The sequence below is a fragment of the Hanstruepera sp. CR43 genome (genome assembly GCF_055227665.1).
Map to the genome: position 1 here is coordinate 2,249,186 of NZ_CP200078.1, position 115,343 is coordinate 2,364,528.

Below are 115,343 nucleotides of genomic sequence, written 5' to 3' on the forward strand. Positions count from 1 at the left end.
TAGTGTTTTAAAGCGTGAAAGTAAATATTTCGGTTATTGGCAAAATCATCAGCAAAGCTGTTGTCACCTCTGTGACAATCACTGAATAAAATAATCTTGCTGTCATTGTTGAATTCAACAATTTTAGCATGTTTATAAGCCCTATCTAACCGTTTTCTTGATGACATATTGTAAATGTAGATAATTTCAATAAAAAATGCTTCCAGGTGGAAGCATTTGAATGATATTGATTAATCTTTTAATTTTATTTGAAGGCGTTCAATCCTGTAACATCCAATCCAGTAATTAGTAAATGTATATCATGTGTGCCCTCATAAGTAATCACACTTTCCAGGTTCATGGAGTGACGCATAATGCTGTATTCTCCCGTTATGCCCATGCCTCCAAGCATTTGTCTAGCCTCACGAGCTATGTTAATGGCCATGTCCACATTATTGCGTTTTGCCATAGAGATTTGTGCTGAAGTGGCTTTACCCTCATTACGCAACACACCTAAACGCCAAGTCAGTAATTGTGCTTTGGTAATTTCAGTAATCATTTCAGCGAGTTTCTTTTGCTGAAGTTGGAACTGGCCGATAGGTTTGCCAAATTGAATACGCTCTTTACTGTATCGTAATGCCGTATCATAACAGTCCATAGCGGCTCCAATGGCGCCCCAGGCAATCCCATAACGAGCAGAATCCAAACAACCAAGAGGTGCGCCTAATCCAGATTTATTAGGCAATAAGTTTTCTTTTGGAACTTTGACATTGTCAAAAATCAACTCACCTGTAGCACTGGCACGAAGGGACCATTTGTTATGCGTTTCAGGTGTAGAAAAACCTTCCATCCCACGTTCTACAATTAAACCATGTATGCGACCTTCTTCATTCTTTGCCCATACAACAGCGACTTGTGCAAACGGGGCATTACTAATCCACATTTTGGCACCGTTCAATAAGTAATGATCACCCATATCCTTAAAGTTGGTAACCATGCCTCCAGGATTGGATCCGTGATCAGGTTCTGTTAACCCGAAACAACCCATCCATTCACCGCTGGCTAATTTTGGCAAGTATTTTTGGCGTTGCTCTTCGTTGCCATATTTCCAAATAGGATACATGACTAATGATGACTGCACAGAAGCTGTACTACGAACACCAGAGTCACCACGTTCTATTTCCTGCATGATTAAGCCATAAGAAATTTGGTCTAATCCAGCACCACCATATTCAACAGGAATATAAGGGCCAAAAGCACCAATTTCAGCAAGACCACCAATAATTTGATTTGGGAATTCTGCTTTTTGTGCGTATTCTTCAATAATTGGTGAAACGTCACGCTTTACCCATTCTCTGGTGGCATCGCGCACTAATTTATGTTCTTCAGAAAGCAACTCGTCAAGATTGTAATAATCAGGTGCTTCAAATAAGTCTGGCTTCATGTTTTGTTCAATTTTTAAGTCTCGCCAAATTTAACCAAATACATATAAAAAGGGGAAACATTTTATCAGAAATATTTTAATCGTACATTTAACGAGCCTCATTTTTAATAATTATTCAAATAACGTCATTCAGCTATCAAAAATGGGCAAATCTCCACCTAAAATTGGTTTAATAACCGCAACATCCATTGTCATCGGAAATATGATTGGCGTCGGGATTTTTATATTACCAGCTGCTTTATCGAAATATGGAAGTATAAGTTTACTGGGATGGGTTTTTACTACTATTGGCGCGTTGATTCTAGCTAAAATTTTCAGTAATTTTAGTAAAATCGTCAAAAAAAGCGGTGGCCCTTATGCCTATCCGAAATCAGCATTTGGTGACTTTATTGGCTTTTTGATTGCTTGGGGATACTGGTTGTCTTGTTGGATCGGTAATGCGGCATTAACTGTTGCCATAATAGGAGCCTTAAGCTTCTTTTATCCCATACTTGAAACAAACGCCTTGTATAAAGTAATCATTGGCCTGGGATTAATTTGGTTTTTTACTTGGATAAATACGAGAGGAATTAAAGAGTCGGGTAAAGTTCAGGTAATTACCACCATACTCAAGTTAACACCATTATTATTTGTGATTCTGGTTGGTGTATTCTTTTTCAGACTTGAAAATTTTCCTCAATTTAATTTAACGTCAGAAAGTGATTTTGAAACCTTTCCCATGGTGGCAGCTCTAACGCTTTATGCCTTTCTTGGTCTTGAGTGTGCTACCATTCCCTCGCAAAGTATTAAAGATCCTGAAAAAACAATTCCCAGAGCAACGATGATTGGGACCTTAATTGCGGCAAGCGTTTATATTTTGGGAACGGTTGTATTGTTTGGGATTTTACCAATAGATAGACTGCAAACCTCGGCAGCACCTTTTGCTGAAGCAGCCAGAATTATTGCTGGTGATTTCGGTGGTTATTTTGTCGCTATTGGAGTTATTATTTCGGGTATAGGTGTCTTAAATGGTTGGATTATGGTAACGGGACAAGTACCATTGGCAACTGCTAAAGATGGATTGTTTCCGCGCGTATTTAGTAAAGAAAATAAGAAAGGAGCTCCAGCTTTAGGGCTTATTATAGGTAGTTTACTGACAACAGCTGTGCTTTTAATGAATTTATCAGAAGGGTTGGTTGATCAGTTTAAGTTTATTGTTGATATTGTGGTCTTTGTCGCTTTAGTTCCATATTTATTCACTGCTGCAGCCTACATTTTAATTCTAATTGAGAAAAAAGTTCATGTCCATAGTTGGGTGAAAACGTTTGTTCTCGGGAGTTTAGGATTTTTATATTCGTTATGGGCGATTTTTGGGTCGGGCAAAGAAACCGTGTTTTATGGTTTCATCCTGTTAATGCTGGGTATTCCATTTTACGTTTTGATGAAATGGAATAAACGTTTTGATTAACGGAGTTTACATTTTAATGTAAAAATCTTTTGTAAGATTGACATACGCCTGGGTGTATTGATGGCGATCTGTCTCAATAATTAGAGTGCCCGTTTCGGTTGTGCTTTTGGTAAATGATAATTCAATCAGGCTTCTTTTTATTTCAGAATTGGGATTGCCTTGGACACGTAAAATAGTATTAGTAAATAAGCCTTGCTTTGAGGCCAATTCAATGAAATTATGTTCTTCCTTGTGAGGAATGATGACACAAAATTGGCCACTTTCGGATAATAGTTTTGAAACACATTCAATCAAATGCTCAAAAGGCATAGCTTGTTGAAATCTGGCAATATCACGTTGGTTATTTTGTGTTTTGTAGTCTTCTGAATAAAATGGTGGGTTGCAGATTATCAAGTCATACGTGTCTTCAATCTCTTCGGCAAACTCATCAAGTGAAGCATGATAACAGAATAGCCTATCAGACCAAGTGGATTGTTCAAAATTATCAACACATTGCTCGTAAGCTTTGTCGTCAATTTCAACAGCATCAATTATTTCGGCTTGGCTACGTTGCGCCATCATGAGTGATAAAACACCTGTGCCAGCACCTATGTCCAAAATTGAAAAAGGATGGTGCTTTAAGGAGGTCCAACTACCCAATAAAACACTGTCCGTTCCAATTTTCATGGCGCATTGGTCTTGTTTGACAGTAAATTGTTTAAACTTGAATTCAGACATCACTATTCTAAATATAAATCTATCAATCCTTCAGGCGTGTCTACTAATATTTCCTTTTTGACTTTGTCAACCTGAACAATGAATTCATCATTCATTGGGATTAAAATTTCCTTACCACCATGGTCAATTTCAAACAAGGCTTGAGCTGTTGAATCATTAACAGATTTTATAATACCAATATTTCCGTGAGATTTATCAATTACCTTGAAGCCAATAATTTCGTGGAAATAAAATTTGTCACCTTCAAGTTTCGGTAAAAATTCCAAAGGCAAATAAACATCACATTTGATAAGTGCGTCAGCATCGGCTTCAGCATCGACATCTTCAAATTTTACACGTAACAGATCTGATTTGTGTAGTTGTGAAGATTCAATAAAAAATGGCACGAGATTATTCCTTAAATCAACGAATAATGCGTCAATATTTTCATAAAGTTCAGGTTCGTCAGTATCTAACTTTATGAGTAACTCCCCTTTAAAACTATACTTTTTAACAATCTTCCCGAGATAAAAACAATCTTTTTTTTTCATATGGCTTAAACAAAAAACCCAGACCGAAAAGTCTGGGTTCAAAGGTATAAAATAAAATTTTCTACTCTTCTTCGTTTGAAGCTTCTGCTTCAACTTCAGGAGCTTCTTCTGTTGCTTCTTCAGCAACTTCCTCTACTGGAGCATTGGCAGCAATTCGTGCTTCATTAGCAGCTTTTTCAGCTTCAATGGCTTTGGCTTTTGCTTCTGCTTCAGCTTTTGCTAAACCTTCAGTTTTAGCTTCAACTTTACCAGCTTTTTCTTCTAACCAAGCGTTGAATTTTTCTTCAGCTTGCTCTTCGGTTAAAGCCCCTTTTCTGACACCACCTGCTAAATGATTTTTCAATAAAGCACCTTTGTAAGATAGGATAGCTCTGGCTGTGTCGGTTGGCTGTGCACCATCCTGTAACCATTTAACGGCACCATCAACATCCAATTCAATGGTAGCTGGGTTCGTGTTTGGATTGTAAGCACCTATTTTCTCTAGGTATTTACCATCTCTCTTTGCTCGTGCATCTGCTGCTACGATCCAGTAATAAGGTTTTCCTTTTTTACCGTGTCTTTGTAATCTAATTTTAACTGACATAAAAATTAATTAGTGAGGTTCACGACCTCGATTATTAATAAGGGCGCAAAGATACTATATTTTTTTTGATTTTTAAATAGTTACAAGAAATTCTATCTTTTTTCGTTTTTTATATTATTTTTGAGATTCTAAAAAGGTCAGATTATGAAGAAACTAACTGTTTTACTGTTGGTCCTAGTGACGGTTTTGAGTTGTAGTGATGAGGTTAAATTCAATACGCCAGCAGTTCAAGGAAAAAAGGATGGTGTTTTTTGGCGTGCTGTTTTTTATGATGCCACTTACAATAGTGGTGGAAGGATTGAGTTGACAGGAGGCAGTGGTAATGAAACACTCAAGTTTACGGTACCTAATTTAGAAACAGGCGTTAAATGGTTAGGTAGAGGTAGTTCCAGTAAAGCCGAATTCTGGGATGTTGATGACATAGGTTATTCTACCAACTTTGTGCCAGATCCAGATTTCTATTTGTATCCAGCTGACGGTGAAATAGAAATTACTCAAGTAACACCTACGTCTGTTTCTGGTCGCTTTTGGTTTAATGCTTACTCACAATCAGGTGCTAAAACTGTAAACTTTAGCCAGGGAGTCTTTTTTGATATCCCACTTTTCAATTTAGAGGGAGGACTTAATTCCTGTGACGATGTGGTGGCTGAAGCCCAAGCAGCTGAAGAACTTTACAATAATACGGACCCTGGAAGTGCACAATATACAGAAGTCTGTTTAGCCTATAAGGAAGCTCTAGAACAGCAAATAGCCACTTGTGGTGGTGGTGGAGCAAACAGCCCCATTCAAATCATTATTAATGGATTGGGAGATTGCCAATAATCTTCATTGAATTAAAAAAATTAACAAACGCGGCAATTGAGCCGCGTTTTTTGTTAAATTATCTTAAAGATTCCAAGATTTTACCCTAAAAACTTGACAAGAACATGTTTGTCTCTTATACTATAGATGCAGATGTGAAACAATACGCATCTTTAAAGAAATTATTGAAATTTAAATGTAAAAGATTATGAAGTATTCAGAAGAAATTTCAAACAAATTAAATGAATTATTAATCAAGAATTATGATGCAGAAAAGGGGTACCTAAATGCTATGGATAACGTAGATTCTCCAACCTTAAAACTGTTCTTCAAGCGTCGAGCTTCTGAAAGAAGCGAATTTGCTAAAGAATTACGAACAGAAATTCTACGCTATGGTGAAATTCCTGAAGATTCAGGAAGCTTCAAAGGTACTGTACACAGAAACTGGATGAGCCTTAAAACGTTATTTTCAAATAATGATGAAGAAGCCATTTTAGAAGAGGCCATTAGAGGTGAAGAAAAAAATCTTGAGGAATATAAAGACATTCTTAAGGATAGAACTTTACCGCCAAGTATCGATTCTATATTGATTAAGCAAAAAAATGCCATTCAAGCAGCTATCAATACGGAGAAAGTTCATGAAGAACTTGTATCATAAATCTAAAATAAAATAAATATAAAGCGCGGCTTTTAAGCCGCGCTTTTTTGTTTACAACTGTTTATAACTTTCATTCGAAAAACTAATAATTATCCCTAATTTTAACCTTCTTATTTTTCAAGAAAAATCAGCTTTATGTACTTAATTTTTGATACAGAAACAACCGGATTACCTAAACGTTGGGATGCGCCAATTTCGGATACCGATAATTGGCCTAGAGCCATTCAAATTGCTTGGCAGTTGCATGACGAAATGGGTCATTGTATTGATCATCAGGATTATTTAATAAAGCCAGATGGTTTTAATATCCCGTTTGATGCCGAAAAAATTCATGGTATTTCAACCGAGTTGGCAGAACAACAAGGTATTCCGTTATCTGAAGTTCTTGAAAAATTTAATGAAGCCTTAAACAAAACCAAATTTATAGTTGGTCAAAACGTTGGGTTTGACATCAATATTATGGGTGCTGAATTCTACAGAGGTGATGTTGCAAATACATTGCAGGAATTACCTGTACTCGATACCTGTACCGAACACACTGCTGAACTCTGTCAAATCCCTGGCGGTAGAGGCGGTAAGTTTAAACTGCCAACGTTAACCGAGCTTCATGAATTTTTGTTTGACACGCCCTTTGCAGAAGCCCATAACGCTACTGCCGATGTTGAGGCCACAACACGTTGTTTTTTCGAGCTAATCCGTCGAGAAGAATATACTCTTGCACAATTGGATGTTCAGCCAGATTATTTTCAGAAATTTTCGGCAGCCAATCCGAAGGAAATTGAACTCATCGGTTTAAAACATATCAATCTTCAAAGAGAAAGTGCTAAAATTCGTGAGCGCATTCAAAAGCAGCAAACCGATACGATTTCCACAGAGGAAATAAAACAAAATATATCTGATTTAGCTGACGTTGATTTTGTGCATTTGCACAACCATTCTCAATTTTCAATACTACAATCTACCATTAGTATTCCAAAACTGGTGTCATCTGCAGCTAAACATGGCATGTCTGCCGTTGCATTAACAGATCATGCGAATATGATGGGTGCCTTCCACTTTGTAAAAGCAACTAATAATCATAATAAATCGGTTGAAGAGAAGAATAAGGCAGCTATTGAAAAGGGTGAGCAACCAACTGCAAAAAAAATAAAACCGATTATAGGCTGTGAGTTTTTTGTTTGTGAAAATCATTTGGATAAAAATCGAAAAGATAATGGTTATCAAGTGGTTTTAATTGCCAAAACAAAAAAAGGCTATCACAATATGGCCAAGTTGTCCTCCATTGCTTACACGCAGGGATTTTATTATGTGCCTCGAATTGACAAGGAGCTAATCAAGCAATATAAGGAAGATATATTGGTGCTAACCGGTAACCTTTATGGCGAAGTACCAAGCAAGGTCTTGAATGTTGGAGAAAATCAAGCAGAAGAAGCTCTTTTGTGGTGGAAACAAGAGTTTGGGGATGATTTGTACATTGAGATTATGCGGCACAATCAAGAAGATGAAAATCGGGTAAACCAAGTCTTGATTGAGTTTTCAAAAAAACATAACATTAAGTTGGTTGCTTCTAATAATACCTATTACGCTGAAAAAGAAGAAGCAAACGCACATGATATTTTATTGTGCGTAAAAGATGGGGAAAAACAGGCTACCCCAATAGGCCGTGGTCGTGGTTATCGTTATGGATTGCCGAATCAGGAGTATTATTTCAAGTCTTCTGAAGAGATGAAAACGCTCTTTAAGGATATTCCTGAAGCCATTTTAAATATTCAAGAGCTGGTAGATAAGGTAGAACCCTATGAGCTGGCACGTGACGTTTTACTTCCAAAGTTTGATATTCCCGATGAATTCAAGCACCCAGAAGATGTAATTGATGGTGGAAAACGTGGAGAAAATGCCTTTTTAAGACATTTGACTTATGAAGGCGCTAAAAAGCGTTATGGTGAAATAACTGATGACATTAAAGAGCGCCTTGATTTTGAGCTTGAAGTCATAGAAAAAACAGGGTATCCAGGCTATTTCCTGATTGTTGAAGATTTTATTCGAGAAGCCAGAAATATGGATGTCTCGGTTGGTCCAGGGCGTGGTTCGGCAGCAGGATCTGTGGTAGCATATTGTTTATGGATTACCAATATTGACCCGATAAAGTACGATTTACTTTTTGAGCGTTTCTTGAATCCGGATCGTGTGAGCATGCCTGATATTGATATTGATTTTGATGATGAAGGTCGCGGTCGTGTTATGGAATACGTAATTGAAAAATACGGTAGTAGTCAGGTAGCACAAATCATTACCTACGGTACTATGGCGGCCAAGTCTTCCATTCGGGATACCGCTAGGGTATTAGACTTACCGTTATTTGATGCCGATAGAATTGCCAAATTAATTCCAACCATGTCCAAATTAGGAAAGATTTTTGGATTGGACGAAAAGGAATTGAGCAAAAAGTTTAGAGCAGAAGATTTAGAAAAGGTTAATCAACTGCTTAATATTTCGGATGGAGAAGATTTAGAGGCGGAAACCGTAAATCAAGCGCGCGTTTTGGAAGGTTCGGTTCGTAATACAGGTATTCATGCCTGTGGTGTGATTATTACACCGGATGATATAACCAATTTTGTTCCGGTTTCAACAGCCAAAGATTCTGAACTATATGTCACGCAATTTGACAACTCGGTTGTTGAGGATGCTGGTTTGTTGAAAATGGATTTCTTGGGATTAAAAACCTTGACGCTGATTAAGGATACCGTGAAAATTGTAAAAGCTAAACATGGTATCGAACTGGATCCTGATAATTTTCCATTGGATGATGAGAAGACTTATGAATTGTTCCAGCGTGGTGAAACAGTAGGTGTGTTCCAGTACGAATCTCCTGGAATGCAAAAACACATGAAGGATTTAAAACCAACGGTTTTTGATGACCTTATTGCTATGAACGCCTTGTATCGTCCAGGACCTATGGAGTATATTCCAAGCTTTATTGCACGTAAACATGGACGTGAAGACATTGTTTATGATTTGCCTGCCATGGAGGAATACTTAAAGGAAACCTACGGTATTACAGTCTATCAGGAGCAGGTGATGTTATTGTCTCAAAAATTGGCAAGTTTTACCAAAGGTGAAGCTGATGTTTTACGTAAAGCCATGGGTAAAAAGATATTTGCTTTACTGGAAAAACTCAAACCCAAATTTTTAGATGGTGGTGAAGCAAATGGTCACCCTCGTGATGTTTTGGAGAAAATCTGGAAAGACTGGGAGGCATTCGCGAGTTATGCCTTTAACAAGTCGCACTCAACCTGTTATGCTTGGATTGCTTATCAGACAGCTTATCTCAAAGCGCATTATCCTGCGGAATATATGGCAGCTGTTTTATCGAATAATATGAATGATATTAAGCAAGTGACTTTCTTTATGGAGGAGTGTAAGCGTATGAAATTAAACGTTCTTGGGCCGGATATTAATGAAAGTTATTATAAATTTTCAGTAAACCAGGATAACGCAGTACGCTTTGGTATGGGTGCCATCAAGGGTGTTGGACATGGAGCCGTTAAAACCATTGTAGAAAATCGGAAACAAGATGGGAATTATAAATCTATTTTCGATTTTGCCAAGCGCATTGATTTGCGGGCGGCTAATAAAAAAGCCTTTGAAAATCTAGCATTGGCAGGAGGATTCGATTGTTTTAAGATGACACACAGGGCACAGTATTTTCATGATGATGGTGATGGGATTACCTTTTTGGAAAAAGCCATTAAATATGGTGCCAAACATCAAGAAAATGAGAATTCTGCACAAGTCAGCCTGTTTGGAGAGTCCAGCGATGTGCAAATAGCAGAACCTCAAGTACCACCATGTGAAGAATGGGGAACTATGGAGAAGTTGGCTCGCGAAAAGGAGGTTGTTGGTATTTATATCTCTGGTCATCCATTGGATGATTTTAAAATTGAAATGAAAACATTCTGTAATGCTACAATTGGCTTGTTTAATAATTTGGAGCCTTATGTGAACAGGGAGTTAACATTTGGTGGTGTGGTAACCGATGTTCAGCATCGTGTGAGTAAACAGGGTAAAGGTTGGGCATTGTTCACCGTGGAAGATTATACCGATAGCTATGAATTTCGAATATTTGGTGAAGAATATTTGAAGTTCAGGCACTTCCTGTTAAAAAATTCATTCGTGTATATAAAAGTGTTTGTAAGAGAAGGATGGACCAATAGAGAAACTGGCAAAAAGAGTGATCCGAGGCTTCAGTTTAATAACTTTCAATTGTTGCATGACGTTATGGATACTTATGCTAAAAAGCTTTCAGTTCAATTGAATATCAATGATTTGATAGAGTCCAGAATAGAAACCCTAAAGGAATTATTTACCATGCATAAAGGTGATCATGCGCTCAATTTTGTGATTTATGATAATGATGAACAAATTAAATTAAGCATGCCAAGCCGTAAACAAAAGGTCAAAATATCTCAAGAGTTATTGGATGAATTAGAAAATAATGAGGTGTATTATAAGTTAAATTAATGTTTTGAAGTTTTTGAGTAGGCTCATTATAACACCAAACAATAAAACTATAGTTAAAACAAATTGTCAGTGTGTAAGCTTTCGCGATTTTTTTGACTAATTTTGCATATAAAATTGAAGTAAAACAGATTAAAATATAGATTATGGCATTAGAAATAACAGATGCAACGTTTGAAGAAACAGTATTAAAAAGTGATAAACCAGTAATGGTAGATTTTTGGGCAGCTTGGTGTGGTCCATGTAGAATGGTTGGTCCAATCATTGATGAGATTAGTAACGAATATGAAGGTAAAGCCGTTGTTGGTAAAGTTGATGTAGATGCTAATCAAGAGTTTGCCGCAAAATATGGTGTGCGTAACATTCCAACAGTTTTAGTATTCCAAAACGGAGAAGTTGTAGGTCGTCAGGTAGGTGTAGCGCAAAAAAGTGCTTACACAGAAGCCATTGACTCGCTTTTATAAAATACTTTCTAAAAGAAATGATAAAAGGTTTGCCCAAACGGCAAACCTTTTTTAGTTTAGACACCAATGGATTTACAACAGGAACTCAATAAAGCAGGCGGATTCAAAAATTTAGAGCTACTGGCAAAGCAGGTAGTTGAGGGTTTTATTGCAGGTATGCATAAAAGTCCGTTTCATGGGTTTTCATCAGAATTTGCGGAGCATAAAAATCTATAATCAAGGAGAGAGTACCAAGCATATTGATTGGAAGCTATTTGCCAAAACCGATAAGTTGTTTACTAAACGGTATGATGAGGAAACCAACCTTCGTTGTCACTTGATTATTGACAATAGTAGTTCCATGCACTATCCTAAATTATCGAGTTTTAGTTTGGATAGTTTAAACAAAATTGCCTTTTCAGCATTAGCGTCGGCTTCTTTAATGCACATTTTAAAAAAGCAGCGTGATGCCGTGGGCTTAAGTATTTATAGCGACAATTACGATTACTATGCGCCTGAGAAAGGTAGTGAGCGACACCATCAAATGCTGTTGCATCAATTGAGTGATATGGTTGTCAATCAACCAATAAATAAAAATACAGATACTTACACCTATTTACATCAAATAGCTGAAAAGATTAAAAGACGTTCCTTGATTTTCTTTTTTACCGATATGTTTCAGACATCTGAAAGTCAGACCAAATTATTTGAGGCCTTACGGCATTTAAAGTTCAATAAACATGAAGTGGTTTTGTTTCATGTGTTTGATAAGAAAAAGGAACAGCAATTTGAGTTTAGTAATGCCCCGAAACGATTTGTGGATGTAGAAACAGGCGAGCATATCAACCTGTATGCGGAGAATATTAAGGAAAATTATGAAAATGCCGTTACAGCATATTTTAATGATATCAAACAAAAATGTACCCAGTACAGAATAAAATATGTGGAAGCGGACATTAATAAAAATTTTGATCATATTTTGACTACCTACATGATTGAGCGGCAAAAGTTTTTATAGGAAACTTTAAAATAATTTTAAAAAAGGTTTGACTTATAAAAAAAGCCGTGTATATTTGCATCCGCAATTAAGCAACGGTCTGGTAGTTCAGTTGGTTAGAATGTCGCCCTGTCACGGCGAAGGTCGCGGGTTCGAGTCCCGTCCAGACCGCTAAATTGCTTAAGCTCCTAAATCTGGAGCTTTTTTTAGCAATAAAATTTAGTTGTGTTGTTTCTGACAATTTTGTCAGAATGTAGTGAGATTCCTTATTTAATTAGGGGCTTACCGATGGAAAGCTTTCCTTTTTTCTTCTAGAAAATAGGGATGCTTTTTTGTTTTGAAAGGGTTTGAATAATAATATATTGTAAGAAAATACTACATAATATGTATTTTATCGATATAAAATGTATTTTAACGATTATTTGATACAATCACAATACCTGAATCTATATTTACATTCCTTCAAATAAGTCCCTAAATCGAATTATTCAGCTTATTTAAGGTTAATTTGTCCATTTAAGACATATTTTGTCTGTTTCCCTCATGTTATAAATACGCATTTAAAGCCTTTTGGCATTTAAATATTTAAGGTTAATAATCCATTCTTCCCTCGACAGCGATTTTTAATTTAAAAATCAATTTAATAGTAAAAAATTAATAGCAAACTGTTGTTTAACCCTAAATCAACTAACATGAAAACCTTAAAAATTACTTTGATGGCAGCCATTTTTTGTACAACGCTTACTGGATTAAGCATTAAAAGTGATGTGCCTACCACTGAACCAAAACAAGAAAAAGTAACATCTCAAGAAGATTTTTCCTATGCCTTTGCAGTTAAAAGGCATGTTAAAAAAGACGGTTCTGTACCGTCAAACGGATAATAGTTTCTGCCATATTTGCTAAATGAACCTCTAAAATTATTTAGGGGTTCATTTATTATTTTTCTTTTAGTAGATTTTATCTATCAAAATTTGATATTTTTAAGGACATAGAAATTTCTTATGTTCTTGAGAATATTAGTTTTTTTCCTACTTCTTACTCCTTACTTGACTCTTAACGCCCAAGAGTCTAATCAGTTGCCTATTACGGATAGTCTTCTATATTACAGAACAATTGCCGAGGACCAATCAAAAAATTTGGATTACCGAATTATTAATGTAAAAAACGCCATTAGGCTGGCTAATAATTCAAAGCAAGACACGAGTATTTTAAAAACAAAAAGATTATTAGCTACTCTCTATCTTAATAAGATTAGTAGAGGAGAAATGCTGCCAGATTCAATTTATAGCCTCAATCACCAGAACCTTAAATTGGCTAAAAAGCTCAAAGATACTTTGGCATTAGCTTACATAAACAATGTTTTGGGATGGTATCATAAAGTTAATTTCAGGCCAGATAGTGCCTACCACTATTACTATAACACAACCAAGTATTTTGATGAATTAAACATGCAGGATGATAAGGCCAGAACATTATTTACAATGGCCGATATTCAATTTGAGGAACGTGATTATGTGGGTTGTGAAAACACAGCAGCAGAATCAATAAAGATTTATGAGACGATGCCTCAAAATGAAGACACATTAGATAATCTTTGGGCCTTATATAACTTGATCGCTATTTCAGCTGATGAGTTAAAACTCTTTGATCAAGCTATTGAGTATCATTATAAAGCATTGTCTTTTAGTGATAAAATGGAAGATAACTATCTCTATACATTATATTCCAATAGTAATATTGCACTTATCTATAAAGAGCTTAAGCAATATAATAAAGCATTAAAAATCTATCAAGATTTATTTGAAAATAAAGCACTTTTAATGGAAGAGCCTAAAAATTATGCATTGATTTTGGGTGATTATGCACATTTAAAACACTTAATGAATGAATATCCTGATTCAGAAATCAAAAGTATGTTATATGAGGCATACAAAATTAGTGATAGTATTCAAGACGAGGCTAGTATCATGTCGGTTGCTTTAAATACTTCAGAATATTATTTGGATAAAAAGGTGTTAGATTCCGCAAAATATTTTTCTAATGTCGCCTATAGTTTAGGAAGAAGTACTTCAACTCATGATGTCGTGTTAAATGCACTAAAGCTGAAATCAAAAATTGATACCACTGATACCTCCTATTTGAATGAATATGTCAAATTAAGTGATAGTTTGGTCAATAAGGAACGTGCCATTAGAAATAAGTTCGCGCGAATAGAATTGGAAACAGATCAACTGGAGTTAAAAAATCAGCAGATAACACGGGAACGTATGTGGCTGTTGATTCTATCCGCTGGATTGTTGATAACATTAGTGTTGTTATATATCATTATTTCTCAACGTGCTAAAAATAAAGAGTTGAAATTAGTCCAACAACAACAGGAAGCCAATGAAGAGATTTATAATCTCATGCTATCACAACAAGACAAGATAGATGAAGCTAGATCCATTGAAAAGAAGCGAATATCTGAAGAATTACATGATGGTATTTTAGGACGTTTATTTGGGACACGATTGAGTCTGGACAGTTTAAATTTAAGCACGAGTGAAGAAGCCATAAAAACCAGAGAAGGCTACATTGTTGAATTAAAAAATATTGAGCAGGAAATTAGAAAGGTCTCTCATGAATTGAACACAGAATTTGTTTCAGGCTCGGGTTATGAAGATATTATTGCTACTTTAATTGAAACCCAATCGGATGCCTATGGCTTCAAGAGTGACATCAGTATTGAAGGTGATATTGTTTGGGAAGATGTGCCAAATAAAACGAAAATCCACGTCTATAGAATTATTCAGGAGTCGTTGCAAAATATTTATAAGCATGCTCATGCAACTCATGTAGAGATTAGTTTTAAACTAAAAAATAATGTAATTTGCTTGTTCATTACAGATAATGGTTCGGGTTTTGATGTCAATAAAGCCAAAAAAGGTATTGGTATTAAAAACATGAATTCTAGAGTAAAGGAAATTCAAGGTGAATTGAATATTACTTCAGAAAAAGACGTAGGAACCAGCATTTTAATTAAAATCCCAATCTAACCTAATAAATAACACCTGATGGAGCAAACGATTCGTATACTCATGACTGATGATCACCCAATTATTATTGAGGGGTATCAAAACACACTGTTGGCAACTAAAAAAGATAATCAAAAGCTATTGATTGATATTGCGAATAATTGTGATGAATCGGTGAAGTTTATGCAACGTGCTATCGAAGCTGAAAAGCCTTATGATGTGTTGTTTATGGATATCAGTTTGCCACCATCGGCTGATGGTAAATTTAATTCGGGTGAAGATTTGGCAAAATATGCCAGAAAAATCATGCCTGAAGCTAAAATTGTTATGCTTACCATGTTTAATGAAAACTATCGCGTTCATAATCTAATTAAAAATATCGATCCGGAAGGCTTCTTGATAAAAAGTGATTTAACTTCAAGTGAATTGGCCAGTGCCTTTCAGGCCGTTCTAAATAATCCGCCATTTTATAGTGGAACTGTCAATAGTATTGTCAGAAGATCTATTACCAATGATATTGATATTGATGATATTGACAGGAAAATTTTGTATTTATTATCTCAAGGTATCCGAACCAAAAGTTTAAAGGATCATATCGATATGTCTATGAGTGCCATTGAAAAACGTAAAAAACAACTAAAATTACTTTTTGATGTGCAGGATGGTAATGACGAAACGCTCCTTGACGAGGCCAGGAGGAAAGGATTTATCTAAAAATTCTTTCAAAAAATGTTAAAATTGTAGTTTTTCAAACACATTCCATGATTTGTAAGCCCTTTACGATAGGGGTTTTTACGGTTTTTCCGTAACAAGTCTACGGTTTTTCCGCAACAGAAATAAGTTTATTATACATACATTTGAATATCAACGACAGATTTGATGAATCCCTCAAAAAATTTGTTGATAATAGCATTTACACAGACCTCGTGGTTTTCATACTAACCGAAAATCATGAGGTTTCTTCTTTTAAAAGGAAAAAATACTGCTTTTATAGTCCCAAACAGTAGATATAAAAAAGCCAAGATAAATAACGGCCACTAGAAATTTAATGAAGGTTCCGGTAAGGAATCCCAGCAATGAGCCGAATGCCGCTCTCATAGCCTTTTTAGAGTCAGATTTATTGATTAGTTCGCCAACCAAAGCACCAACAAAAGGCCAGACTATAATTCCTAATGGCCCGAGGATAGGAAAAAAAATGGCTACGAGTAAACCTATGGTTGTTCCAATCATACCATATTTACTGCCTCCAAACTTTTTGGTTCCCATGGCTGGAATAATATAATCCAAAGCAAAAACCAATAATGCGATCACTAATGTTATTCCTAAAAATATCCAGTTGTCTGCAACTGCATTTGTTAAATAAAGCAGCAATAAGCCTATCCAGCTTAAAGGCGGACCAGGCAAAACAGGTAAAAAACTACCCAAAATACCCGCTAACATAAACAGAAACCCCAAACAGGTAAGAAAAATATCCATATGTTTTTGTTTGTATGACGAAGATAACTAAAGAATGTTACATGATTTATATTTCTTGAGGGTTGATATTTTTAATAGTATCTTCATATTTTCCCAAAAAATTGTACTTTTCGGTTTCATAACTAACTATGAAACAAGGCTATCTAATTGTTGCTTTTATCGTTTTAACATCTTGCAATTACTTTGATGTCAAAAAGACATCTTCTGAAGCTATTTTAAATGAAGAGCTTAAAACATTTAACTGGAGTGAGGTAGATGAATACCCTTCGTTTGCTATTTGTGAGAACGAGACAACCAAGAAAAGCAAGAAAACGTGTTTTCAAAATACGTTGACTCAAGCAATCACTAAAAATATTCAATCGGACACCATAGTCGTTTCTCAAAACTTAAATGATACGTTGATAATCAAATTTCAAATTTCAGAGAAAGGCAAAATGTCCATTCAAGATTTTAAGGTAGACTCTTTAACTTTAATTGAAATACCAAATATCAGACAGCTCATAAATACTAGTTTGGAGTCTTTGCCTAAAGTATATCCGGCTCTTAAAAGGGGACAGCAAGTCAAAACGGCATTTACCTTGCCTATTATCATTCAGGCAAATTAATAACGTATAGCCAATTTACGCATCAGTCGTAGAATTTCAGCATATAGCCAAACCAAAGTAACCAATAATCCCCAGGTGGCAAGCCATTCTTTTTCTTTGGGTGCTTTATTTTTATGGCGTTCTATATAGTCAAAATCCAACAATAGTGATAATGATGCAAAAATAGCGGCAACAATATTAAAAGCTATGGCCCACCACGAGGTTCCCCAAATAAAAACCTTGATACCAAAAAAGCCTAAAATCCAAGAAATAATATAGGTTACAAAAATACTGGCGCAAGCTGTTACAATAATACTTCGTAACTTTTTGGTAACCACTATCAAACGGGTTTGATATAAAATCAACATAACCAAAAATGTCACAATGGTAACGCCAATAGCCTGATATGGCATATCAGGAAATTCAGCTTGAATATAACTACTGAAACCACCTAAAAAACAGCCTTTAGCTATAGCGTAGAGAGGGACAAGAAATTTTGCCCAATGTTGTCTCACTGAAATAATAATACTAATAACAATAGCTCCTAACATGCCTCCCATAGTAAACCATTTCGCGGGATAACCGTCACTATGTAATTTCCAGATGCAACCAGTAACAAAGGCAATCATGAGTATTGAAACCATTGATTTTATAAAAATGCCTTTAACACTCATGGTTTGAGAAGTGCCCCTGTTGTCTTCCCAAAAATAATCTGAAAAAGCAGGGTTTGAAGTTTGGTTTAAACGCACTATAAATTAATCTTGTAGCCTATAGCAAAATCTATTGGGAAATTGTCACTGTTATCAATAAATACAGCATAGATATCATGATAAGCCAAGGTGATATAACTATTTTTAGTAATCTTAATATCTGCTCCAACACCTAAAATAAACGGTACTTGAATGCCTGTGGTTGAAACATCTTCTTCAATTAAAGAACCAGGATTGTCCGCATCCTCATAATAGACCTTCCCGTCAGAATGACCGTAGGTAACAATCTTCAAATTCCCATAAAAGTTAAATCTTTCTTTGTTAATCACTCGAAATCTATACCCAATGGCCAGTTGCGTTGATGAATAATCAAAGTCATCGTCCTTAAGGGAGTGTCTTAAATGAAAAAATAAAGCATGTCGTGGTAAATTACTCTCTTCAAAAACTTCAAATTCCAGTCCGAAAAATGGCACCGACTTATTGTTAATATTATCAACAAACGGCTTATTGGTCAACCCTCCAAAAGCACCTAATCGGGATTTGATTTTGGCACGACCCTTATAATTATAACTTAAATCAGAAGTAGCATTATAGGTGTTTAAATACTCTTTAAGACTAAATAAGGTCAGATTTACTTTGTCGGCATTTAATCCATAATCTTGAGTTAAGTTATTTAAAACGGTTTTATATTCTTCTTGATACTTGTTTGTTTCTTCACTTTTAGTATTGACTAATTCCTGGATATTACCATCTTTAGTCCTTACAAAATATCGGTATTTGCCATCAAAAATATTCCACAATAAATCTAGATTGCCTTCAACTTCTGTTTTTAGTTCTAAACTTTCATTGTTGATGGTATAGGTGTTTTGAGCAAAACCTGAAATGCCCATAACAATAAAACCGATTACTAGAAATAACTTTTTCATTTTTTCATTTTTTGGATACTTGTAAAACTATAAAAATTAAACGACATCTTACAAATCATTTCGCTATTTGTGAAATGACCTATTTTTCCATTTATAACCTTTAAATGTTGCCAAAAAGGCTACCAACGACACGAAAAACGGGTATAACAAACTAGATAAAATAAAAGACAAAACAGGAACTTTTTGATCAAAAAAATCACTCGATTTATGAATAAGTATATAGTCTACTGCCATTTTTAAAATGATTGTGAAACATAGGATTCTCAAATTTAACTCAGTGGTCAGGACTAGTAAAGCCAGAATGATCAGTAAATAATTTGCAACCAAAACAATTAAGCCTGTAACAAGCGAAAACAGGTTTTTGTAACTGGAAGCCTTTGAAGCCCAGCGAATGCGTTGGGAAATTAGACCGTTCCAATTGGATGGTGGTTTTGTGGTTACTATAGCATTCTTTGATTTAAGATAGGCTACACGACTAGGGTTTTGTTTCACGGCCTTTTGCAACAGGAATACATCATCACCACTTGCTATATTTAAATGATTTTCAAATCCGTTAAGTTCCTGAAAAAAAGACTTTGTATAAGCGAGATTGGCACCATTGGCCATAAAAGGTTTTTTTATTCCAAAACTGCCTATGGTAGTTCCCATCAAACTCATGAAATCCAAATTTTGAAAGTGCTCTAAAAAGGATTTTGGTTTCTGAAATTTAACTGGTCCCGCAATGAGAAAATGGTCTTGATTTTGAATAAAACTATCAAAAGTTTTTAACCAAGTTTTGGGTAGCAGGCAATCGGCATCAGTGGTCAAAATCCAGTCGTGTTTGGAATAGGAAATGGCTGTTTTTATGGCATCTTTTTTCGGTGATTTTGTGTCCACAACATTTTTTAAAACGGTCCAGTCTATAGGATAGTCACTAAGATGATTTTTAATAATCGAAACGGAATCATCAGTTGAGCTGTCATCAACAAAAATAATTTCAAAATGGGTTTTAGGATATTCTAACCCTTTAATGGAATCAATGAGTTCTTTGAGGTTTTCGGCTTCGTTTCTAAAGGGAATAACTATCGAGAAATTAGTTTGGGGTTCTGTTGATATTGTTTCAAATTGCTTGACTTTATCAAACCCAAAAATAAAGCTCCCAATAAGAATGAGATAACAACCTAATATGATAAACGTACCAATAATCATAGTGCTTGTTTAGGGAGTTTGAATTTTAAAATGTACATAGCACCTAACAGACTTGGCAAAACAACATTTAGTATCCACATAAGGGTCACCACACTTAAAATACTCAAGTTACTTATTTTGATTACGGAAAACAGGTAAACGGCCACACTGCCTTTGAGAACAACATCAAAAATAGCAAGTGTTGGAATAATGGATGCTAAAAGATACATAGTTGTAATAATTGTCATAGCATCAACATAATTCAAGGTTGAGCCAAACATTTTAAGGAGAACATAAAATTGAAAGGAAAAAATTAAATATCGAATGATTGAAAATGAAAACCCTTTGAAATAAATATACCATGGAATTGAGGTGTAAAATATTTTGGCCGTTGATATGGAAATGCCTCTTATGGAAAAATTACTTTTAATCAAACCCATGATGGGAAATATGGCAATTATGAAAATGACAACACCAATTCTAAACAGTTTGTAATACTCAATATCCAAAGAATATTTTAATAAATACAAGCAGGAGCCTATTACACCAAATAATACGGTAGTAGACATTTGCATAAAGTTTCCTAATAAATTTAATGCCAATATCTTTTTAGTGTCACTCCTTGAAAAATACATGGCTTTGGCTCCGTATTCACCAATCCGATTTGGAGTAAATAAGGAGGCGGTTAATGACCCAAGACTTTGTTCCAGTGAATTTAAAAAAGATATTTTTTTAAAAAACGACACTAAATGTTGCCATTTTAAAATTTCGAAAAACCAATTAAAAATGCTTAAAATCACTAAAAAAATGATGTTTTTTGTGATAAAAGCGTCATTTTTTGATAAAAACCGGGTAAAAACTTGAAAATCTAACTCGTGGTTAGTTGTCAACTTGTGATAGATAAAATAAAAAGCACCAACAACTATACTTAATTTAATAAGTACAAAAAAGAATTGTTTAGTTTTGTAAGGAACGGCTCCAAACATATACTTGAGGTCGCAGTTAAATTTTTACAAAATAAAACATAAAAGTTATATGAAGTCATTTTTTGCTAATTATAGATTTTACTGCTTAATTATCGGGTTTTTATTCATGATTGTCGATGGCTTCGGACAGAGTGAGGCCAGTCGATGGAAAGGGCAATTTGCTATTGGAATCAATAGCCCTAGCTCAAGCGGATTTGTACCTGGATTTGAAGCCAAGCCAGTGAATTTTCCAACAATTAATCTTGGCGTACAGCGTATGTTTAGACCACAATATGGTGTAAAGCTGGATTATGGCTTTAATCGAATAGCAAACAATGGTGATTCTCCTTATTTTAAAATCAACTATAGCAGAATCAACGCCCAGTTTGTTTATGATGCTACAACTTTGATGACCTTCTTGCCAACGCACATAGGGATTGTAGGACATGCTGGTCCTGGTATGTCGTTTATAAAGCCATTAAGTGATTACGCTGACAATAAGAATACATTTTTCAATGTCATGGCAGGAATTGAGTTTCATTATGCTATTACGCGGACATTTTCAGCTTATTTAGACACATCTTATATATTTGGTTTTGGAGGAGATTTTGATCCGGTAAATGAAGGTTACGGTTCCTTTAATGGGAATTTGTTAACGGTTACTGTGGGTGTTTCCATATCCTTAAGCGGTTGCTATTTTTGTGAATAATGAGCAAAGAAAAAATTATTTTAGGAATCGATCCTGGCACAACCATTATGGGTTTTGGCCTCATAAAAGTTGTAGGCAAAACGATGTCCTTTATGCAGCTTAATGAACTGGACCTGAAAAAATATGATGATCATTATTTAAAGTTGAAGCTTATTTTTGAACGCACCATTGAACTCATAGAAACCCATCATCCAGACGAAATTGCTATTGAAGCGCCTTTTTTTGGGAAGAATGTACAGAGTATGTTGAAATTAGGTCGTGCGCAAGGGGTGGCTATGGCAGCTGGTTTATCACGTGAAGTACCCATAACAGAATACTCTCCTAAAAAAATAAAAATGGCCATTACAGGAAATGGAAATGCCAGTAAGGAGCAAGTGGCTAAAATGTTGCAAAGTTTGTTGCAATTAAAAGAACTACCAAAAAACTTGGATGCCACCGATGGTCTGGCCGCTGCAGTATGCCATTTCTACAACCAAGGGCGTGTTAGTGTTGGTAAAAGTTATTCAGGTTGGGCCAGTTTTGTTAAGCAGAATGAAGATCGGGTTAAAAAATAATTATCTGTCATTCCTGCGAAGGCAGAAATCTGTTTTTTCTGATGGTAAATAGAATTTTTTTAATAATAGCGATTATAGCTTCTTTAGGAGTTGCATATCTAATCAAACTTGATTTTGAAAAGTATAGAATTCTTAATGAGGAAAATTTTGTTGAGGTTATTATTATTGATGTCCCTGTCTCGTGCAATACAAGCAATAAATCATTACATGCATACTTTAGATTTTATCATAATAATAAAATGCACTCCAAGAGGTTAAAAGATAAGTATTGCAATACTCTCAATCCTGGTGATAAAATTTTTCTTGCGACTAATTCAGAACAAGATATTTTTCTTTATAAAGATGAAAACGTAGATAAAAATTTAGTTTCATTGATTCTTCTGTTCTTGTTTATGATTTTTTGTTCATTTAAATTCTATAAAAAATTATAATCATGGCAGGCATCTACATTCACATTCCTTTTTGTAAACAAGCCTGTCATTACTGTGATTTTCATTTTTCGACTTCTCTAAAAAAGAAAGCTGACATGGTTTCAGCTTTGCAAAATGAATTGTTTTTAAGAAAAGCAGAGTTACAAAATCAGGTTGTAGAGACTATTTACTTTGGAGGAGGAACCCCGTCTTTATTAACGATTGACGAATTACGATTTTTGATTTATGAGATTTGCAAACATTACAATGTTTCAAATTCTCCAGAAATTACTTTAGAGACTAACCCTGATGATTTAATTCAAAGTGAATTGTCACCTCGAGCGGAGTCGAGAGGTCTTTTTGAAAGTTATAAAGAGATAGGTGTAAACCGCTTGAGCATTGGTATACAATCGTTTTTTGAACAGGATTTAAAATTGATGAATCGTGCACATAATGCACAAGAGGCTAAAAATTGTTTACAGGAAGCCACCAGGTATTTTGATAATATATCCATTGATTTAATTTACGGTATTCCTAATGCCGATAACCAGCAATGGCTTGAAAATATTGAAATAGCATTGTCTTATAATATTCCGCATATTTCATGCTATGCTTTAACGGTTGAACCTAAAACCGCTTTAGAAAGTTTTATAAAAAAGGGCATCGTGCCAGATGTTGATGATGACGTAGCACAAGAACAATTTCAATTGTTGGTTGGTAAATTAGAGTCTGAAGGATTTGTTCATTATGAACTTTCAAACTTTGGTAAACCCAATTTTTTTAGCAAAAACAATACAGCTTATTGGCAAGGGAAAACCTATTTAGGCATTGGGCCATCGGCACATTCTTTTAATGGACAACAGCGTGGTTGGAATGTTCGTAACAATACAAAATATATTAAGGCTTTAAAAGATAATAAACTTGCCATAGAATGGGAAAGTTTAACCACAACCGATTCTTATAACGAATACGTTATGACTGGTTTACGAACCATTTGGGGTGTATCATTAACAAAAGTTGAAACAGAATTTGGAATTTCCTATAAAAAGTATTTATTACAACAAGCCCAACGTTATATTGACCAACAATTGTTGTATATTCAAAACGATGTACTTTTAGTTACTTCAAAGGGTAAATTTTTAACTGACGGCATAGCGTCTGACCTTTTTAAACTTAATTTATAATGCTAGCAAACATACATGTCAATTCCAGGAATTATAAAGTTGATTTGTCAAAACCATTAGATATTTCCATTCCACTTAAAGCATCAAAATCAAACGTAAATGCTTGGTATATTGATGAGCCCAAAATTGATCCCGTTCAAGAAGGCGAATGGATTGCAAGTGTTTCCAAAGGAGCTAGTGTGAATTTTAATAATATTCAGTTTAATCCACACGCTCATGGTACGCATACGGAATGTGTAGGGCATATTACCGAAACAGTGCATTCGGTAAATAAGAGTCTTAAACAGTTTTTCTTTTTAGCCGAACTGGTAACGGTAGCACCAGAGTTAATAGAGGATGACTTTGTGATTTCCAAAAAGCAGCTGCAATTTGCTTTTGGAAATAAAAAACGCGATGCCATTATTATCAGAACCATTCCCAATACCACTGAAAAAAAGTCAAAACAATATTCAAATACCAATTGGCCTTATTTGCAAGAAGATGCCGTAAAGTTTTTAGTTAAAATGGGGATTAAACATCTACTTATTGATTTGCCTAGTGTTGATAAGGAAAAAGATGAAGGTGCCCTAAAAGCCCACAAAGCTTTTTGGGATATAAATGGAAAAATTAGAAAGGATTGTACAATAACCGAGTTTATTTTTGTGCCGAATAAAGTAGTAGATGGAACTTATTTCTTAAACTTACAAATTGCACCTTTTGAAAATGATGCATCACCTAGTAAACCGGTACTATACCAACCTTTAGAATAACATGAAAAATTTATTAAAACTAGAAGAATTAGCCATGTTTGGTTTGGGTATTCTTGCCTTTAATCAATTGCATTATGTCTGGTGGTGGTTTTTGGTGTTACTGTTAACGCCTGATATTGGGATGTTAGGCTATTTAATCAATTCCAAAGTTGGTGCGTTTACCTATAATTTATGCCATCATAAGGGATTGGCAATCATCATTTATATAATTGGAGTTGCTTACAGAAATGACTTAATCCAATTAATTGGAATAATGATATTTTCTCATGCTTCCTTGGATCGGATTTTTGGTTATGGATTAAAATATAACTCCTCATTTCAAGACACACATTTAGGAAAAGTTGGAAAGCATAATTAAAATTTCTAAAGATAAATCAAAACTTCAGGTTGAGGTTATTCATGATTTTTTAAAGACCACATATTGGGCTAAAGGAAGGACTATTAGTGAGGTCCAAAAAACAATTGATTGTTGCTTGTGTTTTGGAGTCTATTTAGATGACAAACAAATAGGATTTGCGAGAATCGTAACCGATTATGTCGTATTTGTATATCTTATGGATGTGTTCATTTTACCTGAATTTCGCGGCAAAGGCTATTCCAAACAGCTCATGGAATCTATCATAAATGACCCGTTGTTAAAGACCTGTAAAGTTTGGATGCTGAAAACATCGGATGCGCATGGTTTGTATAAACAATTTGGTTTCACAGAATTAAAACATCCTGAAAAAGTAATGGAACGATTACTTGAATAGTGTATTGGATAAAATGAGATAATCATGAACATTGAACAATTACGAAACTACTGTCTATCAAAACAACAAGTAACTGAGCATTTTCCTTTTGATGAGGATGTATTGGTTTTTAAGGTTGCTGGTAAAATGTTTTTATTGACTTCGTTAAAGAGGTGGGAAGAAAATCAGCAGGCCATCAATTTAAAATGTGATCCAGAGTATGCTTTGGAGTTGCGAGAGCAATATGAAAGCATTGAGCCTGGTTACCACATGAGTAAAAAGCACTGGAACACCATTAGGCTTTTTAAAGGTGAGTTAGATATGCCTTTTGTCAAACAGATGATTGATGATTCTTATGACTTAATCGTAAAATCGTTGCCAAAAAAAATTCAAAACGAATTTTTGTAATTAAAAAAAGCCGTTTCTCAATTATGTAGAAACGGCTTTTAACACTAAAAAACTAACCACTCATCAATTTTGCCATCCACCTCCTAGATGTCTGTACATGGAGACTCTAGCTAAAAGCTGGTTCTTTTTGGTCTCAACCAAATCCATTTTAGATTCCAAAGCATCTCTTTGGGTCAACAAAACTTCCATATAGTCCGCTCTGGCAGATTTAAAAAGTTTATTGGTAATATCAATAGATTTGGTTAAGGCTTCTACCTGTTGATCTTTCAGATTATAACTTTTCTGAAGGTTTTCAATATTTGATAATTCATTGGCAACCTCTATATAAGCATTTAATATAGTTTTTTCATACTCGAATACGGCTTGAACTTGCCTAGCATTTGCATTGTTATATTCAGCTTTTATAGCATTTCTGTTTATTAGTGGTGCTATCATGTCTCCTACAAGTGTATAGATTAATGATTGGGGAGTCGAAGTCAAATATTTGAGATTAAATGCTTCAAAACCAACACCAGCCTTTATGGTAAATGAAGGGTAAAAATTAGCTTTGGCCACCTTAATATCCAACTTGGCTGCTTCCAGCTCGTATTCAGCCTGCCTGATATCCGGACGATTAGACAGCAATTGGGAAGGAATTCCTGTATACATAGTATCCAGTTCCTTTTCAATAAATTCTTTCGAACGACGGTTCACATGTTGTGGTGTTCTCCCTAAAAGGAAATTGATTTTGTTCTCAGTTTCAACAATCTCCTGCATAACGGCATAACGTTCACTTTGGTTCTTGAAAACTTCAGCTTGAAGACGTTGCACGCCTAATTCTGTAGCCCTGGCTGCCTGTTTTTGTAGTTGAATGGTTTTTAATCCATTATTTTGAAGGCTTAAGTTTTGCTCAATTATAGCCAATTTGTTATCCAATGCCTGAAGCTCATAATAGGAGCTGGCGATTTCAGAAATTAAATTGGTCACCAAAAAGTTTTTACCTTCAACCGTTGACAGGTATTCCATTACAGCAGCCTTTTTTGAATTCCGAAGTTTTTTCCAGACATCCAATTCCCAGGAAGCAAAAACACCTACATTATAATTGGGTAACGGTTCCGGAAATTCCTCATCAGGTCTAATATCTGTATTGGCGTCATTTGCGCCTTGACTGGTATATCGACCAACTTTTTCAACCTCGGCAGCTGCACCAACATTTACAAAAGGTAAATACTCACCTTTTCGTGCTTGTATTTCATTTTCAGACATATTCACCTTTTGCAGGATGATATTCAGCTCTTGATTGTTGACCAATGCAGAATCAATAAGTGTAATCAAGTTGGCATCATTAAAAAAGGCTTTCCAATTTAAATCCACAGTATTCAAGGAGTCTGTTATAACCGTTTCTTGATACCCTTCTGGTAAAACGGTATTGGCTTCTTTCAAGTCTTTGGAAGGGGCGCAACTGTTTAGAATTAGGGCTACAAGAATGCATGCAGACCCTAATCTAAAAGTTTTATTATTGAATTTATAGTTATTCATTGTCTTTACGTTTCATTAATTTCTTTAATTGTTTGTTCATGGCTTTCAACCTTGCTCGAATACTGCCCTCACCTTCACTAGTTCGCATAAATTCTTCAGAAATAGGCTCATGAATTTGATCTTTAATGAGACTTCGACCTTCAGCCATTTTAGCAAATACATAGTATAATCCTGGAATGACGATCACCCCGAATATTGTCCCTAAAAGCATACCACCAAGAGCCGAACCACCAATGGTTCTATTTCCTATGGCGCCAGCGCCTGTAGCAACTACCAATGGTATTAAACCGGCAATAAAGGCAAATGAGGTCATGAGTATGGGTCTGAATCGCATTTTAGAACCTTCTATGGCGGCATCTAAAACCGAGGCGCCTTGCCTGTGTTTCTGAACCGCAAATTCAACTATCAATACAGCGTTTTTACCAAGTAATCCCACGAGCATGATAACACCAATTTGTGCATAAACATCATTGGATAACCCCATTAATTTTAACAACAGGAAGGAACCAAACACACCAACCGGAAGCGAGAGTAGCACAGCAAATGGTAAAAGGAAACTTTCGTATTGCGCTGCCAATACAAAGTAAACAAAGATGAGAACAATCCCGAAAATCACGATGGCATCATTCCCTCTGTTTGCCTCATCATATGATAAGCCTTCCCAAGCAATATCATAGCCTCTTGGTAATTTTTCTTTGGCTACTTCTTGAATGGCTTTAATGGCATCGGCGCTGGTAAATCCTTTAGCCGGTAAACCACGAATGGCAGCTGAATTATATAGGTTGTAACGGGTGATCTCATTGGGACCCAAACGCTTTTCCATTTTCATAAATGCAGAATACGGAACCATTTCGCCTTCTTCATTTTTAACATATAGTTTTTCCAAATCGGTTGGTTGACTCCTATATTCTGGAGCAGCTTGGGTGTAAACTTTAAAAAAGCGACCAAACTTAATAAAGCCCTGCTCATAGGTACTACCTATCAAAATGTTGAGGTTTTCCATGGCTCTGCCGATAGAAACTCCTTTTTGCATAGCCACTTTATTATTGATTATCAATTCGTATTGTGGATAATTAGCGGCAAAAAATGTAAATAAACCGCTCAACTCTTTACGTTTGCCCAATTCTTCTAAAAAAGAATTGTTGATGCGTTCAAACTCATGATAGTCAGTGGAGTTGGTTTTATCCAATAAACGCAAAGAAAATCCGCCTGAAGAACCAAAGCCTGGAACAGCAGGTGGTTCAAAATATTCAATAATGGCGCCAAGGTCTTTGGATTCCTCCTCAAGTTCTTCCATAATTTCATGAACGGAGTGTTCTCGTTTAGACCATGGTTTTAGGTTTATTAAACAAGTTCCTGCATTGGATCCACGACCTTCCGTCATAATCTCATAACCTGCTAATGACGAAACCGATTCAACACCATCAATTTCTTCACAAATGGCTTGAAGTTTTCTGGCTACTTCATTGGTGCGTTCCAAAGTAGCACCAGGAGGTGTTTGAATGATGGCATAAATCATGCCTTGGTCTTCGCTTGGGATAAATCCAGCAGGTAATACTTTATTGGTAGTATAGATTCCCACACAAAAGGCAATTAAAAGACCAAAAGTAACTACTCGTCTGTCTACAATATATTTCAAGAAACCAACATAACGCCCAGTAAGTTTTTCAAACCCGTTATTAAACCAATCAATGAAGCGGTTTATAGGTGATTTTTTTCGTGTCAAGCCATGATTATTTTTTAATAGCATGGCACACAATACGGGAGTCAATGTCAATGCTACAATCGCTGATATAATAATGGAACCTGCCATGGTTATTGAAAACTGTCTGTAGAAAACCCCAACTGGACCCGACATAAATGAAATGGGAATAAAAACCGATACCATAACTAATGTTATGGCAATAATGGCACCACCAATTTCGCCTAAAACAGCCTGCGATGCCTTATAAGGCGATAGATGTTCTTCTTCCATTTTTACGTGTACCGCTTCTACCACAACAATGGCATTATCAACCACAATACCAATAGCTAATACTAAGGCAAAGAGCGTAATTAGGTTTATGGAAAGACCAAAAATCTGCATGATGAAGAAAGCTCCGATTAAGGACACAGGTACAGCGATTATTGGAATAAGTGTCGAACGCCAATCACCTAAAAATAGAAACACAACTATGGCCACAAGAATGAAAGCATCTCTCAAGGTATGGAGTACTTGTTCTATGGAAGCGTCCAAAAAGTTTGAAACGTCATAACTGATTTTATATTCAACACCTGGTGGGAGTTCCTCTTTAAGTTCGTCGAGTTTTTGTTTAACATCGTTAATAACATCACTACCGTTACTTCCAAAAGTTTGCTTGAGTACAATGGATGCCGAAGGTTTCCCGTCTAAATTGGAATAAATATCAAAGAATTCACTTCCCAATTCAACATCGGCAATATCGCCTAATGAAATAATTTCACCTTCTGAATTGGCCTTGACTATAATATCCTTGTATTCAGCGGCTGTGCTATAGCGGTCTCTGTAAGTCAAAACATATTCCAATGCTTGAGATTTTTTACCTGAACTACGACCAATTCTTCCTGGTCTCGCCAAGATACTTTGGTCCTCCATAGCTTCAAGGACTTCTTCGGCAGATATATTATAGGCTCGCATACGGTCTGGTTTCAACCAAACACGCATGGCGAATTTACGACTACCTAGAATTTGGGCACTCGCTATACCATTTATTCGCTGTATTTCAGGAACGATTCGCGTATAGGCGTAATTGTACAGAAACTTTTCATCATCGTTTTTATTTTTACTGTAAAGGTTCACATACATCAACATACTTGGTTGTACTGGTGTGATGATAACACCTTCACGTTGTACCAATTCAGGTAATAATGGCATAACTTGATCTACCCTCGTTTTTACCCTGACTACGGCATCGTTGGGGTCTGTCCCTGGTTCAAAGATGACACGAAGTGTTCCTTCACCCGCACTAGTGGCATCAGAAGCAATATAACGCATGCCTTGAACACCATTTATGGCTGTTTCCAATGGAATAAGGGTAGACTTAACCAAAACATCGGCACTAGAGCCAGGATATGCTATAAAAATATTGACCGTTGTAGGTGCAATTTGCGGAAATTGCGAAATCGGTAATTGTTTGATTGCTAATAAACCAGTAAAGACGATAATTACGGAAATAACAATGGCCAATACAGGTCTATGAATAAACTTTTTAAACATGTTGCTAATTTTTTTTAATTGTTATTCGGCGTACATTTCAAGGCTATTCAATACTTCGTTAGCATCTTCTAACTCGTATTTTATTTCTTGTCCATCTTTGACCAATCTGATACCTTCCAGCAATATGTTATCGTTTTCATTTAAGCCACTTTCAACAACAAATAAATGGGAAAGTTCTGCGCCGACTTTGATTTCTAGTTGTCTGACAATGTTATCTTGGTCTATAACAAAAACGTATCGCTTATCTAAAACTTCAAATGTTGATTTTTGAGGAATAAGTAATGCATGTTCTAGTGGAATGGTCATTAGAATATTTCCTGTTTCACCGTGTCTTAAAATACTATCTGGGTTTGGAAAAGTAGCCCTGAAGGCAATGTTCCCAGTTTCGTTGTTGAATTCACCTTCAATGGTTTCTACTATACCTTGCTGATTGAATACCTTATTGTTTGCTAAAAGCAAATTGACCTTTTGGTTTTTATTCTGATCAGCATTCATAATATAATCCAGATATTCTGCTTCAGGCACATTAAAATAAACCCACATTTTACTGTTATCTGAGAGTGTTGTGAGTAGTTCACCTTCATCCAACATACTACCTTCTCTAACATGAAAGTGATCAATAATGCCATCAAAAGGGGCTTTTATATCAGTAAAGCCTAAATGAGTTTCAGCGAGAACAACTTCAGCTTTAGCTTTGTCAAAATTGGCTTTTGCAAGAGCCAGTTCATTAGGCGAGACAACCTCATTATCTGCCAATAATTTGGTGTTGTCGTATTCGATAGATGCGGCATTGCTTTCGGCTTTAGCCTTGAGTAATTCAGCTTGATAAATGTTGGGCATAATTTGAAATAAAGGCTGGCCTTTTTTAACAGACTGTCCTTCATCTACAGATATGTTTTGTAGGTAGCCTTTTTCCATAGCGCGCAATTCTATGTGTCGAATAGAATGTACTTGAGCCACATATTCTTTAGTTATGGAAGTGTCTCTGTAAACGGGATTAGTAACCTGAAATGTACGTTCTTCGTGTTTTTCCTCTTTGTGAGAATTACAGCCAATGGTTAAAACCATGGCTAAAAGGCCCATGATAATTGGGATTTTTTTCATAATAAAATGAATTTTGATGATTAAAATGATAAGTGGTTTGACTGTGTTAATGAGCACAGACATATAAAAATTGAAATGAGAGATAATTTCAGGAATTAGATAAGAAATTGTTTATCTACCTGTAAACAGATATCAAATTCTAAAGACTTCGAATTTGATGTAGCGTTTATAAGAAAATGCCTTTGAAGGTTTATTGCAACCTAAAGTGAGCTCTTCAAATTCAAATAGACTATTTTTGAAGAAACTATATAAAAATAAAGTTGAGACGTCATCACTGAATTTTGATGATTGACTTTTTTCAAATCCATCAATTTCTTCATTTTCCGTGGGTTCGGCAAATACCTTTTTAAACTTCAAAAAGGCATGAGTTGAGGACGGAAGAAATTGCGTATTACTCGATAATGAAGCAACATTACTACTTAACAACTCATTGTAAGAAACGGGATCATGATGCTGACTAGAATGCGCGTGCAAATGCATTAAGCCGCCTAGAATGACAACGAGGGTTAATACATATGTTAGAAATGCCTTTTTCATTTTTCGGGTACAAAAGTATTTTGACGATTTATTCCTTACAAGTTTTTTGTGTAAAATTTATCTTAAAGGTTTGTTTTTAAACAAATAATGTTTTTGCAGTTACTCATTTTTAAGTGTAATATTGCACAAAATTATTTTATGAGTGTCTTACAAATGCTTCAAGAGCGAAGCAATCATACCTGCGAACTGTGTTCAGCTACAAAAGACTTACAGCAATATACCATTCCGCCATCATTAAATGAAAATGTAGCCAACGATCTATTAGTCTGTAAAACCTGTTTAGATCAAATAAATGGTGTAACTGAAATGGATCCAAATCATTGGCGTTGTCTTAACGATAGTATGTGGAGCGAACACGTGGCTGTCCAAATTATGGCTTGGCGCATGTTGCAACGACTTCGTCATGAAGGCTGGCCAAAAGATTTGTTAGATATGATGTATTTAGATGATGAAGCTTTGGCTTTAGCTCGTGCAACAGGTGAAGACAAAGATGAATCTGAAAAAATTATTCATAGAGACATTAATGGTGTGGTATTGGAGAATGGCGATTCTGTTGTACTCGTTAAAGACCTAAAAGTTAAGGGTTCCAGTATGGTGGCCAAGCAAGGCACTGCTGTGAGAAATATTCGTTTGGATCATGAAAATGCAGAATATATTGAAGGTAAAGTTGATGGTCAGCAAATAGTCATTATCACTAAATATGTAAAGAAGACCTAAAACTATTACTTGTTTTTGTCATTTTTCTGCTTTAAAAACGAAAACCCAAAAGGAATCATAATCAATAAAAATAAAAACCTACCAGTTATTAATCCATAAATGGTGATGGCTGCGGCCAGTATCATCAGAATAGTTTGAGTTTTAGTTGACATATGATTGCATCTTTTTGATTTTTGAGGGAATTGTTTTCTTAATGGCTTTAAATTGCCTATTAAAATGAGATATGTTATTAAAGCCGCATAATTCGGCAATGTCTGTAATGGATAAATCTGAATGGGTTCGTAAAAGTTTGGTGGCTTGCTCAATGCGTAATTCATTCAAAAACTGAAAATAAGTTTTATTCGTGCGCTTTTTAAAATATTTGCAAAAGGCATTTTTGGTCATGTTGGCTATTTCTGAAATATGGCTCAAACTAACATTATTTTGATAGTTATTCATAGTATACTCAAAAACATCACGCATGCGTTTACCCTCATTGTCCGTATAGGTCTTTTCGTTAATAAATGAAGATAGGGTCTTGTAGGAAGCTGAAGAGGTCAGCTTTAGTATTTCCAGAAGTATAATAAATTGATCAATCTTGGATGCATGCTCCAGTTTTAAGAATTGTTCTTGAATGGGTTTTACGTTGCTAATCACCTTGAAACCATACTTGCAACGCTCGAAAAATGCTTTTGTTTCAGATAGTTCAGGAAGCTCAAAAAAGGCTTTCCCAAAGGCCTCTTTAGTGAAAAATAATGACAACATTTTCGAGTGTTTTTCTGAAGGCTCACTGTTAAATACATGAGGTAAATTCCCATCAATAATTATAATGTCACCGCTTTCAAAATGGTTTATAGTATCTCCAATAATCAAAGCCCCTTCACCAGCAACAACAAAACTAATCTGAATGTCCTCATGTTGATGTAGTTTGTCATAAAAGGATATGTCGTGGTCTATTTGAAATACAAATGCACGGGTATCTGGTTTTGGAATTTTAAACGGAAGGACTTTCATAATTATTCTATACTATCTAAAATAAAAATAAATATTTAATTACTGGATAATATAGTATTAATAATGGATAACTACCCACTATCAAAAAACAGATTTCTGAACTAATTTTAGGCTTATCAAAAATTAGGATTATGAATTTTCAATGGAAAGGCGTTATGCCTGCTATTACAACAAAGTTTACTAAAGATGACAAACTGGATCTTAACATGTTTGAAACGAATATCCAAGCACAACTCAACGCAGGAGTTCATGGTATTGTTTTAGGAGGAACGCTTGGTGAAGCCAGTACCTTATTAGAAGAGGAAAAAAGCGAATTGACGCAATTTACAGTGTCATTAGTCAAAAATAGGGTGCCTATTTTAGTTAATATTGCAGAACAATCAACGAAACAGGCCATTGACGCAGCTGAAAAAGCCGAAGTTGACGGCGCCCATGGTTTGATGATGTTACCACCCATGCGCTATAAGTCTGGAAATTTGGAAACCATAGCCTATTTTGAAGCAGTTGCCAATAGCACGTCCTTGCCAATTATGGTTTATAATAATCCAATTGATTATAAAGTTGAGGTGACTTTAGATATGTTTGAAAGACTCTTGAAATGTGAAAATATTGAGGCTGTTAAGGACTCCACAAGAGATATTTCAAATGTGACGCGTATCAAAAATCGATTTGGAGACCGATTAAAAATCATGACGGGTGTAGATACATTGGGTCTTGAGAGCTTATTTATGGGAGCTGACGGATGGATAGCAGGTTTAGTTTGTGCGTTTCCAAATGAAACTGTCGCAATTTATGAACTTCAAAAAGCGGGAAGAATTCAAGAAGCTTTAGAAATTTATCGCTGGTTTTTACCATTGCTAGAATTGGATATAAACCCTAAATTAGTGCAAAATATCAAACTGGCTGAATCTTACACAGGTATTGGAACCGAATATGTTAGAGCGCCACGGTTGCCATTATCTGGACAAGAAAGAAATCACGTTGTAAGTATTATTGAAGGAAGTTTAAAAAACAGGCCTAATTTACCAGATTACAAAAATCTATAATAACAATATTGATAACTAAATAATGATTACTGGAAAAAACTACATAGGTAATAAACAATCTGCAAAGGGAAGCAAAACTTTCAAAACATTCAATCCACAAGCCAATGCAGAAAATGATTTTGTTTTTACTGAAGTGACATCCAAGGAAATTGATGAAGGTGTGCGTTTGGCTTCAGAAGCATTTAAATCTTATCGTAAGGTTTCGGGAGAAAAAAAGGCCGTGTTTTTAAATGCTATTGCTGATAATATTATGGATTTGGATGATTTGTTAATAGAAACCTATTGTTCGGAATCTGGATTGCCTGAAGGTCGCGCTAAAGGAGAGCGTGGTAGAACTGTAGGTCAATTGCGCATGTTTGCTGATTTGGTGAAAGAAGGCTCCTGGGTAGAAGCATCTATTGACATGGCTATTCCTAATCGTGAACCAGCGCCAAAACCCGATTTGCGAAAAATGTCCATTCCATTGGGTCCTGTTGTGGTTTTTGGTGCCAGCAATTTTCCTCTGGCGTATTCTACAGCAGGAGGTGATACAGCTGCAGCATTAGCTGCAGGTTGTCCAGTTCTTGTCAAGTCGCATCATATGCATGCAGGAACGGGTGAATTAATAGCTAAAGCCGTTATCGATGCAGTAAAACAAACCAGCATGCCTAACGGCGTATTTTCTAATTTCAACAGCAGCGGTATTGCCGTTGGTGAGCAGTTAGTAAAGCATCCAGATGTTAAAGCGGTTGGTTTTACGGGTAGCATTGCTGGAGGGAGAGCCTTGTATAATTTAGCAGCTCAACGTGATGAACCCATTCCCGTTTTTGCTGAAATGGGCAGTATCAATCCTGTAGTTATTTTGCCCGAAGCTTTAAAAAAGAGGAATCAATCCATAGCAAATACATATGCTCATTCCATTACTTTAGGAACAGGTCAGTTTTGTACAAATCCCGGATTGATATTAGGGATTAAAAGTAAGGAACTATCCAATTTTGTTCAGAATTTATCTGATGAAATCGTCAAAATTGAACCGACTTGCATGTTACATCCTAATATCATTGGTGCCTATGAGAGCAAGAAAGAAAAAGCCATTGCACAGCAAAATTTATCGATCGCGGCAAATTATGGGTCTGACATCAAAACAAATTACGCTAGACAAACAGTCACGACTGTAGAAGGGGAAACGTTTTTAAACAACTCAACATTACATCAGGAGGTTTTTGGGCCGTATTCTATGGTGGTTCAATGTGATGACACGGATCAATTATATCAAATTATTTCTAACTTGGAAGGGCAGTTAACTGGGACAATCATCGCTGAAAATGATGAGGCAACAAAATATTCTGATATTGTATCGGCTTTACAAAATCGTGTAGGAAGATTGATTTATAATGGCGTTCCAACAGGTGTTGAGGTTTGTCCGTCCATGACCCATGGTGGGCCATACCCTGCATCAACCGATAGTCGGTTTACAGCAGTTGGAATACATTCCATTAAACGCTGGGTAAGACCATTTAGTTATCAGGATTGGCCAAATAATTTATTACCTGTAGAACTAAAAAATGAAAATCCTTTGGGGATTTTGAGATTGGTAAACAATACACAAACTAGAGATCGTATTACATAATGAAAGGGACTTTTGTCTGTATAGATGCGCATACCTGCGGAAACCCAGTAAGGGTAATCACAGAAGGGATTCCGAACCTTATTGGACATAACATGAGTGAAAAGCGCCAACACTTTCTCAAGGAATATGATTGGATAAGAAAGGGATTAATGTTTGAGCCTCGTGGACACGATATGATGAGTGGTAGTATGCTATTTCCGCCACATGATCCTGAAAATGACTTTGCTATTTTATTCGTTGAAACATCTGGCTGTTTACCTATGTGTGGTCATGGAACCATTGGCACCATTACAGTGGCTATTGAAGAAGGGTTGGTGAAACCTAGAGTGCCAGGGAAAATCAAAATGGAAGCTCCTGCTGGTTTGGTAGAAATTGAATACCAAGAAACCCTTGGTAAAGTGGAATGGGTAAAACTGACTAATGTTAAAAGTTATTTGGCTGCCGAAAACCTTTCCATTCAATCACCAGATTTGGGAGAGTTAGTTTTTGATGTGGCTTATGGTGGTAATTTTTATGCCATTATTGATCCTCAAGAAAACTTTTCAGGCGTTCATAATTATTCTGCTTCCGAGATTGTTCGATTTTCACAAACATTGAGACAATTAATCAACAATACGTTTCCGAATAGATTTGTTCACCCAGAGAATGATACCATTAAGGATGTTTCGCATATTTTGTGGACAGGAAATCCGATTGATCCAAGGTCATCAGGTAGAAATGCGGTTTTTTATGGTGATAAAGCCATAGATAGAAGTCCTTGTGGAACTGGCACATCAGCACGAATGGCTCAATTATATGCCAAAGGGAAATTAAAATTGGGTGAGGATTTTATACATGAAAGCTTCATTGGTAGTAAGTTTATTGGAAGAGTGGAAGCAGAAACACAAATTGCTGGAAAAAAGGCCATCATTCCGAGTATAAAAGGTTGGGCAAAGGTTTTTGGACATAATACGATAACCATTGATACAGAAAATGATCCCTATGCTTTAGGGTTTCAAGTTATTTAATATGGGAAAGAAAGTCATTGTTATAGGCGGAGGTGTTATAGGGCTATGTGCTGCTTATTATTTAAAAAAAGCAGGTCATGATGTTACGGTAATTGATCAATCCAATATGGATTCGGGAGCTTCCTATGTCAATGCAGGATATTTGTCACCAAGTCACATCATTCCGCTTTCTGCACCAGGTGTTATGAAAAAAGGATTGAAGTGGATGTTTAATCCCGCAAGCCCCCTTTATATAAAACCTAGATTGGACAAAGATTTTTTACAATGGGTTAGGGCATTCAATAAGTCATGTAATTTTAACCATGTAAAAAAGTCCATTCCAACCATAAAAAAAATAACCTTATGGTCTCAAGAACTTTATGATGAAATTAAACAACAAGAGGGTTTTAATTTTCATATTGAAAAAAAGGGGTTATTGATGTTGTGCCAGACAGAAAAGATGTTGGAAGCGGAAATCAAAACTGCTAACATAGCTCAATCAGAAGGCTTAGATGCTTTTGAAATTAATCAAACTGAATTACGAAATCTGGAACCTGATGTCAATATTAGTACCTATGGTGCGGTATTGTATAATTGTGATTCCCACTCCACACCTCAAGAGCTTATGGATAACATGAAATCTTGGTTAAGAAGTCATGATGTGTCTATACTGCAAAATGAAAAGGTGATTGACCTTACTGTGAATAATCAAACCATCAAGTCTGTTGTTACTGAAAAGCAAGAATTAAAAGCAGATGAGTTCGTCTTGGCAGCTGGTTCATGGAGTCCTATTTTGAGCAAGAAGTTCAATTTAAATCTATTATTGCAGGCAGGAAAAGGCTATCGTATTAATACGTATAAACCAACACACATTACAAGACCGGCTATTTTAGCGGAGGCCAAAGTAGCTGTCACCCCAATGAATGGTTTTACGCGATTTGCAGGGACCATGGAAATAGCAGGAATTAATAACAATATCAATCCAGTTAGAGTTGATGCCATAGCAAATGCAGTGACGAAATATTATCCAGATATTCAAATTTCTAATCAGGAAAAAAGCGAGGCAGCTTCAGGTTTACGACCAGTATCACCTGATGGCTTACCCTATATCGGGAAATCTTCAAAATGTAACAACCTAACTATTGCAACAGGTCATGCTATGATGGGTTGGAGTATGGCAACGGCAACAGGAGCTTTGGTTTCAGAAATTATATCTGATAAAAAGACATCTATGGATTTGGAACACTTTCATCCAGATCGTAAATTTTAAAATTAATTTTTTTCAAATTGTTTTTTGTCGATTTTTTAAACACATTTTTTTCAATTATCTAATACTTTTACTATACACCGATTAGTTGGTAATAAATTCATTTTCAATGGTATATTTATACCATTCCCTCACTGATTATTAGCACATTTTTTATTGATTAACGTTTAAACCATGTGTTTATGAACCTGAAAATTACACACTACAATAACTTTTTTGATGTCAAGGGAATATTGGATAAGCATTCCGTTCAAAAATTTCAAAATGAAATTAATGAGGCTTTTGAAAAATTACAATCTATTACAATTAGTCTGGAAGGACTAGAAAGTATTGATAAGTATGGCGTGATGGCTTTGGCTAAATTGCATAATGAGTCGTTATCAAAACACAAGCAATTATCCATAATAGGTTCTGGATGTAAAGATCTTTATAACCATTTTAAAACGAATGACGCAGCCTAATTAGGTTGACATGTCGGCGATAATTTTCCACTGACCATCTATTTTCTTAAAGATGATGATAAACTCGCCTTGTGCGTCTCCAACTGTTCGTTTGAGGTGATATTCACCCATGATGTAATATGATCCCGCTTCTATAGGAGATATCGCATTAAGCTTAAAGGTTAATTCACCAGTTTGGTCCTTGGATGTGTAGTTTTTTTTATAATTGTCCAAAGTCTGTTGCCAACCTTTGGTTATATATCCACGACTATAAAATTGTAAGGAATCCGATTTCCAATAGCCTTGCATAAAGCCTTCAATATCATAATTGTTCCATGCATCTTGCTGATCTTGCATGACTTTCCTAATGGCAATTTCATCAGCAGATTGTGAAAATACAATAGTTGAAAAAAATAATGATAAAATGACTAGTAGTGATTTCATAAGAAAACGAGTTGAATTGTTTTCCCTAAAAATACTAACTAATTATCAAAGTGCATTCTTTTGGTGTTTAAAAAAGGCATCAGCCTGCAACTGCATAAGTTCCCGCGCTTTTTTTCGCTTGTAAGTGTATAACTCATCTTCTTCAGCAATATCATTATAGATTTTGTTATTGATGGCCATGTCCGTTTTTAGAAGAATCTCACGCTCATTAACCTTTTGCTCAACCCAAGTTTTTACAGCTGTTTCGGCATCTTCCAATTTGTAATCATATTCGCCTTTCGGTGATAACAATTTGGCAAAAATAGGAGAGGTTTCAATAGCTAGAAACAACAGAAAAATAAAAAACGATGGTAACCACGGTAGTTTACCCAAAGCATTGACTCGAGCCATTAAACCATCAAAACCATCAATGATAGGCTGGGTATTTGTAACTTGTGTATTGTAATCTGTTTGCAATTGAGCAATTTGGGTTTCAGCCTGCTGAATTTTAGCTTTATTGAATTCTTTAAGCTGATTGAGTTCAGCTAAAGCTGCATCATGTTTTTCACGCTTTTCTTTATAAACAGGTCCTTTTCCAAGCAACTTTGTTCCTGCTGTACCCTCAGCTTCCGAAATATAGGTGTCATAAAGGGCATTGACTTCAGCTTCTTTCGTGTCAATTTGTTGTTGTAAGGATTGAATATTACTTTCTAAAGCAGCTACTCCAGGATCGAATTGTTTTGCCAATTCGGTTTTGTTGTCCAGTGTCAATTGGTTTTTTTCGGTAAGTAACACCTGATTGATTTCCTTTTCAAATATTTTGAGTTCTAAAGGTTTTGAAATAACCACGGCAATAATAATGGCTAAAATAATTCGTGGTGAAGCCTGAATTAGCTCATCAAGGACATTATTTCGCTTTTTAATGGTTGAAACAATAAATCGGTCTAAATTAAAAATGAGCAAGCCCCAAACTAACCCGAATGCAATAGCTGTAATATAATTGTCAAAAACGGTGAAAAGGGCATAACTGGCAGCTATAAAAGCCATAACGGCTGTAAAGAAAACGGTAGCGCCAATACCTGCATATTTGTTTTGTTCGCCAATGGAACAATTGTCCAAAATATCGGTATCAGATCCTGAACAAATGATAAAAAATTGCTTTAACATGATTGATGAAGTTTTGATTGATGAAATATTAGAACGTAAAAGTTATATAAATGTTACAAAAAAGCCTCGATATTTCGAGGCTTTAACATTTTAATGTGTTTGATAAATTATTTGTTCTTGATTTTAATGGGCTCTTTTGATAAATAGACTTTTGGATTTTTAGAGTCCGAATTTTTGGAAGAAATATTCATGCTTTTATCGGTTTTTAATATTTCAATAGCCTTATCGGAACTTATTTGTTTGCCTTCATAATAAAACGTGGCACCTTTTTTTGCCATATCAATTACATGATCCAATGGTGATTTTGGTGGAGGAGGTGGCGGCGGCACCTCAATGATTTCTGATTTTGGCGGAGCAGGCGGTAATGGCTCTCGCTTACTTACTTTACCATTTTCAACTTTATACTTTTTATAGTATTCCTCATGCGCTTTTTTATATTGCTTTTTTTGTTCTTGTGTTGCATTTGCTGGAACAGGAGGAGGGGGTGGTGGAAGTATTTTTGTGTCTCTTTCGGAAACCTGAACTTTTACGGCTTTTCCATATTCATCAGTGTATTTGTAAGTATAAGCTTTACCGGCTTTGGCTTTTTTTGCCATGGCATCATATTCCGCTTTTTCTTTCTTACTAATTGTTTCTGGTGCAGGTGCTGGTGGAGGTGGAGGTGGGAAGTTAGGAAATGGTTCTGCGGATTTTTGTTGTTCTTCTGTCATTAAATCATATAAATATTTAATACGCTTCATGTCAGAAAGTTTTATGGTATAGCTGTCACCTTTTTGAGAGTTATAGTATTTGGCTAATTTGTTATACTCCGCCATTTGTTCTTTTGAGGCGCCTTTTTGTTGTTCAGTTTTCTTTTCAATTGCAAAAGGTGTATTCCCTTTTTCGCGGATGATTTCCTGATTATAAGTCACAATTCGATGAAAGCCATATTTAATGAAGGTGTTGTATATAAACCAAACTTCTTCATCTGAAACGGGTTTACTATTGTTAACGTGAACATTTATTATGCGATTGCGTATTTCAGGTGTAATATCTTGATGCATGTGGTTTAAGACGGATACAAAAGTTGCTTTAGTGGCACTGTTGCCATCTATTTTATATGTTCCATTTTCAAGAACATCAATATCAATACTTCTGGCTGTATGGCTTGATTCTAAAGATTTAGAACCTAGGGGTTTTTCAACAATCTTGTTGGTGCTAAAACTATAAATTAATAGTGCGAGTAAGGGCAGTAAGATTAAACTCCTAACCCAAATAATGTGTTTTGATGTGTGTGTTTTCATAACTGTAAAACGTTTTTTGATAGATGAATAATTAATGGCATTTGCCAATTGTGGTTCTTGGGCATTTGATGAGAATGCCAATAAAGTATTTTGATAATTTTTAAGTTCAAAGCCATGGTTTATAACGGCTTGGTCAGCTAAAAATTCATGGTTGAGTTTGATGTCTTTTTTAATCAAATAGAGTAGCGGATTAAACCAAAACACAATTTGAAAAACCTCAATAAACAAAATATCTAAAGCATGTTTTTGCCTAGCGTGGATTTCCTCATGCAATAAGACTTCCTTCGGAATTTCCTGTGCTTCGTATTTGGTTTTATTAAAGAAAATATAGTTTAAAAAGGTGTGTGGATGCACCAAGTCGTTTAATAATACATAAATAACTGAATGGTTTTTGAATTTTGGGTTGTGCTTAATACGATTAATGATTTTAAATAGATTTCTTCCAAAGCGAATCAAAAAAATGACAACACCAAAGACATATAAACTCCATAAAATAAAAGGTAAATAATTTGTGGATTCTTCAAACATTTGTTCAGGTACAATAGTCGGTGTTCCTATTTCAGAATCATATGTAGGTAATGCCATTGGAGCCACTTCAACATAAGTTGTGAATGTTATCAGCGGAATAATGACAGATACAATTAAAGTTCCCAACAAATAACCACGTTTGAATTTATGGAAGCTCTCCTTTTCCATAAACAACTTGTAGAACAGCATAAAAACAGCCAGACAGGCACTGAATTTTACAATATAAAGTATCATAGTTATCTGTTTTTGATTTCGTTATCAATCAGTTTTTTTAACTCTTCCAATTCGGTTTTAGACAAATGGGTTTCTTTAGTGAAAAATGATGCAAATTGCGAGGCACTGTCATTAAAAAAATCTTTGATCAGTCCATTGACATGTTTTGAGAAATAGGTTTTCTTTTTAACCAATGGATAGTATTCACGTGATTTTCCAAAGGTTGTGTAAGCAACAAACCCTTTATCTGCCATGCGCTTTAAAAGTGTGGCAACTGTTGTGGGAGCTGGTTTGGGTTCTGGGTAGGCATCCAATAAATCTTTCATAAAGGCCTTTTCCAGTTTCCACAGGTAATTCATTAACTCTTCTTCTGATTTTGATAATTGCATTTTTCTACAAATTTAGAATATGTTCTACAAACATAGAATAAAAAAATGTATTCTACAAATGTAGAGGTTAAAAAAAACACAAAAAAATCCGCTCTTGTTGAGCGGATCGTATTCTATTTAGAAAGTTCAGTAAAATATTTGTAGAACAATGGAATCGTTTCAATGCCTTTAAAGTAATTCCAAATGCCATAGTGTTCGTTGGGTGAATGAATGGCATCACTATCCAGTCCGAACCCCATTAAAATGGTTTTACTTTTTAATTCCTGTTCAAAAAGTGCGACAATAGGAATACTGCCACCACTACGCTGCGGAATGGGTTTCTTTCCAAACGATTCTTCATAAGCTTTGCTGGCTGCTTGATAGCCAATACTATCAATAGGAGTGACATAACCTTGTCCGCCGTGATGTGGCATTACTTTAACGGTAACACCCTTTGGAGCGATACTTTCAAAATGGGTTTTAAATAGTTCTGTAATGTCTTTCCAATCTTGATGAGGAACTAATCGCATAGAAATTTTAGCAAAGGCTTTACTGGCAATAACCGTTTTGGCACCCTCGCCAATGTAGCCTCCCCAAATTCCATTAACGTCTAAAGTTGGTCTTATGGAATTTCGTTCGTTGGTTGTATAGCCTTTTTCACCATATACGGCATCAATATCAAGAGCCTTTTGGTAGTCTTCCAGAGAAAATGGCGCCTTCGCCATTTCAGCGCGTTCTTCTTGAGACAGTTCTTCTACTTTATCATAAAACCCTGGAATGGTGATATGATTATTTTCGTCATGAAGTGAGGCAATCATTTTTGTCAATACATTAATTGGATTAGCTACAGCACCACCATACAACCCAGAATGTAAATCACGATTAGGACCGGTAACTTCAACTTCCACATAGCTTAGACCGCGCAATCCTGTTGTGATGCTTGGCACGTCTTTGGCAATCATACCCGTATCTGAAATCAGAATGACGTCATTTTTTAGTTTCTCGTGATTATTTTTCACAAAAGTCGATAAGTTAACGCTGCCGACTTCCTCTTCACCTTCAATCATGAATTTCACATTACACGGTAATTGATTGGTTGAGGTCATAAATTCCAGAGCTTTAACATGCATATACATTTGCCCTTTATCGTCACATGCTCCACGAGCATAAATAGCGCCTTCAGGGTGCAGTGCGGTTTTTTTAATAACAGGTTCATAAGGTGGTGAATCCCAAAGTTCGATTGGGTCTGCCGGTTGTACATCGTAGTGACCATAAACCAAAACGGTTGGAAGTTTCTCGTCTATTATTTTCTCACCATAAACAATGGGGTAGCCATCTGTTTCACAAATTTCTACTTTATCACAACCTGCTTTTTCAAGGCCTACTTTCACAGCATCAGCGGTTTTTAAAACATCCTGTTTGAAAGCTGAATCGGCACTAACAGAAGGAATTTTAAGTAGTTCAATAAGTTCGTTTAAAAAGCGGTCTTTGTTTGCTTGAACGTAATCTTTTATATTATTCATGGTAAGTTTTTTCGATTTTTCCAAAAGTACAAAAGAGTAATAACTTTCTCCCAATAGATGCATTTGAATATTTAAATCAATTCAGTCGTTTTTACCTTGACATCAATGATACTTTTGATATGATGCAAGCTATATTTGAATTGCTGAAATTAATTTATCAAACAAGCTGGATATCAGTGTTCAATTTTCCTTATTGGATTTTCCAATATTATAAAATTTACATAAAAGTCCTTAACATTTAAATAACTGAATAACAATTAAATAAATTTAAAATAAACATTTTTATATAAAAGTCACATGGATTATTTTTGTTTTCTGTAATTATATTGGATTTTTAAAAAGTTTATTTGTTTTTACATAAGACTTAAACAATGCAGGCATCAGAAAAATGGGTGACTTTTATGGCAATTTTATTGGTGGTTTATGCTGCTATAATTTTGTTTTTTGTAATAAGGGGAGCATTAAAGACCAGGAATATTTCTGATTTTGCGGTTGGGAACATCAAGTTTCCGTCTTGGGTCGTTGGACTTTCTCTAGCGGCTTCTATGACCAGTGCTGCAACATTTATAATTAACCCAGGTTTTATTGCGCTTTATGGAGTTACAGGTGTATTATCCTTTGGTATTGTTTTGCCGCTTGCAGCCTTTGTATCTTTAATTGTTCTTACTAAAGGTTTTGCAAAATATGGACATAGTGTAAAGGCGACCACTATGGCGCAATGGATGGGGCAGCGGTATAATAGTAGATCGTATGCTTTTTTTATGGCGATTTTGGCCTTGCTTTTAATAACTTTTATTGTGCTTATTAATGTGGGATTAACGCAGGTTATCTCAAAGTCATTAAATGCGGAACCGTTTTACGTTATCTTGGGAATAACAGCATTCGTATTTGGCTATATGATGTTTGGAGGAGCCAATTCTATGGTTTATACCAATACCATTCAAGCCATAATTATGTTCTTTGTGGCGTTGATATTGATTGGTTCTGGTTATGAGTTTTTTGAAAATGGGGTAACTGGTTTTTTTGAAAAGTTGGGAGCTATTGATGAAAACTTGACCAAACCCACAAACAAAAACAGCTTCCTATTTAGGGATTATTTTGAAATTATCGTCGCACAGGTCATCATAGGTGTTGCGATTGTTTGTCAACCACATATCATAACCAAATCATTACTTCTTAAGGACTCCAAAAAAATAAATAAATACCTGTTTAGCGGTATCATGTTTATGATTGTTTTCTTTTTAGTGGTAATTGTTGGCTTGTATGCAAGATTGACTTTTCCTGATTTAGCTATAGATGGAACAGCTTTAAAAATGGATGAAATAATTCCGACCTATGTCGTGGTGAAATTTTCTGTTGGACTTGGGATGTTTATTGTTGTTGGGCTTATATCGGCAGGATTATCAACCTTAGAAAGCTTAATTCAGTCGTTGTCAATTACAATTACGCAAGACATATTACAACCTATTTTTAAGGAACGTGTTTCTCGACATTCGGTGTTGGTAAATAAAGGTGTAATTGTTATTTTGGCAATAGTAAGTTTTATATTGAGTTGGAATCAGATAGTAAGCCCTGATGTGAGTGTTGCTATTTTTGCCCAAAATGGGGTTTATGCCTATTTTGCAGCAGCTTTCGTGCCAGTACTTTTTGGTATGTTCCTAAAAAATGTACCACTTAAAGCAGTATTTACGGCGAGTATAGTAGCTCTGGTGGTTCATTTTGGAATTTATTACGGAAGGCTCACACCCTACATGCAGGAACCTGTGAATAATCCTGGAATTCCAGCTGCCATAGCCATTGTAAGTTCGGTGGTAGTAGGCTATTTGTTGTACTATTTTAATAAGAAAAAAGATGACCACAGACACGTTGGATTGGATAGCTAAATGGGCAGATTACACACCTGAAAAAGTAGCCGTAACATCTTTTGATACAGAAGAAAAATATACATACAACCAGCTCCATATTTATGCCAATAGACTGGTTGAAAAACTTGAAAGTTTTGGTCTTCAAGAAGGTGATAGAATTGCTGTTTTAGCAGAACACAGTCTGCACTATATTGTTCTGCTTTCTGCTTGCCAGCGCAGTGGGATTATTATTGTTCCATTGAACTATAGACTGTCCTTAAAAGACCTTGAAGCATTGTTTTTGGATTGTAATCCTGCCTTGTTACTTTACAGCGAAACCCAAAAGGAAAAGTTGGAAGAACTTTCAATTGCGTTGCCAAAAACCATCCATTTGGACCTTATAAAGTATTATTATCAGGATGACATATGTGTTAAGCCCAGGACATTTCAAATTAAAGAACGAAATCCAATCTTTATTTTTTATACTTCAGGTACTACTGGAAGACCCAAAGGTGTGATTTATACCAATAAAATGATGTTCTGGAACAGTCTAAACACCTCTATGCAATTAGGAATAACATTTCGGGACTCTACAATAAACACGTTGCCACCTTACCATACTTCAGGTTGGAATATATTTGTAACCCCATTGTTACACAAGGGAGCACATATTGGTATGGTTCAAAAATTTGATTCAGAACGTATATTGTGCCTTTTGGAATTAAACAGAACAACACTCTTTATGGCTTTGCCCACAATGTTGGCGATGATGCAAAAAACCGAAGTTTTCAAAAAAGTAAATTTAGAAAACTTACGTTTCATTATTTCAGGAGGTGAAACGGTTTCACCTGGTTTGTTAAAACTTTGGAAAGAAAAGAAGGGCATAGCCATTAGACCAGGTTATGGCTTGACCGAAGCAGGGCCAAGCATCACATCTTTGCATCACAACATAGCAATGTCCAAACCAGAATCCATTGGCAAACCCAATTTTTACTTAAAAACAAAAATAGTGACATCTAAAGGGCGTAAAGCTCGAGTAAATGAGGTAGGGGAGTTCTGTATAAAGGGTGATATTGTAACTCCAGGCTATTGGAACAATTCAACCGAAACCAACAACAAAATTAAAAATGGTTGGTTACATACGGGCGATTTGGTTCTCAAGGATCAAGAAGGCTATTTGTTTCTTAAAGGTAGACGAGACGATATGTATATTTCCGGTGGGGAAAATGTATATCCACAGGAAATCACTACAAAACTTTTAATGTGCAAAAGTGTCGTAAAGGCGGCTGTATTAAGTGTTAATGATCCAGTCTGGGGACAATGTGGCGTAGCTTTTGTGGTTTTGAAAAAAGGAAAATCACTTAATGAGATAAATGTTTTTGTGGATAAAAATTTAGTATCGTTTAAGAGACCAAAACATATTGTTGTTTTGGATGATATACCACTAACCAGTGTCGGAAAAATTTCCAGAAAAAAACTTAATGCCTATTATGAAGCATACAAATCCAAAATTCAATCATAAATTTACAGCAATGAAACACCTATTGTTAACACTGGTTTTATTGCCAATAGTTGCATGCTCCCAAACCAATGATAATACAATGAAAAGCATAGTTTCCAAATACAAGTTCCCAACGCACTATACCACAGTAGATGGTGTAGAAATAGCTTATGTTGCTGAAGGAAAAGGAGATAAAACCCTTTTGTTTGTGCACGGTTTGAGCAGTAATTTGGATGCTTGGTCTAAAAATGTGGCTATTTTAAAAAATGATTTTAAGTGCGTTGCATTGGATTTGCCAGGTTACGGAAAATCGGGGAAGCCTGAAGAAGCCAGTTATACCCCAACCTATTTTTCAAATATTATTTCAGGTTTTATTGATAAGTTGCAATTAAAAAATGTTTTACTTATTGGGCATTCCATGGGTGGGCAAGCTGTTATAAAAACAGCAGTGAATAAGCCAGAAAAGATTGAAAAGTTAATTTTGGTTGCTCCTGCTGGAATCGAAACATTTACTGATGCACAAGGCAATATTATGAAGACGATGTTCACACCAGATTTTGTAGCGAACACGACCAACGAACAGATTAAAACCAGCTATGCACTTAATTTTTACAATCAGCCAGCAGAAGTCAATGACATGATAACCGATAGAATAGCCATAAAGGAAGCGGCAGATTTTGAAGCACATTGCCATGCGATTTCAAAGAGTATAGCTGGAATGTTGGATGACACTGTTGTTGAGGATTTAAAGAACATATCTCAAAATACATTGATACTGTACGGCAAAAATGATATGCTAATTCCCAATCGATATTTTAATCCAGGGCTAAATGTTGACGAGGTTGGAAATAAGGCTAAAGAAAATATAAAAAGTAGCGTTCTTGTTTTTGTTGATGAAAGTGGACACTTCTTGCAATTTGAACAGCCTGACAAAGTAAACGCTCTAATCAAGGAATTTGTAGAAAAAGAATAATGCTGAAAGTTAAACTCAAAAAATTCACCGAGTTTAGTAAAACAATTCTTCCAAACGAAGCCAAATATTTAGTTTCGCAGCATCAATTTACTGATAACGAAAAAACCAAAATCTTAAAACAATTGGTGGATGGCGCATTAGCCAACAATGTTAAATATCATTTTGATACCCGTATTGATAAGCGAAAATATTCTTATGTAAAAAATTGGATATCCAAAAAACTGGAGAGTGTTGATGTAGATGAAACGGCAAAATGGATTTTGGATCTCAACAAGAAAATCCTTTTGGATGCCATAGTTTCTTCAGAAGAAAAAGAATTTCTCAATTTTTTATCACACTATAAAAAAGTCGGATACAATTTCCAAATCGTTTATGAACTGGCCCAGGAATACAAACCGTATTTGCTCATCAGGTTGCGTTACAAAGACCATGAAATAGTTGCCAATTTTTTGGAAAACTATTTAGTTGATTACGAAAAGTCAAAAGAAATTCAGCAAAAACTTTATAATGCCACAACGGAAATAACAAGCCAATATACCCAAAAGGATAGCGAAACTATCTATTGGGAACCTTGGCTTTTGGAGGTTTTTAAAGATGAAGAGGTAGATGGTAAAAACAGGTATATGGCCTTTATTACTTTGGCGTTTATGTATACCAATTACAGTGAGATCTCAAAGTTAAAGTTATTATTTGATGAGATTGATGTGTGTTTCAGCAAAGGTGAGATGTATTCAAGACGATTGTTATCCAACTATTATGCAAGTCGAGTGCTGATGCATTCCAAAGAAAATGAATTGGATTTAGCAGAATATTATGCCTACCTTTCTATAAGACAGTATAATAATGATACTTTGATGTATGTGAACAATTTGGTTGCAATTTTATTGAAAAACAAAAAACCAAAAGAAGCCAATAAAGTTTTGGATACTTACCATCAACTGTATAAAGAATCTCATAACTATCATCAAAAAATTGGGTTTTGCTCCTACAGAATAAGAGCTTTAAATCAACTAGGTCAAAACAATTTGGCTGAAGAAGTTGCTTCAAACTTTTTAAAACAGAACAAAAAGGAAGTGCTAAAGCATCGCTGGCACCATTTCTTTACATCCTATTTTATTGTACTGATTGCCCAAGAAAAATATTCCGAATTACTCAAGCTGGCTTCAAAATTTGACATTGCTTCCAAAGAGAAAGAACATAAGTCCGGTCATAGCTATATACCAAATATTTCTTGGTCCATTTCCTTGTCAAGATATATGGAAGGGCAGATAAATTCTTCAAAACTTTTAGAAGATATCAAAGCACCTATGGAAGGCCTTAAGCCTACAAAAAGCCAAAAAACGGTCTTGGTTCAAGTCATAGATACGCTTTCAAATAACCTTCCCGAAGCTTTTTTAAAGCTAAAGTCATACCTGTAAAAATTCGTTGTAAAATCAGTTATATTGAAGCTTTTTGGGATTATTTTAATACAAATTATTAAAAAGTCGCATCCAACAACTTGACATTTCATTTTATAATCCATATTAATTCCTAATAGATTGCGTCAATAACTTAATTAATCTAATAAGATCATGAAAAAAATATTACTTCTGACCATTTTAATGATTACTGGTTTTGCTTATGCACAGGATACTGGAACTGTTAGCGGGACGGTTTTAGATATCAATGGTGTACCGTTAACGGGTGCTACAGTACAAATTACAGACTTAAAAGTAGGGGCTATTACAGACTTTGATGGTAACTATACTATAGATAATGTTCCAGCAGGTACATATTCGGTTAGTATAAGCTATGTGGGTTATAAAAGTGTTGAAGATAGCATAACTGTCGTAAGTGGACAAAATACCGAATTAAATAGTACGTTAGAAGACGGCGAAAACGTGCTTGATGAAGTTGTTATTACTGCCGGAAAAAAGCTTCAAAAGGTAACTGATGTACCTGCGACTGTTGAAGTGATAACCGCCAGGGAAATCGAAGAATTTCCTAGTTTTAACATAGGAGAGATGGCTGCCAGACAAAAAGGTGTAGATTTTATTAGAAGTGGTGTTTTAGGAACAGGAATTAACATCCGTGGTTTCAACTCTGCGTTTAATTCTAAAAATCTTCAAATGACCGATGATCGTGTTTCCATGCTAATTGCAACAGGTTTACCTTATGGTTCGTTCTCAACAGTAACTAAAGATGATATTGAACGCGTAGAGATATTGTTGGGGCCAAATGGAACCCTATACGGACCTAATGCCCATAATGGATTGGTAAGCACAATTACCAAAAACCCAAGAACATCTGAAGGAACTACATTAGCATTTGGAGCAGGGAATCAAAATGTTATTACAGGTAGATTAAGACATGCTCAAGTCATTAATGACAGGTTATCCTATAAAATACATCTGGAAAGAACAGCAGGTAAAGAGTTTATGTATGTTGATTCTGTATATGTAGGTACAACAGCTTATGAAGAGCATAATTTAGACCGTGATTTTGACGCCCTTAAATATGGTGGAGCAGTTCATTATAAAACAGGAAAACAATCAGAATTAATTGGGTATTATGGGCATAGTAATAATACAAATCTGGCAGTAACTAATGCAGGTAGAAACCAAATTAAAGACTGGACATTAGATATAGCACAAGTAAAATTTGTGTCTAAAAATATCTTTGCAAATGCTTACTACACTTGGAGTAGAACAGATGAGACTTATGCCATTAATCAACGTACTCAAAACTATGTGTCATTTATTGAAAATGGTTTTTCTGAAGAAGAAGCATGGAGTCGTGCACTTTATGAACAATGGGTGCCTTCACTAGGTATTGCTATACCAAGAGGAGCCCTGTTTAAAGATGCATCGGAACGATTTAATGGTGAAGCCCAATACAATAACAATTGGGGAAATTTTTATCTGACATTAGGAGGGCAGTACCAGTTGGATATGGCAGATTCTGAAGGAACATATTTATTGGATGCTGATGGACCAATTGAAATTGGACAAATAGGCTTTTATGGGCAGTTTGAATATAAACTGGATTCTGGTTGGAATTTCTTGGCTGGTTTAAGAGCTGACAATCATGATTTATATGGAACAAACTTATTGCCTAAAGCCGCAATCACCAAGTCAATTGACGCGGGTACGTTTAGATTGACTTATGGTAGAGGTATGGCAGTGCCTTCAATATTAAACTTAAAAGGAAATTTATTTGGTGGATTGGTTTTAGGGAATGGTGAAGGATTTACCTTAACAGACGGAACAGTAATAGATCCTTTGGAAGTTGAAACTATTAACTCTTTTGAGTTAGGTTTCAAAGGGAAGATTTCAGACAAGTTTTTTATTGACGCTAGCGCGTATTATAATATGTCAGAGAATTTTATAAGTCCTCTGCGAAATATAGCTGATGCCGCCAATGGCAACTATGTAACTCACATTGGTGATACACCAATAGATGAGGTGTCACCTGGTGCTAGTCAATCACCTGTGTTGTTAACCTACAGCAATTTTGGTAGTGTTGATACTTATGGTGTTGATATAGGGTTGAACTATTATATTTCTGATGCTTTTAGAACCTCATTTAACTATTCCTATTTTGGACGTAGTTTAGATACAAATGATTTGGATAATGATGGGAATTTGGACGGTGTGGTTTTAGAAAGTGAACTTCCTATCAATACTCCAGAACATAAATTTAATGTTGGATTGCATTATAGTTCAGACAAGTTTTATGGAGCTGTTTTTGGCAGATGGGTCCAAGATTATGATTTCTTTTCAGGAATAAATGTTGCGGCCAAAACACAAGACCTGGATGGTGATGGTGTTAATGAAATTGTTGAAAATGCTAGAGTAGGAAGAACATGGAACTACGGGCCTTTAGGAGGATTTACTATTGACGCTAATTTTGGCTACAACTTGAATGAAAATGTATCGATGGGTGTGAATGTAACTAATTTATTTGATACTGAAATCAGGGAGTTTGTGGCTTCTCCAGCCATTGGAAGATTAATTTCTTTTGAATTAAAGTATAAATTCAATTTCTTTAAAAAGAACCAATAAATTTTAGTAAATGCCAAAAGAAGTAAACAGAGAGCCTATTTCTTTGGATTATTCTGATGCTGGTAATAACAATGGTAAAGTGCTATTGTTATTACATGGCTTGGGATCAACAAAATTGGATTGGGAGTTTCAAGTTCCGGCATTTTCAAAAGAATATCGAGTAATAGTCCCAGATTTGCGAGGGCACGGAAAATCTTTTCACAAAAACTTGGACTACGGCGTAGTTATCATGGTTGAAGATGTTGTAAAGCTCTTAAGTGAACTAGGTCTAAACCAAGTAACACCTATAGGGTTTTCAATGGGAGGAGCAGTGGCTTTTCAGTTGGCATATTCGTATCCAGAACTCGTTGATAAAATGGTTATTGTAAACAGCGGGCCAGATTTTAATGCCATGGGAAAACTTGGAGAAGAACTATTGGATACCAGAACAACTTTTTTGAAAACTAAAGGGTTAAAGGCTTTGGCAAAGGAAATAGCCTACAATATGTTTCCGGAGCCTCAACAAGAATCGCTAAAAAATGATTTTGAGTCTCGTTGTGCTGCCAATGATTTTGAAGCATATTATCAGTCTTTTGTTACATTAATGAATTGGGGACTTGGTGATAAACTTCGAGATATTGAAGCTGAAACATTGGTTGTGGCTTCAGATATGGATTATTCGCCCGTAAGTTTTAAAGAGGAATATACAGGAAGGATGCAAAATGCACAACTAAAGGTAATTGAAAATTCAAGACATGGTGTTGTGCTGGACCAACCAGAAACCTTTAACAAAATTGTTTTAGACTTTTTAAAAAATGAATAGAGTTGCATTAATAACAGGTAGTACCAGTGGTATTGGTTTGGGTATAGCAAAACAATTTGCTCAAAATGAATACCATATTATGTTTCATGGTCTTGAGTCTAATGGTTTAGAAATAGCAATGCAAATAGGAAATAAGAACAATGTTAAAACAGCTTTTTCCAATGTGAATTTAAGGCAACCTGACCAAGTAGAAGAATTGGTAAAAAAAACCTATGACATTTTTGGTCGCTTGGATGTTTTAGTAAACAACGCTGGCATCCAATATGTTTCGCCAATTGATGAATTTCCAAACGACAAATATGAAGCCATCATTGCTATCAATATGAATGCCGCATTTTATGCCTCAAAAGCCGCTTGGAAGTATATGAAAGAGCAAAATTTTGGACGGATAATAAACATTTCATCAGTACACGGATTACGTGCTTCAGAATATAAAACGGCCTATGTTACTGCTAAGCACGGTGTCATAGGTATGACCAAAGTACTTGGTTTAGAAGGAGCGCCTTATAATATAACCTGTAATGCTATTTGTCCAGGTTATGTGCGTACGCCACTTGTTGAAAAACAAATACCTGATCAAGCGAAATCCCATAATATGTCAGAAGAAGATGTTATAACAAAAGTCATGTTAAAAAAGCAAGCAGTAAAATCTTTTGTGCCAGTTGAGGCACTGGCTGATATGGCTTTATTGTTGGCAAAAGAAACTTCATCAACCATTACTGGATCAGAGTTTGTCCTTGATGGTGGATGGACAGCACAGTAAGTGTTTTTTTAGAATTAGTTTTTTAATTTTTAAGTTCCACCACTTTTTATATAAAAGTGGTGGTTTGTTTTTTGTGACTATAGGAACTAAATCATATCATTATTTTTTAAAACTTAAGTGAGCCTATTTAAATTAATGGATAGGATGGCCATTATGTAAACCCTTTTCAAATATAGGATTTTAGCTTTCAATCGATTTTTTCAAAAGAACTATGGGTAAGGAATTTTTCCCAAAAGATACATTTGATTATTCAAACTATTGTTTATATTTGCATCCCATTTATTGGGAAATCTAATGCGGGCGTGGTGGAATTGGTAGACACGCTAGACTTAGGATCTAGTGCCGCGAGGTGTGGGAGTTCGAGTCTCCCCGCCCGCACGAAAAAAAAGCTTCTTGGAAACAAGAAGCTTTTTCTGTAATTGACAATTGCTATTAATCAATTAAATACTCAGATTTTCATAAGTTTAGTGGTAAAATGACTTCCTGAGTTGTTCGTTGCTTTTATAAAGTATAAACCTTCTTTTAATCCTGTTGTACTGAATGTGTGACGCGTTATAAAATCACCGTAGAAAGCTTTAATTAACTTACCAGTGGTATCAAATATCTCAACAGATTTTACATTTGAATTAAGGTAAAAATGATTTTTTGTTGGGTTCGGGAATAATCTTGTGGTGTTGAGATTTAAGTTGTCCTCAAGCCCCAATGTCATAGCATAAGTATACTGTGTTGTAGGCTTCCAAAAGATATCAGCATTGCTAAATCCGTTCCAATCGTCAGCAAAATAAATTGCATAACCAGTAATATCAGTATTATTTAGAGTTACATTGAATACTTCAGCACCATCGTTGATAGATACAGATAGAGTCGTTTCGGTATTAAGCGTAAACTCAAACTTAAAATCGGCATAATCTGCTGATCCATTTATTGATGATGCATTTACAGTGCCTCCATTTGAAACTACTTCCCAAGGATCATAGGCACCACCATTACCATTTAAATTAACTTGAACCGCATAGTTGTTTTGCCTATCGTCCCAACTCAATGTTGAAGTTGGGCTTGACAACAGGGCTATACCAATTTGACCAAAAGCTTGCGTAGCTGCAACAGTTATGGTAAAACTATCGCCGACAGCCATAATACTTGGTGTGCCACCAGTTAAACCGGTCTCAGTAAATGTTTTCCAAGCTACAGACTGTTTGGCACCACCACCATTTGCCCACATGCCAAGTTCGTCAGCTCCATTATCAAAATGACCACCACTATCAAAAAAGATGGCATCATAATTCGCAACCCTTTGTGGATATTGAATGGTCGTTTGGGCAAAAACACCCACAGCAAATAAGCAAAATGCCAGTACGTAAAGATTATTCATTACTATATAATTCTTTAGTTAATAATCAGTTGTTTGGTTACAGAACTATTATTGGCGTCTATTTTAACAAGGTAAAGACCATTTGAAATTTTTGAAACATCAAATTCATGATTGGCATCAAATTGTCCTTTTTCCTGATAAATTAGTTTTCCGGTTGTATCATAAATAGTTAAAGCATCAATAGACTGATTGATTTTAAAAGTATCACGAGTTGGATTTGGATAAAGTTGCAAGCTGTTAATTAATTCTATGTTATCAACACTTAAGGTTGCTGATGCATTTCCATACATTCTGAATTCACCTGGAGGTATGTTAAAGGGAGCTGTGGTATTGCTTACATTGATAGAAGAACTACCAGTGTCATCCATCAAATCATACCACGTACCTGTGTAAGGGAAATCCGGTACTATATTTTGCGCAACGACATCAAAATTTGCTAGGATAACCACATTTTTGAGTTCTGTACTTGGAAGTGCATCATCCCAAATAAAAATACGCGGTGTTAAATCTCCTGAATCTATAGAGTAATTTCCTTCAAATACAGCTTCTTGGATTTTTAGAGCATTCAATCGAGCCCAATCATTATAAATTTGACTTCTGGTAGCATCTTCTGGCCAGTTGTTAATCCATTGTGGTTGTGGTTTGGTGTCAAGTTTGCAATCGCCATCAGTTCCTCCAGGCTCATTGACACTTCCATCATTGCAAGTGAAAATAGAGTTTTCCATTCCCAATTCACCAAAATGCCAGATCATTTTTGGTCCTGGAATGGTCAAAGTAACAGCACCTAACGCCGACATTCTTTCTAGAGCAGTGTTCAGGTCTCTTACATCATGCCCAGCAGAATTGTTTCCAAATTGTAGATTTCTATACATCAGGCGTTCTTCATCATGACTTTCTGCATATCCTACTAGTCTGGGTGCCGAAAAGCCTCTTGACTCATGCCCCATTCTATTTATGTTGGCAGGATAACCCATAGTTAATTCATTGTAATCATGGTTCATAATACCCCACATCATGATACCTTTTCCTTCGCCTATCCGATAATTAGCCCATTGTTGCTCTTCACCATCCTGACCAAGATGTTCAAAAATAACATAATGATCAGGGTCCAAACTCCAGGAGTAATCAGCATATTGTTTCAGGATGTCCACACGATCTTGTTGATAGGAGTTTGTACAGCCTTCATCACTTCCAGAACAATTTTGGGTGAATCCTTTGGTTAAATCCCAACGAAAACCATCAATTTTAAATTCTTCAATCCAATGCTGAACAACACGCTGCACATAATTTTGTGTCATAGGTTGTTGATGATTAAAATCATTTCCAACATTATAACTATGTCTGGCTGTTTGGTTAAAGTATGGGTTTTCACTACTAGGGCCTCCCCAGCCATCACCATCTGGATCATCCATCCACATGCGTACCATAGGGTTTCTGCCAAAAGCATGGTTTAACGCAATATCCAAAATGACTGCAATACCATTTTGGTGACAGGTGTCAACCAACTCTTTGAATTTGGCTTCAGTACCATAAAACTTATCTAATGCCATGTGGAAGGCCGTATTATAGCCCCAGCTTTCATTGCCTTCATATTCCATGACTGGCATTAATTCAATTGCATTAATGTTTAAGTTTTTGAAATAATCTATTTTGTCAATTAAGTCTTGATAATTTCTATCTCCATCAAAATCTCTAATTAATACTTCATAAATTACGAGATCTTCTTTTTTAGGCTTGTTAAAGTTTGTAACCTGCCAATTGTATTCTGTTTGTCCTGTTTGAAGCACTGTAACTTCACGTTCTTGACCAGCAGGATAGGCTGGTAAATCAGGATAAGACGAAGTTGGAATCCAAGGGTCATCAAAGGGTGATAGCACCAATGTAGAGAAAGGATCCGCTGTTTTAACTTCATTAGGTGAATTACTTACAGGACTATTGTCATAAATCCAATATTGATAAGTATTAATCTCACCAGGAGTCAAACCAGTAACTTCTAACCAAAATTTAGAACTAGAAGGGTCTTTCTTCATTAAGTGGGAACTGTAAGGATTCCAGTTGTTAAAACTTCCGGCCAGAAAAACAAAATCTTTATTGGGAGCATCTACCACCAAAGTAGCTTTAGTAGGGTCAGAATCATTGTAGTTGATACCATCAACAAGACCATCAGGAAGTGCCTCAAGTGTTAAGCTGGCAATAACCACTTCAAAAGCGGCTTCACCAGATTCAGTAGACCCAAAAGGTGTTCCAACAACCCTCATAGTACCAGATTCAGTAACGTTGGTAATAGTCGTGCCATAATTTGGAAAACCTGTTCCAGTAGCTAAAGAATTGTCATTTAAAAAGACCTCAAAATTACCAACTTCGGTGCTGCCACCTGAAATCATGTAGGCACTAATTGGGATACTGCCGCCAGATTCTATAATGACGGTATCTGAAGTTGGATTGTTGAGTATTAATGTTACAATACCAACATAGAATAATTCATCTTGAGATTGTTGCGCGCCATCATCACTTTTAACAAGCATACCAATTTGTCCAATGCCAGTATCATTGAAAAATAATGTAGGTGTCAATGTAAAGGTATAAGTACCATCATTGTTATTAGTGAACTTTTGGACTTCATTTGAGTTTGTCCAATCGCCGTTTGTAGGAGAATCACCAACTTGATTGCCATTGGTGTCAAAATACCATGACCATAAATAAATATCTTCGCCGTCAGTACTTCCCCATATGGAAGCATCTAAATTCGATACTGTAATCGTAATCTCCTCATTTTCTTCAAATGCTGTGGGAGATATATCAAATACAACATCGTCTTGTGTTTGTGCAGATAAAACTAATGCGAAGAATAAAAAAGGAATAGTGAGTAATTTATGTTTCATAGCTTTTTAATAAAAAAAGGCTATGGAAACCCATAGCCTTTTAAGAAATTATTGTAAGGTTATTGTTTTATTAACAGTATCCATAGTTAGGGTATAAGTTCCAGGTGTTCCTATGAACCTAAAGTTGCTGTCGCCATCATTCGCGTTTTCAAAATTGGCATCTATAGTGTAACCTTCACCTTCATAGTAAGGAAAGTTGAAACTTGGAGATGCCCATTCTAATGAACTATCAGTGAAAAATCTAAAAGCATCATTGGCAAAAGTAACCTCTGCTGAATAGATTCCAGCACCTGTACAAGGGAAAGCTACTGGAGTATCCCAAGCCCAACCAGCATCAGGAACACCAGCACCAACTAACCAAAGTTGATCAAACTCGCAAGTTGTTTGCGGTGGACCTAAAGTAATAGTTTGATTAATTGTATCAACTGTTAAGAAATATTGACCAGTAGTTCCAACAAATGCAAAGTTATTGTCACCATCCATAGCATCTACAAAATCAGAATCAATAGTGTAACCCTCACTTACATAATAAGGATAATTAAAACTTGGAGAAGCCCATTCTAATGTAGCGTCAGTAAAGAATCTAAAATTATTATCTGCACCACCATTATTTTGAAGGTTTACATTGCCAGAATATACACCGTTTCCAGTACATGGTAATTGAACTGGAGAGTCCCAACCCCAACCAGCATCAGGAACGCCAGCTCCAACTAACCAAAGTTGGTCAAACTCACAGTTAGGGCCTACAACTGGAGGTCCTAAAGTAATGGTTTTGTTTTCCATATCTATTTCAAGGAAATATTCGCCAGCTGTACCAACAAATTGGAAATTACTATCACCATCATTAGCATTTACTAAATTGGCATCAATAGTAAATCCTCTGGACTCATACCATGGGTAGTTGAAACTATCAGGGCCCCAATCCATTTGAGCAAAGAATCTGAAGTTTCCACCATTATCAGGTGATAAATTAACATTACTTGAATAGACTGATCCTTGAAGTAAAAGTTCCACTGGAGAATCCCAGCCCCAACCAGCATCTGGTAATCCTGCTCCCACGCCATAAATAACAGGTAACAAGGCAGTTTCGTAAGGTGTAACAGTTATGGTTATAAAATCAGAAATACGTTCTAAATCACCACTTGCCGTTTCAATAACTGATCGAACTCTCAAGTCCAATGTTCCAGCCATATCAACAGCAAGACCAAGGTTTAATGCGGCATCATTCAGTTCACCATGAATGGTTTCATCCATTCTTTCGGAAGTTGTTCCAATGTTTTCAACTACAGCAAAATCAGTACCTGCTGTAGCAGCTTCTAAATAATATGTAATAGGAACAGTTGTGTTATCTGAAAAATCTGGATCATCCCAAGTCACTGTTATTGCATTTTCATCTTCTGTAACATCAGATAAAACCAAAGCAAATGTACTGTCTGGACTTGTTATTATAGGATTTGATTCAGGATAAGTGCTTAAAGCTAAAGAAATAGCATCTGTGAATTGACCTCCAGCATTGACTCTAAAGTATAATGATGTTTCCTCAAAAGCAGGAACTTCATAATCCAGTAATAGAGCATTTAAACTTTCAACAGATAAAGAAAATGTATTATTAGAAGAAGAACCAATTGTTACAGATTCGGTAAACTCTTCAATTCGAAGACATTTCAATAGAATAACTTTCTGCATTGGTTACATTATCTTCCCAAACAATTGTAAGGGCTATGTTTTGCTCATTTTGATTATCTAAAAATAAAGTAGAACCGCTGTTGGGAGATACAATCGTAAAATTATCATCTGGGGTGACAAACCCGAAATCATTTTCGTCATTACAACTAACAACTACAAAAAGTAGTGTTAAAAGGTAAATTGTTTTTAATAAATTTTTCATAGCTAATTAGTTTAATGTCAGGGAATAAGTGTATTCTCTAGGGTTTGATAAGTCTAATACTACATGGTAATTTCCTGCTGTCCCATCAAATGTAAGATCGCCACCACCTTGTAAAAAGCCGTCATCATCAACAGTTCCCAAATCAAATTGCCCCCATTCATTATTCCCTCTGAATTTGAATGGGCCAGGAGATAAATCGATGTCTATCTCTAAAGTTTGGTTAGCGCTGTTGTAAACAAAATCTGTATCTGAATCCCAACCTGTTGGCGTAGCCGCACCAATGATGCCCCAGCTTACTGATGTGGCTGAGTAAGTTAGTTCGTTTGTATTAGCAGTTACATAGTAATATCCAGCAGTACTTGCATTACAATTAACTTCGTCATCAACGACTAAAGTGCCATTGAAATTTCCATCATCTCCCCAGTCGATGTTACCCCATTCGAAATCACCTGTTCCATTAGGAGCTACAAATTTATATTCGCCATCTAACCAGAGATAGCCAACATAATCAGTTTCTCCAAAAGCCGAAGATGCCAATCGAGGTGCAGTCGGAGGATCCCATCCTTGATGGTTACCTGGAACTGCTATTTTTGGTAAATCCGTTGTAAAAGGCGTTACAGAAATAGTTACAGTATCAGAATATTGAGGTAGTTGACTCGGGTCACCTACTGTTGATTTAATTCTAACGTCCACATTACTTGATGTAAATGGCTGTAGTCCAAGTGCACTAACAGCAGCATTAAAATCTGAAATGCTCATCGTAAAATAAGTATCGCTAATGGTTGCCAACGTTCTGGCATCACTAAAACTACTTCCATTAGTTGCTATCTCAACAGAATAGTCTACGCCAGTTGGTGTACCATAACTTGAATGATCCCAACTGAAAGTAATGGCAATATTTGTTTGCTCCTCTAAAGGGTTTAAAATAAACTCTTGACCATTAGTTGGCGTATTTATCACACTGGCTCCCTCTGTGGTTAAGAGGAGTTTTTCGTCGTCATCGGAACATGACCCTAGAATTAATGCAAATGCAAAAAGCCATGTTATTTTAAGTATATTTTTCATTTCCTTCATTTTTTAAATTAATATCCAGGATTTTGTTGAAGATTTGGATTGGCACTTAAGGCTTGTTCCGGAATTGGAAAAACATTATAGTGCACAGGGATTGAAGCACCATTTTGAACGTTTCCTTTCCAAGGCCACAAATAGCTACTTCCTGTAAACATTCCAAAACGAATTAAATCGGTTCTTCTGTGACCTTCAAAATTCAACTCGCGACCTCTTTCATCGATGATAAAATCCAATGTTAATTGATTCATAGTAATTGGATCGGCTGAAGATCGTGTTCTAACATTATTTACTAATGTCAAAGCTTTGTTCATATCTGCACCTGCAGCACCTTGAAGAGCACATTCAGCATACATCAAGTTGGCGTCTGCGAGCCTGTATAATGGAAAATCAGTACTTGAAAAAGATGTTGTTGTGGTTGATGTAGAGTTGTATTCAGTATTTCTGAACTTAATAGATGGATATCCATCCGTCCATTCTCTGTAATCAGTCATAACATAATTATGGCCTGATGTCCAAAATAAAGCTGCACGAGCATCATTTGAAGTGCCTAAATCACCAAATAGACCATACCAAGCTTCTGTAGCTCTATGCCCCTGCCAACCTTCAGCTGCGCCAAAATCTGATAGTGTCATCGTATCAGAACTCAAACTACCATTAACGATATAGGTGGTGTTCCCAAAACTTTGACTGTTAACGGCATCAGCAATCAAAGGGAAAATAATTTCCGGTGATGTATCATTATCGGCAGAAAAGTTTTCTAAAAAATTTGGTGCCAATTGATAACCGCCTTCATCAATGACAATATTCAAATAAGATAAAGCTTCAGAATATTTACTTACCCCAATATAGACTTCAGCATTGATATACAATTTTGCCAATAACATGGCAGCTGTAAATCGATTCGCACGACCATAACCATTGTCTGGCGACATAATTGGTTGTATTTCCAAGAGTTCTCTTTCAACAAATTCAAATAGTTCTCTTCTGCTGTACTCTCTGATTGGATCGGTTTGATTTAAGTTTTCTTCGGTTACCAATACGCCTTTTCCAAAAGCATCAATTATATAAAAATAGGCTAGAGATCTCAAAAAGCGAGCTTCAGACAATGCTTCCTCTGTATCAGCTATGTTAGCTGTACTCAAAATACTAATCAGATTGTTACATTGCGGAATAGTATAATATGCTCGATTGTATAAGTATCTAAAAAACTTATTGTTCGCATCCCAATCCGAGCAAGTGGTCAATTGATCTAATCCGTCATCGCCCCATCTGTTTTTCATCCCATCTGCAGTAAAATCCTGAAGATTGATAATACCTCTTAAGAAGGGCGACTCACCTGGATCATCACTAATATCCGAACTACCAGGTCCATCTGGACCTGAAAGTGCAAAAGAAGCATAAAGTCTAGAGACAATACCTTCTACGGCATTAGGGTCTTGAGCTAATATTTCCTCTAAAGATAATTCTACTTTAGGTTCGGTGTCTAAATCATTGGTACATGACGATAGCAACGTCATGGCCAAAATTCCTGTTAATAAAAATATTTTTTTCATAGTTTGTTTTTTAAAAGTCAAAATTAACACCCAATGTAAAGGTTGTTGGTCTTGGATAGAAATCACGATCGATACCTCCAAAATTTTGAGGATCCATACCATCATAATCTGTAATGGTAAAAGGATTAGTTACCGCTCCATACATTCTTACGTTACCATTTTTAATCATATTGTCAAAGGTGTAGCCCAAAACAATATTATTACATCTTAAAAATGTGGCATCTTCTAAATAGTAATCTGAAAACTGAATGTTACCATTCACATTTTCAAATGCAGGATCTGCTGAACCATTATAAAAATTTAGTGCGTTTGTAATGCTGTTATTGTTAGCTGGCACAACGGCTTCAGTAAATCCAAAGTTCATTTTATTGAAGTTATAAATATTACCACCAATTTGCCCGATAAAACCAGAATTGAAATCCCAGTTTTTGTAAGATATATCTAAACCAAAACCATAAGTCCAGTTAGGCGCTATTTGAACATGATATCTATCATCATCATTAATGACATTATCACCATTTAAATCAGCAAATGCACCCGGAATTGGATTTCCATTGCTGTCATACAACTGCTTAAATACTGATGCACTTTGCGCTTGTTGACCAACAACATCACTTAATAAGAAGGCTCCCGTGCCTCTTAACGCACCACCTCTATTAATATCAGCTTGACCACCAATATCAACTATTTCATTATAGACGTAACTCAAGTTACCATTTAAAGATACGGATAAATCATCAGTTTGAACAGGGTTTAACACTAAATTTAATTCAAACCCTTTGCCTTCAATTTCACCAACGTTTTTCACGAAGGTGTCAGAAAACCCTTGTCCTGGTGGTACGTTCACACGCGCCAATAGATCCTTCGTTTTTCGTTGATAGATATCAAACGAACCGGTAACAAAATTGTGTTCAAAGAAGCTAAAATCAACTCCTAGGTTATAAGTCGTGGTCTTTTCCCAAGTTAAATCTGGGTTGTAAGGTAAGGCAGAGTATAAACCATATCCTGGAAGATATTGGCTATTGGCTCCTCCGGCAGTAAATAATGGGGTTGTTGGGTAATAGCCTACAATTTGCGAAATGTCATTTTGGCCTGTTCTACCCCAACCAAGACGAATTTTGAAATCATTAACGAAATTAACATTCTGCATAAATTCTTCACTGGATACCTTCCATGCAAAAGCGGCAGCAGGGAAAAAGCCCCAAGCATTTGAATCCCAAACATCATCAAGTACAAATAATGATGATGCATCCGCTCTTAATGAAAAAGTAAATAGATAGCGGTTTAAAAGATCAACATTCGCTCTTCCAAAGAAAGATTGTAAATTATACTCATTATAGTAACGATTATTCGGGTTTGCAGGATCATATATCAATTCTCGTTGCCCAACTAAATCATTGTCATCATCAGTTTCACTGTCGTCTACATGATAGCGATATTCCCTTTTGGTACCATCATTCTTGAAATTTTGGTATGAATAACCAGCCTGAAGATCAAATTTGCTAACAAATTTATCATCATACAATTTAGTATACTGTAAAAATGCATCCATGGTTGTGTTGGTGATGTCTTGATTTTCAGCATAGTTTTCGCCTGGATTAAACAAGTAATTGTCATCAATATCAAATTGATAGGTCGCAGCTGCATTATCGTAAAACGTTTCAGTAATTTTAGATTTTGAAGCGTCTAAACCTAAATTGACAACGGCTCTTAAGCCCGGTAAGAAATCAAAGTTATAATCTAATTCCAAGTTACCTAAAAAACGCGTAGCACGTTCAGGACGTTCCCGTTGTTCCAATAAAGCTAATGGATTCCATTGTCCGTCAAGAATTAAACGGTTTCCATCTTGATTGGTATTGAAATAATAACCGCCAAAGCGATTGTCCGGGGCGTAATTGTAAACTGGCTTTGTTGGGTCAAAAACCAATGATCCTCCCAAAGCGCCACCAGCATCCACTGCATTTTTATCAGCATAAGTAGCTTTCGCATTTAAAGTAACCTTTAATTTATCATCGAAAAATTTTGGTGATAAATTAATAGAAGCTGTTACACGCTCATAGTCATCGGTTTTAACAACACCTTCGGCATTTGTATAACTTATGGAGCCTCTAAAAGGTAATGCATTAAACAAGTTGGCTCTGGCACTAAAGTTTGTATTGGAAGTAAAAGCTGTTCTTAAAACATTGTCTCTCCAATCCGTATCATAGATAGCACGAGGACCACCAGGGGTATCGATTATTTGAGAAATGCTTTCATTTGTTTGAACGGAACCTAGAGGAACCCCCAATTTATCAACTAAATCAGGATGGTATTCCTGAATAAATCTGACATAGGTATCACTATCCATCATGTCCAATCCTTCACCGGCACTATTTACCGAAATATCGGTCGAGAAAGTGAATTGTGGCTCACCAGATGTCCCTTTTTTAGTAGTTATGATAATAACACCATTAGAAGCTCTGGCACCATAGATAGCTGTCGCCGAAGCATCTTTTAAAATAGAGAAACTCTCTACGTCATTTGGGTTTACCAATGATAAAGGGTTGCTAACCCCAGCTGGATTAATATTTGAAATAGGCACTCCATCAATTACAATAAGAGGGTTGTTGTTGCCACTCAAAGATGAGCCTCCTCTTATCCTAATATTGGGAGCTGAATCTGGTTGGCCACCTGAATTTGTAATTCTAACACCGGCAACTTTACCATTGATTAATTGATCAGTAGAAACAATATTACCTTTATTAAAATCTTCGTCAGTTACTAGGGAAACAGATCCTGTAGCATCTTCTTTTTTAACGCTACCATATCCTATAATAACGACTTCGTCAAGTTGAGCCGCATCTTCATCCAGAACAGCATCAAGGCGTGCTTCGCCATTGAAAATAATTTCTTTAGTCACATATCCTATATAGGAAAATACTAGCACATCTCCATTGTTGGCTTGAATTTGATAATTACCGTCAAAATCTGTGGATGTACCTGTTGTAGTACCTTTGATTATGACATTCACTCCAGGTAAGGGCAATGAAGAGGTTTGTTCAGTTACTGTACCAGTTACCATGTTTTGACCAAACATAAAGGTTGGCAAAACCAATAATAAAAACAGTATACTATTAATTGTTGTTTTCATATAAAGCTTTTGAATTAGTCTTAATTATATTCACTATATTTCCACTTCTCGATGTTAAATCTATGTAAATATTATGTAAAAAAAAGGAGCAGGATTACGATATCCGCAGCGAAAACGTTTTCGTGTTAACAACTTTTTAAGAAATCCATTATTTCAATAGGAAAAACATCTGAAAACACTAATTTGTCCTATATTTATTGAACAAATTCAACGAATGAAAAGAAAGATAACACTCAAGCAAATTGCACGTGAATTGGAAGTGTCAATTTCTACGGTTTCGAAGGCCTTGCGAGACAGCAAGGAAATTAGTGAAGATACTCGAGAAAAAGTCCAGGCATTTGCTAAATTATATAATTACCGACCTAATAATATAGCCTTAAGTTTAAAGAACAGAAAAACCAAAACAATAGGTATTATTATACCCGAAATTGTACACCATTTTTTCTCAAAAGTCATTAGGGGAATAGAGTTGGTTGCCAACAAACAAGGGTATAATGTAATCGTAGGACTTTCAAATGAATCATTTGATAAGGAGGTTATCAACATGGAAATGCTTGCGAATGGTAGTATTGACGGTTTTATTTTGTCTATTTCAAAAGAAACTCTTTTGCAACAGGATTATCACCATTTCAATGAGACCATAAGCCAAGGAATGCCTATAGTCATGTTTGATCGTATCGTTAATGAAATTCATTGTGATAAGGTTATTGTTGATGATGTTAAAGGCGCTAAAAAGGCTGTCGTGAAGCTGGTAAATAATGGTTGTAAACATATTGCTATCATTACAACCAAAGATTATGTGAGTGTAGGTAAACTACGTACTCAAGGCTATCTGGAGGCTCTTGAGGAAAATAAAATACAACCTAAAGCAAGTATGATTCTTAAAGTTGATGACAGACTGGTTTCTGAAGACTATTTAGATGTGTTGGAAGATGAGATCGAACAATTGTTCAAGCAAAATAAAAAGCTTGATGGTATTTTTGCAGTTAATGAATTGTATGCGATTACGGCCATGAAGGTAGCTCGCAAATTTGGAAAACAAATTCCCGATGATATTCAGGTTATTGGGTTTACAGATGGCGTGCTATCAAAACACGCCACACCGAGTTTAACTACTGTTAGTCAGCACGGGCAACAGATAGGGGAAAAGGCTGCTGAATTACTAATATATAAGTTGGAGCATGAAGAAGAGGAAGATCATTATCAAACAGTCGTAATTGAAACTGAATTGATAGAACGGGAATCAACAAAATGAATTTTAACATAGCATTTTTAAAAACTTTTATATATTTACACCCGAATCAAAACTTATATTTTCACTTCTCACCATAAGTTTTGATAAGTAATTAAGCTTGTCAAAATAGTATTAATTTAATTATACTATTATGAAAAAGCGCATGCTTGGTTTTTGGGAAATTTGGAACATGAGTTTCGGTTTTCTGGGAATTCAATTTGGATTTGCTTTGCAGGGAGGCTTTATGTCTCGAATTTTTCAAACACTTGGAGCTGAAAAAGATGCTATACCCCTGTTGTGGATTGCAGCACCTTTAACAGGTCTTTTAGTACAGCCCATTATAGGATATTTAAGTGATAGGACTTGGCATCCCAAATTAGGTCGTCGTAGACCTTATTTTCTTTTAGGAGCCATTTTAAGTTCTTTGGCTTTGTTCTTTGTGCCGCATTCTTCTGCATTATGGGTAGCGGCAGGATTTTTATGGATTTTGGATGCTTCCATTAACATTTCAATGGAGCCATTTCGAGCACTTGTAGCTGATAAATTGCCCAATTCACAGCGATCCTATGGTTTTGTAGTGCAGACTTTAATTATTGGAATTGGGACATGGGTAGCCAGTAATTTACCTTGGATGGTATCACAACTTGGCGTCAGTAATTCTGCAGAATCAGGAGTCGTACCCATGTCGGTAAAAGTAGCCTTTGCAATTGGCGCATTTGTGTTTTTAGCTAGTATTCTTTACACCATTTTTACAACTCAAGAATATCCGCCAGAGGATATGGAGGAGTTTGAACGTGAGAAAGCTAAAAAAAATCAATTCATACCTGACATTTTAAATAATATTGGCAATATGCCCTTAACTATGAAGAAATTAGGTGTCATCCAGTTTTTTTCGTGGTTTGCATTTTTTACGATGTGGAGCTTGGCTAATCCAGCTTTAACGGAGCATGTTTTTAAAACACCAGCCCCTGTTGAATCTGCATATGATATGAATCTCCCTAATCAAGTTGAAGCGTTTAATTTAGCTAATACCGCCTTTCAAGAGTCTTCTAATGCCGTAGGTTCGGCAATGGGCGTTTATGGGCTGTCATCTATGGCATTTGCGCTGTTATTGACTTTTTATACTTCCAAAAGACGAATCAACAGAAAGCTGGTTCATATGGTTTCATTAATGTTGGGCGGTTTAGGGTTTTTAATGATGAATTATACATCACCTGAAAATTTAAAATATTGCTTTGTTCTCATTGGTTTTGCGTGGGGAAGTATTCTGTCTATGCCATACGCTATGTTGTCGAGTGCAGTTGATCCGAAAAAGATGGGTGTTATTATGGGTATTTTCAATATGTTTATTGTAATCCCTCAAATTATAGCGGCTTTGGGAGGAATTAACTACGTTTCAGGGTTATTAGGTGAAGAAGCCATTAATGCCATGACTGTCGCGGGAATAAGTTTAATGATTGCTGGCTTGTGTAATCTGTTGATCACTAACAAAAATGCCATAACCTATCAAGCGGAAGAAATTTAAATGATGTTAAAAAAAGGATTCATATTTGATTTAGACGGTGTCATTGTCGATACAGCAAAGTACCATTATTTAGCTTGGAAAAGACTTGCAGAAAGTCTCGGAATTCGTTTTACTGAAAGGGAAAACGAACAGCTTAAAGGTGTGAGCCGTGTTAAATCGTTAGAAAAAATTCTGGAGTGGGACAATAAAACCATTTCAGAAGATGAATTCATGAAACTTATGGCGTTAAAAAATGATGATTATTTGACTTACATCAACAAAATGGATGAAAACGAGATTCTTCCTGATGTTTCTAAAATTCTAGACTTTTTAATGGAAAGCAATCAGAAAATTGCTTTGGGCTCGGCAAGTAAAAACGCCAAAAAAATATTAAAAAAAGTAAACCTTATTTCTAATTTTCATGCTATTGTTGATGGGAATGATGTCAGTAAGGCAAAACCAGATCCTGAAGTGTTTCTTATTGGGGCAAAACTATTGGGAAAAAAACCAGAAGAATGTATTGTTTTTGAAGATTCAGTAGCTGGTATTCAAGCGGCCAATAGCGCTAATATGATTTCTATCGGGATAGGAGAAACAGAGGTGCTTCATGAAGCAGACTATATTTTTAAGGATTTCACAGAGATCTCAACAGATTTTATTAAAGAATTAATTGAAAAATGAATCAAGATTATATAAAACCAGATAATTGGTCCATTATAGAAGAGGGTTTCGACGCAGCTCGTGTGAAGTCCTCCGAGAGTTTATTCAGTATTGGAAATGGAGCTATGGGACAACGTGCCAATTTTGAAGAAACCTATTCTGGTGATACATTTCAGGGTAGTTACATAGCCGGAGTATATTATCCAGATAAAACGCGAGTGGGTTGGTGGAAAAACGGTTATCCAGAGTATTTTGCCAAAGTATTGAATGCACCAAACTGGATCGGTATCAATGTGAGTGTCAATGGCGAGGTTTTGGATTTAAACACCTGTAAGAAAGTTGAAAACTTCCGTCGAGAACTTAATATGAAAGAAGGTTGGCTCTCCAGAAGTTTTGTTGCTACATTGCCTAATGACATTCAGGTTAAAGTAGAAACACGCCGATTTTTAAGTTTAGAATTTGATGAGGTTGGTGCTATTAACTATGAAGTGACACCATTAAATGGTAATGCCAAAATCAGCTTTTCACCTTATGTGGATTCGGGTATTACAAATGAAGACACCAATTGGGATGACCAATTTTGGAATACCACCAAGCTGACACATACCTCACAGCAAGCATTTATAGAAGCGCACACTATGAAAACCAATTTTCATACCTGTACGTTCATGCAATCGCAGTGTTTTGTAGATTATATTAATACTGAAATAGAGCCTGTAATAGAACAGACAGCACAAAAGGTAGCGTTTACTTATACGGCTTCAATAAATCAAAATCAAACATTTAGTATTCATAAAATAGGTGGATACACCGTAGACAGAAACCATAGTAAGGACACCTTAATATCAGCTGCTAAAGAGGTTTTGAAAAAAGCAACTGATTTAGGTTTTGATGGTTTGATGGATATTCAAAAACAAGCTTGGTCTCGTATTTGGGACATGGCCGATATAACTATTTCAGGTGATGTCAAAGCACAGCAGGGAATACGTTTTAATATTCTACAATTAAATCAAACCTATTTAGGTAAAGATGCCAGACTCAACATTGGTCCAAAAGGATTCACAGGGGAGAAATATGGCGGTAGTACCTATTGGGATACAGAAGCCTATTGTTTGCCTTTCTATATGGCAACTAAAAACCAAGATGTAGCACGGAGTCTGTTGGAATATCGTTATCATCATTTGGATAAGGCCATAGAAAATGCTGAAAAATTAGGTTTTACAAATGGTGCTGCCTTGTATCCAATGGTAACTATGAATGGTGAAGAATGTCATAACGAATGGGAAATCACTTTTGAGGAAATTCATCGTAATGGGGCTATAGCTTTTGCTATTTTTAATTACTATCGTTTTACTGGAGATTACAGTTATATTCCTGAAAAAGGATTGGAAGTTTTAATTGGAATCGCCCGATTTTGGCATCAACGCGCAACCTTTTCAACTGATAAGAACAAATATGTGATATTGGGTGTTACAGGACCAAATGAATATGAAAATAATGTTAACAATAACTTTTACACCAACTATATTGCAAAATGGTGTATTGATTACGCCATTGAAAACATAAACAAAGTAAAATCTGAATACAGTTCTGATTTTACGAGGATAATGAGTAAGGTCAATCTTTTTGAAACCGAAATTTCTCAATGGCAACAAGTGGCAGATGAAATGTTTTTCCCATATTCTGAAAAGCATCAGGTTTTTTTGCAGCAAGATGGCTTTTTGGATAAGGAATTAATTACGGTAGATAAATTAGATAGCACCCAACGTCCTATCAACCAATTCTGGTCTTGGGACCGAATTTTACGATCACCTTATATTAAGCAAGCCGATACCTTGCAAGGATTCTACTTTTTTGAGGATCATTTTTCTACTGAAGAACTAGAAAGGCATTTTGATTTTTATGAACCATATACGGTTCATGAAAGTTCACTATCCCCTTGTGTACACAGTATTCAAGCGGCTAAATTGGGTAGAATGGAACAAGCCTATACCTTTTATTTAAGAACCTCACGATTGGATCTGGACGATTACAACAAGGAAGTTCACGAAGGTTTGCACATTACCTCAATGGCTGGAACATGGATGAGTATTGTAGAAGGCTTTGGAGGTATGCGTGTAAAAAACAACACATTGAGTTTTGAACCACGAATACCAAAACAATGGGAGGCATTTTCTTTTAAAATCAACTTCAGAAATCAGATATTGAAAGTTAATGTAACTCAAAACGATACTAGTTTTGAAATAGAAGGGAATGAAGAATTACAAGTTTTCGTGAACAATGAGTTGATTACAATTTCTCCCAATAATTTAGTAACTGTTTAATTATGTTTAGGGCAATTAAGCTAACATTTCTTTTTGTGTCATTGTGCAGTTTGCTTAATTGCAGGCACGAAGAAAAATCATTGCCCCTAAATAAGAATGATGAATTTGTACCACAATGGGCAAAATCGGTTGTTTGGTATCAAATATTTCCAGAACGGTTTAGAGATGGTGATACTTTAAACAATCCTACCAAAGAGGATATTATTGGAGCTGACCCTAAAGAATTACCCAAATCATGGAAGATTCACCCTTGGGGTAGCGATTGGTATGAACTACAAGAATATGAAAGGATTAATGGGGAACCTGAAATGTGGAAACATCTATTGCGCCGACGATATGGTGGAGATTTACAAGGCGTTATTGATAAGTTGGATTATCTGCAAGACCTTGGTATCACAGCAATTTATCTAAACCCTGTTTTTCAATCACCTTCATTACACAAGTACGATGGTGAAAGTTATCATCATATAGACCCAAATTTTGGACCGGATCCCGAAGGAGACAGAGAATTAATTGCTAAAGAAGATCCTCTAAACCCATCAACTTGGGTATGGACATCAGCTGATGAATTGGCATTGCAGTTAATTGATGAAGCTCATGAAAGAAAGATGAGAATTATTTTTGATGGTGTCTTTAATCATCTGGGCTATAATAGTTTTGCCTTTCAGGATGTTATTAAAAATCAAGAAAAATCCCCTTATAAGGACTGGTTTATTATAAAATCTTGGGATAATCCTGAAACAGGAGAAGGATTTGATTATGAAGGATGGTTTGGGGTAAAGTCACTTCCAGAACTAAAAGAAGATAGTACAGGAATTGTCAAAGGTCCTAAAGAGTATATTTTCAATGCAACCAAAAGATGGATGAATCCTAAAAATAAAGGCATTGAAAATGGCATAGATGGTTGGCGATTGGATGTTGCGTATTGTATTGGTCACCCCTTTTGGAAACAATGGAGAGCTTATGTCAAGTCGATTAATTCGGAAGCTTATCTAACTGCTGAAATTGTCGATACAGCCGAGAAAGTCAAACCTTACATGCAAGGCGATGAATTTGATGGAGAAATGAACTATAATTTTGCTTTTGCATCGGCAGAGTTCTTTTTCAATCCGGATTCGTTAAGAATTTCTGCAAGCGAATATGATAGTAAACTGAAAGAGTTAAGAGTATTGTACCCTGAAGGCGTGGCATATGTATCCCAAAATCTTTTTGGTAGTCATGATTCCAATAGAATAGGATCACACATCGTAAATAGAGGTATAGAAAACTTTAGAAACTGGGGAGCCTATTTTGGTGTTTCACAAGCTATTAACAATGCAGAATATTCTCCTAGAAAACCTCATAAGGATGATATTGTTCTACAGAAACTCTTTGTAATCATGCAAATGACCTATGTAGGTGCACCAATGGTTTATTATGGTGATGAAGTTGGTATGTGGGGAGCAAATGATCCGGATTGCAGAAAACCCATGCTTTGGGATGATACTATTTATGAAGATGAAGTCTATAATGCTGATGGCAAAACAAAACATGAGCCCGATAAAGTCGCCATAAACAACGAATTGTTTGAACATTACAAATCATTGATAAGTATACGAAATGATAATCCTACTTTACAATTTGGGTCTTATAGAACTTTGTTAGCAAATGATACAAAGGATGTTTTAGTATTTGAAAGGGAGTTTCAAAATGAGAGTATTATAGTGGTACTTAATAATTCAAGTAAATCGCAAACAATATCGGCTCCTGAATTGAATGACGGTTGTTTTGAAGACATACTCAATTCCAAAATCATTAATAATGATGACCCGATTGAAGTAAAAGCGAAATGGGGATTAATTTTGAAAAAATGCTCTTAATATATGTCACAAAACTTTAAAGTGGAATGAAAAAAATAGTATTAATATTACTCTTGTCGATATTAGTTTCTTGTGGAGGCAAAAAAGAAAACTCCAAGGAAAATGTCATTCAAGAAGTATCTAATACCCACCTGAATCGTGTTGAGCCACCAAATTGGTGGGTTGATATGAAAAACAAGTCTCTTCAGCTGTTGGTTCATCATAAAAATATTGGTAAAACAACACCTGAAATTTCATATTCAGGAGTAACTATCGAAGAAGTCCATAAAGCGAAAAGTCCAAACTATTTGTTTTTGGATTTAACAATTTCTAAAGCCACAAAACCAGGAAAATTTGATATTGTTTTTAAATCAGAAAGTGGCGAAGAAAAGAGACATACTTATGAATTAAAGGATAGGGATTTAGCCCCTGAAGCTTACATTGGATTCGACAGTTCAGATGCCATTTATTTAATCACACCGGATCGCTTTGCCAATGCCAATCCTGATAATGATGTGTTTGAAAACCTTAATGAAAAAACAATAGATAGATCTAATAACTATGCGCGTCATGGTGGCGATATTCAAGGAATCACCAATCATTTGAACTATATTTCAGAGATGGGTTTTACGGCTATATGGCCTTGTCCATTATTGACAAATGACATGCCACAATGGTCCTATCACGGTTATGCTATGACCGATTTTTACCAAATCGACCCACGCTTTGGAACGCTCGAAGAATATTTAGAATTATCAGCAAAAGCGAAGGAAAAAGGGATGAAACTCATCATGGATCAAGTTGCCAATCACTGTGGCTTGGAACATTGGTGGATGAAAGATTTGCCTTTTGAAGATTGGGTAAACAATCAAAAAAATTACGAAGAAAATATCGACAATTGGAATTGGGAAACAAATATTAATTCCAACCATAGACGTACGACTAATCAGGATATTTATGCTTCAGAATCAGATAGAAAAGGAAATAATGAAGGTTGGTTCGTGGCAGCCATGCCAGACTTAAATCAGCGTAATCCTTTTATGGCCAAATACATAATTCAAAATAGTATCTGGTGGGTTGAAACAGCTCATTTAAGTGGGATACGTCAAGATACTTATCCATATCCGGATAAAAACTTTATGAGCGATTGGGCTGGAGCCATAATGAATGAATATCCCGAATTCTCTATAGTTGGTGAGGAATGGAGTTTAAACCCAATTCTAATTGGCTATTGGCAAGAAGGCGCAAACAATCGAGATGGTTATGATTCTAATTTAAAATCTACAATGGATTTTGCTATGCAGAAAAATATTGTAGACGCCTTAAACGAAAATGAAGGATGGGACAAGGGTTTGGTTAAAATTTATGAAGGATTGGCCAATGATTTTCATTATGCTTCACCTAAAGACATCATGTTGTTTCCTGACAACCATGATATGAGTCGCATTCACACCCAATTAAAAGGGGATATACCAAATACCAAAATAGCTTTAGCCACTGTATTGACCTTACCACGTACGCCACAAATTTATTACGGAACGGAAATTCTTATGAACGATTTTGATAAACCAGGTGATCATGGTTTAATCCGAACTGATTTTCCCGGTGGATGGCAAGACGATACCATTAACGCATTTACAGGCGATGGTTTAACAGATGAGCAAAAAGATATGCATTCCTTTTTGAGTAAAGTACTTAATTATAGAAAAAATAGCCAAGCCATTCATGAAGGTAAAACTATTCACTTTGCACCATTTATGGGAACGTATTTTTTATTCAGGATAATTGAAGGTGAAACCGTTGTTCTTATTTTAAATAAAAACGAAGAACCCATAACAATAGATCTAAAGCGTTATACAGAAATAGGTCTTGATGGGAAAGAATTAAAGAATGTCATAACAGACGAAAAATTCCTTTGGAAGGATGCAATCACATTAAACAATAAAGGAGTAACATTATTGACCACAAAATAAAATAACTTGTCATTCCGAACTTGTTTCGGAATCTTATTAAAAGCATGAAACAAATTCTATACATACTATTTTTCTTTTTAATTCAAGTAGTCAATGCACAAGTCACTTTTGTGATTGATGAATTACCAGAAATACATGATTCTGAAAAGGGAATCTATATTTCTGGCAGTTTTGAAAGTTGGTCAGGTGGAAATGAAAGTTATAAACTCCAAGAAAAAGATGGTGTATACACTATTACATTGCCACAATCCGAAAATTTAATTTTATTCAAATTCACACAAGGTTCATGGGATTCTGTTGAATCGGGCAGCAAGGGGGCAAGTATAGAAAACCGCACCCACAATTTTAATATTCCCAACGATACTGTCAAGGTTAAAATAGCGGGTTGGACCAATAATTTTAAAGTCGAAGACCCCTCAACAGCCTCTAAAAATGTTAAAGTAATATCTGAAGATTTTCAAATTCCTCAATTAAATAGAACACGTCGTGTATGGGTGTATTTACCACCTGATTATCACTCATCAAAGGAATCCTATCCTGTGGTTTATATGCACGATGGCGAAAATTTGTTTGACAAAAAAACATCCTCTTACTCAAACGAGTGGGAAGTGGACGAAACACTAAATAAGCTCTTTAAGGAGAAACAATTAAAATTGATTGTTGTGGGTGTTGACAATGGAAAGAACAAGCGTTTAGATGAATACTCACCGTGGGTCAATGAAAAGTATGGTGGTGGCGAAGGCGATGCGTATCTGGATTTTTTAGTTAATACATTAAAGCCTTATATAGACAGCAATTACAATACTTTAAAGGATAAGGAAAATACAGCCATTGTTGGTAGCTCTATGGGTGGCTTGATTTCCCATTATGCGGCATTAAAGTATCCAGGAGTTTTTGGCAAAATAGGGGTATACTCACCGGCATTTTGGTTTGCACCACAAGTCAACGATTTTTCTAAAGATAATGCACGTCTAAAAGACACTAAAATGTATTTTTTGGCAGGTGGTAAAGAAGGCGAAAATGTACGTTTCGATGAGATTAGCCAGACGGTTAAAGATATGAACCAAATGGTTTCAGTTTTAACAGAAAATGGCTTTCCATCAGAAAACATAAAACCTAAAGTCGTTCCAGAAGGGAAGCATAACGAAACCCTATGGCGCGAAAATTTTGAAGAAACTATTTCATGGCTGTTTTCGGAAAGGCTTAAAGAAAGAGAATTCGTGAGCGCTACACTTACTAAAAATAATGAGTTGCAAATTGTGGTTTCAGACGGGAAATATATCTCTAAATTTTATTCGTCGAAAATTGTGGAAACGACCTTTCTGCCTAGTGGAGAGAAATACAGTCCTGACTCTCATGCGGTCGTTTTAAACAAGATGGTTAAAGTTGCAGATTTTTCTGAAGATGACAATCAAGTCATTTTTAAAACAGAAGATTTTACAGTAAAAGTTAATAAGAAACCGTTTAAAATTTCTTATTGGTACAAAGACAAAAAGTTAACCGAAGAAAAAAATGGCTACTATAAAACGGATGATTTTGAAAGCATTGATTTCAAAATAACAAATTATGAAATACTATATGGTGGTGGAGCCAGAGCTTTGGGAATGAATAGACGCGGACACAGACTACAACTATATAATAAGGCACACTATGGTTACGAAACCGAAAGTGAATTGATGAATTACACCATGCCAATTGTAATCTCTTCAAACCAATACATGATACATTTTGACAATGCGCCAATAGGCTATTTGGATTTGGATAGTAGCCAAGACAATACACTAACTTATGAAACCATTTCTGGCAGAAAAACCTATCAAGTTATCGCTGGAGATTCTTGGTTGAATTTGATTGATAATTATACTGACTTGACAGGAAAACAGCCTATGCCCCCACGTTGGGCTTTTGGTAATTTTTCAAGCCGTTTTGGCTATCATTCCCAAAAAGAAGTTGAAGAGACCATAGCCAAGTTTAAAGAATCTGAAATTCCAGTTGATGCAGTTATTATTGATATTTACTGGTTTGGAAAAGATATTCAGGGTCATATGGGGAATTTAGAGTTTTATAGAGATTCGTTCCCAAATCCCAAACAAATGATAAAAGGGTTGGAGGACAAAGGTGTAAAAACTGTATTAGTAACTGAACCATTTGTGCTAACCACTTCAAAACGTTGGGACGATGCCGTAGCGAAAAATGTTTTAGCAAAAGATTCTATTGGCAATCCTGCTCGATATGATTTTTATTTTGGCAATACAGGCTTAATAGATGTGTATAAACCAGAAGGTAAAGAGTGGTTTTGGAACATTTATAAAGAACTTGCAGAAATGGGTGTAAAGGGTATTTGGGGTGATTTAGGCGAACCCGAAGTACATCCTACTTGGGTGCAACATGCAAAAGGAACTGCCGATGAGGTTCATAATACCTATGGTCACGATTGGGCTAAATTAGTTTATGAAGGCTATAAAAACGATTTCCCAAATCAAAGACCATTTATTTTAATGCGTTCAGGTTCATCAGGTTCACAACGTTTTGGATTGATTCCATGGTCTGGTGATGTAAACAGAACATGGGGTGGTTTACAAAGTCAAACCGAAATTGCCATGCAAATGGCTATGCAAGGCCTTGCTTATATGCATTCTGATTTAGGTGGTTTTGCTGGTGCCAATTTAGACGATGAACTCTATACACGTTGGTTGCAATATGGTGTTTTTCAACCAATTTACAGACCTCATGCTCAAGAAGAAGTGCCAAGTGAACCCATATTTAGGGAAGAGAAAACAAAACAATTGGCTAAACAAGCTATTGAATTACGATATAAGTTATTACCATACAACTATTCATTAGCTTTTGAAAACAATCAAAATGGAACACCTTTCATGCGACCATTGTTTTTTGAAGAGCCAGAAAATGAAAGTCAGTTAGTTAATGCCAAAACCTATTTATGGGGAAACGATTTTCTTATCACACCAATAGTAAATCCGGAAGTATCAGAAAAGGAAGTGTATTTCCCAAAAGACAATGTGTGGTTTGATTTTTATACCGATTCAAAAGTTGAAGGTGGACAAACTAAAACGGTTTCTGCAACTATTTCCTCAATTCCAACTTTTGTGAGAGCAGGTAGCTTTATACCGATGGCGAATTTGGTTCAATCTACAGATGATTATACTCTAAATAGCTTTGCATTGCACTACTATCATGATGCATCAGTATCAGAAAGTAAACGATACGTATACAATGATGATGGTTTGACAAGAAATGCCTATGAAAAAGGTATGTATGAACTATTAGGGTTTGAAGCTGAAATAGAAAACAACTGTTTAGAAATAGAATTTGAAATTGAAACAGGAACTAATTATTCAACTAATAACAAGGACATTAACCTTATTGTTCACAATATACAGAGTGAACCAAAAAACATAAAAATAAATGGCAAAAAAAGCCATTACGATTTTAATATAAATACTAAACAAGTAACCATTCCAGTAACTTGGAACACAGCAAAAGAGACAGAAATAAAAATTAATTTTAAAAACTAACTATGAAAAAAACAGCAATTTTTTTAATGGCAATGTTGGGTTTAGCTTCTTGTAAAAAAGAAAAAGAAACGCAAGTAGCAGAAGAAAATAAAACTGAAGAAGTGGCCGAAATTCAACCGATAAGTGATGAAGTTTTAGAATCAGCGGTTATTTATGAAGCTAATATTCGTCAGTATTCTGAAGCAGGAACTTTTGATGAGTTTACTAAAGACATTCCTCAATTAAGGGATTTAGGAGTGAAGATTATATGGCTAATGCCTATCAATCCTATTTCTGAAACCAAGAGAAAAGCAACAGGTGGTGATTTTGCCTATAAAATCGAAGATGAAGCGGAACGGGCCAAAATGCTCGGCAGCTATTACGCCGTAAGTGATTATACAAAAGTGAACCCAGAGTTTGGAACCATTGAAGATTTTAGAGTACTTGTTAAAACGGCTCATGATAATGGCATTTATGTGATTTTAGATTGGGTACCTAATCACACAGGATGGGATCATGTTTGGATAAAAGATCATCCAGAGTATTATGTAAAAAATGATAAAGGTGAAATCACAGATCCGTTAAATCTGGATGGGACGTCAAAAGGTTGGGGCGATGTGGCTCAATTAGATTATACCAATTTGGATATGCAAAATGAAATGATAAAGGATATGATGTATTGGGTAAAAGAAGAAAAAGTAGATGGTTTTAGATGTGATCACATCGAGCCAACTCCTGTAGATTTTTGGCAACGCGCTATTGCAGAGTTAAGAGCAGAGCGTAATGTGTTTATGCTTGGTGAAAATGATGAACCTAAATTTATGAAAGGATCCGATTTATTTGAAATGGAATATGGTTGGAAATTCCACCACCTGATGAAAGATATTACAAAAGGGGACAAACCTATAAAAGAGTTTGATAGCTTAATGAGTTATATTGATAGAGCTTATGAGAAAGATGATATTATCATGAACTTTGTAACAAATCATGACGAAAACTCTTGGAATGGTATTGTGACTGATCGTTATGGAGAAGCTTCGGAATCCGTTTTGGCTTTGAGTTATATGATTCCGGGTATGCCATTGATTTATTCGGGACAAGAATATGATTTAAGCCATCAGTTAAAGTTTTTTGAAAAGGATCTAATTCCAAAAACAAAAGGTAAAGTATGGCCAGTTCTTGAAAAATTAGGAGAACTTAAAAATAGCAATCCAGCGTTAAACGGCGGTAAAGACCCAGCTGATTTCGAAAAAATTGAAACTGGAAATGAAAGTATTTTGGCCTTCAAACGAAGTAAAGATGGAAGTGACGTTATCTATATTGGAAATTTTTCTAAAGATAATCAAAAGGTTACATTACCAATTGAAGGAGCTTTTATGGATTTCATGAAAAACAATCAACTAAATGTCAACGGTGCAATAAACTTGGACGCTTGGGATTACAAGATTCTACTAAAACAATAAGATAAAAAATTGTTTTTAAAAAGGCCTTAAAAATTTTTAAGGCCTTTTTAAATTGTCATTTTGCAAACTTTTTATAAACCATGCTTACGATACATCCCATGACAATATAATAAACAAGATATATAAAAGCATTAATAATATATCCAGAAAAGGCAATGATATTTGAAGTGGAGTAATCTATTAAACCAGCCCCAAATCCAGCTAAAATACCCATTAAAACTCCAAATTGCATACCTTCAGATAAACTATGATGCCCTCTGGCCCATTTAGAATAAATAATTGTGAAGCAAACCGCCAGAATGATGCATCCCAAGATTAAATGAAACATATCAGGCATTTCTCTCATAACACCAGTTGCTGTCCCTAAATGATCTTCGAGTAAGGGATCTCCTAAAACTCCCCATAGTAAATAACCTCCAAAGTAAGCCCAAAGGGCAGCGGATAGGTAAGCCATTAAATTAGTTTTTGAAAACATATTGTTAATTTTATTAGTTAATATGAAATTAAATATATGTTTGAATGATAAATGTTTATTAAAAAGGTTAAAATATTATAAACAATTTAATTAACCGAATTTTCAAACGTCTCGGTTTGATTTTAAGATGTCAGAAAACGGCATGTATTACGACCAAAGCAATTATTTGTAATTTTGTAAAAAATAATAGTAGCCTTATGAGTGATATTAACACTAATGTGGAAGCCCCTTTCAAACTACTTATCAGTTTTGATAAATTGATAAAACAGTATGAGGATGTTTTAAAAAGTGAGGATTCGGTATTAGTCGCTCAAGCCAAACGTGTCTTAAGTTTAGCTCAAGAAAACCCAATACTTCGCGATGGGTTTTCTGATGTTGCACTACTTAAAAAGTATGAGTCTGAAATTGCCATTATTTTAAAGGATGCATTTAGTCCAATGCTCACTTTAAACGAAATTAAAACGGCATCTATTCCCTTTCAAGATATTATTTTTAACTCTTCTGAACGTTTTAAGGACATTGTTAAAACCGCTGGACCAGAATTTAAGTTGAAAATGAAGAATATGCCTGAAAATGATTTGTATATTCTATCATGCGTGGCTATTTTGAATTTATATTACGGGTACTCCATAAATTTCAAACGTCCGCTTTACTACGAAATTCCAGATGCAAATGGTGTGTTACGGTTTTTTAAAATTTTATATAATGCTGATTTTACCGATATCATCAGAGAGCAAAATGCGCCAATTATAACCGAAAGCGATTATTATGAATTGTTGGACAATTTTGAGAATATTGATTTATGGAAAGAAAAGTTTCCTTCAGCAAGCTATACATTCAAAGGGTTTGTAATTTCAAATATTTTTGATGTTACCGATGATCAGTCTATTTCAAATATCAAGTTTACACTCATAGGTCAAGATAAAGACAATGCTGAAGATTTCATGACTGATTTTCATGAGATTTTCAGATCGCTTTTGGGTATAAAAGATCTTGAGGTAGGGTTTTCGGTTTATAATGAGCGAGAGGATATGTTTGAGCGAGTTATCGCAACTGGAATGACCAGTTATCTTTTGAACAAGATGGAGAATTTACACTGCGTTGATGCCTTGTGTAAGTGGTCCTATAAAAAGCTTCTTAAAGACAAGCAATACTTTTCTATTTCTGATGTTGATGAAATATATGAAAAATCTAAAGGTAAAGCACCTCATATAAAAACACTCCATGGTCAAAACATCAAGAGTGCCATTTTTGCACCAATAGCCAATGAGGACGGATTAATGGGAATTTTAGAATTGGTTTCCAACAAACCAAAAGTTTTAAATAGTATTAATGCCAATAAGTTGACCGATGTCATGCCTTATATAATTGCGGCTGTTCAGCGTTCAAAAGATGAAGAGAATAATTTAATTAAGGCTGTTATCCAAAAAGAGTGTACCTCTATTCACGAAAGTGTGCTCTGGCGTTTTGAAGCTGAAGCAAAAAAATATATTAAAAGTGAAAGGAACGGTCAGGAAGCAATTTTTAAAAAAATAGCTTTTGATAATATTTACCCGTTGTATGGACAAATTGATATTCAAGGTTCTTCGGACGCGCGAAACCAAGCCACGAAACAAGATTTAAAACTCCAATTGAATCTTGTTAAAAATATAATGAATCAAGCTTTAGAGTTAGATAATTTGCCAATATATGAGCAGTTTATTTATCAGATTGAAGAGTTTGAAAGAGGTTTGGATTCAAACTTTCAAGTTGATAGCGAACAAAAGATATCAGCTTTTTTCAAGCAGGATATAGTGCCCCTTTTGGAGCATCTGCAAACTTTTAGGCCATTAAAATCTGTGATTGAAAAGTATCATGAATTTATGGATCCTGCAATACATGAAATATACAAACACCGCAAGGATTACGATCATACTATAGCCACGATAAATAAAAGAATGGCTGCTTTACTGGATTATAAACAGAAGCATGCGCAAGGTATGTATCCACATTATTTTGAACGGTACAAAACGGATGGCGTAGAACACAATATGTACATTGGTGAATCTATTACCAAGGAGAACAGTTTTAACATAATATACTTGTATAATTTAAGATTGTGGCAATTACAGGTTATGTGTGAAATGGAAAATGATTATTATCAAATGCGTTCTGAATTTCCAATTTCATTGGATGTTGCATCCATGATTTTGGTCTTTAATCAACCGTTGTCAATTAGCTTCAGAATGGACGAGAAACAATTTGATGTAGATGGCACGTACAATGCGCGTTATGAAATTGTAAAAAAGCGTGTAGATAAAGCCTACATTAAAGGCACCAAAGAACGTGTGACACAAAAAGGAAAGTTGACTATTGTCTATTCCCAAAAACAAGATGAAATAGAATATTTGCGATATATCAAGTTTTTACAATCCAAGCACATGCTGGATACAGACATTGAAATAGTTGAATTGCAAGATTTGCAAGCCGTTACAGGGTTAAAGGCTATTCGTGTAAGCGTATTATACCATAAAAATAAGAAAGACAAAAGCTTCTATACCTATGAAGATTTGATGAAAGAAATTCAATCTTAAATGCCGGCAAAGTGAAACGAGATTCCAAAAGCAATGACGGAAATAATAATGCCGATCATAAATACCGTATAGGTTGTTCGTAAAATTCTATATTTCCTATCCAGTACCTTGCCTAAAAAATAAAGGTCTTTGGTGAGCGAACTATAGACATAATCCTTGTCTTTTAATAATTCACTCACGGCCCATTCAAATTCATTTAATTCCATCTTGTGAAAATTGCCAAAGAATGTCAGGTTTACCTTTTTTTGTGCAACATCTTCTTTAGTAAATTCACCATTGGTAATATTAGGTCTGGTAGCTAATATAGATAGCACAATGGATATAACGCTAAAACACACAAATATAATGGTTGGTGTTATTAAGTAAGCATTGGATGGATTATCAAGTTTACTGATTAAGTTTGAAAGGACCAATGAAATAATAATGGCATTTACTGATAGTAGGATATTGGCTTTAGTGTCAGCAATGTCACTTAATTTAATGTGGTTTCTTAAAGCAACCCTATAGAAGGTTTGGATACCTCTATCAGGATCATCCTTTTTATATGCAGCTTTATATTTAGCTTTGAGTTTTTCACTGTTGACTTTTGTTTTCAGCTTTTTATTCTGTTTCATCAAGGAAGCCAAGTTTCTTTCTTTAATCGGTTGCCAGTTTTTCAGGGCATATTCCGTAAAAAACTGGTGTTTGTTTGTAAGCACTTCAATATTTTCAGCTAACCATTCTCTTTGGGAGAACGATTTAATTCCCATTATCTCCAATTCTTTCCTCAAAAATTCACTGGCTTCATCAAAATAATCTTTACCAAAATGTGATGAATCAGCATCTCTAATAATTTGCCCGAGTAAATTATCAGGTTGAACATTAAATTTTGTAGCTAGAATGCAATTGGATACTTTGTCAATCAAATCAGAATCTAAGTTTTGTTTGGATAAAAAGTCTTTTGCAATTTTGACACTTTCTTCTTCATGATTGTTACAACCCTTAATATATCCGGTATCATGCAAAAGGGCTGTTAGCCTTAAAATTAATTTTTCTGTATCATTCAAGTCAACATGCTCAATGAGTTCGTTGACGCTTTTCAGAACTCTTTTGGTATGGGTGTAGTTATGGTATATAAAAGTAGTAGGTAGTTCGTTTTTAAATAATTCAAAAACAAACGCATCAGCTTTCTCAATAATATTTTCCATTAACGTATTTGATTTTTAGTAAAAATACTAAACTTTATGCAACAACAATGTCAGTCGTATTTTTAGTCAGTACTTTCATCTTGTCTCCATAAAAATAAGTAAGAATTTATTACTTTTTACGTCTATAATTAGGTTAAAAAGTATATATTAATTAAAAGAAAGGATCATATAAAATGTTGACATGGAATAATATTATCAATTTCACAGTTAATGGAAACTCTGTTCCAGACGAGCGGGTTGAAAAAACCGAAACTGAATGGCGAACCATATTAACCGATGAACAATATAGAATCACTAGAAAAAAAGGTACAGAAATGGCTGGGACTGGTGCTTATTGTCATTCACACGAAGCAGGTAAATACAATTGTGTATGTTGTAATACACCTTTGTTTGATTCAACAATAAAATTTAGTTCAGGGACCGGTTGGCCAAGTTTCACGCAACCCATTAAAGTGAATGCTATTAAGTACAAAAAAGACTCATCCTTTGGGATGATTCGTGTTGAGGTTATGTGCAATACTTGTGATGCGCATTTAGGGCATGTGTTTCCTGATGGTCCAGAACCCAGTGGATTGCGTTACTGTATTAATTCTGAATCTATGATTTTAGACAAGGAGCTTGCAAATGGAAAATAATAATGTTCAAGTAGCAACATTTGGAGGCGGATGTTTTTGGTGTACAGAAGCCGTTTTTCAAGAAGTTAAAGGCGTTGAAAAAGTTGTTTCAGGATATTCAGGTGGTAATGTTCCTGGTCATCCTACTTATCGTGAAATTTGTTCAGGATTAACTGGTCATGCCGAAGTTGTTCAAGTGACTTTCAATCCTAGTGTTATATCGTATAAAGATATTCTGGTGATTTTTATGACCACTCATGATCCAACAACCTTAAATCGTCAAGGTGCTGATGTTGGAACTCAATACCGTTCTGCAATTTTTTATCACAATGAGGTGCAAAAGCAAGTAGCTGAAGATGTTATTGAAACACTTCAGGAATATTATAACAATCCCATTGTAACGGTTATAAGTCCATTTGAAGCTTTTTATGAAGCTGAACAGGAGCATCAGGATTTTTATAGAAATAATCCTGACTATGGATATTGTACCTTTGTAATAAATCCGAAATTGGCCAAGTTGAAACAGATGCATGCCAATAAACTAAAATAATAATGAACCTGAAATTCAAGCACACATTTACTGATAATCTTCCAGCAGATTCTAATTCTGAAAACTCAAGAAGACAGGTTTTAAATGCTTGTTTTTCTTATGTGAATCCGAAGCAAACTTCAAGTCCTCAGCTGCTTCATGTTTCACCTGAAGTACTTCAGGATTTGGGTTTGAGTAAAGCCGATTCTGAAACAGGTGATTTCTTAAAAGTGTTTACTGGAAATCAAATTCCTAAAGAATCAAAACCTTATGCTATGTGCTATGGTGGACATCAGTTTGGACAATGGGCAGGACAGTTGGGAGATGGAAGAGCTATTAATTTAGGAGACATTCATCATAATAATCAATCATGGGAATTGCAACTAAAAGGTGCAGGAGAAACACCATATTCACGTTCAGCAGATGGTTTAGCTGTGTTGCGATCATCAATCAGGGAATACTTGTGCAGTGAAGCTATGTATCATTTGGGAATACCTACAACTAGAGCGCTTTCTTTGGCATTAACAGGCGATCAGGTTTTACGTGATGTTATGTACAATGGTAATCCGGCTTATGAAAAAGGAGCTATTGTGTGTCGAGTGGCACCTTCGTTTTTAAGATTTGGTAATTACGAAATTTTTGCAGCAAGACAAGATTTAGAAACTTTAAAGACACTCCTTGATTTCACTATTAAACAGCATTTCCAACATTTAGGTAAACCTTCAAAAGATACTTATATCAATTTTTTTGAGGAAGTATCCTCGCGTACTTTAGATATGATCGTCCATTGGCAACGCGTGGGTTTTGTTCATGGTGTCATGAATACTGATAATATGTCAATACTGGGACTTACCATTGATTATGGCCCTTATGGTTGGTTGGAGGGTTTTGATTTTGGTTGGACACCCAATACAACAGATAGTCAACATAAACGCTATCGTTATGGTAATCAACCAAATATTGGGTTATGGAATTTATACCAATTGGCCAACGCATTGTATCCTTTAATTGAAGAGGCTGAACCTTTAGAAGCTATTTTGAATGCTTATAAAACCAATTTTGAAGTAAAGTCTTTGGAAATGATGCGATCAAAACTTGGTTTGGAATTACAATTGGAGCATGATATAAAATTGATTCAAGATTTAGAAAATGTTTTGCAGATTTCTGAAACAGATATGACCATCTTTTTTAGAAATCTTGCCAATGTGCAAAAGGATGATCCCGATAACAGTTTGCAGGTTATTGAAAAAGCATTTTATAAGCCTAATGAAATATCTGATTCAGTCAGACAAACTTGGAATAAGTGGATTAATGCATATAAAAGCAGACTTAAAAAAGAAAGTCTTACAGATGGTGAAAGAAAAGTGAAAATGAATTCGCTCAATCCGAAATATGTGCTTCGAAATTATATGGCACAATTAGCTATTGACGAAGCTGATAAAGGTAATTATGGCTTAATAGATGAATTGTTTAAATTACTTCAAAAACCTTATGATGAGCAACCAGAAAATGAGAAATGGTTTGCAAAACGCCCTGAATGGGCCAGACATAAAGTAGGTTGTTCCATGTTGTCATGTAGTTCGTGATATGTTCTAAAAAATACTATAATATGTATCTTTGCTAAACCAATTCAACTCAATGAAGAAAATAATCTATAAGTTATTTCAATTGGTTTTACTGGGTATAGTGTATTCATGCGCTACATACCAAAAACAAATTGTAGATACTAACAATGAAGGATTTTCTACAAATCAAGAAGTTGCACATTCTTTTTATTTGATTGGTGATGCTGGTTACTCGCCCAACAATACTCCAGCAACAACCTTACAGTTGCTTAAAGAAGACTTAAAAAAAGCGCCAAAAAATAGTACAGTCATTTTCCTAGGTGATAATATTTACCCTAAAGGATTGCCAGATAAAGACCATAAAAACAGGTCGGATGCTGAATTTTATTTACAGTCTCAAATAGATGCAGTCAAAGATTTTAAAGGACAAACTATTTTTATTCCAGGTAATCACGATTGGTATTCTGAAGGGTTAAAGGGATTGGAGCGCCAGGAAGATTTTGTAGATGATGCTTTGGGGAAGAATACTTTTTTACCAGAGCATGGCTGCCCAATTGAAGATAAGTCAATCACGGATGACATCGAGCTGATTATAGTAGATTCAAAATGGTATTTGACCAATTGGGATAACCATCCAACTATAAACGACGACTGCGATATTAAAACTCGAGAAGCTTTTTTTGACGAATATGAGAGTTTGATTAAAAAAGCCAGAGGAAAAACGACTATTGTGGCCATACATCATCCTATGTTTACAAACGGACCTCATGGTGGGCAATATAGTTTTATTGAGCACATGAAACCCATCCCTTTTTTAGGAACACTAAAAAACATTTTAAGAAAAGGTACAGGTGTTAGTCCTGAAGATTTGCAAAACAAAAGATATAACGAGTTTAGAAAACGCATTGTTACTTTGTCTCAAGAAAATGACAGGGTTGTTTTTGTTTCTGGTCATGAACATAGTTTGCAGTATCTGTCGTCCGATAATTTAGTTCAAATAGTTAGTGGTTCAGGATCCAAGAAAACGGCAACAAGAAATGTTGGAAATGGTATTTTTTCTTATGGCCAGAATGGATATGCACGATTGGATGTTTACAAAGATGGTTCCTCACGGGTTGAATTTTTAGCGGTAGATGCAGATGAAGTGGCATTTTCTAAACAAGTTTTTTCAAAACAGATTGAGCAAAACAAGGACTATGATAAAAATGTACCAACAAAAGTAAAGGCATCTATTTATACACAAGAAGAAGTAGAAAAAAGTGCTTTTTATAATTTTTTGTGGGGCAAACGATATGCCAAACATTACAGCACGCCAATTGAAGTTCAAACAGTTATGTTAGACACTCTATTGGGAGGTCTTACACCAGTGAGAAGAGGTGGTGGTACGCAATCCAATTCCTTACGATTAAAGGATTCCATTGGTCGTGAGTATGTTATGAGAGGTTTGCGTAAAAATGCTGTTAATTTTATTCAGGCTTCCGCATTTAAGGATCAATACGTTGAGGGGCAATTTGATGACACTGCAGCCGAAACATTGTTGTTTCATGTGTTCACAGGGTCATACCCTTACGCGCCATTTATAACAGGAACATTATCTGATGCCATTGGTCTTTTGCATACCAATCCAAAATTATATTATATACCTCATCAAAAAGCCATTGAGCCTTACAACGATTTTTTTGGTGATGAACTGTATATGATAGAAGAGCATACTGGTGATGATCATGGTGATAAAGCAAGTTTCGGGTTTTCTGATGAGTTGATTAGTACAGCAGATATGCTTTTGGAAATTCAATCGGATGAAGATATTGTAATAGATGAAGAAGCTTACGTTAGAGCAAGATTGTTTGATATGTTAATTGGTGATTGGGATAGACATCAGGATCAATGGCGATGGGCAGAGACTAATCGTGATGGAAAAACGGTTTATGTGCCAATGCCAAGAGATCGCGATCAGGTTTTTTCTAATATGAACGATGGGTTTTTAATGGGGATAGGATCAAGTTTGATACCAGCAGCAAGAAAGTTTAAAGGATATGATGTTGAATTAAAAAGTTCTAAATGGTTTAGCTTTTCACCTTATCCTTTGGATATGGCTCTAATAAATAATTCTGAAAAATCCGTTTGGGATAAACAGGTGAAATTAATTACTTCTAATATAACGGATGAAATTATTGAAGAAGCCTTCGTAAACGTTCCTAAAGAATTACACGACGAGGTAATTAACTTGATTAAAGAACAATTAAAAGGTAGATTAAAGAACCTTCAAAAAATCTCTGATGAATATTACTCTTATATCAATAAATATGCAGTGATTAAAGGGACCAACAAGGATGATTGGTTTGAAATTGAACGGCAACCAATGGGTAAAACTAGGGTAACGGCATACAGGATTAAGGGAGGCGAAAAGGCAGATGTGTTCCACGAGAGAATATATAACAAAGACATCACAAAAGAAATTTGGATTTACGCTTTGGATGATGATGATGTTTTACACGTGGTTGGAGAAGGCTCGAATCTCATTAAAATCCGATTAATTGGAGGTCAAAACAATGATGTTTACGATATTGAAAATGGCAAAAAAGTTAAAGCCTACGATTTTAAGTCTAAACCCAACACATTCAAAACCAATAAAGGTAGCTTGAAATTGATTGATGACTACGAAACCAATGTTTATAATTATAAAAAGCTTAAAAATAATGCTAATCAATTTTTACCTGTTATTGGATTTAACCCTGATGATGGTGTTAAACTTGGTTTTTCAAATACTTATACAGCTTATGGCTTTGAAAGAAATCCTTTTTCATCGCAGCACAAGTTAACAGCATCCTATTATTTTGCCACTAGCGGATTTGATTTAATGTACACCGGTGAATTTTCAAATGTGATTGGGAGGTTGAATTTAGGATTAAAAGCTGGTTTTACTAGCCCTAATTACAGCATAAATTTCTTTGGATTTGGTAATGAAACGTCAAATCCCAATGTTGATGGCTCTAATGAAAATATGGACTTCAATCGTGTTAAATTAAGTACGTTTAGAATAGCGCCATCATTAATAAAGAAAGGTGAATTAGGAAGTGAAGTAAAACTAGAAGTAAGTTATGAGTCTATTGAAGTTGAAGAAACCCAAGACAGATTCATTAATGACTATTACAATGCCAATATAATTGAAAACAGAAATAATTTCTTTGGAGCAGAATTGAGTTATCATTTTAAAAATAGGGATAATGAAGCATATCCGTCCAATGGTTTTCAATCAGATTTTAAGTTAGGGTACAGAACTAATGTTGATACTTCTGCGGATTTTGGGTATTTCATCCCGAGCTTAAGTTTTGATAATAAAATAACGCCTAACGGTAAGTTGGTTTTTGCTACAAAATTGAAAGGACATATAACTTTCGGGAATAATTATGAATTTTATCAAGGCGCCTCAATTGGTGCAAGCGATGGATTGAGAGGATATAGAAACCAGCGATTTACAGGTAAACATGCTTATTATCAATTAACCGATTTAAGATATACATTTAGAAAATTAAAAACAGGTTTGTTGCCCATAAATCTTGGAGTTTATGGTGGGTTTGATTACGGGAGGGTTTGGTTGTCCAATGATACATCAAGTGTGTGGCACAATTCCTATGGTGGTGGTATTTTAGTAATTGCTGCCGAGCTTTTTTCAGCTAACATTTCTGTTTTTAATAGTGATGATAGTATGCGTTTTGCTTTGGCATTCGGATTAAAATTTTAAAAAAAGACATGAATTCAGTTGACGATTTATTAAAAGTACTTCAATTAGAGCAAATAAAGGAAAACCAATTCCACGGCATTAGTAAAACAGTGGGAAGCCCTAACGTTTTTGGTGGACAGGTGCTCGCCCAAGCACTTAATGCCGCCCATAGATCTATTAATAACAATCGTGTGCTCCATTCTATGCATGCTTACTTTTTAGAGGCTGGGCATTTGGAATTTCCAATAGAATACAACGTAAGTATTATGCGTGATGGTGGCAGTTTTTCAGTCAGACGTGTAACGGCTAGTCAAAAGGGACAGGTTATTTTTATTATGTCTGCCTCCTTTCATAAAGATGAAGAAGGGTACAACCATCAAATTGATATAAAATCGGATGTGAAGCAACCTGAAGATTTATTAAGTTGGACAGACATGCTTGAGCAATTTGGTGATTTGATACCCAAAAAAACCAAAGGTTTTATTGAGATTGAAAGACCTATTGAATTTAAGCCAGTAGAAGTTGTAAATCCTTTCAATAAAGAAGATTTACCGCCATCAACCAATGTTTGGTTTAAGCTAAAGGGTAATGCGGCAAATCTTGATTTGGGAACCAAACAGCAAATCTTAACCTATGTTTCTGATTATAATATTTTAGCAGCTGCTATGAATAGGCATGCAAGCAAGGCCCATTGGGGAAATACACAAACAGCAAGCTTGGATCACTCCATGTGGTATTTCCGTGATTTTGATTTTGAAGATTGGATGCTTTATTCCATAGAGTCACCTAACACGTCTAATGCGAGGGGTTTTGCAAAAGGCAACATATTTACTAGAGATGGAAAACTTGTGGCTTCTGTTGCTCAAGAAGGCCTCATGCGACCCATGAATTCATAATGATGCATAAAATTTTAAATATAGGCCATCGTGGTGCCAAAGGTCATATAGCTGAAAATACAATAGAGTCCATAGAAAAAGCTTTAGAATTTCAAGTGGATGGTATTGAGGTAGATGTGCATGTATGTGCTTCAGGCGAATTGGTTGTTTTTCATGATTTTACATTAGATAGAATGACCAATGGTTCGGGAGAAGTATCTAAACATACACTTTCAGAATTACAACAACTAAAAGTTGAAGATGCATACACCATTCCAACTTTAGAAAACGTCTTGAATTTTATTGATGCCAAATGCCTGTTGAATATTGAATTAAAAGGAAAAGATACGGCCATAAAAACATGTGAAATCATAAAAAAGTGTATTGAAAATTCCAATTGGGATTACAGCGATTTTATAGTTTCCAGTTTTCAGCATCACGAATTGGAAACGGTTTTTAAGACCAATCAAAACATACCATTGGCTGTTTTGACAAAAGCTAGTGTCATGGAAGCTGTCGAATTTGCGAAAACCATTCAAGCAAAAATCATTCATCCTAATGTGGCATTACTTACCCAAGAGAATGTAAAACTGGCTCAACAACAAGGGTTTTTGGTGAATACTTGGACCGTAAATGACAAAAAAACCATTGCCAGAATGAAACGTTACGGAGTCAATGGCATTATTTCCGATTATCCCGATAGAGTATGAAAGAGTACGATGTTATTATAATTGGTGGAGGAGCAGCAGGTTTTTTTGCGGCTATCAACATAGCTGAACACAATCCAAATTTGAAAATTTGCATTCTTGAAAAGAACAAGGAAGGCTTACAAAAGGTAAAGATTTCTGGAGGAGGCCGTTGTAATGTTACCCATGCCGAATTTATTCCGCATGAATTGGTATTGAATTATCCTAGAGGGGAAAAAGAGTTATTGGGTCCCTTTCATCAGTTTATGACAGGCGATACTATTGAATGGTTTGATAAACGTGGTGTGGAGCTTAAAATTGAAGATGATGGGCGTATGTTTCCAACTACGGATTCTTCACAAACCATAATCGATTGTTTTATAAATGAAACCATTAAACATCAAGAGGATATTTATTACAGTCAAAACGTCGTTGAAATAAAACCCAATGAGGATAATTCTAGTTTTCAAATTAAAACAAAATCAGATACGTTTCATTGCGAAAAATTACTTGTAGCTACAGGAAGTAGTGTCAAATTCTGGAAGCTTTTAAAAAATTTAGGCCATACTATTATTGAGCCTGTACCTTCACTTTTTACGTTTAATATTAACGATTCTCGTATAAAGGACATTCCAGGAGTTGTGGTCGCTGATGTTGACGTAAAAGTTTTAAATACAAAGTTAGAGTCAGAAGGTCCGTTATTAATTACCCATTGGGGAATGAGTGCGCCGTCTATTTTAAAGCTGTCAGCTTTTGGTGCTTTAGAACTTGCCAAAATGGATTATACATTTCAAATTGAGGTTAACTTCATCAAAAGAACGTTTGAAGAGGCTTTAGAAAACTTGAAGGGTTTTAAGCAGGAATACGCCAAGAAAACCGTTTTTAAATCAGCTCAATATAATGTACCAAAGCGCTTATGGCAGCAATTGGTATTAGCTTCCAAAATTAATCTAAATGAACGTTGGGCAGATATGAATAAACAGCAATTGGAAGATTTGGCGAATCAACTTACCCGAGCTATTTTCAATGTTGAAGGAAAAAGTACCTTTAAAGAAGAATTTGTTACGGCTGGTGGAGTGGACCTAAAGGAAATTGATTTCAAAACCTTTGAAAGCAAATTGCACCCTAATTTGTATTTTGCTGGTGAAGTTTTAAATATTGATGCGGTTACTGGCGGTTTCAACTTTCAAAATGCATGGACTGGAGCGTACATTGCATCTAAAGCAATTTCATCATGACAACTTACATCGTTTTATTAAAAGGCATTAATGTTGGCGGTCACAAAAAAGTACCTATGACCGAATTGCGTCAACTGCTCTCGAATTCTGGATTTACAAACGTCAGAACCTATATTCAAAGTGGAAATATTATTTTACAGTCTTCTGAAAAAAATCAACAAAAAGTTGAAGTAACGATTTCAAAAGCGATTCTCAAACATTTTGGCTTTGAGGTGTCGGTTTTAGCCAAAACGCGAACCGAACTGAAACGTATTTTTGATCAATCACCGTTTCCTGAAGAAAAAAAGAAAACGAGTTATTTTATGATGTTACACGATATGCCAGATTCTGATATGGTCCGCGAAGCTTCCCAAAAAGAGTATGAAGGAGAGGACTATCAGATCATAGAGAATTGTATCTATTATTTTAATGAAAAGGGTTTTGGTCAGGCAAAATTTAACGTGAATTTTTTTGAACGTAAATTTCAAACAATCGCAACCGCAAGAAATTACAATACCATGATAAAGTTGTTATCTTTGTCCGAAGATTAGCCATATCATGACTGAACACGATTTTATCCCGAAACCGTATACTGTTTCAAAGCAAGATGGTAAAGTTATCTGGGAATCTCCAAGTAACATCGCACTGGTGAAATACTGGGGAAAAAAGAAGCATCAAATTCCTGAAAACCCATCTATTAGTTTTACACTTAACAGGTGTAAAACGATTACAACAATCTCTTATACTCCAAAAGAAGACAATACTGATTTTTCTTTTGAAGTGTATTTGGATGGCTCAAGAAAAGATGATTTCAAGCCTAAAATCCAGACATTCTTTGAACGTGTTGAGTCGTATTTGCCTTTTTTAAGGTTATTTCATTTCAAAATAGAAACCCAAAATACCTTTCCGCATAGCTCTGGCATAGCTTCTTCAGCTTCTGGTATGAGTGCTTTGGCCTTATGTCTAATGAGCATTGAGAAAAAGCTTAATGTCATTCAGAGCGAAAGTGAAGATTCTAAAGACTTCTTCAACAAAAAAGCATCGTTTTTGGCACGTTTGGGCTCTGGTTCGGCATGTAGAAGTATTGAAGGCGATTTGATTGTTTGGGGAAAAACAGCAAGTATTAAAGATAGCAACGATTTGTTTGGAGTGAAATACTCGTATGAGGTTCACAATAATTTTAAGCAGTACCAAGACACCATTTTGCTGGTTGATAAAGGAGAAAAACAAGTCAGTAGTACCGTTGGGCATAATTTAATGCATGGGCATCCTTATGCCAAAAACCGATTTCAGCAAGCCCGTGATAATTTGGCTAATTTAAAGCCTATTCTAGAATCAGGCGATTTGAATGCGTTTATAGCTTTGATTGAAAGTGAGGCATTGACACTTCATGCTATGATGATGACGAGTATGCCTTATTTTATTTTGATGAAACCCAATACTTTGGAAATTATAAACAGAATATGGGAATTTAGAAAAGCAACAGGTTTACATATTGGTTTTACGCTCGATGCGGGTGCTAATGTGCATGTACTATATCCAAAACAGGAGTCTGAAAAAATATTGGAATTTATTAAGAACGAGTTAGTTGCATATTGTAAAAATGGGGAATATATTTGCGACCAAATTGGATTTGGCGCAAACCAAATTGAATAATAAGTCGTATATTTGATAAAGTAATTGCTCTAAATTATGAAAGGACCACTCTTTTATTCAAAAATTCTACTTTTTGGCGAGTATGGAATCATCAAGGATTCCAAAGGATTATCGATTCCATATAACTTTTATAATGGCGCTTTAAAGGTTTCCAATAAGGATACTGAACAAGCAAAAAAATCCAATAATAATTTAACCCGGTTTGCTGATTATTTAGAAACGCTTGAAGACAGTAACTTGGTTAAGTTTGACTTAAAAGCCTTACGAAGTGATCTGGCCAGAGGGATGTATTTTGATTCATCTATTCCTCAAGGATATGGTGTGGGTAGTAGTGGTGCTTTGGTTGCGGCTATCTATGATAAATATGCTCAAGATAAGATTACGGTTCTTGAAAATTTAACACGAGAAAAATTACTAAAGTTGAAAGCCATTTTTTCTGAAATGGAATCTTTTTTCCATGGAAAATCTTCAGGATTAGATCCTTTGAATAGTTATTTAAGTATCCCAATTTTAATAAATTCAAAAGACAATATTGAGGCAACGGGTATCCCATCGCAGAAATTGGATGGAAAAGGGGCTGTCTTTTTATTGGATAGCGGTGTGGTTGGCGAAACAGCTCCTATGGTCAGTATTTTCATGGAGAATATGAAACAAGAAGGTTTCCGTAGTATGCTGAAGGATCAATTTATCAAACATACCGATGCTTGTGTAGACGACTTTTTAAAAGGCGATGTAAAATCCCTGTTTAAAAACACAAAACAATTGTCTAAGGTGGTTCTCAATCATTTTAAGCCTATGATTCCTAAACAGTTTCATGAACTTTGGAAGAAAGGTATTGAGACCAATGAGTATTACTTGAAACTTTGTGGCTCTGGCGGCGGCGGATACATTTTAGGGTTTACTGAAAACATAGAAAAGGCCAAAGAATCCCTGAAAGATTATAAATTAGAGGTTGTATATAACTTCTAAAATTTCCCAACATGTTATCTCGTAGACAAAAACACATTCTACTAAAGTTTTTTAGTATGTTTTCTGTCGTGAGAGGCTATAACATTCTCATCATTATTGTAGCACAATATCTGGCAGCTGTGTTTATTCTAGCACATCACAAGCCGTTGCGATCCGTATTACTGGATTTAAACCAGTTTATGTTGGTTTTGGCATCTGCAGCTACGGTAGCAGCAGGATATATTATCAACAATTTTTATGATTCCGAGAAGGATTTAATTAATAGGCCGCAAAAGTCCATGCTAGATCGATTGGTGAGTCAAAACACTAAATTGTCATTCTATTTTGTACTGAATTTTATAGCGGTTATTCTGGCAAGTTATGTATCGTTTCGCGCCGTAATATTCTTTTCGGCTTACATTTTTGCCATTTGGTTTTATTCGCACAAGCTTAAAAAAATGCCTTTCGTAGGTAATTTAACATCGGCTATTTTAACTATCACGCCATTTTTTATCATCTTCATTTATTATAAAAATTTTGAAACGGTCATTTTCGTGCATGCCATGTTTTTGTTTTTAATTATTTCTATGCGCGAGTTAACCAAGGACCTTGAAAATATTACGGGCGATTTGGCACAAAACTATCACACCATTCCGGTGGTTTACGGCGAAAAGGTTTCAAAAACCATGTTGACGATTCTGGGTGTTTTAACATTGATTCCTGCATTTTTGCTCATCTATAAATATCAGGTTGGAAGAATGTCTTATTTCTTCTATTTAAGTGTGATTTTATTAGTGGTTTTTCAGTTTTTGTTGTGGAGGTCAAACAACAAGACGCATTATTTGGCCCTTCATAACATTTTGAAGTTTATCATTATTGCAGGTGTTGCCTCAATTCCATTAATTGATGTGTCCGTAATTCTGAATAAAATTCCAATTATTAGTTAAGCAAGTAATTATCATATATCTTTGCACAAAATTTACAGTATTAATTAATTGAATACCACGTTTGTGGGATACTAATATGAGCAGAAAGCAAGGAACAGGTGGCAGCAAGCGACCTTCAGGAAGAGGACAAAGACACAATCAAGGCGTCAGGTCTGGTAGAGATAGTGGGAATGCAAGTGGTAAAAGCTTGGCTCGTGGCAATGCGCCCATGAAAAAGAAAAGTACTCCTCAAAAAGCGCAAGATTCTGATAATATTCGATTAAATAAATACATAGCTAATTCAGGTATTTGTTCACGTCGTGAAGCCGACGAGCACATAGCCATTGGTTTGGTTACGGTTAATGGGCAAGTAGTCACTGAAATGGGTTACAAAGTCAAACTGGATGATGATGTGCGTTATGACGGCAGGCGTATTAATCCGGAGAAAAAAGCCTATGTCTTGTTGAATAAACCTAAAGGTTTTGCGACGACTACCAGTGAAGGTAAGGGTAGAACGGTTATGGATTTGGTAGCCAATGCCACTAATGCCAGAATAAAACCAATTGGGCGTTTGGGTCGAAACTCAACCGGATTGTTGTTGTTTACCAATGATGAAACCGTGGTTAAAAAATTCACTAATTCCAAAAATGGTGTGTCGCGTTTGTTTCAGGTGGAGTTGGATAAAAACCTAAAATTTGAAGACCTTAAAAGTATTCAGGAAGGCTTGACTGTTGATGGCAAATCAATCACGGTTGAGGAGATTAGTTATATTGAGGGTCAAAGCAAAAACCAAATAGGCCTAAAAATAAAGAACACCGGAAATACCATTATCCGGACTATTTTTGATCATTTTAAGTATGATATCATTAAAATTGACTGTGTGGCTATTGCTCATTTAACCAAAAAGGATATTCCGCGTGGTCACTGGAAACATTTGACCGAGCAAGAGGTGAATACTCTAAAGATGTTATAGTTTATTTTTTATTCTACTGCGTATTTCATGATTGAGGGTTCGGAATATTCAAAAAGTCCAGACTCATAAAATAAATTTGCCATAGCTAAAGCATCACCTTCAGAATCTTTAGTGGCTCTTAACTCAAACCATTTTTCCATAAATTGATTCTGTCTCACTAATTCGGTATTTGTTTCTTCAATCATGTGGTTTAAGTCTGACAAATCGTTTTCATCAAATACTTTTACATAAAAACTGCTTAAATAAGTATTAACACATAAATCCCCCATTGATATCCCAATTTGGTTATTACAATCATCTGTTTGCATGGTAAAATGTGAGTAAGAAACGATCCCATTTTGATTTAATTCAGAAATTATTTGTGTTATTTCCCTACAATTTTTCGGCGAATTGAATTTTATGGGGACTACTTTGAAATCATACATTCCAATACTTTCAAAAATCGAATAATCGTAATTTTGATCCACAATATTTATAGATGAAATAAAATTTTCAATTTCAACATTTTCATATGTTTCATTTATTCCTATTATCAAATATTCATTAGACATTTCTCCGAGTGAATATTGAGCATCATTATAATATTTAAAATTAATATAGTTGCAATTTCCTTGAATAGGAAAAGTTTCACTGTCATTTGAACAATTTACTAGAGAAACAAACATCAGCAAGATTAAAATATAGTTTTTCATAATTTTTTGAATATTTAATTTGTTTTTATGCATAGTTAAAATGCCTTTTTTATCCCTTCACCTCAAACGTATAAGTAGAAATATATTCTTCACCAATCATCAGATGGACATCATAAAAACCATTACTATTAAATTGGTGTTCCATGGTGAGGTTATGATCTGTGATTTGGATGTTTTTCGGTGTAATTTGTTTATTGCTGTTACCGTTGTCAATTAGTAATCGAATGGATTTATTGGAAACAGGCTTTTTTAACGTGTAAGAAAACGCAATGTTTTCGTGCTTCTTAATGGTGTTATGAAACATCTTGGGTTCATTGTGCGCTTCGAGACTTTTATAGGCATTACCATAAACAATAGGTGCTTCTAAAAAATCATTAAAAGTCGGAGTCTTGTCATCTAATAAAAGATATCTGGTATCAACTGGATAATGGTTAATGGCAAACAAGGCTGGGTTTGATAGAAAATAACCATCATTATACTGAAAGATAAAAGTACCAGTTTCAGGATTCTGTATGCCGCTGGCCCAGGTTGGATCGCACAAATACCATTTGTCGTCTAGCTTTACAGCATTCCAGGTGTGGTTTGGAGTGTCAGTTTCACTAATAAGATTAGTACTAGTTTTTCCATAACCATGTACAATCTCACAAGGGATGTTTGCCAAAGAAGCCATTTCTTGAACCATATAGGCGTAACCTGTACAAATGGTTTTTTTGTGTTTTATGAGTTTTCGGAACACATCCTTTTTTAATTCGCGATTCCAGTTTTCAGTTTTTAGGCTGTCTGACTGAAACCGTTGACGCTTACGCTTGTTCTTTATATATTGACTGTAGTCATTTTTTATATTCGTGCATACCCAATAATAAATCGCTCTAAATCGCTCGGCATCGGTTGTCAAACCCATTGTTAACTTATTGGTCAATTTCTGCAAATCATATAAGTCTTCATCCTGATATGCCAAAGCCAAGCTGTCGGCTTTCCGAAAGTCAATATGACTAAAATCGGATTGCTGGGCTTGGATTTGGCACGCTATTAAAATAAGACCTATGTATAGGAATTGCTTCATTTAAAGGCTATTCTATTTTTGACGCTTGCTTTTGTAAGGTTTGTCACTTTGTAAAGCACCTAATATCTGGATATTTTCCGATGCTAAAGCAACCTCAATAAAAGGGGTGTCTCGGTCTATTTTAATTTCTTGGGTTTGATAACCTACATGACTAAACACCAATACGTCATTTTTCTTTAATACTTGAGGAAAGGTAAACAACCCTTTTTTGTCAGAAATGGTTCTGGTTTCGGTGCCTTTTAATGTAATGGTAACTTGATCTACTGGACCATTATCATCTGTAATAGTTCCCTTCACAGTCATATTGTTCTGCGCCTGAATGCTGTTTGAAAAAACGAGTGCAATCATAATAATACCAAAAAAATGCAAGGATTTTTTGAACACCTGTCCATGAAGGTCAAATGGCCAATGGTATTGTTTTTTTGAAACAGTTTGGTCAACTGTTTGAGGCTGTTTAGGGCCATTTTGTTTCGGAGTCATAGTTGCTGATGTTTTCATAATTATTAAGTTTTACCCAAATCTATCGCTATTCATGGCATAAAAGAAATAGCGATTAGGTATTTCATCTATTTTTAAAGTGAATGGGTCATTTCAGTTAGTAAAACGGAATTTCAAGATTTAAGACTAAAAAGATACTGAATTTCAGGGCTTCAAAATAATTTTAAAAAAAATATGAAAATGTTTGCTGTGTGAAAAAATAAATTACATTTGCAGCATATTTAGCTGAACAAATTGAACCCTGTTTATACGTTCGGGCCTTTGAAAATTAGGAAGTCATATTCAAAAGCCGCTTATCGATTGAGCAACCGAATTTTAGAGCTAACTTCCGCTTTCTACATCGTAATGAGCCAACATTTGTTTGGTTTTATACCTACGACCCATCCTCAAATTCAAGTTTGATTTATTGATATTTAATGATATCTTAATACCGAAGAATATTTTCGGTTTTACCTTTAAATTTCAAATAGAAAATTAATGAATACTAAATACATAGATCTGGTAAATCAAACATTTGATTTTCCTCAAGATGAATTTAAACTTGAAAACAAAACACTGCAATTCCATGATATTGATTTAATGGAATTGGTGGAGCAATATGGTGTGCCTCTGAAGTTTACCTATTTGCCACAAATATCCAATAATATCAATCGCGCTAAAAAATGGTTTGGTGATGCTATAAAAAAACATAAGTATAAAGGCAAATACAACTATTGTTACTGCACTAAAAGTTCACATTTTAAGCATGTTTTGGATGAAGCCTTAAAGAATGATATTCATATTGAAACGTCATCGGCTTTTGATATTGATATTGTTGAGAACCTAAAAGCTGAAGGTAAGATTACCGATAAAACCTACGTAATTAGTAATGGCTTTAAGCGTGCGCAATATGTCACCAATATTGCGAGACTGATCAACAACGGTCATAAAAATGCCATTCCTATTATTGATAATTACGAAGAAATCGATTTGCTTTCCGAGGAGATTAAGGGCAAGTTTAACGTAGGTATTCGCATTGCTTCAGAAGAAGAGCCAAAATTCGAATTTTATACCTCTCGTTTGGGAATTGGGTACAAAAACATTGTGCCTTTTTATAAGAACCAGATTCAGAACAATAAAAAAGTTGAGCTTAAAATGTTGCACTTCTTTATCAATACTGGAATTCGGGATAATGCTTATTACTGGAACGAATTATCCAAATGTTTAAAGGTGTACACCGGCTTAAAAAAGATTTGTCCAACCTTGGATAGTTTGAATATAGGTGGTGGATTCCCTATTAAAAATTCATTGGCTTTCGATTTTGATTATGAGTATATGGTTGATGAAATTATCAATCAAATCAAATTAGCTTGCGAAATTGAAGAGGTCGCTGTACCAAACATCTTTACCGAATTCGGTAGTTTTACCGTTGGGGAAAGTGGTGGTGCCATTTATGAGGTGTTGTATCAGAAACAACAAAACGATCGTGAGAAATGGAATATGATTAATTCATCATTCATTACCACCTTACCTGATACATGGGCTATTAACAAGCGATTTATTATGCTGCCCATCAATCGTTGGTATGATAGTTATGAGCGTGTGCTTTTAGGTGGTTTAACCTGTGACAGTGATGATTATTACAATAGCGAACAGCACATGAACGCTATCTATTTACCAAAATACAATAAAGAAAAACCATTATATATAGGCTTCTTCAACACGGGAGCTTATCAGGAAACTATTGGCGGATTTGGAGGCCTGCAGCACTGTTTGATTCCATCGCCAAAGCATATTTTAATTAATAAAGATGCTGATGGAAACATTAGCACAAAACTATTTAGTGAACAACAAAAAAGTGAAGACTTACTTAAAATTTTAGGTTACAATGAGTAATAAAACGTATGCCGGAATAGAAGACCAATATTCCAAATTAGACAATTCAAAAATTGTACTGATTCCAGTACCTTACGATGGTACGAGTACTTGGCAAAAAGGAGCTGATAAAGGTCCTGAAGCTTTTTTAAATGCTTCTGAAAACATGGAACTTTATGATATTGAGACCCGAACAGAGGTTTACAAACAAGGCGTTTATCTGGCTGATCCAGTAACAGAAAACGAATCTCCAGAAAGTATGGTAGATGCCGTTCATGATATCACAAAAAAATATATCAAGAAAAATAAGTTCGTAACCATTTTTGGTGGTGAACACTCGATTTCCATCGGAACCATTAGAGCATTCAATGAATGTTATGATAATCTAACGGTATTGCAATTGGATGCGCATGCCGATTTGCGTAAAGAATACCATGGTAGTAAATGTAATCATGCCTGTGCGGTTTACGAAGCTAGCCAGACAACCAACCTGATTCAAGTTGGTATTCGTAGTATGGATATCATTGAAACAACGGTTATGGATGAGGATAAAACCTTCTTCGCTCACGATATGGCCGTTGATGATAACTGGATGGATTCCGCTATCGATTTAATGACCGATAATGTATTTATTACTATTGACCTAGATGCGTTCGATCCATCTATCATACCGAGTACTGGGACACCAGAACCAGGAGGTCTATTTTGGTATGAAACACTGGATTTTTTAAGACAAGTTTTTCAAGAAAAGAATGTTGTGGGATTTGATATTGTGGAATTATGTCCAAATTCAAAAGAACGGTCATCAGATTTTTTAGCAGCTAAATTATACTATAAAATGCTGTCCTATAAATTCATGCATGATGCGGTAGGAGACGATTTCGATAATAATTTTAGTGAATCTAAAGTAGGTATTAATAAATTTTCTAAATTTAATGACGAGGATGGCAACTAAAGGACACATATCACAGTTTATTGAAAAGTATTATTTGCACTTTAATGCAGCGGCTTTGGTTGATGCAGCCAAGGCTTATGAAGATCAATTGAATTCAGGTGCCAAAATGTTGGTGTCCTTGGCTGGCGCTATGAGTACAGCTGAATTGGGTAAGATTTTTGCCGAAATGATTCGCCAAGATAAAGTGCATATTGTGTCTTGTACAGGTGCCAATCTTGAAGAAGATATCATGAACCTGGTAGCACATTCACATTACAAGCGTGTGCCTAATTACCGGGATTTAACACCTCAAGAAGAATGGGATTTGTTAGAGAAAGGCTTAAATCGTGTAACGGATACCTGTATTCCAGAAGAAGAGGCCTTTAGAAGATTACAAAAGCATATTTTCAATATTTGGAAAGAGGCTGAAGATAAAGGCGAGCGCTATTTACCGCATGAGTTTATGTATAAAATGTTGCTTTCAGGAGTTTTAGAAGAATACTATGAAATAGATTTGAAAAATTCTTGGATGTATGCGGCAGCCGAAAAAAATCTGCCCATTGTTTGCCCAGGTTGGGAAGACAGTACCATGGGGAATATTTTTGCAAGCTATGTATTGAAAGGCGAATTAAAGGCTAGCACCATGAAATCTGGTATTGAGTATATGACATTTTTAGCCGATTGGTACACCGATAATTCTGAAAAAGGTATTGGGTTCTTTCAAATAGGAGGTGGTATTGCCGGTGATTTCCCTATCTGTGTGGTGCCGATGTTGTATCAGGATATGGAACGTACTGATACACCTTTCTGGAGTTACTTCTGTCAAATAAGTGATTCAACAACTAGTTATGGATCCTATTCCGGAGCTGTCCCTAACGAAAAAATAACTTGGGGTAAATTAGATATTAACACACCAAAATTTATAATAGAAAGTGATGCCACTATTGTAGCACCACTAATTTTTGCCTACTTATTAGATATGTAATTATGAACAAAAGAGACAATCTAAAACGTGTCATTGTTGACTTTAAAAAACTAACTCCCGAAATCTTGGCCTTATTGGTTGAAAAATATCCCGATGGCTACGATGACGAACAAATTATTTCATTTAGGAATGCCAATAATGAAATTGTTGATGCCGTTGAGGTAACAACCAGCGACACCAAATATTTGGTAAAAGTGAGTACCAAGTTAGCTGTAACTATGGAAAATTATGATGAAGATGATTATGAAGACTTTGATGATGATGATCCAGAAGCAGTTCAAGATCCAGAGTTGGATGTTGAGGATGACATGGCTAATGACGAGGAAGACGACGAAGATTAATTTAGTGTAGTCATGAGAACAGCTGTTTTTAAGTCTTACAAAAACGGGTATTACACGTTTTGGTTTGAAAATGGAGATGAATTGGTTTTTGAGGAGGTGCATCCTCGCGTTTTAAAGCAATTCGATTTAAAAAATGATAAAAGTTTAAGGGACCAGGAATTCCGTATTACGTTTGTGGAAGTTTACGAGGATGATGACGAAGACTTGGTGATTTATAGAGTTGAAAGTTTAAAACCTGTATAATTCAGTCATTATGGATACATCATTTCATATGTCCCTACCATGCCGTAGCATTAAGGACACCAAAAGTTTCTATGTGGATAGCATAGGGGCTTCTTTAGGAAGGCACACACAAAGTTGGGTAGATATTAATTTGTTTGGTCACCAAATAACGTTCACCAAAGCAGGTAAGTTTGATTTTAATAACCCTAATTATGTGTTCGAAGGGCATATTTTGCCGTCCTTTCATTTTGGTGTTATTGTCGACAGTATCGCTTGGAAGAAAATTTATAATAATCTTAAGGACGCAGGTTTGGAATTGGTTGCCAAAGCCACCTTTTTGGAAGGTAAAATGGGTCAGCATTCATCATTTTTTATTCAGGACCCGAATGGTTACATGCTAGAATTTAAAAGCTTTAAAAAACCAAACGAAGCGTTCAAAACCTAAAAACATGTATCACGTTGTCGCTTATCAAGTAGCAGACACCATTAATATTAAACAGTGTAAGGAGCAACTGCCTTGGCAATTGCTCTTTCAGGATAGTGATGAGTTGTACTTCAAAAAGTCCGACGATCAATTTCTGTATATTTTCCATTATGGGATGGTAAGTTTTTTTAACATGTCGTCTCAAGAGATTGATTTGGTGCTGCAAGATATTATGCCATTCTTTCGTAATGCCATTTCAGAAAAGCATGCTGAAGATATCCAAGTGGAGATTGTTCCAAATACCCTAAAAGTTACCTTTGAAAAGGTGATTCTACCCACTTTAAGTTCCGAGATGGTTCGATTGGTGATGCTGAATGCTTCGCAATCGGTGGCATTGAATAACTATTCCGAGATTACCGAAAACTTATTGATTGAAACCAATGAGCATACCTTGTTTTTGGAGAAAAAAGGGAAACTGGATATTTCAGGTAATAAACTTAAGCGCTTTATTGGTAAGATATTAAACATCAAAAACAAGATTTCCGAGAACCTTTATATTTTTGATTCACCCGATATTACTTGGGAAGATGAACAGCTAAACAAACTGAATCTGGACCTTAAGCAAACATTCGACCTTAAGGATCGCTATCACCTTATTCACGATAGAATTGATATCATCAAAGAGAACTTGGAACTGTTCAAGGATATTATGGACCACAAGGAAAGCAGTAAGCTGGAGTGGATTATCATCATCCTTATTTTGGTTGAGGTTGTGGACCTGTTTATTGCTAAACTGTTCTTTTAACTACAGAATTTTCTTTAGCTCGTCGTAGTATTGTTTCGTAATGTGCAAACCGTTGTGACCACCTTCACGAATAGGATGTAAGCTAATGTTGTTAGGCTGAATTTGTTGCAACTTTTTAGCGTTGGTATCTGGATGGATTAAAAAATCACGTGTTCCGTAATAGATATTTATGGGGCAGATGACTGTTTTTATAAACTCGTAGGTTGGAATATCATACTTAATTAAAAACTCTGGAATAGGTGGTGCAATTTCTTCTGTGATGAGTATTTTCCAAGAGTAATAAGGCGCATTTAGAATGAGCATCTTGGGTTTGTTTCTGGAGGCCACATAAGCCGCCAAACCCGAACCTAATGAATAGCCTAATACAATAATCTGGTCTTCATTATAACGTTGTTTTACAAACTCGTAGACTTTTTCAGAGTCGTTTAGTAGGTCTTGGGTGTTGCAATACTCACCATCACTTTTTCCATAATTGCGGTAGTCAAAAAAGAGGATATCATAACCGTTATCCAAATACAGTGGTGCGCGTGTGCCCCATTCATGGATGGCACCTGCGTTACCATGGTAATATACAATCACACCTTTAGAAGGCTGTTCTGTTTTAAACAATAGGGCGTTAAGATTGACACCTTCAGCCACAGGAATATTCAGTTCTTCAAAATCTTGTTCAAAGGTGTAGACATAGTTTTTGTCCAAATGTTTGGGATTGAAAAAGAAGCGTTCCTGTTTAAAATACATAAATACCAAAGACAGAAGATACAACAGCACCAAGGTGACGATGATACGCAGGAGTCTTCTAAAGAGCTTTGGAAAATTAATTGTCAAGTGCCTTTGTTGTTTTTAAGTCCCACAAAAATACTATAAAAACTACCACATATTCAAATGCGATAATCCAGAGGTTTTCTTGGTAGTCATTTTGGCTGTACGCCAGATAGCTTAACACAATCATCAAGCTCCAAACCAAAGGGAACTTGTATTTTGTGAAAACCGATAACATGAGTAGCGTTGTGAGATACCACGGATGCACCGTGGTTGCCAAAGCCAGATAGCCTGCTAAGACCCAAAGCATACTTGTAATAAGTTGTGGCGTGCTGTTGTTTTTTCTAGCAAAGGTTAGGTAAAGCACCCAGCCAAAAACCGCTATGGCAAGCATCTTTCCGATGAGGGCGATTTGGTTGTAGCCCGATACCCAATAGCCAATTTCACGGAGGAGGTAATACACACTGGCATTAAACTCGAAGTTTTGAAACCATAAGGTAACGGTCTCGGTGTAGTTGGTAAGGAATTGTGGGTTGTAGAATGGTAAAAATGACAAAAGGCTTAAACCACCAACAATCATACAGAACCAAAAACCGCTTTTAAGTTTGAGGTATTTCCAAATAAGCGGCAGGAACAGCAAAGGGATTAATTTTACTGATACCGAGCAAGCGAATAGGACTGCTGCCCATTGCCATTGGTTTTTGTGTAACAGATAGAGACTCCATACCAGAAAAAAGACCATGACCCCTTCAAAATGTAAGTTGCCTGTGAGTTCTATGATGATAAACGGATTGAGGAAATACCAATAGATGTGGTGTGTAGGTAGGTTACATGCCTTTAGTAGCTTTTTACCATAAATCAAAGTGCCCAAATCTGCTGCAATGATGATGCTGCGTAATACGATGGCTGAACCGATTATACTTTTACCTGCCAACAAACCCGCAATTACAAAACATAGTTGGTTTAAAGGTGGATAATTGGTAAAATGGCCAGCACTTAAACTGCTCATGCCACTAATGAGCTCTTGGGTTTGTCCTACTGGCAGTAACCCTTGGTCCAACAGACTTTGAGGTGTGTAGAGGTAGGGATTGAAACACTCCAATAGCATACGGCCATCCCAGATAAAGCGGTAAAAGTCTTGTGAGAGGTTGGGGATTGCCAAAATAAACAGTGCCCGAAAGCCAAAAGCCAAGGCTGTGAGCCATTTTGGGTGGTGTTTTAACAGTGATACCAGCTTATAAAAACACCAAAATAGCCCAGCGTACAACAGTACTAATTTAAGGCTTTGAGTACGCTCCAAGGCATAGGCAAACAGACCATACAGTATTATGGACGCCAGTATATAAAGCCCAAGCCACGTGTTTTGTTTGGTAACCTCACTGTTATACATAGATCAAATATAGCTTTTAAGGCGCATAATGATTATCAAACCCTTGCGAAAACAGATTTAAAAAACACATACCCAAAGCCTAAAAACAACATCAGGTGGAAGGGGAAGAGTCCAAAATCGCCAGTACCTACTACAAATGCCGAGTACATACCAAAGGCAAAGTAGCCCATAAGCAGCCCTTCTAAAACAACTTGAAATGAGACCGTGTTTTTAAGGTATTTGTTGTCTTTATAAGTATCCTGCATGGTATTGACATTGAATTTTGGAGTACGAATAAACTCGCTTCGCTTACCTAAATGGCCTTCCAGAACTGCTACGGTATTATGCAAGGAAAAGCCCATAGCTACCGAGAAAAAGGTGAAGAACATCCCGATGTATTTTATGAAATCCTTGAGCGTATTACCATAGATACGCCGGTAGACTACCCAATAGCAGGCAAAGAATATCATGGTACTTAACACGAAAACACTCATAACACTGAAATAGGGTTTAAGACTTGGGTGCTGGTTTTTGATGTATAGCATGGGAATGCTCAATATGGCCACGAGGAGTACATTTAAAAACAGTGTGCTGTTGAGTAAATGGAGCAGGCCATGTGCTTTGGTTTTGACTGATAGCTCTTTGTTTTTTAATACCCGAAGCAGCATTTTTTGGAAGTTTTCGGCACCGCCTTTGTTCCAACGGAACTGTTGCGATTTAGCTGCACTAATGGCGACGGGAAGTTCGGCAGGTGTTTCTACGTGCTCCAAGTATTTGAATTTCCAGTTCTTTAATTGGGCGCGGTAGCTTAAGTCCAGATCTTCGGTGAGGGTATCGGCTCGCCAATTGCCCGCATCCAGAATGCAGGTCTTTCGCCAGACGCCTGCGGTTCCGTTAAAGTTTATAAAGTGCCCTTGGCTGTTTCGGCCGGTTTGTTCCAAGGTGAAATGCGCATCCAATGCAAAGGCCTGTACTTTGGTGAGCAGGGAGTAATCGCGATTGAGATGTCCCCAACGGGTTTGTACCACACCAATGTGACTGTCTTTAAAATAGGGAATGGTCTGTTGTAGCCAGTTGGGTTTGGGTAGGAAGTCGGCATCAAAAATGGCGATGAATTCGCCTTTAGCGGTTTTCAGCCCTTCCTTGAGTGCCCCAGCTTTGAATCCGTTGCGGTTGGTTCGTGTGATGTGTTTGATATCCAAACCAGTTGCCTGCAATTTTTGAACCAGTTGTCTGGTGGTTTCCAAAGATTCATCGGTGGAGTCATCCAGCACTTGTATTTCCAGTTTGTCTTTGGGATACGCTATTTGAGCGATATTGTTGAGCAGTCGCTCCATGACATAGAGTTCGTTGTAAACTGGTAACTGGATAGTGACTAATGGTACTTCGTTAGGATTGGCTAAATCGAATTGTGGTGCTTGGTCTGTTTTTTTGGAGGCGCGTAAATAATTGGTGAGCAGGTTTAGCTGTGCCAAGGCATAGGCAAAAATGACCAAAATGGCCAAGGTGTAGATGCTTATGATGATGCCTTCCCAAATCATTTTGTGAATCCGTATTTAAAAATCCAACCCAATATTTTAATACCTGCCATAACAGCGCCATTCACCGTACCTGATACTTTAGACACGCCAATGCGGTTGCGGTATCGCACCGGAATTTCGGTATAGGTTAGCTTGTGTTTTAGGGCTTTTAATTGCATTTCTACCGTCCAGCCATAAGTTTTGTCTTCCATGTTTAAAGTCAACAGTTTGTCGTACTTAATGGCCCTGAAAGGACCCAAGTCGGTATATGTTGCCCCAAACAAAATTCGCATGAGGGTTGTTGCCAACCAATTTCCAAAAATCTGCGGCCCTGTCATAGAACCCTTTTCTCGTAGTCGTTTGTTGCGCGCACCTATTACAAAATCGAGGTTGTTTTCGGTGATGGGTTGGATGAGTTTGGTGAGTTCTTGGGGATAATCGGAGTAATCGCCATCCAAAAACACCACAATATTTGGTTTGGTGGATAGCTTGGCTAGATAATCCATGCCTTTTAAACAGGCATAGCCATAACCTTTTTGTGATTCTGTTAAAACCGTTGCACCTGCTTGTTTGGCGTTGATTTCTGTATTATCAGTAGAGCCGTTGCTGACTACAATCACTTCATGGACAGTATCAGGAATATCCTGAATGACCTGTGTGATGGCATCGGCTTCATTGAATGCTGGAATGATGACAGAAATACTGGGCATGGTAATTTTTTGCTGATGCAAAAATACGATTGTTTAGGCGTTCGTGCTATTCGCCAGCCTGATTTTGTAATTCCATTTGACGATATTCTTCCTGTTGAGCCGGCACAATGTGCTTATCGAAATACCAGGACGACCATTTTTCCAAGGTCAGGAAAATACCCACACCCAAAACAGCGGTAATGATGGTTACCAAAATGATGTTTTTGCGCTTACGTTTTGGGTCAATAGAGCATTGATTTTGCTTTTTGCGATAGAGGTAAATACCATAGATGCCAATAAGTACGGCAGCACCACGAAGTATCCAAGAGCCCAAGCCCACGGAACCGTCTTCAGCATAAAAGAAATCGGCAAAGGAAATGGCATAAATGCCACCCATAAGGCCAAACATAAACAGCACTGCTGGGGCTACGCAACAAATAATACCTGCGATTCCAGCCGATGCGGCAAACTTCAATGCCCATTTGAATATATTGGGTTCTTTTTCTTGGGTTTGATTGATACTGTTGCTCATATTCCGTTTTGGGTTTTAGTCGTGCATTTTCTAAAACCTTATGGATTCGGGGTTAATTTATAATAATTTTAAGACTTAATTGGCGCTGTCCATGATTTTAAAGTCCTTGATAGCCTGATTGGGTTCAATGATGTTATAGCCTTTCCAGAATTCAGGGTCGTATTTTGGCAGGTAGGTTGGCGTGACATCGGGTACTTCGGTAAAGGCATTGAAATCGGTATCCGTAATGGGGTCCGATTCAAAAACAATGAGTTCACGTTTGTCAATATTCTTGACGATAAAGTGAATATCGCCAGCCACTTCGTTTTGTTTGCGTCGACCTTTAACGTGTTTGTTTTTTTCGATAATCTTGATGGGTCTCTTAATACCCACGCGCTTTCCGAAGGAAGCATCTGCATATTTCAAAGTGTATTTGTCGTTATCATTTTTTTGGTAAATGATGGTGCCTTCCTTTAGATATTCGTTTAAGGAAATACCCAATAAACCGAACTTACGTAATGGCTTGACGTTTTTATAATCGACACGAACCACGGCAAAATCTTGTGTGTTGACATACATAGTGCCTTCAAAATCGGCTCCACGCTTTGGCTTGAAACTGATGGTGTACACAAACTCGTTGTTGAGGTAGGCGAAATCATGCAGTTCGAAGTCATATTTTCGGGACTTTTCCAGAAAGTTGAGATCGGTATCTTCGGCCATGAAGCCGTCGTTTTCAAAATTGTGAATGGTGTGTTTGCACCATTTTAGGAAGTTTTCCTTACGTTTTGCTTCCTGTTCTTGTTTCTGAGCTATGAATTCGGCAGTTTCTTCATCCACTTTTTCCTCTTCAAAAAATGTAGAGTCAATCTCCTCTTTGGTGCCGAACCAACCCGATTTGATTTTAAAATAGGAGTCACGTTTCACATGCTTTTTGATAATCTGGTTAAAACGGTCTTCATAATTTTCAAAGGTGACCTCGTTTTTCTTGTCGTATAAACGGGAAGCCTTTAGGATATCCATTTTTTGTGGTTGCCCGCTTTCTATTTTGCCATATAATTCGCCTAATATTTCGGTGTGGTTATCCGTGTTTCTTGGAATGGCCGACACAACACTATCCATAAAGGCCTGGTTGAATTCTGGGATGGTTGATTTTTTGATATTGACATCCGTTTTGAGCATTTCGGTGTAATACGATTCCCGGTAGAATAGTTTGCGTTTGGTATAGCCAAAATCGTAGTTGATTTCTAGCCCTTCCTTGACGCGTTCCAAAATCTCATCGATGGTGTAGTTTTTATTGGTCAGAAAGACTTCGCTTAAATCAATGGCCTTTGTTTGTAACTGAATAATGCTATCGGTAAAGGTATTGATGGCGATGCGTTTTTCTTCATAACCCAAACAGTTGATGAACAGCGAATCGGATTCCGTGATTTTTTTGTCAATGGTAATATTGAAATCACCATTATCATTGGTGATGACACCTGTTCGGTCGTCTATGGCAATGGTTGCAAATGGAATGGGTTTTTGGGTGGTGGAATCTATCAATTTAGCAGAAACACTGTGTTGTGAAAATGTGGTTGTTGTTACAAGTGCCGTAACTATTAAAGCAATGCTGGTTAGTTTCATCTGTTGTTTGTTTTGATTCGAAAGTATTCTTTTAAAAAGGATTGATAATCACTTTTAAAAGTTTCTTAAGTCAATTTTATCTAATATTTAACAGACGAGAGCACCATGGGTTTTGTTACTGGGCAATGTGCTTTTTGTAATAGCTGTAGAGTTCCTCTGCGGATGCACCGAACCATTTTTTTGCATAGATAGTCCAAAAAAGGTATTGCAATTTCCAAACGCCGTGTTTTTCATAAAGCCGTGCCGATGTTACTAGTTTTTTGTTGATGACCACAAATTCTTTTCGGGCGTAGAGTTCGTTAATCAGGATATTGTCTTCATATATAATATAAGATTCATCATAACCGCCAATTTCTTCAAACAAAGATTTGGTAATAAACTGACTTTGGTCACCACCTCTACAGGCTCGCCATGAGAATTGCGTGAGCCAGCTTGCCAAACGTAACCACCAATGGTTGCTATCAAACTGTAATCGGAAGCAACCTGCATGATTGCCATTAGTAACCTGATTGATGATGAGTTGGTCAAAGTTTTTGGGTGGAAAGGAATCGGCGTGCAGGAAATAGAGAATGTTTCCGGTAGCGTGATTGGCGCCCACATTCATTTGTTTGGCGCGACCTTTTAGGGCATTTAAGAGTTTAATTTTGCTTTTGAAAGCATTTAAATCACTCGAAGTGAGATAGACGTTTACTTTTTCTAAAGTTCCGTCGGTGCTACCACCATCAACCATGATGATTTCTGATATGTTTTCTAGAGAGGCATTGGTGTTTAGGTGATTTAATAGTGGGATGATGTTGTCAGCTTCATTTAGTATGGGAATGATTATGGAGAGTTGGTTAGTCATTTAAATCCCAATTGTATTCCAGATAACTGATTTTAGCGTTATCAGAAATGAGCACCTCTGAATATTGGTTTAGAAAATCAATCAGCGAACCCTTTTGTTTAAAATCTTTGGTAAACCATTTAAAAATTTTAGATAATTCTAATTGATTACTTGTTATGATGTTCTTGGAATTATCATTTAAAAAGGTCTTTGTAGCATTGGTTAGTTGCTCTTCCAATTTATCGGTAACATAAGCTTCATTAAGCAACTTTGGACAGGATTCCGAAGCACAAACAATGGCAAAATGTATACGAGGTTCGTCCATTTTACGTAGGATGTCATGTTCTATTTGGTTTAAGGAAAGCATCTCGCCATTGAATGAATAAAACTTTTGATCCCATGGGTCTTTGATGTCCTTGATGCTTTTTATTGGGTAGTTCCGAAGGATTAAATCAACGGTCAAGGCGTTGTAGGCGTTTATCCAGTAAGCTAAAGTTTCGTTTTTGGACCAGTTTTTATTTGGAGTATTATTGTTTAGTTGCCGAATATAAGCCTTCAATTCAGCATCATCCGCCAATATGTTTTTATAATCAACTTGACCAGTTATGGATACGTGTTTTTGTAGGAAGCTTGTCCATAGATTATGATCCATCGATTGTGCTCTGGTGGATACTACAGAAACCAAAAGAAAGCAAGTAATTAAAAATAAATTTCGAATCATCATATTCATTTATCCATTGAGTTCAATAATTATTCCAAATGGAATAAGCCCTTAAAGTTGTTTAATCAATTCCTTGAAAAGCGTTATCATTTGTGGTTCCGCCTTGCCAGCCATTTCTATGATTTCGGTAATGTCTACCGGTTGCAAGTTGTCTGGGTCGCATTCGTCAGTCAACACCGAAACCGCAGCAGCCTTTAAACCTAAATGGTTGGCCACAATAATTTCAGGAACGGTACTCATACCCACAGCATCGGCACCAATGATTTTTAACATGCGGTATTCCGCCTTGGTTTCCAATTGAGGTCCAACAACCGATGCATAAACGCCTTTATGAAGTGCGATGCCTTGTTCCTTGGCGATGGATTCAAACTTGGCATTGATTGTTGGGTCATAAGGTTCGCTCATATCGGTAAAACGTTCACCTAAAAATTCTACACCTTTAAAAGCCAGTGGCGAACTACCTTGCAGATTGATATGGTCTTCAATAAGCATGAGTTCTCCCTTTTTAAAGTTTAGGTTGATGGCACCAGAGGCGTTGGAAACCAAAAGTGTTTTGATACCCAGTTTT

100 protein-coding genes, 2 tRNA genes and 1 pseudogene (2 of these 103 running past the window's edge) are annotated in these 115,343 nt (G+C 35.8%); 61 read left to right on the forward strand and 42 right to left on the reverse strand.

Features of this window, described 5'->3' with window-relative positions; genetic code table 11:
- A protein-coding gene (locus tag ACKXGU_RS10240; protein WP_463465226.1) for a metallophosphoesterase family protein crosses the window boundary here: on the reverse strand, positions 1 to 167 show its beginning. The gene continues 730 nt to the left of window position 1, outside the view; only the first 167 of its 897 coding nucleotides appear in the window; its start codon is at positions 165 to 167; the stop codon falls past the left edge of the window.
- Between the two features lie 77 nt (positions 168 to 244).
- Complete coding sequence (locus ACKXGU_RS10245; protein WP_463465227.1) at positions 245 to 1,423, reverse strand: acyl-CoA dehydrogenase family protein; 1,179 nt, start codon at positions 1,421 to 1,423, stop codon at positions 245 to 247.
- Positions 1,424 to 1,565: 142 nt separating this feature from the next.
- Here ACKXGU_RS10245 and ACKXGU_RS10250 point away from each other — a divergent pair, with 142 nt between their 5' ends.
- On the forward strand, positions 1,566 to 2,870 hold the full coding sequence (locus tag ACKXGU_RS10250; RefSeq protein WP_463465228.1) for an amino acid permease: 1,305 nt from the start codon (positions 1,566 to 1,568) through the stop codon (positions 2,868 to 2,870).
- Positions 2,871 to 2,876: 6 nt separating this feature from the next.
- Here ACKXGU_RS10250 and ACKXGU_RS10255 read toward each other — a convergent pair whose 3' ends face one another.
- From ACKXGU_RS10255 to ACKXGU_RS10265, 3 genes are all read right to left on the reverse strand, one after another.
- Positions 2,877 to 3,536: a tRNA1(Val) (adenine(37)-N6)-methyltransferase gene (locus ACKXGU_RS10255; RefSeq protein WP_463465229.1), complete on the reverse strand. Its 660-nt coding sequence runs from the start codon at positions 3,534 to 3,536 to the stop codon at positions 2,877 to 2,879.
- Between the two features lie 53 nt (positions 3,537 to 3,589).
- A complete protein-coding gene (gene rimM, locus ACKXGU_RS10260) occupies positions 3,590 to 4,117 on the reverse strand; it encodes a ribosome maturation factor RimM (protein WP_463465230.1) in 528 nt (175 codons plus the stop codon).
- A 61-nt stretch (positions 4,118 to 4,178) separates the two neighbouring features.
- On the reverse strand, positions 4,179 to 4,700 hold the full coding sequence (locus ACKXGU_RS10265; protein WP_463465231.1) for a 30S ribosomal protein S16: 522 nt from the start codon (positions 4,698 to 4,700) through the stop codon (positions 4,179 to 4,181).
- A 144-nt stretch (positions 4,701 to 4,844) separates the two neighbouring features.
- Between ACKXGU_RS10265 and ACKXGU_RS10270 the strand changes: the two genes are divergently transcribed.
- The 9 genes and pseudogenes from ACKXGU_RS10270 (at position 4,845) to ACKXGU_RS10310 (ending at position 15,845) form a co-directional block, all read left to right on the forward strand.
- Entirely contained in the window at positions 4,845 to 5,522 is a 678-nt protein-coding gene (locus tag ACKXGU_RS10270; RefSeq protein ID WP_463465232.1) for a DUF6252 domain-containing protein, read from the forward strand.
- A 187-nt stretch (positions 5,523 to 5,709) separates the two neighbouring features.
- The gene (locus tag ACKXGU_RS10275) at positions 5,710 to 6,159 is read left to right on the forward strand and encodes a ferritin-like domain-containing protein (protein ID WP_463465233.1); all 450 of its coding nucleotides are present in this window, start codon (positions 5,710 to 5,712) and stop codon (positions 6,157 to 6,159) included.
- A 135-nt stretch (positions 6,160 to 6,294) separates the two neighbouring features.
- Positions 6,295 to 10,680: a DNA polymerase III subunit alpha gene (gene dnaE / locus ACKXGU_RS10280; protein WP_463465234.1), complete on the forward strand. Its 4,386-nt coding sequence runs from the start codon at positions 6,295 to 6,297 to the stop codon at positions 10,678 to 10,680.
- A gap of 143 nt (positions 10,681 to 10,823) precedes the next feature.
- On the forward strand, positions 10,824 to 11,141 hold the full coding sequence (trxA, locus tag ACKXGU_RS10285; RefSeq protein ID WP_103050957.1) for a thioredoxin: 318 nt from the start codon (positions 10,824 to 10,826) through the stop codon (positions 11,139 to 11,141).
- Positions 11,142 to 11,207: 66 nt separating this feature from the next.
- Positions 11,208 to 12,138, forward strand: a pseudogene (locus ACKXGU_RS10290) (DUF58 domain-containing protein).
- 76 nt (positions 12,139 to 12,214) lie between these two features.
- Positions 12,215 to 12,288: transfer RNA gene (locus ACKXGU_RS10295), tRNA-Asp, on the forward strand.
- 521 nt (positions 12,289 to 12,809) lie between these two features.
- Positions 12,810 to 12,998: a hypothetical protein gene (locus ACKXGU_RS10300; protein WP_463465235.1), complete on the forward strand. Its 189-nt coding sequence runs from the start codon at positions 12,810 to 12,812 to the stop codon at positions 12,996 to 12,998.
- 126 nt (positions 12,999 to 13,124) lie between these two features.
- Complete coding sequence (locus ACKXGU_RS10305) at positions 13,125 to 15,152, forward strand: tetratricopeptide repeat-containing sensor histidine kinase (RefSeq protein ID WP_463465236.1); 2,028 nt, start codon at positions 13,125 to 13,127, stop codon at positions 15,150 to 15,152.
- A gap of 18 nt (positions 15,153 to 15,170) precedes the next feature.
- Complete coding sequence (locus tag ACKXGU_RS10310; protein WP_463465237.1) at positions 15,171 to 15,845, forward strand: response regulator; 675 nt, start codon at positions 15,171 to 15,173, stop codon at positions 15,843 to 15,845.
- Positions 15,846 to 16,097: 252 nt separating this feature from the next.
- On the opposite strand, the gene ACKXGU_RS10315 is transcribed toward ACKXGU_RS10310, so the two are convergent.
- On the reverse strand, positions 16,098 to 16,607 hold the full coding sequence (locus ACKXGU_RS10315; RefSeq protein ID WP_463465238.1) for a DUF456 domain-containing protein: 510 nt from the start codon (positions 16,605 to 16,607) through the stop codon (positions 16,098 to 16,100).
- Positions 16,608 to 16,735: 128 nt separating this feature from the next.
- Here ACKXGU_RS10315 and ACKXGU_RS10320 point away from each other — a divergent pair, with 128 nt between their 5' ends.
- Positions 16,736 to 17,212, forward strand: coding sequence for an energy transducer TonB (locus ACKXGU_RS10320; RefSeq protein WP_463465239.1), 477 nt, complete (start codon positions 16,736 to 16,738; stop codon positions 17,210 to 17,212).
- Here ACKXGU_RS10320 and ACKXGU_RS10325 read toward each other — a convergent pair.
- From ACKXGU_RS10325 to ACKXGU_RS10340, 4 genes are all read right to left on the reverse strand, one after another.
- Positions 17,209 to 17,940, reverse strand: a complete 732-nt coding sequence (locus ACKXGU_RS10325; RefSeq protein ID WP_463465240.1) for a Bax inhibitor-1/YccA family protein — start codon at positions 17,938 to 17,940, stop codon at positions 17,209 to 17,211. The two genes, ACKXGU_RS10320 and ACKXGU_RS10325, sit on opposite strands and share 4 nt — an antisense overlap.
- Positions 17,940 to 18,827, reverse strand: a complete 888-nt coding sequence (locus ACKXGU_RS10330) for a hypothetical protein (RefSeq protein ID WP_463465241.1) — start codon at positions 18,825 to 18,827, stop codon at positions 17,940 to 17,942. Before ACKXGU_RS10330 ends, ACKXGU_RS10325 begins: the two co-directional genes overlap by 1 nt.
- A 63-nt stretch (positions 18,828 to 18,890) precedes the next feature.
- Positions 18,891 to 20,015 carry a glycosyltransferase gene (locus ACKXGU_RS10335; protein WP_463465242.1) on the reverse strand — a complete coding sequence of 375 codons (1,125 nt, stop codon included), beginning with the start codon at positions 20,013 to 20,015 and terminating at the stop codon, positions 18,891 to 18,893.
- Positions 20,012 to 20,980 (reverse strand): hypothetical protein, encoded by a 969-nt coding sequence (locus tag ACKXGU_RS10340; RefSeq protein ID WP_463465243.1) that lies wholly within the window; start codon positions 20,978 to 20,980, stop codon positions 20,012 to 20,014. The genes ACKXGU_RS10335 and ACKXGU_RS10340 overlap by 4 nt, the downstream gene beginning before the upstream one ends.
- Before the next feature lie 49 nt (positions 20,981 to 21,029).
- Between ACKXGU_RS10340 and ACKXGU_RS10345 the strand changes: the two genes are divergently transcribed.
- From ACKXGU_RS10345 to ACKXGU_RS10380, 8 genes are read left to right on the forward strand one after another with little or no spacing between them, the layout of a single operon-like run.
- Positions 21,030 to 21,668 (forward strand): cell envelope biogenesis protein OmpA, encoded by a 639-nt coding sequence (locus ACKXGU_RS10345; RefSeq protein WP_463465244.1) that lies wholly within the window; start codon positions 21,030 to 21,032, stop codon positions 21,666 to 21,668.
- A complete protein-coding gene (gene ruvC / locus ACKXGU_RS10350; protein ID WP_463465245.1) occupies positions 21,668 to 22,222 on the forward strand; it encodes a crossover junction endodeoxyribonuclease RuvC in 555 nt (184 codons plus the stop codon). The genes ACKXGU_RS10345 and ruvC overlap by 1 nt, the downstream gene beginning before the upstream one ends.
- Before the next feature lie 41 nt (positions 22,223 to 22,263).
- Positions 22,264 to 22,653 carry a hypothetical protein gene (locus ACKXGU_RS10355; protein WP_463465246.1) on the forward strand — a complete coding sequence of 130 codons (390 nt, stop codon included), beginning with the start codon at positions 22,264 to 22,266 and terminating at the stop codon, positions 22,651 to 22,653.
- Positions 22,654 to 22,655: 2 nt separating this feature from the next.
- Positions 22,656 to 23,816, forward strand: coding sequence for a radical SAM family heme chaperone HemW (hemW, locus tag ACKXGU_RS10360; RefSeq protein WP_463465247.1), 1,161 nt, complete (start codon positions 22,656 to 22,658; stop codon positions 23,814 to 23,816).
- Complete coding sequence (locus ACKXGU_RS10365; protein WP_463465248.1) at positions 23,816 to 24,565, forward strand: cyclase family protein; 750 nt, start codon at positions 23,816 to 23,818, stop codon at positions 24,563 to 24,565. The genes hemW and ACKXGU_RS10365 overlap by 1 nt, the downstream gene beginning before the upstream one ends.
- 1 nt (position 24,566) lies before the next feature.
- Positions 24,567 to 24,923 (forward strand): DUF4260 domain-containing protein, encoded by a 357-nt coding sequence (locus tag ACKXGU_RS10370; protein ID WP_463465249.1) that lies wholly within the window; start codon positions 24,567 to 24,569, stop codon positions 24,921 to 24,923.
- On the forward strand, positions 24,907 to 25,317 hold the full coding sequence (locus tag ACKXGU_RS10375) for a GNAT family N-acetyltransferase (protein WP_463465250.1): 411 nt from the start codon (positions 24,907 to 24,909) through the stop codon (positions 25,315 to 25,317). Before ACKXGU_RS10370 ends, ACKXGU_RS10375 begins: the two co-directional genes overlap by 17 nt.
- Before the next feature lie 24 nt (positions 25,318 to 25,341).
- Entirely contained in the window at positions 25,342 to 25,704 is a 363-nt protein-coding gene (locus ACKXGU_RS10380; RefSeq protein WP_463465251.1) for an MmcQ/YjbR family DNA-binding protein, read from the forward strand.
- A gap of 63 nt (positions 25,705 to 25,767) precedes the next feature.
- Here the strand turns inward: ACKXGU_RS10380 and ACKXGU_RS10385 are convergent, their stop codons facing one another.
- The 4 genes from ACKXGU_RS10385 to ACKXGU_RS10400 form a co-directional block, all read right to left on the reverse strand.
- Positions 25,768 to 27,222: a TolC family protein gene (locus tag ACKXGU_RS10385; protein WP_463465252.1), complete on the reverse strand. Its 1,455-nt coding sequence runs from the start codon at positions 27,220 to 27,222 to the stop codon at positions 25,768 to 25,770.
- The gene (locus ACKXGU_RS10390) at positions 27,215 to 30,457 is read right to left on the reverse strand and encodes an efflux RND transporter permease subunit (protein ID WP_463465253.1); all 3,243 of its coding nucleotides are present in this window, start codon (positions 30,455 to 30,457) and stop codon (positions 27,215 to 27,217) included. Before ACKXGU_RS10390 ends, ACKXGU_RS10385 begins: the two co-directional genes overlap by 8 nt.
- Positions 30,458 to 30,478: 21 nt before the next feature.
- On the reverse strand, positions 30,479 to 31,561 hold the full coding sequence (locus tag ACKXGU_RS10395) for an efflux RND transporter periplasmic adaptor subunit (protein WP_463465254.1): 1,083 nt from the start codon (positions 31,559 to 31,561) through the stop codon (positions 30,479 to 30,481).
- 132 nt (positions 31,562 to 31,693) lie between these two features.
- Positions 31,694 to 32,098 carry a hypothetical protein gene (locus ACKXGU_RS10400; RefSeq protein WP_463465255.1) on the reverse strand — a complete coding sequence of 135 codons (405 nt, stop codon included), beginning with the start codon at positions 32,096 to 32,098 and terminating at the stop codon, positions 31,694 to 31,696.
- Between the two features lie 138 nt (positions 32,099 to 32,236).
- Between ACKXGU_RS10400 and ACKXGU_RS10405 the strand changes: the two genes are divergently transcribed.
- A complete protein-coding gene (locus ACKXGU_RS10405; RefSeq protein WP_463465256.1) occupies positions 32,237 to 32,815 on the forward strand; it encodes a PhnA domain-containing protein in 579 nt (192 codons plus the stop codon).
- Positions 32,816 to 32,820: 5 nt separating this feature from the next.
- On the opposite strand, the gene ACKXGU_RS10410 is transcribed toward ACKXGU_RS10405, so the two are convergent.
- Together ACKXGU_RS10410 and ACKXGU_RS10415 are read right to left on the reverse strand one after the other, a co-directional pair.
- Positions 32,821 to 32,967: a hypothetical protein gene (locus ACKXGU_RS10410; protein WP_463465257.1), complete on the reverse strand. Its 147-nt coding sequence runs from the start codon at positions 32,965 to 32,967 to the stop codon at positions 32,821 to 32,823.
- Positions 32,957 to 33,808: an AraC family transcriptional regulator gene (locus ACKXGU_RS10415; protein ID WP_463465258.1), complete on the reverse strand. Its 852-nt coding sequence runs from the start codon at positions 33,806 to 33,808 to the stop codon at positions 32,957 to 32,959. Before ACKXGU_RS10415 ends, ACKXGU_RS10410 begins: the two co-directional genes overlap by 11 nt.
- Positions 33,809 to 33,939: 131 nt before the next feature.
- Between ACKXGU_RS10415 and ACKXGU_RS10420 the strand changes: the two genes are divergently transcribed.
- From ACKXGU_RS10420 to ACKXGU_RS10440, 5 genes are all read left to right on the forward strand, one after another.
- Entirely contained in the window at positions 33,940 to 34,854 is a 915-nt protein-coding gene (locus ACKXGU_RS10420; RefSeq protein WP_463465259.1) for a dihydrodipicolinate synthase family protein, read from the forward strand.
- Positions 34,855 to 34,876: 22 nt separating this feature from the next.
- Positions 34,877 to 36,463, forward strand: a complete 1,587-nt coding sequence (locus ACKXGU_RS10425) for an aldehyde dehydrogenase (NADP(+)) (protein WP_463465260.1) — start codon at positions 34,877 to 34,879, stop codon at positions 36,461 to 36,463.
- On the forward strand, positions 36,460 to 37,470 hold the full coding sequence (locus tag ACKXGU_RS10430) for a 4-hydroxyproline epimerase (protein WP_463467427.1): 1,011 nt from the start codon (positions 36,460 to 36,462) through the stop codon (positions 37,468 to 37,470). The genes ACKXGU_RS10425 and ACKXGU_RS10430 overlap by 4 nt, the downstream gene beginning before the upstream one ends.
- A gap of 1 nt (position 37,471) precedes the next feature.
- On the forward strand, positions 37,472 to 38,719 hold the full coding sequence (locus tag ACKXGU_RS10435) for an NAD(P)/FAD-dependent oxidoreductase (protein WP_463465261.1): 1,248 nt from the start codon (positions 37,472 to 37,474) through the stop codon (positions 38,717 to 38,719).
- Positions 38,720 to 38,898: 179 nt separating this feature from the next.
- The gene (locus ACKXGU_RS10440; protein ID WP_103050984.1) at positions 38,899 to 39,177 is read left to right on the forward strand and encodes an STAS domain-containing protein; all 279 of its coding nucleotides are present in this window, start codon (positions 38,899 to 38,901) and stop codon (positions 39,175 to 39,177) included.
- Here ACKXGU_RS10440 and ACKXGU_RS10445 read toward each other — a convergent pair whose 3' ends face one another.
- From ACKXGU_RS10445 to ACKXGU_RS10465, 5 genes are all read right to left on the reverse strand, one after another.
- On the reverse strand, positions 39,178 to 39,600 hold the full coding sequence (locus tag ACKXGU_RS10445) for a YybH family protein (RefSeq protein ID WP_463465262.1): 423 nt from the start codon (positions 39,598 to 39,600) through the stop codon (positions 39,178 to 39,180). It lies immediately after the preceding gene.
- 45 nt (positions 39,601 to 39,645) lie between these two features.
- Positions 39,646 to 40,746, reverse strand: a complete 1,101-nt coding sequence (locus tag ACKXGU_RS10450) for a DUF4407 domain-containing protein (protein WP_463465263.1) — start codon at positions 40,744 to 40,746, stop codon at positions 39,646 to 39,648.
- A 107-nt stretch (positions 40,747 to 40,853) separates the two neighbouring features.
- Complete coding sequence (locus tag ACKXGU_RS10455; protein WP_463465264.1) at positions 40,854 to 42,791, reverse strand: M56 family metallopeptidase; 1,938 nt, start codon at positions 42,789 to 42,791, stop codon at positions 40,854 to 40,856.
- Positions 42,792 to 42,793: 2 nt separating this feature from the next.
- Positions 42,794 to 43,159 (reverse strand): BlaI/MecI/CopY family transcriptional regulator, encoded by a 366-nt coding sequence (locus tag ACKXGU_RS10460; RefSeq protein ID WP_463465265.1) that lies wholly within the window; start codon positions 43,157 to 43,159, stop codon positions 42,794 to 42,796.
- A 113-nt stretch (positions 43,160 to 43,272) separates the two neighbouring features.
- The gene (locus ACKXGU_RS10465; RefSeq protein WP_463465266.1) at positions 43,273 to 44,661 is read right to left on the reverse strand and encodes a dipeptidase; all 1,389 of its coding nucleotides are present in this window, start codon (positions 44,659 to 44,661) and stop codon (positions 43,273 to 43,275) included.
- Between the two features lie 371 nt (positions 44,662 to 45,032).
- Here ACKXGU_RS10465 and ACKXGU_RS10470 point away from each other — a divergent pair, with 371 nt between their 5' ends.
- The 8 genes from ACKXGU_RS10470 to ACKXGU_RS10505 all read left to right on the forward strand — a co-directional run bounded on the left by ACKXGU_RS10470 (position 45,033) and on the right by ACKXGU_RS10505 (position 54,965).
- Positions 45,033 to 46,544, forward strand: coding sequence for a sodium:solute symporter family transporter (locus tag ACKXGU_RS10470; RefSeq protein WP_463465267.1), 1,512 nt, complete (start codon positions 45,033 to 45,035; stop codon positions 46,542 to 46,544).
- Positions 46,513 to 48,027, forward strand: a complete 1,515-nt coding sequence (locus tag ACKXGU_RS10475; RefSeq protein WP_463465268.1) for a class I adenylate-forming enzyme family protein — start codon at positions 46,513 to 46,515, stop codon at positions 48,025 to 48,027. The genes ACKXGU_RS10470 and ACKXGU_RS10475 overlap by 32 nt, the downstream gene beginning before the upstream one ends.
- Positions 48,028 to 48,106: 79 nt before the next feature.
- A complete protein-coding gene (locus ACKXGU_RS10480) occupies positions 48,107 to 48,979 on the forward strand; it encodes an alpha/beta fold hydrolase (RefSeq protein WP_463465269.1) in 873 nt (290 codons plus the stop codon).
- Positions 48,979 to 50,397, forward strand: a complete 1,419-nt coding sequence (locus ACKXGU_RS10485; protein ID WP_463465270.1) for a hypothetical protein — start codon at positions 48,979 to 48,981, stop codon at positions 50,395 to 50,397. Before ACKXGU_RS10480 ends, ACKXGU_RS10485 begins: the two co-directional genes overlap by 1 nt.
- A 153-nt stretch (positions 50,398 to 50,550) precedes the next feature.
- On the forward strand, positions 50,551 to 53,022 hold the full coding sequence (locus tag ACKXGU_RS10490) for a TonB-dependent receptor (protein ID WP_463465271.1): 2,472 nt from the start codon (positions 50,551 to 50,553) through the stop codon (positions 53,020 to 53,022).
- A gap of 10 nt (positions 53,023 to 53,032) precedes the next feature.
- Positions 53,033 to 53,824 carry an alpha/beta fold hydrolase gene (locus tag ACKXGU_RS10495; protein WP_463465272.1) on the forward strand — a complete coding sequence of 264 codons (792 nt, stop codon included), beginning with the start codon at positions 53,033 to 53,035 and terminating at the stop codon, positions 53,822 to 53,824.
- A complete protein-coding gene (locus tag ACKXGU_RS10500; protein WP_463465273.1) occupies positions 53,817 to 54,587 on the forward strand; it encodes a 3-hydroxybutyrate dehydrogenase in 771 nt (256 codons plus the stop codon). Before ACKXGU_RS10495 ends, ACKXGU_RS10500 begins: the two co-directional genes overlap by 8 nt.
- Positions 54,588 to 54,883: 296 nt before the next feature.
- Positions 54,884 to 54,965: transfer RNA gene (locus tag ACKXGU_RS10505), tRNA-Leu, on the forward strand.
- Between the two features lie 70 nt (positions 54,966 to 55,035).
- On the opposite strand, the gene ACKXGU_RS10510 is transcribed toward ACKXGU_RS10505, so the two are convergent.
- Genes ACKXGU_RS10510 through ACKXGU_RS10540 form a run of 7 tightly spaced genes read right to left on the reverse strand, consistent with a single transcriptional unit; the run spans position 55,036 to position 66,483 of the window.
- Complete coding sequence (locus ACKXGU_RS10510) at positions 55,036 to 55,959, reverse strand: T9SS type A sorting domain-containing protein (RefSeq protein WP_463465274.1); 924 nt, start codon at positions 55,957 to 55,959, stop codon at positions 55,036 to 55,038.
- Positions 55,960 to 55,973: 14 nt separating this feature from the next.
- A complete protein-coding gene (locus ACKXGU_RS10515) occupies positions 55,974 to 58,841 on the reverse strand; it encodes an alpha-amylase family glycosyl hydrolase (RefSeq protein WP_463465275.1) in 2,868 nt (955 codons plus the stop codon).
- A gap of 48 nt (positions 58,842 to 58,889) precedes the next feature.
- Positions 58,890 to 60,527 carry a SusE domain-containing protein gene (locus ACKXGU_RS10520; protein WP_463465276.1) on the reverse strand — a complete coding sequence of 546 codons (1,638 nt, stop codon included), beginning with the start codon at positions 60,525 to 60,527 and terminating at the stop codon, positions 58,890 to 58,892.
- Positions 60,490 to 60,729: a hypothetical protein gene (locus ACKXGU_RS10525; RefSeq protein WP_463465277.1), complete on the reverse strand. Its 240-nt coding sequence runs from the start codon at positions 60,727 to 60,729 to the stop codon at positions 60,490 to 60,492. The genes ACKXGU_RS10520 and ACKXGU_RS10525 overlap by 38 nt, the downstream gene beginning before the upstream one ends.
- 6 nt (positions 60,730 to 60,735) lie before the next feature.
- Positions 60,736 to 61,794, reverse strand: a complete 1,059-nt coding sequence (locus ACKXGU_RS10530; protein WP_463465278.1) for a SusE domain-containing protein — start codon at positions 61,792 to 61,794, stop codon at positions 60,736 to 60,738.
- 17 nt (positions 61,795 to 61,811) lie between these two features.
- Complete coding sequence (locus ACKXGU_RS10535) at positions 61,812 to 63,353, reverse strand: RagB/SusD family nutrient uptake outer membrane protein (RefSeq protein WP_463465279.1); 1,542 nt, start codon at positions 63,351 to 63,353, stop codon at positions 61,812 to 61,814.
- Positions 63,354 to 63,363: 10 nt separating this feature from the next.
- Positions 63,364 to 66,483 carry a SusC/RagA family TonB-linked outer membrane protein gene (locus ACKXGU_RS10540; RefSeq protein ID WP_463465280.1) on the reverse strand — a complete coding sequence of 1,040 codons (3,120 nt, stop codon included), beginning with the start codon at positions 66,481 to 66,483 and terminating at the stop codon, positions 63,364 to 63,366.
- A 214-nt stretch (positions 66,484 to 66,697) separates the two neighbouring features.
- Between ACKXGU_RS10540 and ACKXGU_RS10545 the strand changes: the two genes are divergently transcribed.
- From ACKXGU_RS10545 to ACKXGU_RS10580, 8 genes are all read left to right on the forward strand, one after another.
- Positions 66,698 to 67,738: a LacI family DNA-binding transcriptional regulator gene (locus ACKXGU_RS10545; RefSeq protein WP_463465281.1), complete on the forward strand. Its 1,041-nt coding sequence runs from the start codon at positions 66,698 to 66,700 to the stop codon at positions 67,736 to 67,738.
- A 130-nt stretch (positions 67,739 to 67,868) separates the two neighbouring features.
- Entirely contained in the window at positions 67,869 to 69,242 is a 1,374-nt protein-coding gene (locus tag ACKXGU_RS10550; protein ID WP_463465282.1) for an MFS transporter, read from the forward strand.
- A 3-nt stretch (positions 69,243 to 69,245) separates the two neighbouring features.
- Entirely contained in the window at positions 69,246 to 69,902 is a 657-nt protein-coding gene (gene pgmB, locus ACKXGU_RS10555) for a beta-phosphoglucomutase (protein ID WP_463467428.1), read from the forward strand.
- Positions 69,899 to 72,205: a glycoside hydrolase family 65 protein gene (locus ACKXGU_RS10560; RefSeq protein WP_463465283.1), complete on the forward strand. Its 2,307-nt coding sequence runs from the start codon at positions 69,899 to 69,901 to the stop codon at positions 72,203 to 72,205. The genes pgmB and ACKXGU_RS10560 overlap by 4 nt, the downstream gene beginning before the upstream one ends.
- A gap of 80 nt (positions 72,206 to 72,285) precedes the next feature.
- Positions 72,286 to 74,064 carry a glycoside hydrolase family 13 protein gene (locus tag ACKXGU_RS10565; protein ID WP_463465284.1) on the forward strand — a complete coding sequence of 593 codons (1,779 nt, stop codon included), beginning with the start codon at positions 72,286 to 72,288 and terminating at the stop codon, positions 74,062 to 74,064.
- A 26-nt stretch (positions 74,065 to 74,090) separates the two neighbouring features.
- A complete protein-coding gene (locus ACKXGU_RS10570; RefSeq protein WP_463465285.1) occupies positions 74,091 to 76,016 on the forward strand; it encodes a glycoside hydrolase family 13 protein in 1,926 nt (641 codons plus the stop codon).
- 44 nt (positions 76,017 to 76,060) lie between these two features.
- Positions 76,061 to 79,552, forward strand: a complete 3,492-nt coding sequence (locus tag ACKXGU_RS10575) for a TIM-barrel domain-containing protein (RefSeq protein WP_463465286.1) — start codon at positions 76,061 to 76,063, stop codon at positions 79,550 to 79,552.
- 2 nt (positions 79,553 to 79,554) lie between these two features.
- Positions 79,555 to 80,994, forward strand: coding sequence for an alpha-amylase family glycosyl hydrolase (locus tag ACKXGU_RS10580; protein WP_463465287.1), 1,440 nt, complete (start codon positions 79,555 to 79,557; stop codon positions 80,992 to 80,994).
- Between the two features lie 55 nt (positions 80,995 to 81,049).
- Here the strand turns inward: ACKXGU_RS10580 and ACKXGU_RS10585 are convergent, their stop codons facing one another.
- Positions 81,050 to 81,448, reverse strand: coding sequence for a hypothetical protein (locus tag ACKXGU_RS10585; RefSeq protein ID WP_463465288.1), 399 nt, complete (start codon positions 81,446 to 81,448; stop codon positions 81,050 to 81,052).
- A gap of 218 nt (positions 81,449 to 81,666) precedes the next feature.
- Here ACKXGU_RS10585 and ACKXGU_RS10590 point away from each other — a divergent pair, with 218 nt between their 5' ends.
- Entirely contained in the window at positions 81,667 to 84,042 is a 2,376-nt protein-coding gene (locus ACKXGU_RS10590; RefSeq protein ID WP_463465289.1) for a GAF domain-containing protein, read from the forward strand.
- On the opposite strand, the gene ACKXGU_RS10595 is transcribed toward ACKXGU_RS10590, so the two are convergent.
- Positions 84,039 to 85,229: a Pycsar system effector family protein gene (locus ACKXGU_RS10595; RefSeq protein WP_463465290.1), complete on the reverse strand. Its 1,191-nt coding sequence runs from the start codon at positions 85,227 to 85,229 to the stop codon at positions 84,039 to 84,041. The two genes, ACKXGU_RS10590 and ACKXGU_RS10595, sit on opposite strands and share 4 nt — an antisense overlap.
- 173 nt (positions 85,230 to 85,402) lie before the next feature.
- Between ACKXGU_RS10595 and msrB the strand changes: the two genes are divergently transcribed.
- The 12 genes from msrB (at position 85,403) to ACKXGU_RS10655 (ending at position 98,942) form a co-directional block, all read left to right on the forward strand.
- Entirely contained in the window at positions 85,403 to 85,864 is a 462-nt protein-coding gene (gene msrB, locus ACKXGU_RS10600; protein ID WP_463465291.1) for a peptide-methionine (R)-S-oxide reductase MsrB, read from the forward strand.
- Positions 85,854 to 86,393, forward strand: coding sequence for a peptide-methionine (S)-S-oxide reductase MsrA (gene msrA / locus ACKXGU_RS10605; RefSeq protein WP_463465292.1), 540 nt, complete (start codon positions 85,854 to 85,856; stop codon positions 86,391 to 86,393). The genes msrB and msrA overlap by 11 nt, the downstream gene beginning before the upstream one ends.
- A gap of 2 nt (positions 86,394 to 86,395) precedes the next feature.
- On the forward strand, positions 86,396 to 87,958 hold the full coding sequence (locus tag ACKXGU_RS10610) for a protein adenylyltransferase SelO (protein WP_463465293.1): 1,563 nt from the start codon (positions 86,396 to 86,398) through the stop codon (positions 87,956 to 87,958).
- A 52-nt stretch (positions 87,959 to 88,010) separates the two neighbouring features.
- Positions 88,011 to 91,682 (forward strand): metallophosphoesterase, encoded by a 3,672-nt coding sequence (locus ACKXGU_RS10615; RefSeq protein ID WP_463465294.1) that lies wholly within the window; start codon positions 88,011 to 88,013, stop codon positions 91,680 to 91,682.
- 8 nt (positions 91,683 to 91,690) lie between these two features.
- Positions 91,691 to 92,557: an acyl-CoA thioesterase gene (locus ACKXGU_RS10620; protein ID WP_463465295.1), complete on the forward strand. Its 867-nt coding sequence runs from the start codon at positions 91,691 to 91,693 to the stop codon at positions 92,555 to 92,557.
- A complete protein-coding gene (locus ACKXGU_RS10625; RefSeq protein WP_463465296.1) occupies positions 92,557 to 93,246 on the forward strand; it encodes a glycerophosphodiester phosphodiesterase in 690 nt (229 codons plus the stop codon). The genes ACKXGU_RS10620 and ACKXGU_RS10625 overlap by 1 nt, the downstream gene beginning before the upstream one ends.
- Complete coding sequence (locus ACKXGU_RS10630; RefSeq protein WP_463465297.1) at positions 93,243 to 94,460, forward strand: BaiN/RdsA family NAD(P)/FAD-dependent oxidoreductase; 1,218 nt, start codon at positions 93,243 to 93,245, stop codon at positions 94,458 to 94,460. Before ACKXGU_RS10625 ends, ACKXGU_RS10630 begins: the two co-directional genes overlap by 4 nt.
- The gene (locus ACKXGU_RS10635) at positions 94,457 to 94,990 is read left to right on the forward strand and encodes a DUF1697 domain-containing protein (RefSeq protein WP_463465298.1); all 534 of its coding nucleotides are present in this window, start codon (positions 94,457 to 94,459) and stop codon (positions 94,988 to 94,990) included. Before ACKXGU_RS10630 ends, ACKXGU_RS10635 begins: the two co-directional genes overlap by 4 nt.
- 7 nt (positions 94,991 to 94,997) lie before the next feature.
- A complete protein-coding gene (locus ACKXGU_RS10640; protein ID WP_463465299.1) occupies positions 94,998 to 96,095 on the forward strand; it encodes a diphosphomevalonate decarboxylase in 1,098 nt (365 codons plus the stop codon).
- 36 nt (positions 96,096 to 96,131) lie between these two features.
- A complete protein-coding gene (locus ACKXGU_RS10645) occupies positions 96,132 to 97,064 on the forward strand; it encodes a mevalonate kinase family protein (protein ID WP_463465300.1) in 933 nt (310 codons plus the stop codon).
- An 11-nt stretch (positions 97,065 to 97,075) separates the two neighbouring features.
- Positions 97,076 to 97,990, forward strand: coding sequence for a geranylgeranylglycerol-phosphate geranylgeranyltransferase (locus ACKXGU_RS10650; RefSeq protein ID WP_463465301.1), 915 nt, complete (start codon positions 97,076 to 97,078; stop codon positions 97,988 to 97,990).
- Between the two features lie 76 nt (positions 97,991 to 98,066).
- The gene (locus tag ACKXGU_RS10655; RefSeq protein WP_463465302.1) at positions 98,067 to 98,942 is read left to right on the forward strand and encodes a pseudouridine synthase; all 876 of its coding nucleotides are present in this window, start codon (positions 98,067 to 98,069) and stop codon (positions 98,940 to 98,942) included.
- A gap of 8 nt (positions 98,943 to 98,950) precedes the next feature.
- Here ACKXGU_RS10655 and ACKXGU_RS10660 read toward each other — a convergent pair whose 3' ends face one another.
- Genes ACKXGU_RS10660 through ACKXGU_RS10670 form a run of 3 tightly spaced genes read right to left on the reverse strand, consistent with a single transcriptional unit; the run spans position 98,951 to position 101,195 of the window.
- A complete protein-coding gene (locus tag ACKXGU_RS10660; RefSeq protein WP_463465303.1) occupies positions 98,951 to 99,667 on the reverse strand; it encodes a hypothetical protein in 717 nt (238 codons plus the stop codon).
- Between the two features lie 16 nt (positions 99,668 to 99,683).
- Positions 99,684 to 100,697 carry a transglutaminase domain-containing protein gene (locus ACKXGU_RS10665; protein ID WP_463465304.1) on the reverse strand — a complete coding sequence of 338 codons (1,014 nt, stop codon included), beginning with the start codon at positions 100,695 to 100,697 and terminating at the stop codon, positions 99,684 to 99,686.
- A gap of 12 nt (positions 100,698 to 100,709) precedes the next feature.
- Complete coding sequence (locus tag ACKXGU_RS10670; protein ID WP_463465305.1) at positions 100,710 to 101,195, reverse strand: carboxypeptidase-like regulatory domain-containing protein; 486 nt, start codon at positions 101,193 to 101,195, stop codon at positions 100,710 to 100,712.
- A gap of 477 nt (positions 101,196 to 101,672) precedes the next feature.
- Here ACKXGU_RS10670 and ACKXGU_RS10675 point away from each other — a divergent pair, with 477 nt between their 5' ends.
- The 7 genes from ACKXGU_RS10675 to ACKXGU_RS10705 are packed head-to-tail and all read left to right on the forward strand — an operon-like array spanning position 101,673 to position 106,760.
- Positions 101,673 to 103,070: a type III PLP-dependent enzyme domain-containing protein gene (locus ACKXGU_RS10675; RefSeq protein ID WP_463465306.1), complete on the forward strand. Its 1,398-nt coding sequence runs from the start codon at positions 101,673 to 101,675 to the stop codon at positions 103,068 to 103,070.
- Positions 103,063 to 104,004 carry an agmatinase gene (gene speB / locus ACKXGU_RS10680; protein ID WP_463465307.1) on the forward strand — a complete coding sequence of 314 codons (942 nt, stop codon included), beginning with the start codon at positions 103,063 to 103,065 and terminating at the stop codon, positions 104,002 to 104,004. Before ACKXGU_RS10675 ends, speB begins: the two co-directional genes overlap by 8 nt.
- On the forward strand, positions 103,994 to 104,968 hold the full coding sequence (locus ACKXGU_RS10685; RefSeq protein ID WP_463465308.1) for a deoxyhypusine synthase family protein: 975 nt from the start codon (positions 103,994 to 103,996) through the stop codon (positions 104,966 to 104,968). Before speB ends, ACKXGU_RS10685 begins: the two co-directional genes overlap by 11 nt.
- 2 nt (positions 104,969 to 104,970) lie before the next feature.
- Positions 104,971 to 105,309: a hypothetical protein gene (locus ACKXGU_RS10690; protein ID WP_463465309.1), complete on the forward strand. Its 339-nt coding sequence runs from the start codon at positions 104,971 to 104,973 to the stop codon at positions 105,307 to 105,309.
- Positions 105,310 to 105,321: 12 nt separating this feature from the next.
- Positions 105,322 to 105,552 carry a hypothetical protein gene (locus tag ACKXGU_RS10695; RefSeq protein WP_103051022.1) on the forward strand — a complete coding sequence of 77 codons (231 nt, stop codon included), beginning with the start codon at positions 105,322 to 105,324 and terminating at the stop codon, positions 105,550 to 105,552.
- A 10-nt stretch (positions 105,553 to 105,562) separates the two neighbouring features.
- Entirely contained in the window at positions 105,563 to 105,976 is a 414-nt protein-coding gene (locus tag ACKXGU_RS10700; RefSeq protein ID WP_463465310.1) for a VOC family protein, read from the forward strand.
- Positions 105,977 to 105,980: 4 nt separating this feature from the next.
- Positions 105,981 to 106,760 (forward strand): RMD1 family protein, encoded by a 780-nt coding sequence (locus ACKXGU_RS10705; protein WP_463465311.1) that lies wholly within the window; start codon positions 105,981 to 105,983, stop codon positions 106,758 to 106,760.
- On the opposite strand, the gene ACKXGU_RS10710 is transcribed toward ACKXGU_RS10705, so the two are convergent.
- The 9 genes from ACKXGU_RS10710 to ACKXGU_RS10750 form a co-directional block, all read right to left on the reverse strand.
- Positions 106,761 to 107,585: an alpha/beta hydrolase gene (locus ACKXGU_RS10710; RefSeq protein ID WP_463465312.1), complete on the reverse strand. Its 825-nt coding sequence runs from the start codon at positions 107,583 to 107,585 to the stop codon at positions 106,761 to 106,763. It lies immediately after the preceding gene.
- Positions 107,575 to 108,909 (reverse strand): mannosyltransferase, encoded by a 1,335-nt coding sequence (locus ACKXGU_RS10715; RefSeq protein WP_463465313.1) that lies wholly within the window; start codon positions 108,907 to 108,909, stop codon positions 107,575 to 107,577. The genes ACKXGU_RS10710 and ACKXGU_RS10715 overlap by 11 nt, the downstream gene beginning before the upstream one ends.
- Positions 108,910 to 108,944: 35 nt before the next feature.
- On the reverse strand, positions 108,945 to 110,429 hold the full coding sequence (locus ACKXGU_RS10720; RefSeq protein ID WP_463465314.1) for a cellulose synthase family protein: 1,485 nt from the start codon (positions 110,427 to 110,429) through the stop codon (positions 108,945 to 108,947).
- Complete coding sequence (locus ACKXGU_RS10725; protein ID WP_463467429.1) at positions 110,426 to 111,118, reverse strand: glycosyltransferase family 2 protein; 693 nt, start codon at positions 111,116 to 111,118, stop codon at positions 110,426 to 110,428. Before ACKXGU_RS10725 ends, ACKXGU_RS10720 begins: the two co-directional genes overlap by 4 nt.
- 46 nt (positions 111,119 to 111,164) lie before the next feature.
- Positions 111,165 to 111,629 (reverse strand): hypothetical protein, encoded by a 465-nt coding sequence (locus ACKXGU_RS10730; RefSeq protein ID WP_463465315.1) that lies wholly within the window; start codon positions 111,627 to 111,629, stop codon positions 111,165 to 111,167.
- 75 nt (positions 111,630 to 111,704) lie between these two features.
- Complete coding sequence (locus ACKXGU_RS10735; RefSeq protein WP_463465316.1) at positions 111,705 to 113,231, reverse strand: carboxypeptidase-like regulatory domain-containing protein; 1,527 nt, start codon at positions 113,229 to 113,231, stop codon at positions 111,705 to 111,707.
- Between the two features lie 115 nt (positions 113,232 to 113,346).
- Entirely contained in the window at positions 113,347 to 114,075 is a 729-nt protein-coding gene (locus ACKXGU_RS10740; RefSeq protein ID WP_463465317.1) for a TIGR04283 family arsenosugar biosynthesis glycosyltransferase, read from the reverse strand.
- Positions 114,068 to 114,706, reverse strand: a complete 639-nt coding sequence (locus tag ACKXGU_RS10745; protein ID WP_463465318.1) for a DUF547 domain-containing protein — start codon at positions 114,704 to 114,706, stop codon at positions 114,068 to 114,070. The genes ACKXGU_RS10740 and ACKXGU_RS10745 overlap by 8 nt, the downstream gene beginning before the upstream one ends.
- Before the next feature lie 120 nt (positions 114,707 to 114,826).
- Positions 114,827 to 115,343, reverse strand: partial view of a purine-nucleoside phosphorylase gene (locus ACKXGU_RS10750; RefSeq protein ID WP_463465319.1) — the 3' portion only. Its footprint extends 296 nt past the window's final position; only the last 517 of its 813 coding nucleotides appear in the window; the start codon falls outside the window, past its right edge; the stop codon is at positions 114,827 to 114,829.

Bases quoted from the DNA above. Each gene is read 5' to 3' on its own strand.
- ACKXGU_RS10620 (WP_463465295.1), top strand. From the start codon at position 91,691: ATGAATTCAGTTGACGATTTATTAAAAGTACTTCAATTAGAGCAAATA.
- ACKXGU_RS10255 (WP_463465229.1), bottom strand. From the start codon at position 3,536: ATGAAAATTGGAACGGACAGTGTTTTATTGGGTAGTTGGACCTCCTTA.
- speB (WP_463465307.1), top strand. From the start codon at position 103,063: ATGAGTAATAAAACGTATGCCGGAATAGAAGACCAATATTCCAAATTA.
- ACKXGU_RS10715 (WP_463465313.1), bottom strand. From the start codon at position 108,909: ATGTATAACAGTGAGGTTACCAAACAAAACACGTGGCTTGGGCTTTAT.
- ACKXGU_RS10270 (WP_463465232.1), top strand. From the start codon at position 4,845: ATGAAGAAACTAACTGTTTTACTGTTGGTCCTAGTGACGGTTTTGAGT.
- dnaE (WP_463465234.1), top strand. From the start codon at position 6,295: ATGTACTTAATTTTTGATACAGAAACAACCGGATTACCTAAACGTTGG.
- ACKXGU_RS10495 (WP_463465272.1), top strand. From the start codon at position 53,033: ATGCCAAAAGAAGTAAACAGAGAGCCTATTTCTTTGGATTATTCTGAT.
- ACKXGU_RS10355 (WP_463465246.1), top strand. From the start codon at position 22,264: ATGGTAAATAGAATTTTTTTAATAATAGCGATTATAGCTTCTTTAGGA.
- ACKXGU_RS10560 (WP_463465283.1), top strand. From the start codon at position 69,899: ATGAATCAAGATTATATAAAACCAGATAATTGGTCCATTATAGAAGAG.
- ACKXGU_RS10315 (WP_463465238.1), bottom strand. From the start codon at position 16,607: ATGGATATTTTTCTTACCTGTTTGGGGTTTCTGTTTATGTTAGCGGGT.
- ACKXGU_RS10465 (WP_463465266.1), bottom strand. From the start codon at position 44,661: ATGAATAATATAAAAGATTACGTTCAAGCAAACAAAGACCGCTTTTTA.
- ACKXGU_RS10515 (WP_463465275.1), bottom strand. From the start codon at position 58,841: ATGAAACATAAATTACTCACTATTCCTTTTTTATTCTTCGCATTAGTT.
- trxA (WP_103050957.1), top strand. From the start codon at position 10,824: ATGGCATTAGAAATAACAGATGCAACGTTTGAAGAAACAGTATTAAAA.
- ACKXGU_RS10535 (WP_463465279.1), bottom strand. From the start codon at position 63,353: ATGAAAAAAATATTTTTATTAACAGGAATTTTGGCCATGACGTTGCTA.
- ACKXGU_RS10640 (WP_463465299.1), top strand. From the start codon at position 94,998: ATGACTGAACACGATTTTATCCCGAAACCGTATACTGTTTCAAAGCAA.
- ACKXGU_RS10510 (WP_463465274.1), bottom strand. From the start codon at position 55,959: ATGAATAATCTTTACGTACTGGCATTTTGCTTATTTGCTGTGGGTGTT.
- ACKXGU_RS10470 (WP_463465267.1), top strand. From the start codon at position 45,033: ATGCAGGCATCAGAAAAATGGGTGACTTTTATGGCAATTTTATTGGTG.
- ACKXGU_RS10545 (WP_463465281.1), top strand. From the start codon at position 66,698: ATGAAAAGAAAGATAACACTCAAGCAAATTGCACGTGAATTGGAAGTG.
- ACKXGU_RS10610 (WP_463465293.1), top strand. From the start codon at position 86,396: ATGAACCTGAAATTCAAGCACACATTTACTGATAATCTTCCAGCAGAT.
- ACKXGU_RS10400 (WP_463465255.1), bottom strand. From the start codon at position 32,098: ATGAAAAAGGCATTTCTAACATATGTATTAACCCTCGTTGTCATTCTA.
- ACKXGU_RS10550 (WP_463465282.1), top strand. From the start codon at position 67,869: ATGAAAAAGCGCATGCTTGGTTTTTGGGAAATTTGGAACATGAGTTTC.
- ACKXGU_RS10590 (WP_463465289.1), top strand. From the start codon at position 81,667: ATGAGTGATATTAACACTAATGTGGAAGCCCCTTTCAAACTACTTATC.
- ACKXGU_RS10660 (WP_463465303.1), bottom strand. From the start codon at position 99,667: ATGCATAAAAACAAATTAAATATTCAAAAAATTATGAAAAACTATATT.
- ACKXGU_RS10415 (WP_463465258.1), bottom strand. From the start codon at position 33,808: ATGAAAGTCCTTCCGTTTAAAATTCCAAAACCAGATACCCGTGCATTT.
- ACKXGU_RS10530 (WP_463465278.1), bottom strand. From the start codon at position 61,794: ATGAAAAATATACTTAAAATAACATGGCTTTTTGCATTTGCATTAATT.
- ACKXGU_RS10460 (WP_463465265.1), bottom strand. From the start codon at position 43,159: ATGCAATTATCAAAATCAGAAGAAGAGTTAATGAATTACCTGTGGAAA.
- ACKXGU_RS10275 (WP_463465233.1), top strand. From the start codon at position 5,710: ATGAAGTATTCAGAAGAAATTTCAAACAAATTAAATGAATTATTAATC.
- ACKXGU_RS10725 (WP_463467429.1), bottom strand. From the start codon at position 111,118: ATGCCCAGTATTTCTGTCATCATTCCAGCATTCAATGAAGCCGATGCC.
- ACKXGU_RS10655 (WP_463465302.1), top strand. From the start codon at position 98,067: ATGAGCAGAAAGCAAGGAACAGGTGGCAGCAAGCGACCTTCAGGAAGA.
- ACKXGU_RS10695 (WP_103051022.1), top strand. From the start codon at position 105,322: ATGAGAACAGCTGTTTTTAAGTCTTACAAAAACGGGTATTACACGTTT.
- ACKXGU_RS10390 (WP_463465253.1), bottom strand. From the start codon at position 30,457: ATGTTTAAAAAGTTTATTCATAGACCTGTATTGGCCATTGTTATTTCC.
- ACKXGU_RS10665 (WP_463465304.1), bottom strand. From the start codon at position 100,697: ATGAAGCAATTCCTATACATAGGTCTTATTTTAATAGCGTGCCAAATC.
- ACKXGU_RS10300 (WP_463465235.1), top strand. From the start codon at position 12,810: ATGAAAACCTTAAAAATTACTTTGATGGCAGCCATTTTTTGTACAACG.
- ACKXGU_RS10335 (WP_463465242.1), bottom strand. From the start codon at position 20,015: ATGATTATTGGTACGTTTATCATATTAGGTTGTTATCTCATTCTTATT.
- ACKXGU_RS10580 (WP_463465287.1), top strand. From the start codon at position 79,555: ATGAAAAAAACAGCAATTTTTTTAATGGCAATGTTGGGTTTAGCTTCT.
- rimM (WP_463465230.1), bottom strand. From the start codon at position 4,117: ATGAAAAAAAAAGATTGTTTTTATCTCGGGAAGATTGTTAAAAAGTAT.
- ACKXGU_RS10380 (WP_463465251.1), top strand. From the start codon at position 25,342: ATGAACATTGAACAATTACGAAACTACTGTCTATCAAAACAACAAGTA.
- ACKXGU_RS10330 (WP_463465241.1), bottom strand. From the start codon at position 18,827: ATGAAAAAGTTATTTCTAGTAATCGGTTTTATTGTTATGGGCATTTCA.
- ACKXGU_RS10445 (WP_463465262.1), bottom strand. From the start codon at position 39,600: ATGAAATCACTACTAGTCATTTTATCATTATTTTTTTCAACTATTGTA.
- ACKXGU_RS10455 (WP_463465264.1), bottom strand. From the start codon at position 42,791: ATGATACTTTATATTGTAAAATTCAGTGCCTGTCTGGCTGTTTTTATG.
- ACKXGU_RS10615 (WP_463465294.1), top strand. From the start codon at position 88,011: ATGAAGAAAATAATCTATAAGTTATTTCAATTGGTTTTACTGGGTATA.
- msrA (WP_463465292.1), top strand. From the start codon at position 85,854: ATGGAAAATAATAATGTTCAAGTAGCAACATTTGGAGGCGGATGTTTT.
- ACKXGU_RS10630 (WP_463465297.1), top strand. From the start codon at position 93,243: ATGAAAGAGTACGATGTTATTATAATTGGTGGAGGAGCAGCAGGTTTT.
- ACKXGU_RS10480 (WP_463465269.1), top strand. From the start codon at position 48,107: ATGAAAAGCATAGTTTCCAAATACAAGTTCCCAACGCACTATACCACA.
- ACKXGU_RS10595 (WP_463465290.1), bottom strand. From the start codon at position 85,229: ATGGAAAATATTATTGAGAAAGCTGATGCGTTTGTTTTTGAATTATTT.
- ACKXGU_RS10685 (WP_463465308.1), top strand. From the start codon at position 103,994: ATGGCAACTAAAGGACACATATCACAGTTTATTGAAAAGTATTATTTG.
- ACKXGU_RS10320 (WP_463465239.1), top strand. From the start codon at position 16,736: ATGAAACAAGGCTATCTAATTGTTGCTTTTATCGTTTTAACATCTTGC.
- hemW (WP_463465247.1), top strand. From the start codon at position 22,656: ATGGCAGGCATCTACATTCACATTCCTTTTTGTAAACAAGCCTGTCAT.
- ACKXGU_RS10245 (WP_463465227.1), bottom strand. From the start codon at position 1,423: ATGAAGCCAGACTTATTTGAAGCACCTGATTATTACAATCTTGACGAG.
- ACKXGU_RS10500 (WP_463465273.1), top strand. From the start codon at position 53,817: ATGAATAGAGTTGCATTAATAACAGGTAGTACCAGTGGTATTGGTTTG.
- ACKXGU_RS10650 (WP_463465301.1), top strand. From the start codon at position 97,076: ATGTTATCTCGTAGACAAAAACACATTCTACTAAAGTTTTTTAGTATG.
- ACKXGU_RS10385 (WP_463465252.1), bottom strand. From the start codon at position 27,222: ATGAATAACTATAAATTCAATAATAAAACTTTTAGATTAGGGTCTGCA.
- ACKXGU_RS10525 (WP_463465277.1), bottom strand. From the start codon at position 60,729: ATGAAAAATTTATTAAAAACAATTTACCTTTTAACACTACTTTTTGTA.
- ACKXGU_RS10340 (WP_463465243.1), bottom strand. From the start codon at position 20,980: ATGTTTGGAGCCGTTCCTTACAAAACTAAACAATTCTTTTTTGTACTT.
- ACKXGU_RS10265 (WP_463465231.1), bottom strand. From the start codon at position 4,700: ATGTCAGTTAAAATTAGATTACAAAGACACGGTAAAAAAGGAAAACCT.
- ACKXGU_RS10635 (WP_463465298.1), top strand. From the start codon at position 94,457: ATGACAACTTACATCGTTTTATTAAAAGGCATTAATGTTGGCGGTCAC.
- ACKXGU_RS10520 (WP_463465276.1), bottom strand. From the start codon at position 60,527: ATGCAGAAAGTTATTCTATTGAAATGTCTTCGAATTGAAGAGTTTACC.
- ACKXGU_RS10585 (WP_463465288.1), bottom strand. From the start codon at position 81,448: ATGGCTTACCTATCCGCTGCCCTTTGGGCTTACTTTGGAGGTTATTTA.
- ACKXGU_RS10690 (WP_463465309.1), top strand. From the start codon at position 104,971: ATGAACAAAAGAGACAATCTAAAACGTGTCATTGTTGACTTTAAAAAA.
- ACKXGU_RS10625 (WP_463465296.1), top strand. From the start codon at position 92,557: ATGATGCATAAAATTTTAAATATAGGCCATCGTGGTGCCAAAGGTCAT.
- ACKXGU_RS10670 (WP_463465305.1), bottom strand. From the start codon at position 101,195: ATGAAAACATCAGCAACTATGACTCCGAAACAAAATGGCCCTAAACAG.
- ACKXGU_RS10735 (WP_463465316.1), bottom strand. From the start codon at position 113,231: ATGAAACTAACCAGCATTGCTTTAATAGTTACGGCACTTGTAACAACA.
- ACKXGU_RS10395 (WP_463465254.1), bottom strand. From the start codon at position 31,561: ATGAAAAAAATCCCAATTATCATGGGCCTTTTAGCCATGGTTTTAACC.
- ACKXGU_RS10700 (WP_463465310.1), top strand. From the start codon at position 105,563: ATGGATACATCATTTCATATGTCCCTACCATGCCGTAGCATTAAGGAC.
- ACKXGU_RS10450 (WP_463465263.1), bottom strand. From the start codon at position 40,746: ATGTTAAAGCAATTTTTTATCATTTGTTCAGGATCTGATACCGATATT.
- ACKXGU_RS10675 (WP_463465306.1), top strand. From the start codon at position 101,673: ATGAATACTAAATACATAGATCTGGTAAATCAAACATTTGATTTTCCT.
- ACKXGU_RS10490 (WP_463465271.1), top strand. From the start codon at position 50,551: ATGAAAAAAATATTACTTCTGACCATTTTAATGATTACTGGTTTTGCT.
- ACKXGU_RS10485 (WP_463465270.1), top strand. From the start codon at position 48,979: ATGCTGAAAGTTAAACTCAAAAAATTCACCGAGTTTAGTAAAACAATT.
- ruvC (WP_463465245.1), top strand. From the start codon at position 21,668: ATGAGCAAAGAAAAAATTATTTTAGGAATCGATCCTGGCACAACCATT.
- ACKXGU_RS10370 (WP_463465249.1), top strand. From the start codon at position 24,567: ATGAAAAATTTATTAAAACTAGAAGAATTAGCCATGTTTGGTTTGGGT.
- ACKXGU_RS10440 (WP_103050984.1), top strand. From the start codon at position 38,899: ATGAACCTGAAAATTACACACTACAATAACTTTTTTGATGTCAAGGGA.
- ACKXGU_RS10745 (WP_463465318.1), bottom strand. From the start codon at position 114,706: ATGGATCATAATCTATGGACAAGCTTCCTACAAAAACACGTATCCATA.
- ACKXGU_RS10310 (WP_463465237.1), top strand. From the start codon at position 15,171: ATGGAGCAAACGATTCGTATACTCATGACTGATGATCACCCAATTATT.
- ACKXGU_RS10365 (WP_463465248.1), top strand. From the start codon at position 23,816: ATGCTAGCAAACATACATGTCAATTCCAGGAATTATAAAGTTGATTTG.
- pgmB (WP_463467428.1), top strand. From the start codon at position 69,246: ATGTTAAAAAAAGGATTCATATTTGATTTAGACGGTGTCATTGTCGAT.
- ACKXGU_RS10425 (WP_463465260.1), top strand. From the start codon at position 34,877: ATGATTACTGGAAAAAACTACATAGGTAATAAACAATCTGCAAAGGGA.
- ACKXGU_RS10410 (WP_463465257.1), bottom strand. From the start codon at position 32,967: ATGTCAACTAAAACTCAAACTATTCTGATGATACTGGCCGCAGCCATC.
- ACKXGU_RS10540 (WP_463465280.1), bottom strand. From the start codon at position 66,483: ATGAAAACAACAATTAATAGTATACTGTTTTTATTATTGGTTTTGCCA.
- ACKXGU_RS10345 (WP_463465244.1), top strand. From the start codon at position 21,030: ATGAAGTCATTTTTTGCTAATTATAGATTTTACTGCTTAATTATCGGG.
- ACKXGU_RS10645 (WP_463465300.1), top strand. From the start codon at position 96,132: ATGAAAGGACCACTCTTTTATTCAAAAATTCTACTTTTTGGCGAGTAT.
- ACKXGU_RS10475 (WP_463465268.1), top strand. From the start codon at position 46,513: ATGACCACAGACACGTTGGATTGGATAGCTAAATGGGCAGATTACACA.
- ACKXGU_RS10405 (WP_463465256.1), top strand. From the start codon at position 32,237: ATGAGTGTCTTACAAATGCTTCAAGAGCGAAGCAATCATACCTGCGAA.
- ACKXGU_RS10705 (WP_463465311.1), top strand. From the start codon at position 105,981: ATGTATCACGTTGTCGCTTATCAAGTAGCAGACACCATTAATATTAAA.
- ACKXGU_RS10575 (WP_463465286.1), top strand. From the start codon at position 76,061: ATGAAACAAATTCTATACATACTATTTTTCTTTTTAATTCAAGTAGTC.
- ACKXGU_RS10720 (WP_463465314.1), bottom strand. From the start codon at position 110,429: ATGATTTGGGAAGGCATCATCATAAGCATCTACACCTTGGCCATTTTG.
- msrB (WP_463465291.1), top strand. From the start codon at position 85,403: ATGTTGACATGGAATAATATTATCAATTTCACAGTTAATGGAAACTCT.
- ACKXGU_RS10570 (WP_463465285.1), top strand. From the start codon at position 74,091: ATGAAAAAAATAGTATTAATATTACTCTTGTCGATATTAGTTTCTTGT.
- ACKXGU_RS10435 (WP_463465261.1), top strand. From the start codon at position 37,472: ATGGGAAAGAAAGTCATTGTTATAGGCGGAGGTGTTATAGGGCTATGT.
- ACKXGU_RS10740 (WP_463465317.1), bottom strand. From the start codon at position 114,075: ATGACTAACCAACTCTCCATAATCATTCCCATACTAAATGAAGCTGAC.
- ACKXGU_RS10250 (WP_463465228.1), top strand. From the start codon at position 1,566: ATGGGCAAATCTCCACCTAAAATTGGTTTAATAACCGCAACATCCATT.
- ACKXGU_RS10420 (WP_463465259.1), top strand. From the start codon at position 33,940: ATGAATTTTCAATGGAAAGGCGTTATGCCTGCTATTACAACAAAGTTT.
- ACKXGU_RS10730 (WP_463465315.1), bottom strand. From the start codon at position 111,629: ATGAGCAACAGTATCAATCAAACCCAAGAAAAAGAACCCAATATATTC.